This window comes from Bacteroides sp. FSHCM14E1, assembly GCF_019633785.1.
In the GTDB taxonomy this organism is placed as follows: domain Bacteria; phylum Bacteroidota; class Bacteroidia; order Bacteroidales; family Bacteroidaceae; genus Bacteroides; species Bacteroides hominis.
Genome location: NZ_JADKYL010000003.1, coordinates 346,027 through 461,369, shown reverse-complemented (window position 1 = coordinate 461,369; position 115,343 = coordinate 346,027). Strand labels below are relative to the sequence as shown.

The 115,343-nt window shown below is 44.7% G+C and carries 80 protein-coding genes and 1 tRNA gene (2 of these 81 only partly in view); 46 read left to right on the top strand and 35 right to left on the bottom strand.

Annotated elements, in window-relative coordinates:
* On the bottom strand, positions 1–94 hold the 5' portion of the coding sequence (locus ISX59_RS07470) for an alpha-galactosidase (RefSeq protein ID WP_032540441.1). Its footprint begins 2,066 nt before the window's first position; 94 of the gene's 2,160 nt are visible here — the first part of the coding sequence; it begins with the start codon at positions 92–94; the stop codon falls past the left edge of the window.
* A gap of 241 nt (positions 95–335) precedes the next feature.
* On the opposite strand from ISX59_RS07470, the gene ISX59_RS07465 reads away from it, so the two are divergent.
* From ISX59_RS07465 to ISX59_RS07455, 3 genes are all read left to right on the top strand, one after another.
* On the top strand, positions 336–890 hold the full coding sequence (locus tag ISX59_RS07465) for a hypothetical protein (RefSeq protein WP_005779307.1): 555 nt from the start codon (positions 336–338) through the stop codon (positions 888–890).
* A gap of 121 nt (positions 891–1,011) precedes the next feature.
* Entirely contained in the window at positions 1,012–3,216 is a 2,205-nt protein-coding gene (locus ISX59_RS07460; RefSeq protein ID WP_032540409.1) for a sodium-translocating pyrophosphatase, read from the top strand.
* A gap of 567 nt (positions 3,217–3,783) precedes the next feature.
* Positions 3,784–4,389, top strand: a complete 606-nt coding sequence (locus ISX59_RS07455; RefSeq protein ID WP_005822775.1) for a ribonuclease HII — start codon at positions 3,784–3,786, stop codon at positions 4,387–4,389.
* 11 nt (positions 4,390–4,400) lie between these two features.
* Here the strand turns inward: ISX59_RS07455 and ISX59_RS07450 are convergent, their stop codons facing one another.
* Positions 4,401–5,327, bottom strand: coding sequence for a magnesium transporter CorA family protein (locus ISX59_RS07450; RefSeq protein ID WP_005779298.1), 927 nt, complete (start codon positions 5,325–5,327; stop codon positions 4,401–4,403).
* 287 nt (positions 5,328–5,614) lie between these two features.
* On the opposite strand from ISX59_RS07450, the gene gpmI reads away from it, so the two are divergent.
* Genes gpmI through ISX59_RS07435 form a run of 3 tightly spaced genes read left to right on the top strand, consistent with a single transcriptional unit; the run spans position 5,615 to position 10,734 of the window.
* The gene (gene gpmI / locus ISX59_RS07445) at positions 5,615–7,129 is read left to right on the top strand and encodes a 2,3-bisphosphoglycerate-independent phosphoglycerate mutase (protein ID WP_005779296.1); all 1,515 of its coding nucleotides are present in this window, start codon (positions 5,615–5,617) and stop codon (positions 7,127–7,129) included.
* A gap of 60 nt (positions 7,130–7,189) precedes the next feature.
* Complete coding sequence (locus ISX59_RS07440; RefSeq protein ID WP_005779295.1) at positions 7,190–7,771, top strand: DUF3109 family protein; 582 nt, start codon at positions 7,190–7,192, stop codon at positions 7,769–7,771.
* On the top strand, positions 7,768–10,734 hold the full coding sequence (locus ISX59_RS07435) for an AsmA family protein (RefSeq protein WP_220575784.1): 2,967 nt from the start codon (positions 7,768–7,770) through the stop codon (positions 10,732–10,734). The genes ISX59_RS07440 and ISX59_RS07435 overlap by 4 nt, the downstream gene beginning before the upstream one ends.
* Before the next feature lie 95 nt (positions 10,735–10,829).
* Here ISX59_RS07435 and gyrB read toward each other — a convergent pair whose 3' ends face one another.
* The 3 genes from gyrB to ISX59_RS07420 form a co-directional block, all read right to left on the bottom strand.
* A complete protein-coding gene (gene gyrB / locus ISX59_RS07430) occupies positions 10,830–12,788 on the bottom strand; it encodes a DNA topoisomerase (ATP-hydrolyzing) subunit B (protein WP_005779291.1) in 1,959 nt (652 codons plus the stop codon).
* 180 nt (positions 12,789–12,968) lie between these two features.
* Positions 12,969–13,223, bottom strand: coding sequence for a 30S ribosomal protein S20 (gene rpsT / locus ISX59_RS07425; protein WP_005779290.1), 255 nt, complete (start codon positions 13,221–13,223; stop codon positions 12,969–12,971).
* A gap of 39 nt (positions 13,224–13,262) precedes the next feature.
* Positions 13,263–13,334: transfer RNA gene (locus ISX59_RS07420), tRNA-Glu, on the bottom strand.
* Between the two features lie 298 nt (positions 13,335–13,632).
* Between ISX59_RS07420 and recO the strand changes: the two genes are divergently transcribed.
* On the top strand, positions 13,633–14,361 hold the full coding sequence (gene recO / locus ISX59_RS07415) for a DNA repair protein RecO (RefSeq protein WP_005779289.1): 729 nt from the start codon (positions 13,633–13,635) through the stop codon (positions 14,359–14,361).
* Between the two features lie 164 nt (positions 14,362–14,525).
* On the opposite strand, the gene ISX59_RS07410 is transcribed toward recO, so the two are convergent.
* The 16 genes from ISX59_RS07410 to ISX59_RS07335 all read right to left on the bottom strand — a co-directional run bounded on the left by ISX59_RS07410 (position 14,526) and on the right by ISX59_RS07335 (position 32,226).
* Complete coding sequence (locus tag ISX59_RS07410) at positions 14,526–14,975, bottom strand: GatB/YqeY domain-containing protein (protein ID WP_005779288.1); 450 nt, start codon at positions 14,973–14,975, stop codon at positions 14,526–14,528.
* A gap of 83 nt (positions 14,976–15,058) precedes the next feature.
* Positions 15,059–16,369, bottom strand: coding sequence for a cell division protein FtsZ (gene ftsZ, locus ISX59_RS07405; RefSeq protein WP_005779287.1), 1,311 nt, complete (start codon positions 16,367–16,369; stop codon positions 15,059–15,061).
* Positions 16,370–16,395: 26 nt separating this feature from the next.
* A complete protein-coding gene (gene ftsA, locus ISX59_RS07400; protein WP_044299847.1) occupies positions 16,396–17,826 on the bottom strand; it encodes a cell division protein FtsA in 1,431 nt (476 codons plus the stop codon).
* A 76-nt stretch (positions 17,827–17,902) separates the two neighbouring features.
* Positions 17,903–18,643 carry a cell division protein FtsQ/DivIB gene (locus ISX59_RS07395; protein ID WP_032540406.1) on the bottom strand — a complete coding sequence of 247 codons (741 nt, stop codon included), beginning with the start codon at positions 18,641–18,643 and terminating at the stop codon, positions 17,903–17,905.
* A gap of 31 nt (positions 18,644–18,674) precedes the next feature.
* A complete protein-coding gene (gene murC / locus ISX59_RS07390; protein ID WP_005779282.1) occupies positions 18,675–20,069 on the bottom strand; it encodes a UDP-N-acetylmuramate--L-alanine ligase in 1,395 nt (464 codons plus the stop codon).
* Positions 20,066–21,208: an undecaprenyldiphospho-muramoylpentapeptide beta-N-acetylglucosaminyltransferase gene (gene murG, locus ISX59_RS07385; protein ID WP_044299868.1), complete on the bottom strand. Its 1,143-nt coding sequence runs from the start codon at positions 21,206–21,208 to the stop codon at positions 20,066–20,068. Before murG ends, murC begins: the two co-directional genes overlap by 4 nt.
* Before the next feature lies 1 nt (position 21,209).
* Positions 21,210–22,505, bottom strand: coding sequence for an FtsW/RodA/SpoVE family cell cycle protein (locus ISX59_RS07380; protein WP_005779278.1), 1,296 nt, complete (start codon positions 22,503–22,505; stop codon positions 21,210–21,212).
* Positions 22,506–22,563: 58 nt separating this feature from the next.
* Positions 22,564–23,898 carry a UDP-N-acetylmuramoyl-L-alanine--D-glutamate ligase gene (murD, locus tag ISX59_RS07375; protein WP_005812148.1) on the bottom strand — a complete coding sequence of 445 codons (1,335 nt, stop codon included), beginning with the start codon at positions 23,896–23,898 and terminating at the stop codon, positions 22,564–22,566.
* A 140-nt stretch (positions 23,899–24,038) separates the two neighbouring features.
* Positions 24,039–25,307, bottom strand: a complete 1,269-nt coding sequence (gene mraY / locus ISX59_RS07370) for a phospho-N-acetylmuramoyl-pentapeptide-transferase (RefSeq protein ID WP_005779275.1) — start codon at positions 25,305–25,307, stop codon at positions 24,039–24,041.
* Positions 25,308–25,391: 84 nt separating this feature from the next.
* Positions 25,392–26,849 (bottom strand): UDP-N-acetylmuramoyl-L-alanyl-D-glutamate--2,6-diaminopimelate ligase, encoded by a 1,458-nt coding sequence (locus ISX59_RS07365; RefSeq protein ID WP_032540402.1) that lies wholly within the window; start codon positions 26,847–26,849, stop codon positions 25,392–25,394.
* A gap of 17 nt (positions 26,850–26,866) precedes the next feature.
* Positions 26,867–28,966 (bottom strand): penicillin-binding protein, encoded by a 2,100-nt coding sequence (locus tag ISX59_RS07360; RefSeq protein WP_032531123.1) that lies wholly within the window; start codon positions 28,964–28,966, stop codon positions 26,867–26,869.
* A gap of 27 nt (positions 28,967–28,993) precedes the next feature.
* On the bottom strand, positions 28,994–29,335 hold the full coding sequence (locus tag ISX59_RS07355) for an FtsL-like putative cell division protein (protein ID WP_005779267.1): 342 nt from the start codon (positions 29,333–29,335) through the stop codon (positions 28,994–28,996).
* Positions 29,336–29,363: 28 nt separating this feature from the next.
* A complete protein-coding gene (rsmH, locus tag ISX59_RS07350; RefSeq protein ID WP_220575783.1) occupies positions 29,364–30,278 on the bottom strand; it encodes a 16S rRNA (cytosine(1402)-N(4))-methyltransferase RsmH in 915 nt (304 codons plus the stop codon).
* A 20-nt stretch (positions 30,279–30,298) separates the two neighbouring features.
* Positions 30,299–30,751 (bottom strand): division/cell wall cluster transcriptional repressor MraZ, encoded by a 453-nt coding sequence (mraZ, locus tag ISX59_RS07345; RefSeq protein ID WP_022012506.1) that lies wholly within the window; start codon positions 30,749–30,751, stop codon positions 30,299–30,301.
* Positions 30,752–30,857: 106 nt separating this feature from the next.
* The gene (locus ISX59_RS07340; protein WP_005812140.1) at positions 30,858–31,358 is read right to left on the bottom strand and encodes an HU family DNA-binding protein; all 501 of its coding nucleotides are present in this window, start codon (positions 31,356–31,358) and stop codon (positions 30,858–30,860) included.
* A 361-nt stretch (positions 31,359–31,719) separates the two neighbouring features.
* Complete coding sequence (locus tag ISX59_RS07335; protein WP_005779258.1) at positions 31,720–32,226, bottom strand: RNA polymerase sigma factor; 507 nt, start codon at positions 32,224–32,226, stop codon at positions 31,720–31,722.
* Between the two features lie 203 nt (positions 32,227–32,429).
* Here ISX59_RS07335 and ISX59_RS07330 point away from each other — a divergent pair, with 203 nt between their 5' ends.
* The 5 genes from ISX59_RS07330 to ISX59_RS07310 all read left to right on the top strand — a co-directional run bounded on the left by ISX59_RS07330 (position 32,430) and on the right by ISX59_RS07310 (position 37,600).
* Positions 32,430–32,765, top strand: coding sequence for a hypothetical protein (locus tag ISX59_RS07330; protein ID WP_238583645.1), 336 nt, complete (start codon positions 32,430–32,432; stop codon positions 32,763–32,765).
* Between the two features lie 63 nt (positions 32,766–32,828).
* On the top strand, positions 32,829–34,988 hold the full coding sequence (locus ISX59_RS07325; RefSeq protein WP_220575782.1) for a TonB-dependent receptor: 2,160 nt from the start codon (positions 32,829–32,831) through the stop codon (positions 34,986–34,988).
* Complete coding sequence (locus ISX59_RS07320; RefSeq protein WP_005812125.1) at positions 34,985–35,473, top strand: DUF4625 domain-containing protein; 489 nt, start codon at positions 34,985–34,987, stop codon at positions 35,471–35,473. The genes ISX59_RS07325 and ISX59_RS07320 overlap by 4 nt, the downstream gene beginning before the upstream one ends.
* Positions 35,474–35,737: 264 nt before the next feature.
* On the top strand, positions 35,738–36,556 hold the full coding sequence (locus ISX59_RS07315) for a 1-acyl-sn-glycerol-3-phosphate acyltransferase (protein ID WP_220575781.1): 819 nt from the start codon (positions 35,738–35,740) through the stop codon (positions 36,554–36,556).
* A gap of 30 nt (positions 36,557–36,586) precedes the next feature.
* Positions 36,587–37,600, top strand: coding sequence for a GNAT family N-acetyltransferase (locus ISX59_RS07310; RefSeq protein ID WP_005822786.1), 1,014 nt, complete (start codon positions 36,587–36,589; stop codon positions 37,598–37,600).
* On the opposite strand, the gene ISX59_RS07305 is transcribed toward ISX59_RS07310, so the two are convergent.
* Positions 37,572–38,900: a deoxyguanosinetriphosphate triphosphohydrolase gene (locus ISX59_RS07305; protein WP_032531048.1), complete on the bottom strand. Its 1,329-nt coding sequence runs from the start codon at positions 38,898–38,900 to the stop codon at positions 37,572–37,574. The two genes, ISX59_RS07310 and ISX59_RS07305, sit on opposite strands and share 29 nt — an antisense overlap.
* A gap of 101 nt (positions 38,901–39,001) precedes the next feature.
* Between ISX59_RS07305 and dut the strand changes: the two genes are divergently transcribed.
* The 5 genes from dut (at position 39,002) to ISX59_RS07280 (ending at position 47,179) form a co-directional block, all read left to right on the top strand.
* Positions 39,002–39,436: a dUTP diphosphatase gene (dut, locus tag ISX59_RS07300; RefSeq protein WP_032541624.1), complete on the top strand. Its 435-nt coding sequence runs from the start codon at positions 39,002–39,004 to the stop codon at positions 39,434–39,436.
* A 30-nt stretch (positions 39,437–39,466) separates the two neighbouring features.
* A complete protein-coding gene (locus ISX59_RS07295; protein ID WP_032540396.1) occupies positions 39,467–41,224 on the top strand; it encodes a tetratricopeptide repeat protein in 1,758 nt (585 codons plus the stop codon).
* 8 nt (positions 41,225–41,232) lie between these two features.
* Complete coding sequence (locus ISX59_RS07290) at positions 41,233–41,808, top strand: DUF4292 domain-containing protein (RefSeq protein WP_005779240.1); 576 nt, start codon at positions 41,233–41,235, stop codon at positions 41,806–41,808.
* On the top strand, positions 41,805–43,118 hold the full coding sequence (locus ISX59_RS07285; protein WP_032540391.1) for a murein hydrolase activator EnvC: 1,314 nt from the start codon (positions 41,805–41,807) through the stop codon (positions 43,116–43,118). Before ISX59_RS07290 ends, ISX59_RS07285 begins: the two co-directional genes overlap by 4 nt.
* 71 nt (positions 43,119–43,189) lie before the next feature.
* The gene (locus ISX59_RS07280) at positions 43,190–47,179 is read left to right on the top strand and encodes a hybrid sensor histidine kinase/response regulator transcription factor (RefSeq protein ID WP_220575780.1); all 3,990 of its coding nucleotides are present in this window, start codon (positions 43,190–43,192) and stop codon (positions 47,177–47,179) included.
* Between the two features lie 310 nt (positions 47,180–47,489).
* Here the strand turns inward: ISX59_RS07280 and ISX59_RS07275 are convergent, their stop codons facing one another.
* The 5 genes from ISX59_RS07275 to ISX59_RS07255 form a co-directional block, all read right to left on the bottom strand.
* Positions 47,490–48,566, bottom strand: a complete 1,077-nt coding sequence (locus ISX59_RS07275; protein ID WP_032536458.1) for a family 43 glycosylhydrolase — start codon at positions 48,564–48,566, stop codon at positions 47,490–47,492.
* Between the two features lie 192 nt (positions 48,567–48,758).
* Positions 48,759–49,925, bottom strand: a complete 1,167-nt coding sequence (locus tag ISX59_RS07270; protein ID WP_032536501.1) for a glycoside hydrolase family 76 protein — start codon at positions 49,923–49,925, stop codon at positions 48,759–48,761.
* Between the two features lie 283 nt (positions 49,926–50,208).
* Entirely contained in the window at positions 50,209–51,993 is a 1,785-nt protein-coding gene (locus ISX59_RS07265) for a glycoside hydrolase family 2 protein (protein ID WP_220575779.1), read from the bottom strand.
* A gap of 116 nt (positions 51,994–52,109) precedes the next feature.
* The gene (locus tag ISX59_RS07260) at positions 52,110–54,146 is read right to left on the bottom strand and encodes a beta-L-arabinofuranosidase domain-containing protein (protein WP_032536456.1); all 2,037 of its coding nucleotides are present in this window, start codon (positions 54,144–54,146) and stop codon (positions 52,110–52,112) included.
* A 36-nt stretch (positions 54,147–54,182) separates the two neighbouring features.
* Positions 54,183–56,246, bottom strand: a complete 2,064-nt coding sequence (locus ISX59_RS07255; RefSeq protein WP_005812097.1) for a beta-L-arabinofuranosidase domain-containing protein — start codon at positions 56,244–56,246, stop codon at positions 54,183–54,185.
* A gap of 277 nt (positions 56,247–56,523) precedes the next feature.
* Between ISX59_RS07255 and ISX59_RS07250 the strand changes: the two genes are divergently transcribed.
* From ISX59_RS07250 to ISX59_RS07240, 3 genes are all read left to right on the top strand, one after another.
* A complete protein-coding gene (locus ISX59_RS07250) occupies positions 56,524–57,630 on the top strand; it encodes a family 43 glycosylhydrolase (RefSeq protein ID WP_220575778.1) in 1,107 nt (368 codons plus the stop codon).
* A gap of 101 nt (positions 57,631–57,731) precedes the next feature.
* Positions 57,732–59,546 (top strand): glycoside hydrolase family 2 protein, encoded by a 1,815-nt coding sequence (locus tag ISX59_RS07245; protein WP_220575777.1) that lies wholly within the window; start codon positions 57,732–57,734, stop codon positions 59,544–59,546.
* Between the two features lie 95 nt (positions 59,547–59,641).
* The gene (locus tag ISX59_RS07240) at positions 59,642–62,149 is read left to right on the top strand and encodes a glutaminase domain-containing protein (protein WP_032536455.1); all 2,508 of its coding nucleotides are present in this window, start codon (positions 59,642–59,644) and stop codon (positions 62,147–62,149) included.
* A gap of 368 nt (positions 62,150–62,517) precedes the next feature.
* Here ISX59_RS07240 and ISX59_RS07235 read toward each other — a convergent pair whose 3' ends face one another.
* Positions 62,518–66,135, bottom strand: a complete 3,618-nt coding sequence (locus ISX59_RS07235; protein ID WP_220575776.1) for a glycoside hydrolase family 38 C-terminal domain-containing protein — start codon at positions 66,133–66,135, stop codon at positions 62,518–62,520.
* A 343-nt stretch (positions 66,136–66,478) separates the two neighbouring features.
* Here ISX59_RS07235 and ISX59_RS07230 point away from each other — a divergent pair, with 343 nt between their 5' ends.
* The 17 genes from ISX59_RS07230 (at position 66,479) to ISX59_RS07150 (ending at position 92,527) form a co-directional block, all read left to right on the top strand.
* A complete protein-coding gene (locus tag ISX59_RS07230; protein WP_220575775.1) occupies positions 66,479–69,682 on the top strand; it encodes a TonB-dependent receptor in 3,204 nt (1,067 codons plus the stop codon).
* A 6-nt stretch (positions 69,683–69,688) separates the two neighbouring features.
* Positions 69,689–71,542: a RagB/SusD family nutrient uptake outer membrane protein gene (locus ISX59_RS07225; protein ID WP_032540380.1), complete on the top strand. Its 1,854-nt coding sequence runs from the start codon at positions 69,689–69,691 to the stop codon at positions 71,540–71,542.
* Positions 71,543–71,562: 20 nt separating this feature from the next.
* Positions 71,563–72,276, top strand: coding sequence for a DUF3823 domain-containing protein (locus tag ISX59_RS07220; RefSeq protein WP_022012521.1), 714 nt, complete (start codon positions 71,563–71,565; stop codon positions 72,274–72,276).
* Between the two features lie 97 nt (positions 72,277–72,373).
* The gene (locus tag ISX59_RS07215) at positions 72,374–72,802 is read left to right on the top strand and encodes a hypothetical protein (RefSeq protein ID WP_022012522.1); all 429 of its coding nucleotides are present in this window, start codon (positions 72,374–72,376) and stop codon (positions 72,800–72,802) included.
* A gap of 91 nt (positions 72,803–72,893) precedes the next feature.
* Positions 72,894–73,871, top strand: a complete 978-nt coding sequence (locus ISX59_RS07210) for a family 43 glycosylhydrolase (RefSeq protein WP_220575774.1) — start codon at positions 72,894–72,896, stop codon at positions 73,869–73,871.
* 681 nt (positions 73,872–74,552) lie between these two features.
* Positions 74,553–75,671 carry a glycoside hydrolase family 76 protein gene (locus ISX59_RS07205; protein WP_101604157.1) on the top strand — a complete coding sequence of 373 codons (1,119 nt, stop codon included), beginning with the start codon at positions 74,553–74,555 and terminating at the stop codon, positions 75,669–75,671.
* Between the two features lie 28 nt (positions 75,672–75,699).
* A complete protein-coding gene (locus ISX59_RS07200; protein ID WP_032531059.1) occupies positions 75,700–77,862 on the top strand; it encodes a hypothetical protein in 2,163 nt (720 codons plus the stop codon).
* Positions 77,863–77,888: 26 nt separating this feature from the next.
* Positions 77,889–80,369 carry a glutaminase domain-containing protein gene (locus ISX59_RS07195; protein ID WP_032542927.1) on the top strand — a complete coding sequence of 827 codons (2,481 nt, stop codon included), beginning with the start codon at positions 77,889–77,891 and terminating at the stop codon, positions 80,367–80,369.
* Positions 80,370–80,487: 118 nt separating this feature from the next.
* A complete protein-coding gene (locus ISX59_RS07190) occupies positions 80,488–82,773 on the top strand; it encodes a GH92 family glycosyl hydrolase (protein WP_220575773.1) in 2,286 nt (761 codons plus the stop codon).
* A 39-nt stretch (positions 82,774–82,812) separates the two neighbouring features.
* Positions 82,813–84,279, top strand: coding sequence for a glycoside hydrolase family 125 protein (locus tag ISX59_RS07185; protein ID WP_005812073.1), 1,467 nt, complete (start codon positions 82,813–82,815; stop codon positions 84,277–84,279).
* Positions 84,280–84,421: 142 nt separating this feature from the next.
* Positions 84,422–85,558: an aldose epimerase family protein gene (locus tag ISX59_RS07180; RefSeq protein WP_005779199.1), complete on the top strand. Its 1,137-nt coding sequence runs from the start codon at positions 84,422–84,424 to the stop codon at positions 85,556–85,558.
* A gap of 347 nt (positions 85,559–85,905) precedes the next feature.
* Entirely contained in the window at positions 85,906–86,874 is a 969-nt protein-coding gene (locus ISX59_RS07175; RefSeq protein ID WP_005812071.1) for a glycoside hydrolase family 43 protein, read from the top strand.
* Positions 86,875–87,612: 738 nt separating this feature from the next.
* Positions 87,613–88,644, top strand: a complete 1,032-nt coding sequence (locus ISX59_RS07170) for a hypothetical protein (protein WP_220575772.1) — start codon at positions 87,613–87,615, stop codon at positions 88,642–88,644.
* A gap of 420 nt (positions 88,645–89,064) precedes the next feature.
* Entirely contained in the window at positions 89,065–89,364 is a 300-nt protein-coding gene (locus tag ISX59_RS07165) for a hypothetical protein (protein WP_005779187.1), read from the top strand.
* A gap of 5 nt (positions 89,365–89,369) precedes the next feature.
* The gene (locus ISX59_RS07160) at positions 89,370–90,434 is read left to right on the top strand and encodes a 6-bladed beta-propeller (protein ID WP_022012531.1); all 1,065 of its coding nucleotides are present in this window, start codon (positions 89,370–89,372) and stop codon (positions 90,432–90,434) included.
* On the top strand, positions 90,431–90,994 hold the full coding sequence (locus ISX59_RS21205; protein WP_005779180.1) for a hypothetical protein: 564 nt from the start codon (positions 90,431–90,433) through the stop codon (positions 90,992–90,994). Before ISX59_RS07160 ends, ISX59_RS21205 begins: the two co-directional genes overlap by 4 nt.
* A 153-nt stretch (positions 90,995–91,147) precedes the next feature.
* A complete protein-coding gene (locus ISX59_RS07150) occupies positions 91,148–92,527 on the top strand; it encodes a PepSY-like domain-containing protein (RefSeq protein WP_032540439.1) in 1,380 nt (459 codons plus the stop codon).
* Here ISX59_RS07150 and ISX59_RS07145 read toward each other — a convergent pair.
* Positions 92,519–93,496, bottom strand: coding sequence for a substrate-binding domain-containing protein (locus ISX59_RS07145; RefSeq protein WP_005779176.1), 978 nt, complete (start codon positions 93,494–93,496; stop codon positions 92,519–92,521). The two genes, ISX59_RS07150 and ISX59_RS07145, sit on opposite strands and share 9 nt — an antisense overlap.
* Positions 93,497–93,706: 210 nt before the next feature.
* On the opposite strand from ISX59_RS07145, the gene ISX59_RS07140 reads away from it, so the two are divergent.
* The gene (locus ISX59_RS07140; protein ID WP_220575771.1) at positions 93,707–95,794 is read left to right on the top strand and encodes a glycoside hydrolase family 127 protein; all 2,088 of its coding nucleotides are present in this window, start codon (positions 93,707–93,709) and stop codon (positions 95,792–95,794) included.
* Between the two features lie 28 nt (positions 95,795–95,822).
* Entirely contained in the window at positions 95,823–98,222 is a 2,400-nt protein-coding gene (locus ISX59_RS07135) for a family 16 glycoside hydrolase (protein ID WP_220575770.1), read from the top strand.
* Positions 98,223–98,580: 358 nt separating this feature from the next.
* Here ISX59_RS07135 and ISX59_RS07130 read toward each other — a convergent pair whose 3' ends face one another.
* Positions 98,581–99,642 carry a M20 family metallo-hydrolase gene (locus tag ISX59_RS07130; RefSeq protein ID WP_220575769.1) on the bottom strand — a complete coding sequence of 354 codons (1,062 nt, stop codon included), beginning with the start codon at positions 99,640–99,642 and terminating at the stop codon, positions 98,581–98,583.
* A gap of 189 nt (positions 99,643–99,831) precedes the next feature.
* Between ISX59_RS07130 and ISX59_RS07125 the strand changes: the two genes are divergently transcribed.
* The 7 genes from ISX59_RS07125 to ISX59_RS07100 all read left to right on the top strand — a co-directional run bounded on the left by ISX59_RS07125 (position 99,832) and on the right by ISX59_RS07100 (position 109,110).
* A complete protein-coding gene (locus ISX59_RS07125) occupies positions 99,832–101,637 on the top strand; it encodes a long-chain fatty acid--CoA ligase (protein ID WP_005812058.1) in 1,806 nt (601 codons plus the stop codon).
* 60 nt (positions 101,638–101,697) lie between these two features.
* Positions 101,698–102,814, top strand: a protein-coding gene (gene prfB, locus ISX59_RS07120; protein ID WP_122142574.1) for a peptide chain release factor 2 whose coding sequence is annotated in 2 segments (ribosomal slippage) — positions 101,698–101,760 and positions 101,762–102,814 — 1,116 coding nt in all. Because the reading frame shifts where the segments join, the coding sequence is not laid out codon by codon here.
* Positions 102,815–102,967: 153 nt separating this feature from the next.
* On the top strand, positions 102,968–103,102 hold the full coding sequence (locus ISX59_RS21200) for a hypothetical protein (RefSeq protein ID WP_005812004.1): 135 nt from the start codon (positions 102,968–102,970) through the stop codon (positions 103,100–103,102).
* Positions 103,103–103,218: 116 nt separating this feature from the next.
* Positions 103,219–104,538, top strand: coding sequence for an OprO/OprP family phosphate-selective porin (locus ISX59_RS07115; RefSeq protein WP_005779161.1), 1,320 nt, complete (start codon positions 103,219–103,221; stop codon positions 104,536–104,538).
* Between the two features lie 2 nt (positions 104,539–104,540).
* A complete protein-coding gene (locus tag ISX59_RS07110) occupies positions 104,541–105,011 on the top strand; it encodes a CYTH domain-containing protein (protein ID WP_032536781.1) in 471 nt (156 codons plus the stop codon).
* 56 nt (positions 105,012–105,067) lie between these two features.
* Positions 105,068–106,363 carry a DUF4010 domain-containing protein gene (locus ISX59_RS07105; RefSeq protein WP_005779155.1) on the top strand — a complete coding sequence of 432 codons (1,296 nt, stop codon included), beginning with the start codon at positions 105,068–105,070 and terminating at the stop codon, positions 106,361–106,363.
* Between the two features lie 170 nt (positions 106,364–106,533).
* Positions 106,534–109,110, top strand: coding sequence for an outer membrane beta-barrel family protein (locus ISX59_RS07100; RefSeq protein ID WP_032540371.1), 2,577 nt, complete (start codon positions 106,534–106,536; stop codon positions 109,108–109,110).
* Between the two features lie 229 nt (positions 109,111–109,339).
* Here the strand turns inward: ISX59_RS07100 and ISX59_RS07095 are convergent, their stop codons facing one another.
* The 5 genes in view from ISX59_RS07095 to ISX59_RS07075 are tightly spaced (at most 56 nt apart) and all read right to left on the bottom strand, a layout consistent with a single transcriptional unit that may run on beyond the window.
* Positions 109,340–110,563, bottom strand: a complete 1,224-nt coding sequence (locus ISX59_RS07095; RefSeq protein ID WP_220575768.1) for a DUF2264 domain-containing protein — start codon at positions 110,561–110,563, stop codon at positions 109,340–109,342.
* Positions 110,560–112,650, bottom strand: a complete 2,091-nt coding sequence (locus ISX59_RS07090; protein ID WP_005779150.1) for a glycoside hydrolase family 2 TIM barrel-domain containing protein — start codon at positions 112,648–112,650, stop codon at positions 110,560–110,562. Before ISX59_RS07090 ends, ISX59_RS07095 begins: the two co-directional genes overlap by 4 nt.
* 56 nt (positions 112,651–112,706) lie before the next feature.
* Positions 112,707–114,242, bottom strand: a complete 1,536-nt coding sequence (locus tag ISX59_RS07085; RefSeq protein WP_005811994.1) for a beta-N-acetylhexosaminidase — start codon at positions 114,240–114,242, stop codon at positions 112,707–112,709.
* Positions 114,243–114,272: 30 nt separating this feature from the next.
* A complete protein-coding gene (locus tag ISX59_RS07080) occupies positions 114,273–115,184 on the bottom strand; it encodes an alkaline phosphatase (protein ID WP_032536776.1) in 912 nt (303 codons plus the stop codon).
* A gap of 20 nt (positions 115,185–115,204) precedes the next feature.
* Positions 115,205–115,343, bottom strand: the end of a protein-coding gene (locus ISX59_RS07075; RefSeq protein ID WP_032542861.1) for a glycoside hydrolase family 88 protein. Its footprint extends 1,073 nt past the window's final position; 139 of the gene's 1,212 nt are visible here — the last part of the coding sequence; the start codon falls outside the window, past its right edge — the gene reads right to left on this strand; its stop codon occupies positions 115,205–115,207.

The window sequence follows — 115,343 nt, the reverse complement described above, 5'->3', positions numbered from 1 at the left end:
TTCGTTCTGTCGAGATGCGAATCTGCTTCGATTCTTGTGCACTTACATGGAGGCAGGCTGTAAGAACCAATAGTGTTGCAAGTAATTTTTTCATGGTATTATTATTGATGTTATAAAATATGCATTGTGCATGCAAAGTAAAGGAAACTTCGCTATATTCACAAATGAAACGAAAGGAAACAAACGGGAATCCATACTTCTGTTTGTTAAGTGGTTCTCCGGCAAGTAGTGCAACTTTCAGGGCAGATTCCTTTATTGCGGGAATTATCGTTCCGCTACTTTGTTTTTGCATAACATAAAATTGTGTAATTTTGGAGAGCTAAAAATAAAGGAGGATGAAAACAAGTCTGAAACTAATTCCGGGAGCTATGCTTGTGCTTCTTTTTCTGATTACCGCCTGCAATCTCTACAGGCGACCGATTCCCGATGAGATGATAGGAGAGCATAGGATTCACCGTGCTGACGGCTTCATGACCCAGGACTATCGTTTAGCGATTAATCCGGTCAATGATTCGGTATATGATATTAAGTTGTGGGAGAAGAAGAGCTCCTCAAGAAAGCCGGAGCAGATATATTATGATGGATTACGTTTCCATTACCGGGATACTGTGCATATTTCCACGAAACGCGTCACGAGCGGTACGGAAACTTATCGGGTAAATAAAAGACGGGTAACACGAGATAAGAATCCTCGTACGTGGTATACTATTCGGCTGAGCAGTGGCGGATTTGTAATGTCTGATTCATTGATAGAGCGGCAAGGCGTTTCCGACGAGCAACACCGGAAGTGGCTTTACAAACAGTATGGCAAATTGACTTTCCGCGAAGGGAAAATTGTTTTTCTGAACAGTCGTTGTCCGGCGTTTTATTTAAAGAAGCAGGAGAGATGAAGCGTTTTGTATCTGCTCCCATTTTTCGGGGCTGGCAGAAGCAAAAGGCAAAAATATTTGGTTATCTCGTTTAGATTCAATACTTTTAGGCTTTCGTTAAACCTTTAAATATTGTACGTCTATGGATAGCATCCTTTTCTGGCTTGTTCCGCTTGCCTCTGTTCTGGCTCTCTGTTTTGCGTTCTATTTTCATAAGCAAATGATGAAAGAGAGCGAAGGTACTCCGCAAATGATTAAGATTGCCGCTGCTGTACGTCGGGGCGCTATGTCTTATCTGAAGCAACAGTATAAGATTGTTGGCTGGGTCTTTCTGGGACTCGTGATTCTGTTCTCTGTAATGGCTTATGGTTTTCAGGTACAGAATGCCTGGGTACCGATAGCTTTTCTGACCGGGGGCTTTTTCTCCGGACTTTCGGGTTTTCTGGGAATGAAAACTGCCACTTATGCTTCGGCACGTACTGCTAACGCTGCGCGTACGTCACTGAATGCCGGACTTAGGATTGCCTTCCGAAGTGGGGCTGTGATGGGACTGGTGGTAGTAGGGTTGGGGTTGCTCGACATCTCTTTCTGGTATTTGTTGCTTAACTGGGCGATTCCCGCTGATGCACTGACACCTACCCATAAACTCTGTATCATTACCACTACGATGCTCACTTTCGGTATGGGTGCCAGTACACAGGCGCTCTTTGCCCGTGTAGGCGGGGGAATTTATACAAAGGCCGCTGATGTGGGAGCCGATCTTGTAGGTAAAGTTGAGGCCGGCATTCCGGAAGACGATCCGCGTAATCCTGCTACCATTGCCGATAATGTAGGTGATAATGTAGGCGATGTGGCAGGTATGGGTGCCGACTTGTATGAATCTTATTGTGGTTCTATTCTGGCAACGGCTGCTTTGGGTGCTGCCGCCTTTATTCATACGGGTGATACGGTGATGCAGTTTAAAGCTGTGATTGCCCCGATGCTGATTGCTGCTATCGGTATCATTCTTTCCATTATCGGTATTTTCTCTGTCCGCACCAAGGAGAATGCCACCATGAAGGATCTGCTTGGTTCGTTGGCTTGGGGAACAAATCTGAGCTCGGCTTTGATTGTAGTGGCTACTTTTTTCATCCTATGGCTCTTGCGACTGGACAACTGGATGTGGATTTCGTGTGCGGTAGTTGTAGGGCTGGTTGTGGGTATTGTCATCGGTCGTTCGACGGAATATTATACTTCTCAATCCTATCGTCCTACTCAGAAGTTGAGTGAAAGCGGTAAAACCGGCCCCGCCACAGTTATTATTTCAGGTATCGGACTTGGTATGTTATCTACGGCTATTCCGGTGGTTGCGGTGGTGATCGGCATCATTGCCTCCTATTTGCTGGCTTCCGGTTTCGACTTCGACAATGTAGGAATGGGGCTTTATGGCATCGGTATCGCTGCTGTCGGTATGCTTTCTACATTGGGTATCACGCTTGCTACGGATGCTTATGGCCCGATAGCAGATAATGCCGGTGGCAATGCAGAAATGTCCGCTTTGGGTAAAGAGGTCCGTAAACGTACCGATGCGCTCGATTCGCTGGGAAATACAACGGCGGCTACCGGAAAAGGGTTTGCCATTGGTTCGGCAGCTCTGACAGGATTGGCATTGCTGGCATCTTATATCGAGGAGATCCGTATCGGACTGACCCGTTTGGGTAATCTGGAACTGACCTTCCCGAATGGAGATACCATTATTACGGCTAATGCCACATTTGTAGACTTCATGAATTACTATGAAGTAAACCTGATGAATCCGAAAGTACTTTCCGGTATGTTCCTCGGTTCGATGATGGCATTCCTGTTTTGTGGACTGACTATGAATGCAGTCGGTCGTGCGGCCGGACACATGGTAGATGAAGTACGACGTCAGTTCCGCGAGATGAAAGGTATCCTGACCGGAGAGACCGAACCGGATTACGAGCGTTGCGTGGCTATCTCTACGAAAGGAGCACAACGTGAAATGGTGGTTCCTTCTCTGATTGCCATCGTTGCGCCGATTCTTACCGGGCTGATATTTGGTGTCCCCGGTGTATTAGGCTTGTTGATCGGCGGATTGAGCAGTGGGTTTGTACTTGCCATTTTCATGGCCAATGCCGGCGGAGCATGGGATAATGCGAAGAAATATGTGGAAGAAGGGAACTTTGGCGGTAAAGGCAGCGAGGTACACAAAGCTACAGTGGTGGGTGATACTGTCGGTGATCCGTTTAAAGATACGTCCGGTCCGAGCCTGAATATCCTGATTAAACTGATGAGCATGGTTGCTATCGTCATGGCGGGATTGACTGTTGCCTGGAGCCTGTTCTGAGTTCTAAAAAAGACCGTTTTATCCTTCTCCTACAGAAAATGTGTTTCGATCTTCCATCTTCCACCTTTTAATGACCAATTGCTTGTATCATTGTGTGTTAACAAGGTGGAAGATGCGTTTTTAAGGCCGTTTATCTTCCATCTTCCACCCTCTTTCTGGGAGGTTGGTTTAATGTTAAATATCTGGGAGTTAGATAGATGAAACAGCTTTTCTATGGATAAATGTCAGTAATAGCATTTTGCTTTCCTTCATACCTTTAGCGATTATGGTTTGAAGTTTATCCCGGCCCTTGTACCGGGGCTGATGAGCCCGCATACCTGTGCCCATGGGCCCGCATACCCGGGCTTATGAGCCCGGGTATGCGGGCCGGGATAAAGTTACGGTAACAGATGCTTGTTCTCTTATTCTTAATGTGTTATAGATGCTATGACGGATGCTTGCTTTCTTCTTAATCTTTTTGCAGAAAAGGTAGATGCTCCTATTCCGGATAGTAAGATGAGATTCGGTTTGTTCTGTTGTTCATTTCCGTTTAATTGATTACATTTGCCATGTTAAATAAAAGAAACGATGCTCTTACCCTGGTTAAACGAAGAACTGATAGAAGCCGGTTGTGATGAAGCCGGACGTGGTTGTCTGGCGGGTGCGGTTTATGCCGCTGCTGTGATCCTGCCCAAAGATTTTGAGAACGAGTTGTTGAATGACTCCAAGCAGTTGTCCGAGAAACAACGTTATGCTTTGCGCGAAGTGATTGAACGGGAAGCCATCGCTTGGGCAGTCGGCATTGTTTCACCCGAAGAGATTGATAAGATAAACATCCTGAATGCTTCGTTTCTTGCCATGCACCGGGCAGTAGATGGGCTAAAAACCCGTCCTCAGCATCTGCTGATCGATGGAAACCGTTTCAGGAAATATCCCGATATTCCCCACACCACCGTCGTAAAGGGAGACGGCAAGTATCTTTCGATAGCTGCCGCCTCTATTCTTGCAAAAACGTATCGTGACGACTATATGAATGGGCTGCATCAGGAATTTCCATGTTACGGCTGGGACCATAACAAGGGGTATCCGACGAAAAAACACCGTGCGGCTATTGCCGAAAACGGTGTTACTCCTTATCATCGTATGACCTTCAACCTGTTAGGCGATGCACAGCTGGAGTTGTTTCCTAAATAGACGATTCTTTATCAGAACCACTTTATTTTCCTGAAGATAACAAAAGAAAGAGCCGACAGGAGTACGGATATCAGAATAATCAGCATGAAGGCATGAGGCATCTCTTCCAGGTGTATATCCACATTCATGCCATAAAAACTGGCTATTAACGTGGGGATCATCAATGTGATGGAAAGGCTTGTCATGCGTTTCATGATGGCGTTCACATTGTTTGAAATGATAGACGCAAAGGCATCCATCGTCCCTGTGAGAATATCGCTGTAAATGTTGACCGTATTGAACGCCTGCTTCAGTTCAATGATAACGTCTTCCACCAACTCTTCATCCAGAAAGTCGGTATCTTGAAAGATGGTTTTCAGTTTACCGATCATCACTTCGTTGCCGCGGATGGAGGTGTTGAAGTAGACCAGTGTCTTCTGCAACTTCATCAAGCGTAGCAAATCTTCGTTACGGATGCTGCGTTCCAATTCCTTTTCGGCAGCGGTGATGTCAATATTTATCTGTTTCAGGTACTTCAGGAACCAGACTGCCGAGGAATAAATCAGGCGGAAAATCAGATCGAGTTTGTTGCGCACTTCGATTCCTTTCCGGCGGGTATGCTCGATGAAATCCGGAATCATATCCGTCTGATGGTAACATACCGAAACAATGATTTCATTGTTGGTGATGATGCCGATGGGGACGGTGATGTAGGGGAGGCTACTTTGAGTGTTCTGTACCGGTATGCGCAGAATGGTCAGCAGCCAGTTACCTTCGGTTTCCGTTCGCGGGCGTTCATCGGTATCGGCTATATCGTTTAAAAAAGATTCAGGGACTTTCAGCGTTTCGGTCAGGAATTTAAAATCACTGCTGTCCGGGCACACTACGTTGACCCAGCTGTTCGGAAGCCATTGTGCTTTTTCCACAAAGCCGGCTTCACAATAAAGATATGTTCTCATCTTATTGCCTCCTTTCGTTTGTTGATGTCCGAGCAGAGGCATTACCGCAGAATGACTCTGTTCGTGTTAGTTAATACTGTTGCACGTTCGCGGGTTTGAATCGTCCATATTCTGTTTTTTATTTTTAAAGCGGCGCAAAAGTAAGGAAATCATTTCAAATCCACCGCATTTTTTCTTCCTTTTTGTCTGATAGGGAGATAGCTTAACATAGATTAAACGTGTTCGTAATTAACTTTTTTGTACCTTTGCACCCGAAAATCAGAACGACAATTAAATTTTAGAATATTATGAGTAAGAAAGCCCTTTTAATGATTCTTGATGGTTGGGGATTAGGCGACCACGGGAAAGATGACGTAATCTTCAACACTGCTACTCCGTACTGGGATTATCTGATGGAGACCTATCCTCACTCTCAGTTGCAGGCCAGCGGTGAAAACGTAGGTTTGCCCGACGGACAGATGGGTAACTCAGAAGTGGGTCACCTCAATATCGGTGCAGGACGTGTAGTTTATCAGGATTTGGTAAAGATCAATCTCTCTTGCCGTGATAACAGCATCCTGAAGAATCCGGAAATCGTTTCAGCTTTCTCTTATGCAAAAGAAAATGGAAAGAATATCCATTTCATGGGATTGACTTCAGATGGCGGTGTGCACAGTTCTCTGGATCACCTGTTCAAACTTTGTGATATTGCTAAAGAATATAATATTGAGAATACTTTCGTTCATTGCTTTATGGACGGACGTGACACAGACCCGAAAAGCGGTAAAGGCTTTATCGAACAGTTGGAAGCACACTGTGCCAAGTCTACCGGTAAAGTAGCTTCTATTATCGGACGTTACTATGCCATGGACCGTGATAAACGTTGGGAACGTGTGAAAGAGGCATACGACCTGTTGGTAAACGGTATCGGTAAGAAAGCTGCTGACATGGTGCAAGCTATGCAGGAGTCTTACGATGAAGGTGTAACGGATGAGTTCATCAAACCGATTGTGAATGCCAATGTAGACGGTACCATTAAGGAAGGCGATGTCGTTATTTTCTTCAATTACCGTAATGACCGTGCTAAGGAACTGACAGTCGTTTTGACGCAACAGGATATGCCGGAGGCGGGTATGCACACTATTCCCGGGTTGCAGTATTACTGTATGACTCCGTACGACGCTTCGTTCAAAGGTGTACACATTCTCTTCGACAAGGAAAATGTTGCTAACACACTTGGAGAATACCTGGCTGCTAAAGGAATGAAACAGCTTCACATTGCCGAAACAGAGAAATATGCTCACGTAACATTCTTCTTTAACGGCGGTCGCGAAACTCCGTACGATAACGAGGACCGTATCTTGGTTCCGTCTCCGAAAGTTGCCACTTACGACTTGAAACCGGAGATGAGTGCCTATGAAGTAAAAGATAAATTGGTGGCTGCCATCAACGAGAATAAATACGATTTTATCGTTGTGAATTATGCAAATGGTGACATGGTAGGCCATACCGGTATCTACGAAGCCATTGAGAAAGCGGTAGTTGCGGTAGATGCTTGCGTGAAAGATACCATTGAAGCTGCCAAAGCTCAGGGGTACGAGGCTATCATCATTGCTGACCACGGTAATGCTGACCACGCTCTGAATGAAGACGGTACTCCCAATACGGCTCACTCTTTGAATCCTGTACCCTGTGTATATGTGACAGAAAACAAAGATGCAAAGGTAGCAGACGGACGTTTGGCAGATGTGGCTCCTACTATCCTGAAGATTATGGGATTGGAAGCTCCTGCTGAAATGAACGGTCAAGTTTTAATTAAGTAAAAGCCTGATAAACAGATAGGAGGGCGGAGTTCTACTCCGCCTTTTTTATAGGATAGAATTATGATTCAGATAGATGACGTTGTTGTAAGCCTGGATGTGCTTCGCGAAAAGTTTATATGCAACCTGGATGCCTGCAAAGGTGAATGTTGCATTGAAGGAGATGCCGGGGCCCCGGTAGAACTGGAGGAAGTGGAGAAACTGGAGGAAGTGCTTCCGGTCGTTTGGGACGAATTGTCACCCGAGGCGCGTGCCGTGATAGACAAGCAGGGAGTGGTGTATACCGATCCGGATGGCGATCTGGTGACTTCCATTGTGAACGGAAAGGACTGTGTGTTTACCTGTTATGACGAGAAAGGATATTGTTATTGTGCCATCGAGAAAGCATACCGGGAGGGAAAAGTAAATTTCTATAAACCGGTCTCTTGCCATCTGTATCCCATACGGGTAGGTAATTATGGACCTTATAAGGCGGTAAACTACCATCGGTGGGATGTGTGTAAGGCTGCTGTATTGTTGGGCCGGAAAGAGAATGTGCCTGTCTACCGTTTCCTGAAAGAACCGTTGATTCGCAAGTTTGGTCAGGAATGGTATGATGAACTGGAAATTGTGGTAAAAGAGTTACAGGATAGAGGGATGATATGAACAGACAAGTAAAGAAGATACTCAAGATCAGTGGCATCACATTGGGCTCTGTACTCTTGGTGCTGCTTGTAGCCATTGCTTTCGTGATTAATTTTATCGTAACTCCGAAGAAACTGACTCCGGTCGTGCTGGATGCTGCCAATCAGACTCTGAATGCACACTTGGATATGGAAAGCGTAGAATTGACTTTCTTTTCGACTTTCCCACAATTTGGACTGAAAGTTAAGAACGGCTCTCTGGTGTCCAGAACTTTGAATGATAGTAATTGGTGTAAAACCGATTCATTGCTTTCTTTCAAAGAGTGTGTGCTGACTGTAAACCCGGTGGCATATTTGACGGAGAATCGTATTATCGTTCATAATCTCTCTTTGGACGAAGTATCAGTGTATGCCTACCGGGACAAGGCCGGACAGGCAAACTGGGAAGTGACCCGTGCTTCGGCAGATACGATTCCGGAAGATACTGTGTCTGCTGACTTTAATAGCGAAATTGATATCCGGAATATCGAACTTAAACATGCCAATCTCATTTTCGATGACCGGAATACGGATATCTATTCGCGGATAGATGATGCTAATCTGAAGTTGAGACTTTCATTGACAAAAGGTGTTTCTACCCTGGGACTGAAGTTCGACAATAAGAATATACTTTTCTGGCAACAGGGAGAATTGCTGGTCAATAAGATAGCTACTTCTCTTCGGACGGATATTACGGTGGATCGTCAGACTGCTGTCTGGAAACTGAAAGATACGGAGCTTAATGTAAATGGGATTCAATTGGATGTGAACGGGGCATTCCGTCGGGATACTGTGGCAAAAACGATCGGTATGGATCTGGAATATGGCTTGCATGCTCCATCTATGGAGACAGTACTTCGAATGATTCCGAAAGCATATGTGAAAGACAGTAAAGTATCGGCCAAAGGGGAGGTTACTGTCAGTGGCAGGGTGAGAGGTGTGTATGGTGACAAAAAGTTACCGGCTGTGTCATTGAAGATCGGTATTAAAGAGGCTTCGGCACAATACAAGGGTTTGCCGTATGGCATTGATGAGGTGACGGCGGATTTTGATGCGTATGTCGATCTGATGCGTCATCAGCCTTCTTATCTGAATCTGAAAATCTTCCACTTTAAGGGGGCGCATACCGAAGTACTGGCCGATGCGAAAGTAGACGACTTGTTGAACGATCCGTTGATCACTTTTCATACCAAGTCGACCGTTGACCTGGATGCACTTGCCAAAACCTTTCCGTTACAGGAAAGTGTGACGATCCGGGGTAAACTGGATGCGGATATGGGAATGAAGTGTCGTCTTTCTACTTTGAAGAAGCAGGACATCGGACGTATGAAGTTGGGAGGCAAGCTCGAACTGAATGATTTCGAATTGAAAGATACTGCTAAAGATTTCAACTTCCTGGGTAATGCGACTTTCCGTTTCCGTGATAACGAGACTCTGCAGGCTCAGGTGGATATCCGGAAACTGGTGTTGAGAAGCCGTTTGCTTTCTTCTGATATTGAACGGTTGGTTGCCAACGTAACTTCTACTAATCCGCAGGATACTACCCGTATCGTTTCTGTGCAGTGCGATATGGAAGTAAGTAAACTTCATGCTTCGATGGGAGATTCGATAAAGTTATACAGTGCCCGTGCTAAGGCCCAAGCGGCTTTGGAACCTCAGGAAGCGGATGTAACAAAGCCGGCGGTTGATTTCTCGCTTCGTGCCGATTCGCTTTTCTTCAGTGCGGCGGAGACTCGTATGGCTATGAATGTGGCCGGTATCAAGATGAAAGCTGAGAAATTGAATGACTCTTTGTGGGTGCCTAAGGGAATCGTTGGTTTCGACCGTTTGCGTTTCCGTACACCGGAGTTCGGATTGCCCATCCGTATGGCAAAGACAGCGGTAACAGTCGATGGGCCGAAAATCAGGCTGAAGAATGCTTCTGTCCGTATCGGACGTTCTGACATGACGGCTACCGGTGATATGGAGGGCGTTTACAGGGCTATGACGAAAGGCGAGAAGCTGACAGCGCATTTATCCCTTACTTCCAATCTGATAGATTGCAATCAATTAATTAATTCATTGTCTTTCCCTCAGGACACTACGGAAGTGCTTACCGACAGTGTACCTTCGGAGATGAAGTTATTCGTGATTCCCCGAAACATAGATTTTGAACTGCAGACAGATTTGAAAAAGGTAGTTTTTGAAAAAATGCTTTTTGAAAATGTGCATGGTGCGGTGGATATTAAAAATCAGGCCATACATCTGGAAGACCTTTCGATGCGCGCTCTCGATGCGGATATGAAAGCGGTAATGGTTTATAAGGCCAGTAGCCCGCGTAGTGGATATGCCGGTTTCGATTTCAAAATCCGGAATATCAATATTGCAAAGCTGGTTGATTTCGTGCCTTCACTCGACACGATAGTGCCCATGCTCCGTTCTTTTAAAGGGCGTGTTATGTTTGATGTGGCAGCCGATGCCCGCTTGGATTCGGCTATGAATATCCGTATCCCGACTTTGCGCTCGGCTATTCATATCAAAGGGGACAGTCTGGTTCTGATGGATGGAGAAACCTTTGCTGAGATTTCGAAGATGTTGATGTTTAAGAATAAGAAGGAAAATGTATTCGACAGTATTTCTGTCAATGTGACGGTACATGACGGTAATGTGACCGTTTATCCGTTCCTCGTAGAGATAGACCGTTATAAAGCGGCTATCGGCGGTGAACAAGGACTGGATATGAATTTTAATTATCATATTTCCATTCTTAAATCGCCATTGCCGTTTAAAGCCGGAGTAAATATTACGGGTAATCTGGATAAAATGAAATTCCGCATTGGCAAGGCTAAGTATAAAGATGCGGTTACTCCCGCTGCCGTGCATCGGGTGGACAGTACCCGTGTGAATATGGGTAACGAGATTGTTAACCGCTTCCGGAGAGTAATTACCGGACGAAGGCCCAGATAAAAAGATAATCAAAGAAAAGCGCCGGTCCGAAGGATTTTCCTTCAGTACCGGCGCTTCTTCGTTGTAAGATGTGAGGTTGGTGTTTATATTACGAATTATGCATCGATATTTGCATACGTTGCATTCTCTTCTATGAATTCGCGGCGTGGTCCTACATCTTCACCCATTAACATGGAAAAGATATAATCGGCTTCTGCTGCGTTGTCAATATTAACTTGTTTCAGCATACGGTTTTCAGGGTCCATGGTTGTTTCCCACAACTGTTGGGCGTTCATTTCACCCAAACCTTTGTAACGTTGTGTATGAATTGCATTTTCCGAACCGCCACCGTAAGTGTCGATAAACTTCTGGCGTTGTGCATCTGTCCAGCAATACTCTTCTACTTTACCTTTTTTGCAGAGATAGAGTGGGGGAGTTGCGATATAGAGATACCCATTCTGTATGATTTGCGGCATATACCGGAAGAAGAAGGTCATGATCAGTGTGTCGATGTGTGAACCATCGACGTCGGCATCGGTCATGATGATGATCTTGTGATAGCGCAACTTATCGATATTGGCAGCCTTACTGTCTTCTTCAGTGCCGATGGTAACGCCTAAGGCGGTGTAGATATTGCGTATTTCTTCACTCTCAAGAGCTTTGTGATACATTGCTTTCTCTACGTTCAGAATCTTACCGCGTAGTGGAAGGATGGCTTGGAATGCACGGTTACGGCCTTGTTTGGCTGTACCGCCTGCTGAATCTCCCTCGACGAGGAACAATTCGCACTTTTGCGGGTCTTTATCCGAACAGTCAGCCAGTTTTCCCGGTAGCCCGCCTCCTGACATGGGGGATTTGCGTTGAACCATTTCACGTGCTTTACGTGCAGCGTGGCGGGCAGTGGCAGCCAGAATCACCTTGTCTACAATGGCTTTTGCTTCTTTCGGGTGTTCTTCCAGATAATAGTTCAGTACTTCACCTACAGCCTGGTCGACAGCACCCATCACTTCGTTGTTTCCCAACTTGGTTTTAGTCTGTCCTTCAAATTGAGGTTCAGCAACTTTTACAGAGATCACGGCTGTAAGTCCTTCACGGAAGTCATCACCGGAGATTTCTATTTTGACCTTTTCCAGCATTTTGCTGTCTTCTGCATACTTTTTCAGTGTACGGGTCAAGGCACGGCGGAAACCTGCCAGATGCGTACCGCCTTCTATTGTATTGATATTATTGACATACGAGTGGATATTCTCAGAGAATCCGGTATTATACATGATAGCTACCTCGATGGGGATGTTCTGCTTCTCCGTGTTCAAATAGATCACATCGTTAATCAAGTGTTCGCGTGACGATTCTATGAAGCGTACGAACTCTCTTAAACCTTCTTCCGAGTAGAAAGTTTCGTGTTTGAAGCTACCGTCTTCGTTTATTACACGTCGGTCTGTCAGTGAGATGCGTAATCCCGCATTCAAGTAAGCCAGCTCACGTAAGCGTGAGGCTAGAATCTTGTAGTCATAGACTGTTTCGGTAAAGATACTGTCGTCAGGCCAGAATTGTTGTTTGGTTCCTGTATGGTCGGCTGTTCCTACTTCTTTGACTGCATAAAGGGGCTTGCCGATTTCGTATTCCTGCTGGTAGATTTTACCGTTACGGAATACCTGGGTGGTCATGTGGGTAGACAATGCATTTACACAAGACATACCGACACCGTGCAAACCTCCGGATACTTTATACGAGCCTTTATCGAATTTACCTCCGGCATGTAGCACAGTCATGGCAACTTCAAGGGCAGATTTCTGCTCTTTTTCGTGGAAATCTACGGGGATACCACGGCCATTGTCCTGTACGGTGATAGAGTTATCTTCGTTGATAGTTACTTCGATATGGTCGCAATAACCAGCCAATGCTTCGTCGATAGAGTTGTCGACAATTTCATATACCAAGTGATGAAGTCCCTTTACGCTGATGTCACCAATGTACATCGCAGGGCGTTTTCTAACTGCTTCAAGTCCTTCCAATACTTGGATACTATCTGCTGAATAAGACCCGTTATTGGTGGGATTCTGTTCTTCGCTCATAATTTGATTCCTAATTATAATAACAGAGCAAATATAGTGAAAATATCTGAGTTAGAGAAGAATGAAGAGTGAAAAAAGAAGAATTTAAAGTAAACCGGATGGGATGGTTTTAAACATGAAAAGCCGAACTAAAAAGTTCGGCTCTCAATATTGTATAGAGTCTGTTATAAGTCTTATTTCTTAAGCAAGCTTATTGATGTAAATAGCCAACTTAGATTTCAAGTTGTTAGCTTTATTCTTATGAATAACATTTGTTTTAGCTAACTTGTCTACCATCTTAGTGATGCTTGGGTACATAGCAGTTGCTTCTGCTTTGTCAGTAGTTGAACGAAGTTTTCTAACAGCATTTCTCATGGTTTTACCATAATATCTGTTGCGAAGTCTTCTGCTTTCTTCTTGTCTGATTCTCTTGATTGATGATTTATGATTTGCCATCTCGACTAATCTGTTTTAATTCGTTTATTTTTTTAATTGTAGCCCGTGGGGGAATCGAACCCCCCTTTCAAGAATGAAAATCTTGCGTCCTAACCGATAGACGAACGGGCCATCCTGTATTGAGCATTTCTGCTCTTTTTGTTTCGCTTTGCTTTCGTTCTGTATCGTTGTTTCCCGATTGCGAGTGCAAAGGTAGGCCTTTTTTTGAAACTACCAAACTATTTGCAGAAAAAAAATCTAATTATTTTTGATAGATATATTGTTTTTCTTTGTTTATTTATTGATAATCAGTGATATGTGTTCTTTTTGCGTTTTGTTCGGGATATGAACTTTTTTTTGAGATAGGAGTCTTTGATTGTCTATTCACACTTTTTTCGTAGCTTTGTTACCCGAAAGAAAAGTTAGAGATATGCTGCAAAAAACAGTTGGAATCGTTCTTCATATACTAAAGTATAACGATACTTCAAATATCGTTGAGATGTATACTGAGCTTTCAGGACGTGCATCTTTTCTGGTTGCTGTGCCACGCTCTAAGAAGGCTGCTGTCAAATCAGTACTATTCCAGCCGTTGGCGCTGATTGAGTTTGAGGCAGATTATCGGCCGAATACTTCGCTTTTCAGAATTAAGGAAGCTAAATCCTTTAGTCCGTTCGCCTCCATTCCTTATGATCCTTTTAAATCGGCTATAGCTCTTTTCCTTGCGGAATTTCTTTATCGTGCCATTCGCGAAGAGGCGGAGAACCGCCCATTGTTTGCCTATTTACAGCATTCTATCTTGTGGTTGGATGCTTGTAAGATTAGCTTTGCCAACTTTCATCTGGTGTTTCTGATGCGTCTTTCCCGCTTTCTGGGATTGTACCCCAATCTGGATGATTATCATACGGGTGACTATTTTGATATGTTGAATGCTAACTTTACTTCGGTTCGTCCTCAACTTCATTCTTGCTATATCCAGCCTGATGAAGCTGGGAGATTACTGCAATTGATGCGTATGAACTATGAAACAATGCACCTTTTCGGAATGAACCGTACGGAAAGGGCCCGATGCCTGGCTATTATTAATGAGTATTACCGGTTACATCTTCCTGATTTTCCTGTACTGAAATCATTGGATGTATTGAAGGAATTATTTGATTAGTATCTCTTGCCCATTTCTGTGTACTTCATTTGGCTTTGGTAATCCGTGTCTGTAAACAAGATACCCCCGGATGTAACTCTGTGTACATTCGGGGGTAGATTTCTTTTAAAAGAGAGTATAGCTATCGTGTAGCTTCTCTTATAAGCAGGATTTATACGTTGAGATTATCCCAACAACTCTTTTACTTTAGTTGAAATAGCGCGTCCTTCGGCCAATCCGGCAAGTTTCTTGGAGGCTACTCCCATTACCTTTCCCATATCTTTACCACTGGTAGCACCTACTTCAGCAATAATCTCTTTCAGTGCAGTTTCCAGTTCTTCGGCAGTCATTTGTTTCGGTAAATAGGTTTCCATGACTTGTACTTGTGCCAATTCTGCATCGGCTAAGTCCTGACGACCCTGTCCTATATATATTTCTGCAGCATCTTTACCTTGTTTTACCAGTTTTTGCACGATTTTCAGTGCATCTGCGTCTGTAAGGATGTCATTGGCTCCCGGAGCAGTTTTAGCTTCCAGAAAGAACTTCTTTACATTTCTAAGGGTTTCAAGGGCTACTTTATCTTTCGCTTTCATTGCGTTTTTAATGTCTTCGCTGACTCTTTCGAATAAATCCATGATGTTATGTTATATTATGATTTAACGATTTATGGTTTATAATTGGTAAATCCGGGTTAATGATCGATATATTTAGCTATTTATTAAAATGTGATAACTCCACTGTCATCTATAGCTTCTTCAGTAGCTATCTCTTCTTCCAATGCGGCTTTTGCTTTGATCTTACCCAAAGTCGTTTTGTCGCGAAGGTAAGTAGGAGAGTCTTCTACCATGGCGATGATATCATCATTGTCCAGATCTTCCGGATTGAAGAGATAGATATGACGGCGTTTCCGCAGGTTGCGTGTTCCGATGCCACTGGCACTTTCACCATATGCTTTACGAATGCGCTCTTTGTTCTTTTCCTTCTCTTCTTCCAGCTGCAACTGACGTTCTTCTTCTTCCTGGCTGCGTTTCTCGTGTAGGTCGTCCATACCTGGTACGTCTTCCACACCGAAACCGGTAGCAAGCACAGTGATCTTCACTTTCGTATCCAGTGAGGTATCCATAGCCACACCCCAGATCACTTCTACACCTTCGCGGAATTTGCTCATAAACTCGTGCACTTCATTCATTTCCTCCATCATCAGTTCGGAAGCAGGACAGAACGAAACATTCAGCATGACTTTCTTCGCATTGAAGATGTCATTGTTATTGAGTAACGGTGAATGGAGTGCGTCGTCGATTGCTTTGGTTACGCGGTTTTCTCCTTCACCGAATCCGGTACTCATGATGGCTACACCACCGTCTTTGAGGATTGTTTTCACATCAGCGAAGTCCAGGTTTACCGTACCCCGCATGGTGATGATTTCGGCAATACTTTTGGCTGCGATTGACAGTGTGTCATCTGCCTTGCCGAATGCGTTCATAAAGGTAAGGTCGGAATAAATTTCACGCAGGCGTTCGTTATTGATCACCAACAAAGCGTCTACATGTTGGGCAATGCGTTCTACTCCATCCAGAGCCTGGATAATTTTCTTTTCGCCTTCAAAGATAAAAGGGATGGTAACGATTCCGACAGTCAGGATATCCATCTCTTTAGCGATACGGGCGATGACGGGGGCTGCTCCGGTTCCGGTACCTCCGCCCATTCCGGCAGTGATAAATACCATCTTGGTACCATCATTCAGCAGGTTTTTTATGTCTTCGATGCTCTCTTCGGCAGCATCACGTGCACGCTCCGGACGGTTTCCGGCACCGAGTCCTTGCGTGATGGAACGTCCCAGTTGCAGTTTGACCGGTACAGGAGACTCAGCCAATGCCTGGTTGTCGGTATTGCAGAGAACGAATGTCACGTCGTGTATGCCTTCCCGGTACATGTGGTTGACGGCGTTACCTCCACCACCTCCTACACCAATCACTTTAATGATTTTCGGCGAATCTGTAGGGAAATCGAATTGTACTATCTCGTCCATATTATATTGTATTATGAATTATCACTTTATTTCATATCTTCATCGGAGAAAATCTCATTAGAAAGTTTGTCGAAAGTCGATTTAAACCAATTCGGTTTGTTTCTTCTTTCTTCTTCTCTTCTTTTTTTCTCCTCCAGTTTACGTTGCTTTTCTTCTTCTTTCCGTCTTTTTTCCTCTTCCTCTTTTTTCTTTTTGGCAGCACGTGCAGCGGCTTCCTGTTCTTTCAGGCTCTCATCTTCTTCAAACATATTCACCGGTTCGGGTTGAGGCTGAGGTTGTACATGCGGCTGGGGAGCAGGTGTCTCTTGCAGGCAACAGTTTTCATTGCCGGCAGCAAGCAGTCCGAATAAGGTGTTCTGTGTACCGTCTTTTTTCACAACATCTTCGTCTGCATGAATGGTGTTGCGTACGAATCGTGCGCTTCTCACCTTTTCTATCTTACTTCGTTTGCGGAGAGCTTCGTCCAGGTTTTTCAGATTGGAGGCTCCTCCTGTAATGATAAGTCCGGCCAACAGTTTATCATCATACCCTGAAAGTTGAATCTGATTCCATACGTTTCCGATAATTTCTTCAGTACGCGCCTCGATGATATTGTTCAGTTTGCCGAGTTCTACGGTTCTACCTCCTTCTTCCAGTTGGCAGGTAGCAGGTTCTTCGCCTTCTTCCTCTTCGTAAAAGGCGTTACCATATCTGATTTTCAGGCGTTCGCCTTCTTCCTCTTCTATCTGAAGGGAAACGAGATCATGAGTAATGCTGTTTCCTCCTAATGGCAGTACGGTAAGGAATCGGAGAATGTTATTCTTATAGATGGAAATAGTCGATGTGTCGGCTCCGAAATCAATCAGTGCACAGCCGGAACGTCTCTCACTTTCCGTCAGCACTGCATCTGCAGTAACCAGCGGGGAGATCAATAAATCTGCTATTTCAATTTTAGCTTGTTCGAAACAGCGTTCCAGGTTTTTCTTGAGCGAAGCACGTGCCACAATGTTCAGAAAGCGTCCTTCAATATGGCTTCCTGCCACACCGACGGGATCTGCCTGGAGATTGTTTCCAATTTTGTATTCTTGCGGAGCAACGTCCAGTATATCCATATCGATCAGTGGTATCTCAAGATTTTCATCACAGATGGAGTCGACTAATTCCTGAGAGATAATGGTCTCCTCCTCAAGATCGCGACTAACTACATTGCGTACCGTACGGAGCGATTGCCCCCCGATACCCACATAGATCTTGGCAATTGAGTTGTTGAGAGCACCCTCCAGCTTATTGATGATGGAGGTCAGGCTTTGTGCCGTTTTATCCAGATTGTAAATCACTCCTTTCCGGATGAATGAAGACGAATCCTCCCTGGCATAAGCTAATACCTGTATGCTTCCATCACTATTCTTCTTTCCGGCTATACCGGCTATTTTCGATGAACCCAGTTCAATAGCGGCGATAAAATCTGTTGTTGCCATATAAAATTCTATTTTATTCCCTTTTGTATTATAGACTCATCTCTTTAACACAAAGGTACGTTTAGCTGTTTACGAATTATTGTTTCTTTTTTGTGCAGATAATCTGATTACCGAATTCCAGGCTGATGCGTGAATATTTGTTCCATCCCACCTGGTTCAGCCCTTTTTCGTAAAAGGTCTTCAATCGTCCCAGTTTATCCTCAAAATGTTCTAACTTGCCCAGATAGATAATATGATTACCTACACGGGGAATCAATTCGATCTCTTTCCCGGGGAGCACGTTTATTTGCACAATCTGGGCTTCCCAGAACGGATTGTTTTGCAAAAATACACCAAACTTATATAAATCCTTCATTGCAAACGACTTTTCTACATTTCCGGTGACAATTGCCCGGTGTGCTACGCATTTTGCAGCGGGAGGCATCACTTTACCTTTGTTATCCAGATAGTAGTTTTCACCATTGTTGCTCATGATGCGGAGAATCGGTACACGTTGTGTCACTTCCACGCAAAGTTTGCCGCTTGGAGTTTTATAGCATTGTGCTTCATTGATCAGCGGATGCTTGTTCAACTCTTTTTCCAGCGTTTTGGTGTGAATGCGGTCCATTTTCTTTCCAACGGGATAAATGCCTTTCTTTTGCAGGATGGCAGCTACCTCGTTTTTAGTGACGAAACCGGCATTGAGCGTATCCTTTATTACTAATTCCATGTCGCGGCAGACCTGATGGGCAGGTTTGCTGTTGAATACTGTCACAGCCGCTACGAGATAGGCTATGAGAAGTAACATGACGATGGTCAGAAGGATTCTTTTTATCATGAGGAAATTTATTGTTTTGACGATTTACAAATTAATTGTCCGATGGAGTTATCCTTCGGGTCAATAGTTCACAAATATCCGGGACATAGCTATCTATGTCTCCTGCTCCCAACGTGATCAACACCTCGATATGCTTCGTTTTCAGCACATCGAGTATTTCCTCTTTCTTACACATGCTTTTTTCAATACCCGGACGTAGGTTATCATATATCAGTTGACTGGTTACCCCTGGAATAGGCTGTTCGCGCGCCGGATAGATATCTACCAGTATTACTTCGTCGAGTAGCGACAAACTATCGGCAAAGTCTTTATAGAAGTCCCGTGTACGGGTATAGAGGTGTGGCTGAAAAACAGCGGTGATCTTTTTATCCCGGTAGAGTTCACGCATGGACATCACACTCTGTTTGATTTCGGAGGGATGATGAGCGTAGTCACTCAGGAACACGATCTGGTCGTTTTTGATCTTGAAGTCGAATCGACGGTCCACACCTCGGAAACTTGCCATTCCTTGTTTGATTTCTTCGGCGGTCACTCCATTGAGATAGGCAAGTGCCATGGCAGCGACTCCATTCTCTATATTGATACTTACGGGCACTCCCAGCTGAATGTTGTCGATGCGAATATCCGGTCCTATAAAATCGATGAAGATTTCTCCGTTTCCAATGCGAATGTTTTCAGCATGGAAGTCTCCTTTATCGCGTGAATAGGTGTAAATCTTGACACCCTCTTGCACTTTAGGCTGAAGAGAAATGCCTTCGCGGATGATCAGTGCCCCTCCCGGCTGGATTAATGTGGTATAGTGCTCAAAGCTTTCCAGATAAGCCTGTTCGGTTCCATAAATATCCAGATGATCCGGATCGGTTGCGGTAATGACAGACATATATGGAGACAGCCAGTGGAATGAACGGTCGAATTCGTCAGCTTCGATTACGGTATACGGACTGCTTGGAGAGAGTAACAGATTCGTTCCATAATTTTTGGAAATACCTCCCAAAAAGGCAGTGCAGCCTATATGCGAGTGATGAAGCAGATGGGCCGTCATCGTTGATGTAGTGGTTTTACCATGTGTACCGGCTACACAAAGCCCTTTACTGGAATGGGTGATGGTGCCTAATACTTGTGCACGTTTTTGTATTTCGAATCCGTTGTCACGGAAGTAGGTCAATTCGGCATGTTCCTGAGGTACGGCAGGAGTTAAAACGACCAGTGTCGTGGCCGGGTCTTTACAGGCATCCGGGATAAGATTGATATTTTCTTCGTAATGAATCTGTGCTCCTTCTTCTATAAGGTGTTGAGTCAGTTCACTGGGGGTACGGTCATAGCCTGCCACTACCTTCCCTTTAGAAAGGAAATAGCGTACGAGGGCACTCATTCCGATACCTCCTGCACCGACAAAATATACAGATTGAATAGTTTCTATGTTCATGGCTGTTGTGCTAATTTTATAACTTCTTTTGCTATCACGATGGCAGAATCTGGTAGGGCCAGGTGAGCGATGTTTTCACTAAGTTCTTTTAGTTTTCCGGAATCTGCTATGGTTTCTAATGCCACGGATAATAATTTCTCTTCCGCTTCTGCGTCCTTTACGTAGATGGCAGCTCGTTTGTTCACCAATGCCAATGCATTTTTGGTTTGGTGATCTTCTGCTACGTTGGGAGACGGAACCAGGATAACTGCTTTATTCAACAGGCAGAATTCGGAAATGGAGCCGGCACCTGCACGCGAAATAACCAAGTCGGCAGCAGCATAAGCGGCAGCCATATCTTTAATGAAGTCTGTCACATACAGATTAGGAATGTTTCCGGCAACTTTTACGGCTTCCGTTACTTGCTGGTAATAGATTTTTCCTGTTTGCCAGATGAATTGTACATTTTTAGTCTGACGAATCAGCTGCAATCCGGCAATCAATGTATTATTGATTGTGCGGGCGCCCAGGCTTCCCCCCAGAATCAGAATGGTTTTCTTCTCCGGATCCAGTCCGAAAGAGCGAATAGCTTGTTTTTGTTCCGGCTTCTCCGTTAACAGATTCTGACGTACCGGGTTGCCTGTCATAATGATTTTGCTGCCCGGAAAGAATTTTTCCATCCCATCATATGCTACACAGATTTTCCGTGCTTTCTTTGCCAATAGTTTGTTGGTTACTCCGGCATATGAGTTTTGCTCCTGTATTAAGGTGGGTACACCCATCATTCCGGCCATTTTTAATGTCGGACCGCTTGCATATCCGCCTACTCCTACTGCTACCTGTGGACGGAACTGACGGATAATGCTGCGCGCTTTCCATTGGCTGCGTGCCAATTTCAGTAATACGGCAACATTTTTCCACAAATGTTTGCGATCGAATCCTGCTACGGGTAATCCGATGATCTGATAGCCTGCATCCGGTACTCGTTGCATCTCCATTCTTCCTTCGGCTCCTACAAACAGGATTTGTGCATCGGGACGTAATTCTTTTATGGCGTTTGCAATGGATACAGCCGGAAAAATATGTCCTCCGGTACCACCGCCACTGATGATGATCCTTAAAGTGTCATCCCGTCCCTCTTTATTATTTTCCTTATTCATATCACTCTTCAAATTTAGCATCACTGTTTAAGACTTCCGCTGTAGGCTCAGCTGCTGTTTGGGCTTCGCTTGCAACGGTTTCACTCCCTTCTTCTCCGGTAAGGAGGGGAGCGGGATTATCTTTTTTCTCTTCCAGATAAGCGGTATAACGGCTGACACTCAATATCATTCCGATATAGGCGCAGTTGATCAGGGTACTTGTACCTCCTTTACTGATTAGTGGTAAGGGCTGTCCTGTGACAGGAAACAAACCGACAGCTACCATCATGTTCAATATGGCTTGTGATACCAGCATCAAGGCGATTCCCATGACAAGGAATGCCGGAAATGTACGTTCACATTTCTGGGCGATTCGGCCTGTTCGAACCAACAGCCAGATGTAGAGAATAACCACAAAGGCTCCTCCTACCAGCCCCAACTCTTCAATGATAATGGCAAAAATGAAATCGGAGAATGCCTGACTTAGGAAATCGCGTTGAATCGAGTTTCCCGGAGCTTTACCTATCACGTTACTGGTAGCAATGGCTATACGTGCATGGGCTATCTGGGCATCTTTGTCAATATCGAACTTTGCAGCCGGTACTTCCTCTTTCTCAGTGAAGTTGGTGATACGGCTTTTCCAGGTATCAAAGCGGTGGAGGAACGGAATGTCGGTGTCTTTAGGTATGGCCAGCAGGAAGATTACTCCCAGACACCCAGCCAGTGCCAGTCCGCCTAATAACATAGCTAACTTTTTGAAGGCGACACGCCCGATGAACATCATCAATACTACGACCCCGAACAGCAGCATAGCTGTCGAAAGATTTTCCGGAGCAATGAGCATGCACACCAGTCCGGTCAGTATCATTATATATTTAAAGGCTTTCGGATTGGCTCCTTCATCATCCTGTTTTTTAGAAAGAATAAAGGAAACCGCAATGATTACTGCCATCTTGGCCAGTTCCGAAGGTTGAAACTGTAATCCCATAAAACTCATCCAGCGGGCGGCCCCATTTACACGGTCGCCTGTGATGACTCCCATCAATGTGACGAAAGCTAACAACACTACCGAAATGGGGTACAGGAAGACCGGGAACACCTGAAACCATTTATAAGGGATGTTGTGCATCAAAACCACCACGATTGCACCGATCATCAGGATGATGGAATGCTGTGTGATGGGTCCCCAGTGATCACCACTTTTATAAGTCAGTGTACTGGCAGCACTAAACACCTCTATAATAGAGATGAGGCAGAGGCAAAGGAAAATGATCCAGATTACCTTATCACCTTTGAATATGTTCTTTAATAAATCCACGGCTTTTAGTTTTTAGCTCTTAGGAGTCCTGCCTTTTTAAAGCTCAGAGACTCTTATTTCATAATTCTCTTACATACTTCTTAAATTGGTCACCACGGTCCTCATAACTCTTAAAAAGGTCGAATGAAGCACAGCACGGGCTTAACAATACCGTTTCACCTTTTTTTGCCAGTTTGTAGGCTGCTTCTACAGCATCCTTCATACCGGTTTGTACTTCTGCTACGGGAAGTCCCAGGCGATCGAAGAACTCATGGAGTTTTTCGTTGTGCAATCCAAGGTAAACCAATGCCGAGCATTTTTCCCGAACCAGCTCCTCTATTTCCGTATAATCATTCCCTTTATCTTTACCCCCGAGGATCAACACTGTTTTGGTGGTCATACTTTGCAGAGCGTACCAGCAAGAGTTGACGTTGGTTGCTTTGGAGTCGTTGATAAAATCAATCCCCCGTACACGTGCTACTTTTTCCAAACGGTGCTCTACTCCTTGAAAATCGCTGAGCGCCCTTCGTATATTCTCTTTGGTAATGCCGGCCAGATTTGCAGAAATCCCGGCAGCTAAAGAGTTATAAAGGTTATGTTGTCCCGTCAAAGCCAATTGTTCCTGCTCCATGTTGAAGGCAATTGGTGCGGTAATCACTACTTCATGGTCTTCTACATAAGCGATAGACCCTTCTTCTTTAATTGCCGAGAATGGATACAGATGGGCACAGATGCCGTGTTTATCCAGTTCACGTTTGATGATAGGGTCATCATTCCAGAAGATAAAAGCGTCTTCTGATGTCTGGTTCTGTGTAATACGGAATTTTGCGTTGATATAGTTCTGCATGCAGTGATCGTATCGGTCCAGATGGTCTGGTGTGATATTCATCAGCACGGCAATATCCGCACGGAACTTATACATATTATCCAGCTGGAATGAACTCAGTTCAATTACATAATAGTCATGCTCCTCTTCCGCTACTTGTAATGCCAGGCTCTTACCAATGTTGCCGGCAAGTCCCACATTTAATCCGGCACTTTTAAAGATGTGATAGATAAGTGAGGTCGTAGTTGTTTTTCCGTTCGAACCGGTGATACAGATCATCTTTGCATCAGTGTATCTGCCGGCAAATTCTATTTCAGAGATAATGGGGGTACCCTGCTCTTTCAATTTCAGAATTAGGGGGGCGTCATTAGGAATTCCGGGGCTCTTCACCACTTCATCTGCATTCAGAATCCGTTCTTCTGTGTGCCGGCCTTCCTCCCAGGCAATGCCATGGCTGTCAAGGAGAGTTTTATACTTATCCTTGATGGCAGACATATCCGATACGAAAGTATCGAATCCTTTTACTTTTGCCAGAACGGCTGCTCCCGCACCGCTTTCACCGGCTCCTAATACTACAATTCTTTTCATGATTTTTAGTTATGGTTTATCAACCGGAGTTTTGTGTACGGTCGGTAAATCCTTTGTCTCTATGCTACAAGTTTGAGGTTCATACTCAGTGATCGGCAGCAGGCACTTGTAGCTTGTAGCCTGTTACCTGTCACTTTGGGTTATCTTATCTTTAGTGTTATAATCGTAATGGCTGCCAACACGATGGTTACAATCCAGAAGCGGACTGTAATCTTGGATTCGTGAAACAGTTGATCCGGTTTTGTGAATTTCACACTGCATCCCGGTTCCACCAGGCTCATCGAAGTACGGAAATGGTCATGTATCGGTGCCCGTTTGAAAAGACGTTGTTTTACCCCCTTTCTTTTGCCTGCTTTATAATAGAAGCGTTGCAGGAGTACTGACAGGTTCTCAACCAGGAATATACCACAGAGAATCGGAATCAGCAATTCTTTGTGAATAATAATAGCAAATACTGCGATGATTCCTCCAATGGTCAGGCTGCCTGTATCACCCATGAATACCTGTGCCGGATAAGCATTGTACCATAAGAAACCGATTAATGCGCCGATAAAGGCACATATAAAAATTACCAATTCTTCACTTCCCGGAATATACATGATATTCAGGTAACCGGCGAATTCAATATGGCTCGATACATAGGCCAGTATACCCAGTGTCAGTCCGATGATGGCTGAATTGCCTGCTGCCATACCATCCATACCATCATTCAGATTGGCACCGTTGGATACGGCTGTTACGACGAAGATAGTGATAATGACAAACAAAATCCATCCGGCCGTTTGGGCATGTTCTCCCATGAAGCCCACAAGGTCTGCATAGTCCAGGTTGTTGCTTTTGAAAAATGGAATCGTGGTCTGGGTTGATTTCAGGTCGTGGGTACCATGTATCACTTCGATTTCGTTTTCTGATTTCTGAATCTCTATATTCTCGCGGATTACTACATTAGGGCTCAGATATAGAGTCAGTCCGACAATCAGCCCGAGTCCCACTTGTCCGATGATTTTGAATTTGCCATGGAGGCCTTCTTTATCTTTCTTGAATATCTTGATATAGTCGTCCGCAAACCCCAAAGATCCCAGCCATACAGTAGTTATCAACATCAATATCATATAGATGTTATGCAGTTTTCCCAGTAATAAACAGGGAATCAGAATTGCTACAATAATGATCACACCTCCCATACTGGGTACGCCTACTTTATTAACCCCAAACGGATCGATCTTAGCGTCACGCTGCGTTTCGGTGATTTGTTTCCGTTTCAGCAGATTGATGAATTTGTCTCCCCAGATACTGGAAATGAGTAGCGCCAGGATGACAGCCATCAATGCCCGGAACGAGGTGTACCCAAACATTCCGGCACCCGGAAAGTTGAGTTTATGTAGCCATTCAAACAAGTAGTATAACATAACTTTATTTACAATGAGACGATTTATGGTTTACGATTGAAGGAATCAGGCATTTGGCATCGGAATTACTTCAATCATTGTCCGTTAAATAGTCAATGAAAAAATCTCTTTTAAAACCTCTTTATCATCAAAGTGATGTTTCACTCCTTTGATTTCCTGATAATTCTCGTGTCCTTTTCCGGCAACCAGAATCACATCTCCTTTTTCAGCAAGCATGCAAGCCGTGCGTATAGCTTCCTTACGGTCTGCAATGCTCAGTGTTTTTTTCTTGTCTTCGTTGTCCAGTCCGACCAACATGTCGTTGATGATGTCCTGTGGCTCTTCGAAGCGTGGATTGTCTGAGGTGATGATAACCCGGTCGCTTGCCTTGGCTGCTTCTTTTGCCATGATGGGACGTTTGCCTTTATCCCGGTTGCCACCGGCACCGACTACAGTAATCACTTTGCCCTTTCCTTCAAGCACTCCATGTATGGCGTTCAAGACGTTGACCAAAGCATCCGGTGTGTGTGCATAGTCTACGATCGCTGTATATCCTTGCGGAGAGCGTATGGCATCGAAACGTCCGGCAACAGGATGCAACGTACTAAGTGCAACCAATACCTCCTCTTCCTTCTTACCCAGTAAAACGGCGGCGCCGAATACGGCCAATAAATTCGAAGCATTGAATCTTCCTATAAACTGCACTGCGAGCTCATGGTTGTTGAAGTCAAGAAGCATTCCCTCAAAATGTGACTCCAGTACTTTCCCTTTGAAGTCACTCAGGCTGCGGAGAGAATACGTGTATACTTTCGACTTCGTATTCTGCGTCATTACGAGTCCGTTTTTGTCGTCCAGATTGGTGAGGCTGAAAGAACTTTTAGGCAGTTCATCGAAGAATTTCTTTTTTGCTTTCAGATAATTCTCTACTGTTTTATGGTAGTCCAGATGATCGCGTGTCAGGTTCGTAAAGATGCCGCCGGCAAACTTCAGTCCGCTGATTCTTTTTTGCGCGATGGAATGCGAACTTACTTCCATGAAAGCATATTTGCAGCCTTCGTCTGCCATACGTCCCAAAAGACGGTTCAGCGTAATCGGGTCAGGAGTGGTGTGTTCGGTAGGGATGGCTTCATCGTCTATATAATTGCATACCGTAGAGATAAGCCCCACTTTGTAACCGAAATACCGGAATGTATTATATAATAAGGTGGCAATCGTCGTCTTTCCATTTGTACCGGTGACACCCACCAGTTCCATTTTCGAAGTCGGGTCTCCATAGAAAGCCGTAGCTACTTTACCAACAGCATCTTCACTGTCGGTTACCTGAATGTAGGTAATTTCTTCGTTTAGTTCTGCTGGCAACTCTTCGCAGAGAATGGCTATGGCCCCTTTCTCAATTGCTGCCGGGATATAGGCATGTCCGTCGGTTTGTGTACCGCGCATGGCCATAAACAAATGGCCGGACCCTACCTGTCTGGAGTCGATGTCAACTCCGGTTATTTCGATATCCTGATTTCCGGTTATTTTTACCGGATGGATAGATGTTAGAATCTCTTTTAATTTCATACCTTAATCTATAATAATCAATTCAGATGGATACTGATGGTTTGTCCTTTCTTTATTGTAGTACCCTGGGGCAACGATTGGCTTCTCACTTTGCCAACTCCCGACAGAGCCACTTTCAATCCTTTGCTTTCCAGCAGGTAAACAGCATCTTTGGCTCCCATGCCGATAACGCTGGGTACAAAGTTCCGTAATTGTTCCTTTCCCTGCAGGATCACTGCTTTGGGAGCTGCCTGTGCATGTCCCCAAACTTCTTTATTCTTTTTAGTTTTAAACTCTGCCTGAGTCTGAATATTCAATCCTTCCAATACTTGTCTGGCCTCTGTCATTTCGCCTGCTTTAACATCGGGAATCACTACCGTATTGGTATCGATTGCGTTCCGAATGTCCAAACGTAGGTCTTTGGCATACACTCTTTCGGCAATTTTGCTGAAAACGCTACCGGCCATCAAGCCTCCGGAGGCAGGAGGATTTGGCTTTTGTATGGAAACGATACAGCTATACTTTGGAGCTTCTGAGGGAAAGTATCCGCAGAAACTGACCAGATAGTTCACTCCTCCCGATGTATATCCGGCAGCACCTTGTGAGATCTGCGCCGTACCCGTCTTACCCGAAACGGCAAATTGTTTGGAGCCTGCCGGGGCTGCCAGACCTTCATGCACAACCTTATAAAGAATCTCCTGTATTTGTTTCAGGGTCCGTTCCGAACAGATTCTCGGATTGATAATTTCTGTCGGATATTCTTTCACTATTTCACCATTTTTTATGGCTGCTTTCACAAATTTGGGACGCACCATAACACCGTTGTTGGCAATGGCATTGTAGAAAGTAAGGATATTCATCGGTGGTACCTGGGTCTCATAGCCGATGCTCATCCACGGCAGAGTGGTTTTTGCAAAGTAACGCTCTTTCGGACCTTTGATATTAGGCTTACCTTCTCCGGCTATTTGCAATTGGAGAGGCTGATCGATACTCATTCGTTTCAGTCCGTCGACAAACTTTTGCGGGTTACTACCATAATATTTATCAATAATGCTGGATGTACCCACATTTGAAGATACTTCCAGTATTTGTGTAACTGTCAATGGACCATATCCGCCTTTGCGCCAATTCCAATCTTTCATGGGACGACCGTACATCATCTTGACACCATTGCCTGTGTCTATTACATCTTCCGGTGTGATTTTACCGTCTTCAAGTGCCACCATGATAGAAGCTGTCTTAAAGGTAGAACCCGGCTCGAGCATATCACTGATGGCATTGTTTCTCATTTCATAATAGTTGCCGTCTCCGGCTTTCATCATGTTTACGATGGCTTTAACCTCTCCGGTCGCTACTTCCATCAATACGGCTACTCCTACTTTGGCATTCAGCTCTTTCAGTTTATCGGTCAGGGCCTTTTCACAAATATCCTGCATGCCTACATCAATCGTAGAAAGAAGGTCACAACCATCTACCGGAGGAATATCTACAATATTCAGGTATTTATTCATCACTTTTTGCCGGTGGGTAATCCCGTCATGCCCCTTCAGTATGGAGTCAAAAGCTAACTCTATGCCATTCTTGGCACCTTGGGCGGTGTCAGCATATAAGTCCCCCAGTGTGCGGGCTGCAAGTGAACCAAAAGGTTTTTTTCTTTGGTTATAAGCTAACTCGTGGAAACCGCCTTTGTATTTATTCAGGTTGAATACCGGCAGGCGTTTGGCTTCTTTATATTGGATGTATGAAATACGTTTTGGATAAATCAGATAGTTGCGACTTCCCTGTTTCCGTCCTTTTTTAAGGTGCGCTTTAAATTCCGAAGCACTTTTATCAGGGAATATCTTATGGAGTCCTGCACATATTTCGTCCAGATGATTCATCAGCATGGTGTCCTTCTTTACTCCACCGGCTTTGAAATCCATATAAATGCGATATTCCGGCAGCGAACTGGCCATTAGTTTGCCGTCGGAAGAGATGATGTTTCCGCGGTTGGGCTTTACCGTTACATTCTCTTTGACGAAACGGTCGGCCACATCCTGCCAATATTGACGTTCGGCAAACATCGTGATGCCTGCTTTGACAACAATGGCTACTCCAATCAATCCCATCAGCAGGATGACGAAGAAGTAACGGGTCATTATATTTTTCTTGTTTACAGCCATCTTTTATTTCGTTCTGATTAAATAAGGTGGATTGGTCGATGTCTGCAAATCACTTTCTTTGGTGGATATATAGTCCTCTATTCGTGACTGGCGGCTTTTTTCCATCAGTTCCGAACTTCGGGTCAGTGCATCGTATTTGATGTCAATCAGCTCTTTTTTCAACTTGTCTATTTCGATTTGCTGTTGCTGGCTTGCGTAACGATTATGAATGTAGAAAATGACAAGCACCATAATCAGTACCAGCAATTTAGTCTGGCGGCGAAAAAAATCCGTTGCCAGAATATCACCTCCCAGAATACTTTTCAGGGAATTGCTTTTCTTCTTTTTTGCTTCTTTATCTTCCATTTCACTTCTCTTATTTCACTCTGTTCTCTTACTTCTTTTCGGCTATTCTCAGTTTGGCACTGCGTGAACGCGGATTGCGTGCTATCTCTTCTTCATCGGGCACAATTACTTTGTTGTTTACCAGGCGGAAGGGAGTTTGCAGGTTGCCGAAAAAGTCCTGCGTTGTTTTACCTTCTACATTACCGGTTTTCATGATGTTTTTCACCATGCGATCTTCCAAAGAGTGATAGGTGATTACCACCAGCTGTCCTCCTGGCTTCAATGCTTCTGTTGCTGCCATCAGCATTTCCTTCAGTGCTTCCATTTCCTGGTTTACTTCAATGCGGAGTGCCTGAAATACCTTTGCCAATTCTTTCTTTTCGCGTTCGCGTCCGAAAAGCGGTTTCACTACTTCAAGAAATTCACCGATCGTTTCTATTTTCTGTCCGCTGCGTGCTTTGACTATGACGGAAGCCAATTTGCGGCTGTTTTTCAGTTCACCATATAGGTAAAAAATATCTGCCAGGCGTTCTTCTTCGTATGTATTTACCACATCGGCCGCTGTGATGCCTGCACGCTTATTCATGCGCATATCCAGTTTTCCGTCAAAGCGGAAAGAGAATCCCCGTTCGCTGTCATCGAAGTGATGTGAAGATACCCCCAGATCAGCCAATATGGAATCTACTCCTTCAATATCGTGGTAGCGCAGAAAATTATGCAAATAACGGAAATTGCTCCGTACAAAAGTGAAGTGCGGGTCGTTTACAATGTTACGTTCGGCATCCTCGTCCTGGTCGAAACCCAACAGGCGTCCGCCGTTTCCAAGACGCGAAAGTATTTCGCGGGAATGTCCTCCCCCGCCGAAGGTAACGTCTACATACGTCCCGTCCGGGGTAATATTCATGGCATCTACGCTTTCCTTCAGCAGTACCGGTACATGATATGTTGTTTCTTCTTCTTTCATTTTACCTCTTTGTTCGTTGTTCACCGTTCTTCTTTCATAATTTCCTCCAGGGCTGCACCAAATGCATCGGGGGCCATAAAGGGCATTTCCGTACGTTCCTTAGCCCATATTTCTATCTTGCTGTCTACACCGATAAAGCGCACGTCGCTTTGTATACCGGCTATTTGCAGATAGCGTTTGGGTATTAATATCCGCCCGTTTCCGTCTATCGTGATAATTTCTACATCACTGACGAATTGGCGGAAGATAAGTTGGTGGTTAGCGTTCCATTTATTTAGTCGTTGCCGGAGTTCATTCAGCTCTTCATTCCAGACTTCTTCCGGATAGAGTACCAAGCAGTCTTGAAATACGTCTTTGCGCATGATGAGCTTGTCTTCAGAACCGGCTTGTAGCTGCCGTCTGAATTGGGCGGGGATAAAAACTCTTCCTTTCGCGTCCGCCTTAGCTTCAATATTGCCTAAAAAACGTATCATTTCACCTTATTATAATAAGCGACCGTAAAAGTAGGTATTTCCCCACAATTCCCCACAATTTTCCACCAAAAACTTTCGGAGAAGTTTTCAACCGATTGTTAATTGCTTATTCGTCTGATAATGAATTATGTTCGGAGATGCTTTGCTGGTGGGGGATAGAGTCGGTTGTATCCTTCCCGGAGCCGTTTTGTGGCTTTGTGGGCTTCCGTCCGTATTTTAGTTGCAGGCTGACAAAATCGGTCTTTCTCACGTTGTTCAGGAAAGTCGGGGCGGCTTTGAAGCAAATGCGGGATACCCATACTTTATTGGCGGTACATTCTTCCGGTTTATCCACCGCTTCACTGGTGATGCTGGGATAAAAATTGCCCAATCCATCGATAGAAACGGTACGGCCTTCTTTCAAGTGGGCGGCAATAATGTCCGATAGTTGAGTAAGTGCAGAGAGTACGTCTCCGTTTTGAAGAGAACTTCTTTCTGCGAGCTGATTAGCAATCTGTACACTGTTTACAGGCTTTTTCTGTAAGGCTCGTGTTGTGGCATAATATCGTTCTTTGACGACACCTTTACTTTTGTCTACTTTCTTAGTGACTGCGTAGTTGATGGACATTAGTACTTCGTTTTTTTTATGTGTATACTTTCTCTGTCTTTCTCTTATTGTGTTAATCTATAACATCTATATCTAATGATTAAAAACATCCGGATGTTTATGAATAAAACATCCGGGTCTTTTATAGAATAACATCCGGATGTTCTATATTAATACATCCGGATGTTTTTAATCATAAATTTTAAGCAAAGATATGCTAAAGTGAGAATATTAGCAAGGAAATACGGGACGTTTCTTTGTTTTATGTTTCAAATGGTGCGAAAGAAAAGGAGCAGGAAAAGAGAATCTCTCTTCCTGCTCCTTGATACACAACTAAAAATCTGCACTAAAATGATTTATTGAAATCGACAATGTATGTGGCCTATTGTCTAAAGTCTTTCAGTTCTTCCTGTAGACGCTGGCGAGTGAAAAAGATGCGGCTTTTTACTGTTCCGAGCGGCAGGTCCAGTTTCTCGGCTATTTCTCGGTATTTGAATCCGGAAACATGCATGGAGAAAGGTACTTTATATTCTTTGGGTAATGAATTGACAATGCGGTGCATTTCTTTCAAGTCATAACGGCTTTCGGTGCTGTCGAATCCGGACTCTTGCGGAAGGCTCAGGTGATAGAGGTTATCGGTCTGATCTACAAAAGTCTGATCGCGTACCACTTTACGGTAGTTGTTAATGAAGATGTTGCGCATGATAGTGTACATCCATCCTTTAAAGTTAGTGTCGGGAGTATATTTATCTTCGTTATCTAACGCTTTAAGAGAGGTTTCCTGCAACAAATCGTTTGCTTCTTCACGGTCGGTTGTTAGTTTGTATGCAAAGCGAAGTAGTTCTTCCTGAACTCCAATTAAATCTTTTCTGAAGCTTAAACTTTTCATAACGTTGCTTTTTAAATTGTGAATATTCGTTGTTTTTCGATGATGCAAGTTTACGGCATTTTTTTAATTGTGATGGGGGAAATTTAGGCTTAAAACAGGGCGAAAACTGTCAAATGATAGTTTTTAGGTGTATTTTGATAGTTTTTGGGTGTTTTTGAGACAAGAGGTTTTCTATCTTTGCGTCGGTTTAAATATGAATGGGCATGAGGAGAAATACTATACATAGGATTTGGCTTGCATGGATGTTGCTGATGACATTCATGCCCTTGTCCGTCGTGAAGGTTTTTCATAATCATTGCGATGAAACATCGGCAACCTGCACAAATACGCAGCCCGGGAAAACACATCACGCATGTGACAGCTGTCCCATTTGCCAATTCATGCTTTCTCCATTCATCGAGACGTCTCCTGCTCTTTTGACTTATATACCTTTCTATATAAGATGGGAGACCGGAACTTTTCAGGATAAGAAGCTTGCTACTGCTTTTTATCCGCATTATCTTCGTGGACCTCCTTCCAATTTTCGTCATATCGTATAATTTTTCGGGCAGATATCTGTTGTTTGCCCGTTTATCAGTTTTATCTAACTAAAACGATTAAGTATGCGTATCGGATTTATTTCGGGTATGCTGGGTGGATTGTGTTTAACCTCTACCTTGCATGCCCAGGAGCCCGATTCACTGAAAGCTGTGTCCTTATCCGAAGTGGTGGTGACGGAGAGTTACCGACATCTGAAGAATAAGAATTCGACATGGCATATGGAGGTGGTAGGGAAGGAGTTTTTGCGTGAACACTTCACTGGCAACTTGATACAGACTCTTGGAACGATTCCGGGAATACATTCGATGGATGTCGGTTCGGGCTTTTCTAAGCCGATGATCCGGGGAATGGGATTCAACCGGATTTCGGTTGTAGAGAATGGAATCAAGCAAGAGGGACAACAGTGGGGAGCCGATCATGGGCTGGAACTGGATGCATTCAATGCAGGACAGGTGACTATCCGTAAAGGACCTGCTTCACTGCTCTATGGCAGTGATGCTATGGGAGGTGCTATTGAATTGGCTCCATTACCATTACCCACCAGTAACCAGTTGTTTGGTGAAGCGGACTTGCTGGGAAAATCTGTAAACGGAACGTTGGGAGGCTCGCTGATGCTTGGAATAAAGAAAGACGCCTGGTATACCTGGGCGAGATATTCGGAGCAGCATTTTGGCGATTATCGTATTCCGGCAGATACCATTGTGTATCTTACCCAACGGATGCCTGTCTATCACCGGAAACTGAAAAATACGGCAGGTTTTGAGCGAGATGTCAGTTGGACAGCCGGTTTCAGGTATGGACGATACAAGTCTTCCTATTCAGTAAGTAATGTTTTTCAGAAAACCGGTTTCTTTCCCGGAGCACACGGTATTCCTGATATATCGCGTTTGCAGGATGACGGGAGCAGTCGCAATATAGAACTACCTTACAGTCAGGTGAACCATCTGAAGGTATCTGCCCAGCAGAGCTTCTTGTGGGATCGATCGGCATTGATATGGGATATCGGCTATCAGAAGAATCATCGTGAGGAATGGAGCCGGTTTCATACTCATTATGATACTCAGCCCGTTCCGGAGAAGGATCCTGACAAAGAGTTGGCTTTTATATTGAATACTTATAGTTCGGCTGTTAAGTTGAAGTTGTTTGGAGCTGCTTCGTGGCAACATATAGCAGGTTGGGATATACAGTATCAGAGGAATACTATTTCCGGATATTCATTTCTTTTGCCTGCTTACCGGAGATTCACCACAGGGGCTTTCTGGATGACAACTTACCGTCCGGGTCCTGCTTTGTCAGTCAGTGGGGGCTTTCGCTATGATTACGGAAAGATAGATGCATCTGCTTATACTGATCCTTATCTTGCGGTTTATCTGCGGGAGCAGGGATATGATGATGATTTTATCCGGAAATATGAGTGGCGTAGCTATGCTGTCCATCGCCATTTTGGTGACTATTCCGGTTCGCTGGGAGTGGTGTGGACCCCTTCCGGAGGACACATGCTTCAAGTGAATATCGGGCATAGTTTCCGCTTGCCGGGGGCCAATGAACTGGCATCGAACGGTGTTCATCACGGCACTTTCCGTCATGAACAGGGAGATGCGGCTCTTTCGTCCGAGCGTGGTTGGCAACTGGATGTCTCGTATACCTATGAGAATGGTCCGTTATCGGTCAATTTTTCGCCATTTATCAGTTGGTTCAGCAATTACATCTTTCTTCGGCCTACCGGAGAATGGTCGGTGTTGCCCCATGCCGGACAGATTTACCGTTATACCGGTGCGGAAGCGTTGTTTGCGGGTGGTGAGGTGACAGTGGGAATTGACTTTTTACGTCATTTCAACTATCGTGTCAGTGGAGAATATGTCTATACTTATAATTGTGACGAACATATTCCTCTGAGTTTTTCCCCTCCGGCTTCCCTTCGCAATACGCTGACGTGGAGGTATAAAAACTTCAGTATTTATGGTGAGGTACAGCACATTGCCGCACAACACCGGGTAGCACGGAATGAGGACCCTACTCCCGGAGCGCAGTTACTGAATGCCGGGATATCCGCCAATCTCCGAATGGGAGGTGTATTAGCAGAAATTACTTTATCGGGTCGGAATTTATCCGATACCGGATATCTTAATCACCTTAGTTTTTACCGGAAAGTTGAAATCCCGGAACCGGGACGTAACTTTCAGATTTTAATTAAAGTACCATTTAAAAGTTTATTAAAATGAAAACCAGAATTTATTTATCAATAATCGGCCTGATGGCTTTTTCTTTCTTGTTTGTGTCCTGTTCAAAAGATGACGAAGGCGATACGGTAAAGCCCGTTATTAATCTGTTGGAACCTGAAGAAGGTGCAGTGTTGAAGATCGGAGATGCTAACGGAGTGCATTTTGAGATGGATATAGCTGATAACGAAGCAATTGCTTCCTATAAGATTAATATTCATAATAATTTTGACGGCCATTCGCATACCAGAGCTTCAGAAGGAGGAACAACCAAACCTTTTGCTTTTGAGAGAACATATACGGATAAGGCAGGCCAAAAACAGGCGCGTGTACATAACCATGACATTAAGATACCGGCAGATGCCACTCCGGGAAATTATCATCTGATGGTATACTGTTTGGACCGGTCTGGTAATGAAACTTACGTAGCACGTAATATCGTATTAAGTACGACAGGCGGTGTAGAGAGTGAGCATCACCATGATTAAGTGGAATACCTGAACCTGAATATGGACAGGGCCATACCGACGGATGGGAGGTTTAAACTCCCGTCTTCAGGCATGGCCTTCTTTTGTGTATTGTTCTTTATCGCTTGATTATTAGCACTCTTTCTTCTCTTTTTTCTTCTCCATTTTCTCATAAATCGCCTTCTTTTTCTTTTTTTGATAGGACAAAATCTGTATTTTCTACCGATTTATTGCGATTAATAAAAAAGAACAGTTAATTTTGCGCAATCATTTCATCTAAAAAGAATGGCTGACGACTCTTTATTTTTAATAGATATTGATAAGATACTTCAGACGAAAGCTCCGAAGCACTCCAAGTACATACCAAAGTTTGTCGTCTCCTATCTGAAGAGAATCGTTCATCAGGAGGAACTAAACGTTTTTCTGCGCGACTCAAAAGATAAAGTGGGAGTGGATTTTCTGGAGGCTTGTCTTGAGTTTCTGGATGCAAAGCTGGATGTGAAAGGACTGGAAAATATTCCGAAAGATGGTTTATATACGTTTGTGTCCAATCATCCGTTGGGAGGACAGGACGGAGTTTCTCTCGGGTATATTTTGGGACGCCGTTTTGACGGGAAGGTGAAGTATCTGGTAAATGATTTGTTGATGAATCTTCGCGGATTGGCACCCTTGTGTATTCCTATTAATAAAACGGGCAAGCAGGCCAAAGATTTTCCGAAGATGGTAGAAGCCGGATTCAAGTCGGATGACCAACTCATTATGTTTCCTGCGGGACTCTGTTCCCGGCGTCGGAATGGAGTGATCCGGGACCCTGACTGGAAGAAAACATTTATCGTAAAAAGTGTCCAGTTCCAGCGTGATGTGGTTCCTGTCCATTTTGAGGGTCGTAATTCTGATTTCTTTTATAATTTGGCTAATGTCTGCAAGACACTGGGGATCAAATTCAATATTGCTATGCTTTATTTGGCAGACGAGATGCTGAAAAATCGTCATAAAACATTTACTGTCACTTTCGGTAAACCCATTCTATGGCAGACTTTCGATAAATCGAAAACTCCGGCAGAGTGGGCACAGTATGTGAAAGATATCGTGTATAAACTGTAACAGATTAAGGAACAACTACTAACAAAGTATATGGAAGAAGTTATTGAACCGGTAAGCAAGGAGCTGATTAAAGCTGAGTTGACTGAAGACAAGCGGCTACGTATGACCAATAAGAGTAATAACCAGATATATATTATTACTTATCAGGATTCTCCCAATATTATGCGGGAGATCGGGCGTTTGCGTGAGATTGCTTTTCGGGCAGCAGGAGGCGGTACGGGATTATCGATGGATATCGATGAGTATGACACCATGGAGAATCCGTATAAACAATTGATTGTCTGGAATCCTGAAGCAGAAGAAATTCTGGGAGGTTATCGGTACATTCTGGGGACAGACGTACGTTTTGACGAGCATGGTGCGCCGGTTCTCGCTACTTCACACATGTTTAATTTCTCGGATAAATTTGTGAAGGAGTTCCTGCCTACGACTATTGAACTTGGACGTTCGTTCGTTACGTTGGAATATCAGTCAACCCGTGCCGGAAGCAAGGGATTATTTGCCTTGGATAATTTGTGGGACGGATTGGGAGCATTGACAGTAGTTATGCCGAATGTGAAATATTTCTTTGGTAAAGTAACCATGTATCCCAGTTATCACCGTCAGGGGAGAGACATGATTCTGTATTTCCTGAAGAAACATTTTGGGGATAAAGACGGACTCATTACCCCGATGAAACCGCTTGAGATGGAAACAGAAGAGGCGGAACTGGCGAGAATCTTCTGCAAAGATTCATTTAAAGATGATTATCGGATACTGAACGGTGAGATCCGTAAGCTTGGCTTTAATATCCCCCCTCTGGTAAATGCTTATATGAGTCTGAGCCCGACTATGCGTATGTTTGGCACGGCTATTAATTATGGATTTGGAGATGTGGAGGAAACCGGTATCCTGATTGCTGTAGACGAAATTCTTGAAGAAAAGCGCATGCGTCACATCGAATCGTTTGTTAAGAACGATCCGGAAGACTGCCAGATAACTTCCGGTGTAAATAAAGTTTTCACTCCGAAAGTGGTTACACCGCAGGAAGACTGTTCCCGTTAATTTTACGATAAAGATCCAGGGCAAAGACATCGGTCATGCCCGAAATATAATCAAGCACCGCCTGTACTCTTTCGTAGAGTGCAGGCGCTTTTATATTATATTGCCCTGATACGCGGTTAATAAGCAGCTGTGAATAGGCTTTCTCCGGCGAAGTGACAGCATCTATCATTAATTCAAGGAGCGTGTTGATGACCCGGAAACCTGCTAACTCAATGTCCAGTACGTCCCGTGAACGGTAAATCTTCTTAAACGATACTTCCGAGCAATGTTTGTATGCTTTTTCCGGACGCTCCGAGATGTGCTTGATAAGAGGTCCTTCAAATGTGCCGGAAAGGATTTCGGTTTCGTTATCTAAGAATGCCCGGGTACATTCCTTGATCAGCAGGCCAATGACAGAAGAACGGAGGTAGGCTATCTGTTCGTTTGTGTCGTTGACAATGTTGAACGTTTTACGAATACGTGATTGGCGTTCCTCTGTGAAATAAGCCAGAAGCAGCTCCTTAGTCTCTTCCGTAGTCAGGATTTTCAACTTGTGGGCATCCTCGATATCCATCATTTGGTAACAGATGTCATCGGCTGCTTCTACGAGGTAAACTAATGGATGGCGTACGTATTTTAATGGCTGGTCACTAATCTGGATAAGTCCCAGTTCCGTTGCGATGCGGCGGAATCCTTCTTCTTCGGTCGTGAAAAAACCGAACTTGGACTTGTTTCCTGCAAGGCTCGATGAAAAAGGATATTTGACAATAGAAGCCAGGGTAGAATAAGTTAGTACGAATCCCCCTTTCCGGCGTCCTTCAAACTGGTGTGTCAATAAGCGGAAAGCGTTGGCATTTCCTTCAAAATGTGTCAAATCATCCCATTCCATCGGTGAAAGCTGATCTTGCAGCCGTGTTCCTTTACCTTCCGAGAAGAAAGTGGAAATCGCTTTTTCGCCGGAGTGTCCAAAGGGAGGGTTACCCAAATCGTGTGCCAGGCAGGCGGCAGAAACAATAGAGCCTATCTCCGGCAGAAAAGAGTCTTGTAATTGGGGTTGCCGTGTGAGGATCGCTTTTGATACATCATTGCCCAAAGAGCGTCCCACGCAAGATACTTCAAGGCTATGCGTCAATCGGTTGTGAACAAATATACTGCCCGGGAGCGGAAAAACCTGTGTTTTGTTCTGTAACCTTCTGAAAGGGGCAGAGAAAACAAGGCGGTCGTAGTCCCGCTGAAATTCCGAACGGTTTTCCTGACGCTCCTCGTGAAACTCTTCCATGCCGAAACGTTTAGCTGAAATCAATCTTTTCCAGTCCATCATGATCTTTACAATTGGGTATTTGCACATTATTTAACTGCAAAAGTATGAATTTTAGGCTCAAATTGCGTATTTTCGCCCGTTAAATAGTAAACATACTGAATATGAACGTACAAGTAATCAATAAATCGAAGCATCCGCTTCCGGCATATGCAACCGAACTTTCTGCAGGAATGGACATCCGCGCTAATATTTCCGAACCGATTTCTTTAGATCCGATGCAACGGTGCCTGGTTCCTACAGGACTGTTTATCGCTCTTCCACAGGGATTTGAAGCGCAAATTCGTCCTCGGAGCGGACTGGCTTTGAAGAAAGGGATTACTGTCTTGAATTCTCCCGGAACAATTGATGCCGATTATCGTGGGGAGATTTGTATTATCCTGGTGAATCTTTCGGCTGAGACGTTTGTCATTGAAGATGGGGAACGTATTGCACAGATGGTGATTGCACGTCATGAGCAGGCGATGTGGCAAGAAGTAGAGATTTTGGACGAAACGGAACGGGGTGCAGGTGGCTTCGGGCATACCGGAAGAGGATAGAAGTTCGATTGAATCAATAATTGTAGTAAAATGAAGATAGATAAATTGCTTTTCGGAGTGCTGTTGCTTCTGTTTGCCTCCTGTGGTTCATCCCGTAAGGTGGAGAAACCGTCAGGGCAATCTGCCGTTCAGGAGATAAAACTCGCTCCGGAGCAGCAACGTAAATATGACTATTTCTTTCTTGAAGCATCACGTCTGAAAGTGAAAAAGGAGTATACGGCCGCCTTCGACCTGTTACAACATTGTTTGGCTATTAATCCAACCGGTTCGGCAGCTCTATACGAGATTTCCCAGTATTATCTTTTTCTTAAACAAGTGCCGCAGGGGCAGGAAGCATTGGAGAAAGCAGTTGCTTATGCTCCTGATAATTATTGGTATAGTCAGGCATTGGCCAGTCTGTACCAACAGCAGGATCAGAAAGAAAAAGCGATCGGAATACTCGAAAAGATGGCGACACGTTTTCCCGCTAAACAAGATCCGTTGTTCAACCTGCTCGATTTATATAATCAGAAGGAAGACTATGGCAAAGTTATTTCTACCCTAAACCGTATAGAGGAAAAAATGGGGAAGAATGAGCAGATTACAATGGAGAAGTTTCGTATCTATCTGCAAATGAAGGATGACAAAAAGGCTTTTGAAGAAATAGAGAGTCTGGTCAATGAGTATCCGATGGACTACCGCTATCAGGTGATTCTGGGCGATGTCTATATGCAGAATGGCAAGAAGCAGGAAGCTTATGATACTTATAAGAAAGTACTTGCCGCAGAACCGGACAATCCGATGGCATTGTTTTCATTGGCTTCGTATTACGAGCAGACCGGACAGAAAGAACTGTTTGAACAACAGATGGATACTTTGCTACTGAACCGGAAAGTTCCTTCGGATACAAAGGTGAATGTGATGAGGCAGTTTATCGTCCAGAGCGAACAGGAGGGAAAAGACAGTACACAGGTTATCGGACTGTTTGACCGGATGATGCAAATGGATATGGACGACGCGCAAATTCCGATGCTTTATGCACAGTATCTACTATCCAAAGGGATGGAGGCACAGTCTATTCCGGTATTGGAACAAGTAGTACAGATAGATCCTACCAATAAAGCTGCACGCATGACTTTATTAGGTTCCGCCATCCGAAAGAATGATTATGAACAGGTGATTAAGATCTGTGAGCCGGGGATTGAAGCAACTCCGGATGCCTTGGAGTTTTATTTTTATCTGGCTATTGCATATAATCAGGCCGAACGTTGGGACGATGTACTGGAAGTCAGCCTGAAAGCACTGGAACATGTCACTCCGGAGAGTGACAAGCAAATGGTCTCCGATTTCTATACAATTACGGGTGATGTATATCATACCAAAAAGTTGATGAAGGAGGCGTATGCAGCGTATGATTCGGCTTTGGTATACAATCCGTCCAATATCGGTGCACTAAATAATTATGCTTATTATTTATCGGTAGAGCGCAGGGATCTCGATAAGGCGGAGGAGATGAGTTATAAAACCGTAAAAGCCGCACCGAGCAATGCGACCTATCTGGATACTTATGCCTGGATTCTTTTTGAGAAAGGAAACTATGCTGAGGCCCGTATCTATATTGACGATGCCATCAAGAATACCAAACCGGAAGAAGAGAGCAGCGTGGTGTTTGAACATTGCGGGGATATCTATTTTATGACCGGTGACGTAGAAGGTGCCTTGAAATATTGGAAGAAAGCACTCGAACTGGGTACTGAATCGAAAACACTTAAACAGAAAATAGAAAAGAAGAAATACATTGCGGAATGAGAGGATGTATGTTTAAGAAATCTGTTATCAGACAGTCATACCTGCTGCCTTTACTACTTTTGGTAATGCTGCTTGCGGGTTGTAAAACATCGAAGGTTGTCAAGACCGCACCGGTGGAACCGGCTTACCTTTCGTCTAAGCTGCAGCTGACAGTGCCTAACAAAAACGGCAGTATTACTGTAAGTGGCAGTATGAAAATGAAAAGTGGCGAACGGATTCAGCTGTCTGTCCTGATGCCGGTATTCCGTTCGGAAGTAATGCGCATGGAGGTCACTCCGGATGAAGTATTGCTGATAGACCGTATGAATAAACGTTATGTACGGGCAACCCGTGATGAACTGAAAGAGTTATTGCCTGAGAATGCCGATTTCGACCGGTTAGAGAAACTTTTGTTCAAGGCTTCCCTTCCGGGAGAGAAGAAAGAGCTTACAGGACGTGAATTGGGGATTCCTTCTTTGGAGAAAGCCAAAGTGAGACTGTCTGATTTTTCGACCGCCGAATTTGAATTAATCCCCACCGAGGTATCATCCAGATATACTCAGGTGGCATTGGAAGACTTGCTAAAAATGCTGATGAAACTATGAACCGCTTTCTTTTGATTCTGGTAAGCTGTCTTTGTTTGACAACTGTTGTTTCAGCTCAGTCCAATAAACTGATTAAGGAGCTGGAGAGTAAGCGTGGTGCCTTGCAACAACAGATTGCGGAGACTGAGTCATTGCTGAAGAATACGAAGAAAGATGTAGGCAGTCAGTTGAACGGGCTTGCCGCCCTTACCGGGCAGATAGAGGAGAGAAAGCGCTATATCATTGCCATGAACAATGACGTAGAGGCTGTCGGTAGAGAAATCTCCGGATTGGAGCGTCAGCTCAGAGGGCTTCAGCGTGACTTAAAAGATAAAAAGAAGAAATATGAGTCATCCGTACAGTACTTGTACAAGAATAAATCGGTTGAAGAGAAACTGATGTTTATTTTTTCTGCGAAAAGCCTTGGACAGACTTATCGGCGCCTCCGTTATGTGAGAGAATATGCCACTTATCAACGTCTGCAGGGAGAAGAGATCTTGAAGAAACAGGAACAGGTGAACCGTAAGAAGAAAGAACTTCAGCAGGTGAAAGCCGCTAAAGAAAACTTGTTGCGTGAACGGGAGGGCGAAAAGGCTAAACTGGAAGCACAGGAGAAAGAGAAACGTGAGATGGTGGCCAGCCTTCAGAAGAAACAGAAGGGGCTGCAAAACGAAATTAATAAAAAACGGCGTGAGGCTAACCAGCTGAATGCAAAAATCGACAAGCTGATTGCAGAAGAGATAGAGCGTGCCCGCAAGCGTGCCGAAGAAGAAGCTCGCCGGGAAGCAGCTGCCCGCCGGAAAGCGGCTGCCAAAGAGGACAAGACCTCCTCAACGGGAAGCGGCACTGTTCCGGCAAAGAAAAAGGCGGCGCCTCTGGAACGTTTCACTATGAGTAAGGCCGACCGGGAACTTTCGGGTAATTTCGTGAGCAACCGGGGCAAACTGCCGATGCCTATCACAGGTCCTTACATCATTACCAGCCATTACGGACAATATGCCGTGGAAGGATTGCGTAATGTGAAACTCGATAATAAAGGAATTGATATACAAGGCAAGCCGGGTGCACAGGCACGTGCTATCTTCGATGGTAAAGTAGCAGCCGTGTTCCAGTTGAACGGGCTTTTTAATGTACTGATACGTCACGGGGATTACATTTCGGTATATTGTAACCTCTCGTCTGCTTCTGTGAAATCCGGTGATACGGTAACCACCAAGCAGGCTATCGGTCCGATTTTCTCAGACGGCAGTGACAATGGGCGGACTGTCCTTCATTTCCAACTGCGCAGAGAGAGGGATAAGTTGAACCCCGAACCGTGGTTGAACCGGTGACGCTTTCATTGGGCAAATAGGCACATACATAACAACAAGTCGTTTTTTTTAATCTTAAATGAATACAACACATGCGGATCATCACTCTACTAATTACTTTATTTGCTTTTGGGATAACACCGTTGCAGGCATTCTCCTATTTCTCTTTTAAGAAGTATCAGGTAGAAGACGGATTATCACATAACACAGTCTGGTGTGCCATGCAAGACAGCTATGGCTTTATTTGGCTGGGCACGAGCGACGGTTTAAATTGTTATAACGGGCGGGGCAACAAGGTTTACAGGAATATCCTGAATGATAAGTTCTCGTTGGAGAATAACTTTGTGCAGGCGCTTTTTGAGGAAGAGAATCAGAATATATGGGTGGGAACCAACTGGGGACTTTATATTTATGACCGGGAACATGACCGTTTCAGCTATTTCGACAAGAAAACCCGCTATGGAGTCTTTATCAGCAGTGAGATTAAGAAAATCATAAAGACCGAGAGCGGATTGATCTGGATTGCCACTTTGGGGCAGGGATTGTTTGTCTATGATCCCAAGACCGATGTGCTGACACAAAACAGCCTTCAGACTTCTTTTGTATGGGATGTCTGTGAAAGTAACTCCCGCCACATTTATGCTTCTTCCTTACAGGAGGGCTTGCTTTGCTTCGATGAGAGCGGCAAATTTCTACAGTCTTATCCTCTTTTATCCGCGGGGAATAATCCCGATAATTACCGCATTAACTGTTTGCTCGATATTCGTAGCGATATTTGGTTCGGAGCCGGAAGCAATCTGCTGTATTGCCTGAACGAGCGCACCGGAAAGCTGGACAGTTATAATGCCTCCCATCTGAATTTCGGTGTTATCCGCTGCCTGCTGAGTTATTCGGAAACAGAACTTCTGGTAGGCACTGACAACGGGCTTTATCTTTTTGACTTGCGTGATAAAACTTTTTCGCGGATCGATAACCCGTCAGATCCCAGAAGCCTGAGTGACCAGTCGATCAATGCGATGATGCGTGATGCGGAAGGTGGAATCTGGGTACTGACCAATCTCGGAGGAGTGAATTATCTGGCTAAACCTACCAAAAGATTCGACTATTATCCTCCTGTCTACCGGGATGGGGGGGTAACTGCCGGGAAAGTGGTAGGTCCTTTCTGTGAGAATGCCGCAGGAAATATCTGGGTGGGTACCCGCGACGGTTTATGTTTCTTCGACGTGTCCACTCATCAGTTGACCGCTTATCCGATCGGTGGGAAAGCAGACAAGAAATATGACATACGCTCTTTGTTGCTGGATGGTGACCGTCTGTGGATAGGCACTTATGCCGAAGGGTTGAAGGTACTCGACCTCCGGACCGGGCATGTGAAGTCGTACAATCATCTGCAGGACACCCCGAACACGATTTGCAGTGACGATGTTCTGGCTGTCTACAAAGATCGCAGTGGAGATATTTTTGTCGGGACCAGTTGGGGGCTGTGCCGTTACAATCCTCAGGAAGATAACTTTTCAACCATCACTACGGTAGGATCGATGGTATCTGTGGTCGATATTCTGGAGGACATGTATGACAATTTGTGGATTGGCACATCCAACAGTGGGGTGTTCCGCTTTAACACACGGAACGGACACTGGAAACATTTCCAGCACGAAAGGAATGATTCGACTACCATTACCAACAACTCCGTGATTACACTGTTTGAGGACCTGAAAGGTACCATGTGGGTTGGTACGAACGGTGGAGGACTTTGTTCATTTGATCCGAAGACGGAGACATTCGTTGACTTTGATCCGGACAATACCATATTGCCCAATCGGGTCATCTACTCCATCGAGCAGGATAAGACGGGCGATTTCTGGATATCAAGCAATGCGGGACTGATAACGATTAACCCGATCACCAAGCAGCATTTCCGCCAGTTCACGGTCAATGACGGTCTGCAAGGTAACCAGTTCACTGCCCAGTCATCTTTGAAGACGGCAAGCGGCAAGCTCTATTTCGGCGGAATCAGTGGGTTCAATTCTTTTGTTCCCGACCAGTTCATGGATAACCAGTACATCCCTTCTGTATATATCACCGAAATACGTCTGCCCTATACGACAGATGAACGGGTGGTACAGGATATTCTTCATCTGGAAGAGCCTCTTTATCGTGCCAAGACCATTACGTTGCCTTACGAATATAATACTTTCTCGGTTAGCTTCGTTGCCTTGAGTTACGAAGATCCGTTGAAGAACCGTTATTCCTACCGCTTGAAAGGGGTGGACAAAGAGTGGGTGGTCAATTCAGAACTGAATACGGCTTCTTACACCAATTTGCCTCCTGGCAAATATGTGTTCGAAGTAAGAGGCTCGAATAATGACCATAAGTGGAATGACCAGACTACCTCTCTCCTGATTGTAATCACGCCTCCATGGTGGCTGACTACATGGGCATACTGCATCTATACGCTTCTTCTGATCGGACTTGCCTATTATGCAGGCTGGCGATGGAACCGGCATGTGAAGAAGAAGTATAAACACCGGATGGAAGAGTATCAGACTGCGAAGGAGAAGGAAGTCTACAAATCAAAAATTAGTTTCTTCATCAATCTGGTGCACGAAATCCGCACTCCGTTGAGTCTGATCCGTCTTCCTCTTGAAAGGTTGCTGGAAGATAAACGAGAAGGACGGGATGCCAAGTACCTGTCGGTGATCGACCGGAATGTTAATTACCTTTTGGGAGTCACCAATCAACTGCTTGATTTTCAGAAGATGGAGAACGGCGGAGTACAGTTGAATCTGAAGAAATGCGATATCAATCAGCTGGTAAGCGATGTTTATGGGCAGTTTACAAGCCCTGCCGAACTGAAAGGCATCTCGGTGATGCTTGATCTCCCGGAAGGTGAGATCTTTGCCTCGGTGGATCGCGAAAAGGTCTGTAAGATTATTGTCAACCTGATAGGTAATGCGGTGAAATATGCCCAGAGCCGTATCGACATTAAATTGGCATCTTCCGGTGAAGGTTTCCGGGTTTCGGTGAGCGATGACGGTCCGGGTATTCCGGATGGAGAGAAGCAGAAAGTGTTTGAGGCCTTCTATCAGGTGAAGGACGGTAAGTCGGGTGCGGTGGGTACAGGCATCGGACTGGCCTTCTCCAAGTCGTTGGCCGAAGCACATCATGGTACGTTAAGTCTTGAGGACAGCGTGTATGGCGGTTCTTCTTTCGTGCTCACTTTGCCTTGGGGTGAGGAGGTGGCTTCTGAAGAGCCCGAAGTGCTGATACCGGAAAGTCAGAATCCGGTTGCCGAAGAATCGGTTGCCGAGGCGCCGGGCAGTAAGTTTACCATCCTGCTGGTAGAAGATAACGTAGATCTGTTGAATCTGACGCGGGAGTCACTGAGCACCTGGTTTAAAGTCCTAAAAGCCCAGAACGGCCGGCAGGCGCTTGAAGTGCTTGCCAATGAAACGGTAGACGTGATTGTCAGCGACGTGATGATGCCTGAGATGAATGGTTTGGAGTTGACGGCTAAAGTCAAGACAGATATTGAATACTCCCATATTCCTGTCATCCTGCTGACGGCAAAAACTACGTTGGAAGCTAAGGTTGAAGGTTTTGAGTATGGAGCGGACGTGTATATCGAAAAGCCGTTCTCCATCCGCCAGTTGCACAAACAGATTGAAAACCTGCTGAAGTTGCGCCAGTCGTTCCATAAAATGATGACCGAATTGTCCGGCAACAGTGGAGCTTCGCCCGTCAGTCTCGTAGAATATTCCGTTTCGCAGAAAGATTGCGAACTGATGGCTAAAGTGCGGGCAGCTGTTGAGGTGCAGCTCTCTGATGAGCATTTCTCTGTCGACACATTGGCGGAGTCCCTCAATATGAGCCGTTCCAACTTCTATCGCAAGATAAAGGCACTGGCCGGCATGCCGCCCAATGACTATCTGAAGACGATCCGCCTGAACAAGGCTGCCGAATTATTAAAAAACGGGGTACGCATTACTGACGTGTGTGAGCAGATCGGTTTCAGTTCTTCGTCTTATTTTGCCAAATGCTTTAAGATTCAGTTTGGAGTGTTGCCCAAGGATTATCATTGATCATCTTCTGCGATGAATAATATTTTACCAAAACATTTGCTGAAAGATGGCTTGGTCCGGCTTTTCGGAGACCTCCCGGAGAAGGGGGGATTTACGTATACGCGCAGGCAAGTTTGCGCATATACGCAGATTTATTTCCGTCTATGCGTAAATCCGAACCCTTCAGAAAGGCGTTTTGTGGCGTTTTTTGGGGGAGAAAGAGTTATTAGGGCGGAGAGGGGGTAGCGGTACCCCCTGTTCCGCTGTTATAGATAGAAGTCGGGATGATTCTTAATTTTTATAAATTAAATATCGGCCGGAGAGGTGTCTTTCACTTCTCACTAATCCCTTCTTTGCGAGGTTTTCCCAGGAGAGGCATTCCATCGGCATCCCAGCTTATTTTTTGCAGGCGTGGACTGCGTGAGTCTGTTGCGCCCGGAGCGTCATTCGGGATTCTTCGGGCATGATAAAGCATATACCACTCCTTTCCGTCCGGCGAAGGTACGAAAGAAGGGCTGCCCGGTCCGAAGACACTGTCTTCGGGTTGTTGTTCAAAGACAGGCGTGTCCAGCTTCTTCCACGATGCTGCGTCTGTCAGGTCGCTGCCGGCATCGGCAGTCAGCAGTCCGATGCAGTAATAAGGGGTCCAACTTCCACTTGCACAGTAGTATATCAGCACTTTGTCCTTGTTTTTCGACTCAAAGAACTGTGGGGCTTCGTTGACGTGGATCGGATAGGCCGTTTTACTGCCGTCGGGCGAAATCCATTGACGTTCCCATTCATACTCCGGTTCCGAAATCATCACCCTGTCCGACGAGAGTGTCCATGGATTCTCCATCTTGGCTATGTAGATGCATTGGGTTTCGGCCTCGATCCGTTGTTTGGGCCATCCGCACCAGATGAGGTAGCGTTCACCCCGGTGCTCAAACGTACTGGCATGGATTGCCCAGTTATCGTCTTTGTCCGTTTTGATCCGCCCTTTCATCACGAACTCACCCTCCAGCGGGTTGGCTGAGACATTTTCGATCACATAGATGTGGTGATTGTCCATATTGCCGTCGTCCGCGGCGAAGTATACGTACCATTTTCCGTCAATCCGGTGTATTTCCGGTCCCCAAAGGTGATACGAGCTGGATACCTCCTTCGGTATCCACACCTCTTTCCGGGTTGCATGCTCCAGATCGGTGATATCATTCGTTTCCCAAAGGATGATTTTATTCTCGGCTCCTTGTGTATAGTAATACTTGCCTTCGTGAAAAACAGCCCATGGTTCTGCTCCCACGGGCAGTAGGGGGTTGGTATAGGTGGCTCCGGAAGGGACCTCCTTGGATACGGGAGCTTTTTTGTTTTGACAAGCCGGACAGCAGATGAGTGCCAGCAAGAGCAACGGGATATGTATGAGTTTCATAGGCTTGGGGTTTACAACAACGTTACAAATATAGATACCTTTTGAGGGGGCTGAAGGCGGAGAGGGGCAAGTTTAGGCTATTTTAACGTGAATCGGTCAACCATGCGGAGGGCACAGAGTCCCACAGGGAATCTATTTCTTAGTAAAACAAGAGATTAACACTTTGTGGAACTCTGTGGTGGGCCGATGGCGTTAGAGCTCGCTGATTTCCGAATACAGCTCAATCATGCAGGAGTTTTCCAGCAAGCTTTTGAACTTGTCTTTACGGTTGCCCGACCAGTCATTGTTCAGCAATCCGTTTTCGTCACGGGTATACTGCCAGGCATAGTCCGCATTGTCTATCATGGCTTTCACGTATGTATCATTTTTATCAACCTCGTAAAGAGCTTTCAAGCCACGGAAGAGGATGACGTTGAACCACGGACTTGACGGAAAGAACTTCATTTCTCCTTTTACCGTAGGCTGCGGTTTCAGGAAATGCCGGCAGGCACCTTTGGCCGTCTGCTGTGCGTCTTTCAGGTACTGTTCGTCGCCGGTAGCCTGATAGAGTAATACGCCTGCTTGGATCATCTGTCCGCTGTTGTACGTATATTTGGCATAACCGATTTTTCCTTGCAGATTTTTATTGTCCCAGTAGACAAAATCAGACGGGTCACGGAGGTTATCACGTGTCCACTGGTAAGTTGCCTTGGCTTGGTCGAGGTATTTTTTCTCTTTGGTCAGTTTGTAGAGCTTCATGCAGAGAACTGTTGCAGGAGCATTCGAACAAGTATTCTTTGATTCCTTTTTCTGTTCGCACCAGTAGATACCGCCTCCCAGATCGTCCGACCATCCAGAATAGATGTAATCGTGCAAGGCAATGGCCTTCTTCAGGTATTCCTTATTCTTTGTGGCTGCGTAATAGTCGCAGAAGTCAATCGCTACCCAATCATTGTCGTCGTAGTAACGGTCATTCTGGCCGGCAAAGGCGGGATAAGACTGATAACACTCCGGTTGGCGGGTAGTATCCCAGTACAAGTCGAGTCCGGGCTTGATTTGTTTGTCCATCAGTTTCTTGTACTTTTTGTCGCCGGATGTTTTATAGAGCGATACACAGCCTGACACCATTGCCGAATAAGGCCACAGGAAGGATACTTCTTGTTGGGTAACCTCTGAGCCGGTGTTGGCTGTATACGTAATTTGTTGATTCGGATTTCGTGGATAAGTTTCCATCAGCAATCCATACTTTTTTACCTCATAGAGAGACAGTACCCGTTGGAGGAGTGAATCGGCTCTTTGAAGGTAGACTTTACCTCCCAACTGTGCCGACAAACAGGCAGGAACCAGCAAGAAGGTGAGGGCAATGAATGATTTTCTCATACTTATATTCAAATAATGGCGATCGGTGGTCGGGCAGGTGGCACGGCGTTCATAGGCGTTAATCCGGTGAGCGGGCTGTGCGACTTGACAATAACTCAACTACTGATTCGCATAAACAGTAAAATTGTAGATTGCAGTCGAGAGCTTCCCGGGGTGCAAGGACCTTTTCACCACAGGTTACACAGGTTATTCATTAACCATTCGTGACTTAGAAGTCACTCTGTGTTACCCTGTATCCTCTGTGGTGAGTTTTGGTACATCCCCGGGCGCGAGGCTCCCTTCTTTACTTTATTTTCTCGAAGATAGCTTTGATCCGTTTCATATCCAGTTTGGGAGTACGGTCGTAATAGTAGATACCGTTCTTCTCCTGTTCCACGTCGGTCAGCTGTGTATAGCAGAATCCCGTCACGTGCGGTGAGTCGATAAAGGCATCGATCTGACCTTCCAGACGTTTGTAGAATGCTTCTGCATTTTCCGGCATGCCTCCGTATCCCCATGAATTTTTCCGGTCTTTCTCTGCCATCCAGGGGATATCTCCGAACTCGTCAACCATGTAAGGTTGTCCTTCGTAAACAGCCAGAAAGTCTTTGTCGCGTGCATTACGATAAGGCTCTTTGCCCTCTTCCATCTTTAACTGTTCCGTCAGTTTGACACGATCCTGTTCGTAGTTGTGTACACTCCAGATATCTGTTATCACGTGATTGTCACCACTGGCATCATTTACCGGACGGGTCGGGTCGATGGCTTTCGTGATGTTGTATACGTCGCGGATCAGGCGAACATAAGCATCCGGACCGCCACCCCAGGTTTCGTTAAAAGGAGTCCAGGTCACCAGCGAAGGGTGATTCCGGTCACGGACTACGACTTCACTCCATTCGCCCAGGAAGTTACGGGCAGCCAGCTCCTTGTTTACATCCAGCATCCAGCTTGCCGATTCTCCCCAAGTGATGTAGCCTAACTTGTCGGCCCAGTAATAATATCTCTCTTCGAAGACTTTCTGGTGGAGGCGTGCCCCGTTGAAACCGGCTTCTTTACCCAGTACGATATCGTTCTTCAAAGCTTCGTCACTCGGAGCTGTCCAGATACCTTCCGGATAGAATCCCTGATCGAGTACCAGACGCTGGAAATAAGGCTGGTTATTCAGGTAGAAACGTCCGTTGGCTGTGTGTACTTTACGCATACCGGCGTACGATTTTACTTCATCCACTACGTTGCCTTTGGCATCCTTTACCTGATAAACGAGGTCGTACAGGAACGGAGATTCCGGCGACCACAGTTTCATATTCTTAACCGGCAGAACCACTACTGAACTATTGGCACAGTTTACGCTCTTTTTGCCCACGGTTTTGTTTCCGTCTTTTAGAGTGACTTCCAATGTGTTGGCTGATTCATTGTAAAACTCCGGTTCGATGACCAACTGCTTTTGGTCGATGTCCGGACGGACGAATACCGATTTCAGTCCATTGGCTGAAACGGCCTCCATCCATACGGTTTGCCAGATACCGGTAGTACGGGTATATGAGCAACCTCCCGAATAGTAGTTACCACATTGTTTTCCTCCGGTCTGGAGTCCGGAGCGGAGGTCGTCCTGTACAAATACTACCAGGTTATGAGTCTTTCCGGGTGTAACATAACGGGTCAGGTCTACAGCGAACGAAGATGAACCGCCGAAGTGACGCTGTACGAACTTACCGTCGATAAAAATCTCCGCGCAATAATCTACGGCACCGAAGTTCAGGAAGATTTTCTTTCCATTCCAGTCCGATGGAATGGTGATGTTGCGCTGATACCACATCTGTTCGATGAAATCGGTATAGCCCACTCCCGAGAGTTTGCTTTCCGGACAGAAAGGTACCGTAATGCTTTTATCAAATTTCTCTGCCGATTGCAAGCGGCGGTCTTTTCCCGACTTTCCAAAATCAAAATCAAATGTCCAGGTACCGTTCAGGTTGATCCACTGTTCTCTTTCGAACTGTGGACGGGGATACTCCGCTCGCGGAGTATCTGCGCTGAAACAAGACCAACTGTTCAGCATGAATAGCATTGCTGCTGCTAAAAGTTTTTTCATTGTAATTGTGTGTTTGAAGCCTCTTTCCCTCCCTATCCCTTCCCACAGGGAGAAGAGGAAAGAAGGCTTATGTGTGAATATTAAGTTGTTTTTGTTATCACTGTTTGTTGCGGAAATCAATGGGAAGCTCCTACTACCGGAAATTCCGTTATTCTTAAGGTAGTGCATCCGTAAGGAATCAATGTGATCTCTGTTTCCGGTCCCTCACCTCCACTACAGAAAGAATAGGGTTGAGGCCCTGCCATCTCGTTGTAAAGTTTCCATGACGGTATCAGCCTTGCCTTCATCCGTATCTCTATCGGAGCATTTTCTTTATTCCAGGGGAATATGTAAGATTGCTTTTCCGGATGAATCGTTACCCGGGCATGTTCATTCGCTTTGCTGCGGTTGAAGTCTACCAGACCGTAATTCCATGGTTCTGTTGGAGTCACTGCATAATAATACGGGCCGTACCAAGGTTCCTCAAACTTTTTCTTTTCCCATTTCTCTTCCATCTTCAGGGCAAATACCAATGGGCCACGTTCAATGGCTACCGAATTTTCATACCAGGTATCGGCAGTGACTTCCATCGGCAGATGTAGTTCCACGCGGTCTCCTTTTTTCCAGATACGGTCTACAACAGCCATCCGTCCACCTTCCACATGCTGAAGAAGCTGGCCGTTGACTGATATACCGGCTTGTTTGCACCATTTGGGGATGCGTAACTGAAGGGCAAAGTTGACTTCTTTCCGTTTCTTGTCCATAGATTGGAGTGTGAAACTGATTTTATCATCCATCGGATAGTAAGTGTCTTCACGGAAAGTCACCATGCAGCCTTCTGCTACCTTGGCCGTCACCTCCGATGGGGCATATGCTGTAACAGCCAGTCCGCCATCCGGTGTGGCATACCAAAGGCTCTGCGTGAATTTGGGCCATCCTTGGTGCATGTTCGATGCGCAACAAGGATATCCTGTCAATAGTCCGAAACAGTTGTCCGTTCCTCCATGATCCTGATCGAAGTTGCGGCGGTGGCGTGTCACCATTACCTGATTAGCTTGCTGGAAATATTGTTTCGTCATGAAATCGTCAGAAATCTGGGTGGGCAGTGCATTGAATGCAATCCTTTCCAGATGGTCGGCGAAGTCGATATCTCCCGTGATCTCTACCATTTTCTCCAGCGAATACATCAGTTCCACTGCCGAACAAAGTTCGGAACCCTGAGTTGGATTATTGCCATGCAAAGCTTCGTCACCGCCATACATTCCCTGGGGCTGACCGTGAAACTGGCGAATATCACTGAAAGCACGTTTCACTGCATCGAGATATGCCTTGTCCGGTTCTTGTTGATAATAGATGACAGGTTCTTTGATGCCTTGCGCCAGGTTGACGCAATGAATTGTGTTGATGCGTCTCAGGTCACCCCGGTTCACCATGTCTACAAAACTAAAACTCTGTTTATGGATCAGTTTGCCAAGATCAAGGAGGAACGAATCTCCGGTGATATTATAAAGCCAATACACAGCCTGAAGATTATCACAAGCACGGAATTCTGCCCAAAAGGTCCAGTTGCCCAGTGGTTTTTCCGGTAAAGTTTTCAGTTGGTAGCGGAAATAGTTGGTCATGAACCTGATAACCCGCTGGTCATTGGTGGCGGAATAATATTGTTGAAGTATCTTTAACATTACCATGCGTGGCCACCAGTCGTGTGAGTTGTCCCGTTGTATGCCGGCTTCTCCCGGATAGTCTTTGGCCGGGCCAAAGAATCCGTCTTCCCGCTGGCTATTTAAAGCCCATTCTATCCAGGGTTGTACTTTGGCCTTCAGCTGTGTGTCGTCCAGAAGGTATGCCAGTGGGAGTAATCCGTCAATCCAATACGGTCCTCTTTCCCATTGGTCACCGTCGCCGCCGAGCCAACCGTTGCGCTCGCCCATCACTAACGGATACAGTTTGTCCATTTGTCCGGTAGCCCCGTTTTTCTGCCTGACCAGCATTTCCTGCAGCCATCCTTTAGCTTTGATACTGCCCAATGGCAGTTCCATAAAAGGCTTGCGCACCAACGGATAGCGGTTGTTGGTATAATTTTCGGGGGTATCGGCCCGGAGCCCGCTTCCTAAAGAAGAGAAGCAGAGACTCAGTCCGATAAGCAGATATGTAAACGTATTCTTTTTCTTCATGAGTGTTTTTCTATTAATGTTTGGGTACAGAAAGTTTTATTCTCTGGTGTTCGGGAAAGCGGAAACACGCAGCCTGGCTGCTCCCATCGGTATCAGTGTAATTTCCTCTTTTTCTCCTTTCGGTGCATCCATTTCAGGGAGTTCGCTGCACAAATCGTATTGGTCGATGATCCATGAAGGAACTTTCCGTCCGATGGCTTTTACTTCAATCGGTGTACTTGCTACGGTGAACGGGAAGTTATCTGCCGGCCATTCTTTGCGTACTACTTTAAAGTCTTTCAAAGGTTTGTCCTTGCCGAGTACCAATGCGTAGTTCCAAGGAGTTTTTGCATAGATCTCGTATGTCGGCCATTGGCTGGCGTCGGCGCCTTCCTGCCATTTGGAGTCACCGATAGCCGTAGCGCGGCTGTCCTTTTTCACATAATCTTCGTCAATTTTCAGTGACATTGTCAACGGACCGTAGTCTACGCTTACACTGTTTTTGTTCACTTGCCATGTACGCATCGAAAGTTGCATCGGCAGCTGAATTTCCACTTGGTCATTGTCTTTCCATTCGCGATGGATGCAGGCATATTGTCCGGCTTCGGGGTTGGCCGCTACCTTTTTGCCGTTAACAAAGATAGTCGCACCCTCTGTCCATGAAGGAATTCTCAGGTAGAAGGGGAAACTTACTGCTTTCGGAGTATTCACCGTAAACCGGATCGTTTCCTCAAAAGGATAGTTAGTCTGTTCGTGAAGAGTTATTTCGTTTCCGTCACCCACTTTCACTGTTGCTTTGCAGGCAGCATACATAGCGGCTGCTATACCGTTATCCGGACTGGCCAGAATCAGATGTTCGGCATAGTAAGGCCATCCCTGTGCATGATTGTGCTGGCAGCAACGGCTACTGAAGGGATTCATTGCCAGGAAAGGTCCCCGGTTATCGATGCCCGGATGATGGTTCTTTGAGTCACTGACAGTTTGATTGGGACAAGTGATATAACGCAAACCCTTGAAGTCCGGCATTACGGCAGCCGGATAACTGTTGAATGCCACCTCTTCGCAGTGTTCTGCCCAAAAAGGATCGCCGGTCATACACAGCATCAACTCGTCCGAGGCCATCTGTTCCACCAATCCGCAGGTTTCTACTCCCTGGCGCGGGTCAATTGATCCCATACGTGCATTTTCATCGGCACCGAACATACCGCCCGGCACTTGTCCGAAAGTACGGCGGATCAGGTTGTGCACATTATAAGATGCTTTCAGCAGGGTCGAGTCTCCCGTCATCATATAATAGGTAGCCGGTTCGCGGAAACACTGCGCGATGTTCACGTTGTGCCAGTTTGGCAATGCCGACGGACGGGTCCAGTCTGCTGTGTTACGGTGTATTTTCTCAGCCAGTTCCAGTAAGAACTGATCTCCTGTACGGTTATAGAGCCAATATACGCTTAACAGGTTGTCCCCGCCACGGCTGTTCTCCCAATAATCTTCCAGAAACTGTTCATCCGGTACACTCAGTTGCCATTTGAAGTAATTGGTCATCAGGTCAATAACCCGTTGATCATTTGAATATTCGTAATAGGATTGAAGACACCAGAGCATGATCATCTGTGCCCACAACTCTCTTTTTCCGTTTCGTTCGTTGATAGGACCGAAATATCCGTCAGGCTGTTGGCTGGCAAATGCACCTTCAAGCCATATCTTGGCCTCGTCGATCATTTTCTGATCCTTTAATATATAGGCCAGGTTTCCATATCCTTTCAGCCAGTAGGGAACCTCTTCCCATCCATGGTCTCCTCCTTGGGTCAGCCAGGCATTGTTCTCCTTACCCAGCCATGCGCTGATTTCATTCAGATGCCCCGTCAGTCCATCTTTCTGTAGTTCCAGATATTTCTTTAACCATCCTTCGGGTTGGATACTTCCTACAGGTAGTTTAATGAAGTTCATCGGTTTCAGTGGCAGGCGGTTTCCTACATAATTTACGTTGGTTTGTGCACAGTCGGGCCGATTCACTATAGCTACTGCCGACGATGATTGATCGGAAGTGCACGATGCTGCCAGTAATCCGGCGGTAATCAGGATTCCTGCCAGGCCTCCTTTCAGATTTTTCATCTTTTTCATGTTTGGGTGTTTTTACTTATGGTTATTATTTAGGGGTTATTTCGATACAAATCAGTAGCTTCGTCTGATATCATGCTACAAAGTTTGTGAATTCTGCATGAAATGTGTGAAACAAACTATTCAATAAATAGCAATTACTGACCAATAAGATGTGAAATACAGGTTCAGTGAACAATAGGAGCATAAAAAGAACAGTTTCTTTTGTTTATTGAGCAGTATTTATCCCTTTATTCAACGAAAATGTTTTTTCTTTGTAGCATCTTAATAACGAAAAGCTATGAAAACAAAGATCTACCTGCTATTTATTACTACCTTATTCTTCTGCGCCGGTTGTGGAAACAAGAACGGCGGGCAGAAACAGAGGTCGGTAAGTGCAGCAAAGGATACATATGTAAATCCTTTGTTTCCGGAAGGAGCCGATCCGAGTGCTCTGTTCCATAATGGCAAGTATTATTATACACATGGGACAGAAGATAAAATCCTGCTTTGGGAAACGTCTGACATTACCGATATGGCTCACTCTGTTTGTAAAATGGTGTGGCGTCCGGAAGATCCGTCCAATTGTTGTCACCTCTGGGCACCGGAGATTCATTATATAAATGATAAATGGTATATTTATTATGCTGCCGATGATGGCAATACGGACAACCATCAGTTGTACGTACTTGAAAACTCTTCTCCCGATCCCATGCAGGGTAAATTTGAAATGAAGGGGAGCATTATGACCAATCCCGAATGGAATTGGGGTATACAAGCCACTACTTTCGAACATAAGGGAGTTCGTTATTTAGCTTGGTCCGGTTGGCCCAAGAGAAGAACCAATGCTGAAACTCAATGTATCTATATTGCCCGGATGAAAAACCCGTGGACACTTGACTCTCCTCGTGTCTTGATATCCAGACCCGAATATGAGTGGGAACGCCAGTGGGTAAATCCGGATGGTAGCCGTACGGCTTATCCTATTTATGTGAATGAAGGACCTCAGTTCTTCCATTCGAAGGATAATAAGACATTGATTCTCTATTATGCCGCCAGTGGTTCATGGTCACCTTATTATTGCATCGGAATGCTGACTGCCGATGCCGAAAGTGATCTGCTCGATCCGGCCTCTTGGACAAAAAGTCCGGTTCCGGTATTTCAGCAATCGTTGGAAAACGAAGTATACGGTCCGGGTGGTCTCTCGTTTGTTCCGTCGCCCGATGGCACGGAGTGGTATATGATTTACCATGCCCGTCAGGTAACCAACGGAGATACCGGTAGTCCTGAGACCCGCAATCCGCGGATACAGAAAATAGGATGGGATGCTAACGGAATGCCCGATTTAGGGATTCCGGTTCGTGCAGGAGTCGCCTTGCCGAAGCCTTCGGGTATTCCCTTGAAATAAAATAGTTATTTAGAACGTTTTTCCTTAGTTTGACAGGTAGCCGACTACCTGCCCCGGGGAACGTATTGCGTAATCAATAGGTTAAACATAATTTTAAGACAATGAAAAAGAGCATTTTAATTGCAGTTCTGACAGCGTCGATGGCTACTTCCGCTTTTGCACAATGGAAACCGGCAGGAGACAAAATCAAGACAAAGTGGGCTGAACAGGTAAACCCTGAGAATGTACTGCCCGAGTATCCGCGTCCGGTAATGGAACGGGGAGAGTGGAAAAACCTCAATGGTTTGTGGAATTATGCCATCACAGAAAAGGGAGCCGTTCCTTCGGCTTATGAAGGACAGATCCTGGTTCCTTTTGCCGTAGAGTCCAGCCTTTCAGGTGTTGGTAAGAAAGTAAGTCCCGATGAGGAACTCTGGTATCAGCGTAACTTCACTGTACCTGCCACTTGGAAAGGTAAAAAGGTGATGTTGAATTTCGGTGCTGTAGACTGGAAAGCCGATATTTGGGTGAATGATATTAAAGTAGGGCAGCATACCGGCGGATTTACTCCTTTCTCGCTTGACATTACAGCTGCTTTGGCTGCTAAGGGAGACAATAAGCTCGTAGTGAAAGTATGGGATCCGACAGACCGCGGACCTCAGCCTCGCGGCAAACAGGTGAACCGTCCCGAAGGTATCTGGTATACGGCCGTGACAGGTATCTGGCAGACTGTTTGGATGGAACCTGTGGCCGAACGTCATATAACGAATGTTCGTACTTCTTCGGATATCGACCGAAAGAAACTGACCGTAGATGTTGCTACCAGCACCGGTTGTCCTTCCGAAGTTATTGAAGTGAAAGTGTTCGATGGCAAACAATTGGTTGCTACCGGAAAAGGACTGAATGGCCAGACCATCGACATTCAGATGCCTGCCGATGCAAAATTGTGGAGTCCTGCCTCTCCGGCTCTCTATTCCATGCAGATAGCTCTGTTGAATAATGGTAAAGTGACTGATAAAGTAGACAGTTACACAGCTATGCGTAAATATTCTACCCGCCGTGATAAGAACGGGATTGTACGCCTGCAACTGAATAATGAAGATGTGTTCCAGTTCGGTCCGCTCGATCAAGGATGGTGGCCCGACGGATTGTATACAGCTCCGACAGACGAGGCATTGGTGTATGACATCCAGAAAACCAAAGATTTCGGATTCAATATGATCCGTAAGCATGTGAAGGTAGAGCCGGCACGTTGGTATACACACTGCGATAAACTGGGTATCATTGTATGGCAGGATATGCCGAACGGCGACCGTGAACCGGAGTGGCAGATGTATAATTACTTCACGGGTAACGAGCTGAACCGTAGTGAAGAGTCGGAACATATTTATCGTAAAGAGTGGAAAGAGATCATGGATTATCTGTACAACTATCCTTGCATCGGTGTATGGGTTCCGTTCAACGAGCGTTGGGGACAGTTCAAGACCGAAGATATTGCGGCATGGACAAAGAAGTATGATCCTTCACGCTTGGTGAACCCGGCAAGTGGCGGCAATCACTTCCCTTGCGGTGATATTCTTGACCTGCATCATTACCCCAATCCGTCACTCGACTTCTACGATGCCGGACGTGCTACCGTGTTGGGTGAATATGGCGGCATCGGCCTGGCATTAAACGAACACCTTTGGGAACCGAATCACAACTGGGGATACGTAAAGTTCAATTCTCCGGAGGAAGTAACGAAACAATATGTTGAGTACGGTAATGAATTGTACCGGTTGATTCAGCGAGGTTTCTCGGCTGCTGTCTACACACAGACCACTGATGTGGAAATGGAAGTGAACGGACTGATGACATATGACCGTAAGGTGATTAAGGTGAATGAAGCCCAGGTGAAGGCTATCAATACCAAGATATGCAATTCTTTAAATAAGTGATTAGAGTAGGGTGTCGATAGGTACACAAGTTTTTGATTAAGGTATAGATTGTTGAAGGATACGATTTTGAGTGAAACATACAAATAAATAAAATAATGAAAAAACTATTTGCAATGGCTTTAGCAGTCGGTATGCTATGTAATGCACAGGCAGCTGATTTGTACAAAGCGAGTAAAAATGTAGCTTTGCGTGCTCCGGCAGTGCCTCTCATCACTTCCGACCCTTATCTGTCCATCTGGTCGCCCACAGATGCACTGAATGAAAGCAGCACGATGCATTGGACCGGAACGGAACATCCTTTGTTGGGTGCCATACGTGTGGATGGGAAAACCTATCGTTTTATGGGCAAAGATAAGTTGAACCTTGAGACTCTTGTTCCGATGACGGATACCGATACCTGGCAGGGAAGTTATACTTTTGACCAGCCGGCTGCGGGATGGAATACCCTTTCGTTCAATGCTGCCGGATGGAAAGAGGGTCAAGGTGCTTTCGGTACTCCCGATATGCCTCGTGTCCAGACTCGCTGGACGACTCCGGATATCTGGGTTCGTCGTGAATTTCAGATCAATGACGACCTGAACGGAGAAACCATCTATCTGAAATATTCGCACGACGATGTATTCGAACTCTACCTGAATGGTGAGAAGCTGGTTGCTACGGACTATTCATGGAACAACGACGTATTACTCGAACTATCGGACGCAGCCAAGAAGAAGCTGCAAAAAGGAAAAAACGTACTTGCCGCACACTGTCACAACACAACAGGAGGTGCTTATGTAGATTTCGGCCTTTATCGCCTGAACAAACAGACGACGGGTTTTGAGACGGCAGCCGTCCAGAAATCGGTAAGCGTACTCCCCACACAAACTTACTACACGTTTACTTGCGGTCCGGTGGAACTGGACCTGGTGTTTACCGCACCTTTGATGATGGACGACCTCGATTTGTTGTCTACTCCCGTTAATTATATTTCTTACCGCGTTCGTTCGCTGGATAAAAAACAGCACGATGTGCAGATGTATGTAGAGACCACTCCACAGCTTGCCATCAATGAACTGACGCAACCTACCCGTTCGAAAGTGATCCGTCGTAACGGTATCAATTATGTGCAGGCGGGAACCATCGATCAGCCTATCCTCGGACGAAAAGGAGATGGAATCTGCATTGACTGGGGATATGCTTATCTGGCCGGAAATATAGGTGCCAATACGGCTGTAAGCCTGGGTAACTATTATGGCATGAAGAACGAATTTGCGACTAAGGGTACTTTATTGCCCACGCAAGCCGAATGCGTGACCCGTCGTGCCGACCAGATGCCGGCTATGGCCTATACCGATAACCTGGGCAAAGTAGGTGCCGATGGCAAATCCGGCTTCCTGATGTTGGGATATGATGATATCTCAGCTATTGAATACTTCTACCAGCCTCGTATGGCTTACTGGAAACATGACGGTAAAGTGACTATCTTTGATGCCTTCGAACGTGCCAAGGCCAATTATGCATCTGTTATGGAACGCTGTCGCGCTTACGACCAAATGATTCTGAACGATGCAGAAAAAGCAGGTGGCAAAGAATACTCTGAACTGTGTGCGCTCGCTTACCGCCAAGTGATTGCCGCCCATAAGCTGTTCAAGGATGCGGATGGTAACTTGCTCTTCTTCTCTAAAGAGAACAATAGTAACGGTTGTATCAATACCGTCGACCTTACCTATCCGTCTGCCCCTCTCTTCCTGGCTTATAACCCCGAATTGCAGAAAGGTATGATGACCAGTATTTTTGAATACAGTGCCAGCGGACGTTGGAACAAACCTTTCCCGGCTCATGACATAGGTACATATCCTATTGCGAACGGACAGGTTTACGGAGGAGATATGCCGATTGAAGAGGGTGGAAATATGGTGGTCCTGACTGCTGCTATTGCCAAAGTAGAAGGAAATGCCGATTACGCCAAGAAGTATTGGGATTTACTGACTATCTGGACGGATTATTTGGTAGAATACGGACAAGATCCCGAAAATCAACTTTGTACCGATGACTTTGCCGGGCACTGGGCACACAATGCCAATCTTTCGGTAAAAGCCATCATGGGAGTAGCCGGTTATAGCGAAATGGCCCGTATGCTCGGTATGGATGATGTAGCCGACCGGTATGCCGCTAAAGCCAAAGCCATGGCCACCAAATGGGAACAAATGGCACGCGAAGGCGATCATTACCGTCTGGCTTTCGACCGTGAGAATACCTGGAGTCAGAAATACAATATGATTTGGGACAAAATGTGGAATCTGCACCTCTTCCCCAACAATGTGATGGAGAAAGAAGTCGCTTACTATCTGACCAAACAAAATCTTTATGGTCTCCCGTTGGATTCCCGCAAAGAATATACTAAGTCCGACTGGATTATGTGGAGTGCTGCCATGTCTTCGGACAAAGCGACTTTTGAGAAATTCATTTCTCCCATATATAAGTATGCCAACGAAACCGTATCACGCGTTCCGCTGAGCGACTGGCATTATACCGATAGTGGTAAATTTGTCGGTTTCAAGGCACGCTCTGTAATCGGTGGCTATTGGATGAAGGTATTGATGGATAAAATGCAGAAATAATAAGAACCGGTATATAATAGAGTTTACTGTTAAGGGTTGTATCCAAAGCTTGTTCGGCTTGGACACAACCCTTTCTTAATTTCCCTATAGAAGATACTCCATTGGAGCTCCTAACTAATTAACTAATAAGGATGTTTGGGTGTGAATCAATGCTGGCCGTAGGCCCAGTCTGCTTAACTCACCGAGGTTGGCCAACTTGGATAGGAAGGATGCACTGAAATTCAGGGATATGTCAAGGCAAATCAAACTCTGAGGGGAGTTATGTGAAAAAAGAGTGGCTGACAGTACATAACCATTAGCCACTCTTCTTATTTCTTTGTTTATGCAAGTTAGTAGTTGAATTTCAAATCTTCCACTACTGATTTGCATTATTTATAAACTTCCAGTTCGTAGATACGTGTATCTCTGCCTCCGGTGCTCTGTGTAGGACGGGTCACAAGCAGACGGATGTAACGTACTTTTCCGTCATAGTTCAGCGGACGTGAAATGACATTTGCATGGTTACCGTCGATAGCATCCAGAGTAGTCCATTCGTCACTCTGATTCATTTTCCCTTGCAGGAAGCAACCATTGGTGATGTATGAGTGACTTTCCTGTCCGGCGTTCACCATCTTCCAACCGCTGATGTTTTGTGCTTTACCCAGATCGAAGTCTACATAGTTCGGCGTTTGTGAAACGTCACACCATTTTGTATCCGTTTTACCATCCAGCAGGAAGTCCGGTTTTTCTTCGTCGTTGGTGTATCCTGAACAAGCAATGATTTTAGCTCCTTTCAGGATATTTTCGCGTACTACTTCCTTACCTTCTCCGGCAGTGGCTGCATTGCCTACGTTATTGGTGCGGAAAAGAGTGCCGGCAACGGTTGTAGCCGGTTCATTTTCGGTAACCAGGGTAGCAGCAAACAAAACCACTTTCTCATTTCGGGGCAAGATTACACTGGTAGCTCCTTTCGGAATATCCATACCAAACTTGAACATATAAGTGAATTCATAAGGCTGATCACCGTTGGATGCATGGCGGTGTGTACCGACATAGGCAATCTCGGCGTCTTTGAGATATCCTTCGGTGTGTCCTTTATGTCCCCATTGGCCGATGAAGCCGGTATAAGAAGGCACAACGAATGAAGCGGTCTGCTTGCCAATGCGGAAGTCGGCCTGATTGTCTCCTTCGGTAGAGGCGGCGAGGATATAGAGACGGTTGTATTTGTTTCCCGCAGGCAGTTGCAAGGTGTCACCCTCACAAGTCATTCCGTTCGCAATCTCTTTTTCTCCCAAGCGGAAAGTGATCTGACCGGCTATCAGTGAATCCGGCAGGAGCTCGGCAGCAAAAGAATAACCCGATTCGAAGTCGCCTTCTCCGCGGAATTCATTATAAGAAGCACATTTGCGGTCGTAGTCAAGCGGTAAAGCGGCATATTCGATCGGAGATGCCTCACGTCCCGATGGTTTGAGGCGAACCTTGTAAGTTCTTACAGAATAAGGAGTAATGTTTACCTGCAATTTGTTTCCTTCGAAAGTTGCATCGCCGATTGCCTTTTCCGTACCGTTGGCTTCGCTGGCACTGATGATCTCACCGGCAAAAGTCAGTGTGGCACTCTGTGCTTTCCGACCCTCGGTTTCGTATACGCGCACTACATACTCATCGGTTTCTTCCGCTTTTTTCAGTGCTTTGATCAGTACGTTGCGGTTGTCCGAAGAAGCAAACGAGAACGATTTTCCGGCATTTCCTTTGTGCTTTTCAGTACGGAAGGCTTTCAACTGTTGATTCAGTATCTCAGCTTTCTCCACAGTACCGGGCTTGTCCAGCTTTCCCTGATGTGGTACGAGGCTATAAGTGAACACATGATGTCCGAAATCCTGGTGATCCTGATATGCATAACCGTTGCGTGTTTCCGGTGTGTGAAGCAGTGTGAGGCGAAGTGTATGGTTATCCGGTTTGTCCCATCCATATTTGCTGTCGTTCATCACCGATACACCGTAACTTCCGTCACGATCGGTCAGGTCGGCCCAATATTGTGCGTATACTTCATAAGCGGTTTCGATATTATTTCCACGTTCGATGCTTCCGATACCTAAGTCGTATGTAGCTTTCTCGTTCTCAATGTTGAGAGGAAATTCGGCTTTCAGCAGTGCGTTAGTCGATTGCCAGTCTACTTCATTATAAAAGTCGATGCGTTCTGCACGGCTGCCTTCATATAGCCGTATATATTGGCGGAATACCGATTCTCCATGACGTTTCTCTATACAAAGCGATTTACCTAAGATTCCGTTCTCTACTAAAGTCATTTTTACATCATCCGTAATCGAAACCGGAGTTCGGTCAGTTGTCTCTTTCAGCACTTCCCATGCCGGCCAGTTGTACGACTTATTTTGAGTGAAGAGTGCCAGGCGGATTGCTTTCCCGGCTTTCACCAGCTCTTTGCCGTTCTTTTTGTCAGTCAGAGAGACGATATCTCCGTTTTTATCCAATGTAATCTTATACAGGGAGTTTTCCAAAGTATTGACGTTGGGGGCAACATCACCTGTGGCGGTTCCCGATGTGCGTACGTCATATACCACATATCCTGTAGCCGGAACTGTTGCTTCTACCAGGATGCGTGCCTTTCCGTCAGTATAAGAAATGAGCTGTGCAGATACTTTTTTGCCCTTTTCATCGTATACTGTTACTCCTTTAGGAGCTTTCGGAAGGTCAAGTTCGATTTCGGCAATATCTGAAACTGTAAATCCCAGTGCATTATAAAGGATTACCGGAATACCGCTAACCCGTGTATCCAATTCTTTGCCGATGCCATGGATGGAGGAAGTCAGTACATTGGAGAACTGTTTCAGTGAGATCAGTTCATCGTTCCATGAGAATTCGTAGGCACGCGGTATGCTGGTTCCTGTCAGGTCATCGTGGAACTGATGATAAATGAAGCGTTTCCATGCTTCATTGATGGTGCTTCCCGGGTATTTGGCCTGATTCAGCCATTCGGCAGTTACGGCAGCTCTTTCGGCAGCATCTCCCAGCAATTCGTTCTGGCGGTTGTACAATTTCATGGCAGCCTGAGAGGTGTAGCATCCTGTACCATGAACGTCCATCAGCAGTTCACCGTCGTATACCGGTAGTTCGGGATGATTCTTATAAGGAAGGTAGTCTTTATAAAGCTGGTCGCTGGTCGCACTGATAATTTCTACCGGACCGTTCCCTTGAAGCCCTTTCTCCACAGATCGGACGGACCCCAGTGTCGGTGATCCGCCGATATCGCCTGTACCGTAATATCTGTATACTGTATTAAGAGGTGTACGGCCTGCCAGCTCTTTCAGTTGTTTGTTTTCTGAAAGGTCTTCGTCATTCCATCTTCTGCCATAATCATATCCATGTGCCAGCATGATAGACGATCCGTCTATTCCTTTCCACAAGCCGATTGTAAACGGATGCTTGCTCTTACCATAGAATGGATGCACACGCCAGTCCAGCTTTTGTGAAGAGAAACCAATCAGTCCACAATGTGAAGCGATGGTAGGCAGTGTCCAGCCAAATCCGAAACAGTCAGGCAGGAAGATGTCCGTGCTTTCTACTCCGAATTCTTGTCTGTAATACTGTTGTCCCAGCATAATATTGCGGATGAACGATTCAGTCGAAGGTACCAGAGCGTCCGTTGCGTCCCAGCTACTTCCGGAAATGTGCCAGCGGCCTTCCCCGATGTACTTCTTCATTTCTTCGTATTGTGCAGGATAGTACTCCTTCATCCAGGCATATTTCACTCCGCCTTCAAAGTTGAACACATAGTTCGGATACTTTTTCAGCAGAAACAGGTTCTGGCTGATCGTATTCCAAACATACTCTTTAATGGTAGTCTGTACATCCCAGTTCCACTGAGTGTCCAGATGGGCATCTGCCACCATGTAGGCTTTCGCCTTTTTTCCCTGTTTATTCCCTTGGGCGTACGAGGCTCCTCCGGATAACAGCAGGGTAGCTGCCAGCATAGCAATGTGTAATTTCATGTTTGCTTAATACATTATTTAATTAATAAATGAGGAATTATACAAAGGTGACCAAATTCGTAGAAAGGAGATGAAAAATACTGTTCAATAAATAGCAGAATCTGTTCAGATGTCGTTTTGAGGCTCTGTGAAGGGGATTGAAATGTTGAAAAGAACAGATTTTGTTGTTTATTGAACGGAAATTATCGTCTTATTAGCTAAAAATAACTTTCCTTTGCAATGTTTCGAAACCGTAAGAGCTATACTATGAAATACATCCCGTCTTATATCCCGGGGATTATTTCCATAACGATGCTTTTATACATTAAAGATTTATAGAACCTGTTTTTTAAATTTATGTACTATGCGTAAAAAAGAACAAATGTTTTGGCTCGCAAGTCGTAGCAGAATGTGGCGCATACCACTTTGTATGGCTGCCTTTTCGCTTTTGCCAAGTGCCTACAGTTTCGCCGGTGCCGAAAATCCGGCAACAGAAACTGTATGGGCTGTGAACTCCGTTCAACAACAACGGACCGTAAAAGGTATAGTTATCGACGCCAATGGCGAAGCGGTAATTGGTGCTAATGTAAAAGAGCCGGGAAGCACGACTGGTACCATCACCGATATTAACGGTGAATTCTCGCTGAGTGTTGGCCCTAAAGCTACACTGGAAGTCTCATTTATTGGTTACACAACACAAAAAGTAAACGTAGGCGCATCAAACACAGTTAAAGTAATTCTACAGGAAGACACAAAAGTACTCGATGAAGTCGTTATTACCGGTTTCGGTATGTCACAGAAAAAAGCTACTTTGACAGGTGCCGTTTCTGCGATTAAATCAACGGATATCGAGCGTTCAGCTGCATCTACTGCTTCAGGAGCATTGGTTGGTAAGATCGCAGGTCTGAATACTCGTATGCAAGATGGTCGTCCTGGTGCTTCTACTGCATTGCAGATTCGTAATATGGGTACCCCGCTGTTTGTGATTGATGGTGTGCAGTCGGATGAGGGGCAATTTAATAATATGGACTTTAATGATATTGAAAACATTTCAATATTGAAAGATGCTTCTGCTGCTATTTATGGTATTCGTGCTGCTAATGGTGTAGTAGTGGTAACTACTAAGAAAGGACAACAGAAGAGTAAAAATACAGTTTCTGTCAATGCTTATTATGGCTGGCAGAAAAACTCAAGATGGATTCAACCCGCTGATGCTAAAACGTATGTAAATGCATATACAGCTGCTGAGACTTGGGCCGGCCGAACTGATGGAGAACGTAAATTCTCAAGAGAGGATTATGATAAGTGGATGGCTGGTACGGAGAAAGGTTATACAGGATTTGACTGGGGAGATTATATTTGGAAGACATCTCCACAATATTATGTAAATACTAACTTTTCCGGAGGTTCGGATAAAGCCAACTATTATGTATCTGTGTCACATATCAATCAAGATGCCACAGTTCGTAATTATGGTGGATTCAAACGTACCAATGTTCAGATGAATATTGATATGAAAGTCAATGATCGTTTTAAGATTGGAGCAAGTATGAATGGTCGTATCGAATCACGTAAGAATCCTGGAGTTCCGGGAGGTGATGATTATGATCTTCCTTTGTATTCTAACTTGAAGAACTGGCCGACAATGGGGCCGTACGCGAATGATAATCCTCTTTATCCGCAAAAGGTCTCAACAGATATTAATACCAATTTTGCCCTTTTGAACTATGAGAACTCTGGTAAGATGACGGATGATTGGCGTGTGCTTCAAATGCAGGCTACAGCAGAATACGAACTACTGAAAGGATTGAAGGCCAAGGGAATGGTGGGATACTATTTCGCTTATAGAGAAATGGAAAATCATGAATATCCTTTTAAATTGTATCGATATAATCAGGCTAATGATACTTATGAAGTAGCTGAATCAATGAATACTCCTTATCGTGAACGTATTCGTCATAGAAATGAAGATTTATTCTCTAATTTCCAATTGAATTTTGATCGTAAGTTTGGGGATCATTATATTAATGCTATTGCCGGTTTTGAAGCTTCTCAGCGCAAGAGTCCGAATTTCAATATAATCTCAAGTCCGGTAGCTAATAATTTGAACTTGATTCAATTTAAAGAAATTAAAACGTTTAATGATAACGGAAATGATACCCAAGCTCGAATGGGATATTTAGGACGCATCAATTATAGTTATGCTGATAAATATTTAATTGAATTTATTGGTCGTTGGGATGGTTCTTGGAAGTTCCGTCCGGGAAATCGTTGGGGATTCTTCCCTTCAGCATCTTTAGGATGGAGAATTTCTCAGGAAAAATTCTGGCAAGAGAGTAAATTGGCAAATATTTTCTCTGACTTTAAGATTCGTGGTTCTTATGGTGTAGTAGGAGATGATAATGTAAGTGATTATTCTGCATTTGATTATTTGGCCGGTTATGACTACAATAAAGGAGGTTCGGTTATCGACGGACAGTATGTTGTAGGATCTGCTCCTCGTGGATTGCCCAATCAGACATTATCATGGATAAAAGCCAAAATATTGGATATTGGTGTGGATATGGGCTTCTTCAATAATCGGTTGACCGCTCAGTTTGACTTCTTCCGCCGATTACGTACAGGTATCCCGGAATCACGTTATGATGTATTGTTACCTTCTGAGGTTGGTTTTGGATTGCCGAAAGAGAATCTGAGATCAGATCTCCATATTGGTTATGATGCAATGGTGCGTTGGACAGATAATATCAATGATTTCAATTATAGCGCTGGCGCTAATGTGACTTATTCTCGTTTCTATGATTGGGAACAATATGATGATCGTCGCAGTAACTCTTGGGATAGATATCGCAATAGTATTTGGCATCGTGTAGGTTATATAAACTGGGGATATGAGGCTGTCGGACGCTTTGAAAATTGGGAGCAGATAGCGACTTATCCGGTAGATATTGACCGTAAAGGTAATCGTACAGTTGTGCCGGGTGATATCATCTACAAGGACGTAAATGGCGATGGTGTTATTAATTTTATGGATGAACGTCCTATTGGTTACAGACAGGATGGAACTCCTAACCTGAACTTTGGTATCAATTTATCTGCTAGTTGGAAGGGCTTTGATCTCTCGATGGACTGGACAGGTTCCGGAATGACTTCATGGATGCAAAAATGGGAAACAGCACGTCCATTCCAGAATGATGGAAATAGTCCCGATGAAGTATTGAAGGATGCTTGGCATTTAGCAGATGTTTGGGATGCTGATAGTGAGTTGATTCCTGGTAAATATCCTTTGATACGTATGAATAATGCTGAAGTATCTGCTTATGAAAAGAGTACATTCTGGCTGCATAATGTACGTTATATCAAATTGCGTAATTTGGAGTTCGGATATACTTTACCGAAAATTTTGTTAGCAAAATCGGGTATTAGTAATTTGCGTGTATATTTGTCTGGAACCAACCTGTTGACATTGACTAATGTACCTATTATTGATCCGGAAGGTTCTAAAGATAATGGCTTGATTTACCCAACGCCACGTATTATAAATCTTGGTATTAACCTCAAATTTTAGCAAACAATGAAAAAGAGAAATTTTATAGCTGTTGCTGCTTGTGCACTGGCATTAAGTAGTTGTAGTGGATTTCTGGACCAAAAGCCAGATCGCATTATGACGGAAGATCAAGTTTATGGAGATGTCAATCTGACAAAATCTGTATTGGCTAATTTCTATGAACGTATATCATTAGGCCAACATGTAGGAGATACGGATGGGTTCGCTCTGTTGGATGAGGCCATTACTTATGATACTAAAGATGATCAGGAAGTTGATCGTAACTGGTGGCGTACATATGATTATACATTGATCCGTAATATCAACCAATTCTTAAAAGGATTGAGAGAATCGACCGCATTGTCTGAAGTTGATAAAACTCCTATGGAAGGAGAGGCTCGTTTTATACGTGCATGGGTTTATTTCTGTACTTGTCGTACTTTGGGAGGAATGCCGATTGTAGGCGATGAAGTGTACGATTATACTTCTGGTATGGATATTACTACTCTTCAGGTTCCTCGTGCAACAGAGTCTGAAATGTATGATTATATTATAGAAGAGTGTAAGGCCATTGCGGAAATGTTGCCGACCGAACCTTCAAAGAATGGAGCTCGTGCAACTAAATGGGCCGCAAAAATGCTTGAAGCAAGAGCAGCTGTTTATGCAGGTTCTATTGCCCGATACAATACAGTTGCCGATTATCCATTGTTGAATCCGGAAACAGGAGTAGTAGGTATCTCTTCAGAGAAAGCAACTGATTATTATAAGAAAGCGTTAGCTGCTGCAGAAGAGGTTATCAATAGTGGAAAATATTCTTTGATGAGAGTTGCTGATGATGCTACTCCGCAAGAGAAAGCAGACAACTTCTTTAAGGCTGTATGTGAAAAAAATGGCAATACAGAAGTCATTTGGTCACGTGATTATATTTATCCGGGACAAACTCATGGTTATACCAAGTCAGTACAGCCCCATGATGGTGCCGAAGATGGAGGAAATAGCCGTTTATCTGCATTACTAAATCTGGTAGAAGCTTTTGAACCTATAGCTACAGATACTCCGGGAGAAGGGGCTAAGTTTGATGTTGGTACAAAGGATGATCCTAAATTTTATACTAATCCCGAAGATTTATTTGAAGGTCGCGATCCTCGTTTAGCCGGAACGATTCTTTATCCTGGTTCTTCTTTTAGAGATAAAACTGTCGTTTTGCAAACAGGGCAATGGATTAAAAACGCTGATGGACAGTGGGAACAGAAATTGGGTCAGAGCCTTGGAGAAAAAGATGATCAAGGAAGATATGTTACAGCCTTGAATGGTCCGATGGTTCGTAATGACCAACGTGAATGTAATCGTACAGGTTTCTATATCCGTAAATATCTTGATAAAACGACTTCTGCGGGAACCGACCGTGGATCTGAAATGTGGAATGTTTATTTCCGTCTCTCTGAGGCTTATTTGATAGCTGCAGAAGCTGCTTATGAACTTAATGGTGGAAGTGATGCTACTGCTTTGAAATATATAAATGCAGTACGTTCCAGAGCAGGTGTTAAAGAATTGATTTCTGTTAACCATCAACAGATTATGCATGAGAATCAAGTAGAGTTTGCCTTTGAAGGCCATCGCTGGTGGGATTTGAAACGTTGGCGTCAAGCTGATAAGATCTGGACAGGCTCAGAAATGGATATCACGGCTACACGCCGTGGCTTGTGGCCTTTCTTAGTTGTCTCTGACGATGATAAGAATGGAAAATGGGTGTTCTTTGAAGAAAACATGAATCGTTATTATAGAAATCCGTTGAAATGTCTACCTAAACATTATTATGCTGAGTTAGATAATGGTTGGCTGAATAACAATCCGAAACTGGTGAAGAACCCGTATCAATAATCTTAAATTAGAAAGAAATAATGAAAGCAATATCCAAAATTTTTTCAGCACTACTATTGGTAATGATAGTTATTACCAGTTGTACAAAGGATAATTATGATGCTCCGGAATCAATGCTGACTGGAAAGGTCGTTTATGAAGGAGAGGCTTTGCAACTACGTGGAAATGAGGCGGTCCGATTGTTCCTTTATCAGCGTGGTTATGAAAAGCATGATCCGATTGAAGTTTTTGTAAATCAAGACGGAGCTTATTCCGCATGCTTATTTGATGGTGAGTATCAATTGATCACCAAAAGTGGTAATGGCCCTTGGTCAGAAGAAGGCCGCGATACTATTAATGTTATTGTCTCTGGTAATACTGTACAAAATGTAGAGGTCGTTCCTTATTACATGGTCAGAAATGCTGAGATGAAACTGAATGGTAATGTAGTGACAGCTTCCTTCAATGTAGAAAAGATTGCGGGGAAAGAAATAGACCGTGTCTTCTTTATGTTAGGAACAACTCAATACATAAATGATGGTGAACATAATGTTGATCGTTTTGATGATGCAGATGGTGCCAAAATGGCGGAAATAAATGTAACAGGTGCACGTTATGAGTTTACTCCTAAGGACTATACAGACAATAAAATGTTTCAAACAGCTTTGAAAAGAGGTACTCTTTTCGGCCGTATTTGTATATGGCCAAAAGGTTCTGATCAAGGAATTTACTCTGAAGTAATCCGACTGAAATAATTCATATCAATGTTTAATAGGGAAAAGGGTATCGGGCTTTCCTGATACCTTTTTCTTTTTCAATAAACCTTTTATTAACTCTTAAATTAATTGTATTATGAACAAGAAATTCTTTATCGCAATGTTGGCATTTGCATTCTTTGGTATGACAAATGTAATGGCTAATACATCGAAGGATGAAGTAGCAGAAGTAAGTAGCACGAATAAAGTGACAGCTACTGAGTATTATTTAGAAGCTGCGGGACAGAGTGGATCTGGTCTTTTTTATTCTATTGAACTTTTAGATTCCTCTCAAAGAAAACTAAAAATTATGACTAAAAGAGGAGGGCATGTTGAGATCAACTGTCATGGGCATGGTATTGTACCAGATGATCGTTTATTTTATACAGCCGATAGTTGGACAGGAGAAATTATAACTGATGAGATCAATACTGAAGCTTTTACCATAAGTACCAGTTACAATGAGAGTAGTAGTAGCTCTACTATTAAATATGAAACTCGGTATTATTATATCAGAGAAAGATAATTTGATAACTGGTTAAAATTAAAGTCTCCTATGTTTGGGTTTATTTCTGATAAACTGAATAAGGGGACTTTTCTTAATTTATATATTCAGCATGAAGAAACTTTTATTTTCCCTTTTTACTGTTTTTTCTTTCTGTGTTCCTTCCATTGCACAGCAGTATTCCAACCCCGTTATTAATTACAGCCTTCCCGACCCTACGGTTATCAAGGCAGATGATGGTTATTATTACCTGTATGCAACGGAAAATATCCGGAATCTCCCTATTCACCGATCGAAAGATATGGTAAACTGGAGCTTTGTGGGTACGGCTTTTACCAATGAAACCCGCCCTACATTCGAGCCGAAAGGAAATCTTTGGGCGCCGGATATGAATAAAATCGGTGATCGGTATGTGATGTATTACTCCATGTCTGTTTGGGGTGGAGAGTGGACCTGTGGTATCGGTGTGGCTGTCGCAGATAAACCCGAAGGGCCTTTTACCGATCATGGAAAACTCTTCCGCAGTAACGAAATAGGGATTCAGAACTGTATCGATCCTTTCTATATAGAAGATGGCGGCAAGAAATATCTTTTTTGGGGGAGTTTTCATGGCATTTATGGAGCCGAGTTGAGTGATGACGGGCTCTCATTGAAAGAAGGAATGAAACCACAGCAGGTGGCAGGCACAGCCTATGAAGGAACTTATATTCACAAGCGGGGAGGTTACTACTATTTGTTTGCTTCCATCGGGCGCTGTTGTGAAGGGTTAAAGAGTACCTATACCACGGTAGTGGGGCGGTCGAAACACTTATTCGGCCCTTACGTAGATAAAAAAGGGGCATCGATGCTGGAGAATCACCACGAAGTGCTGATTGATAAAAATGCAGCATTCGTGGGCCCCGGGCATAACTCTGAAATCGTAACAGATGATAAAGGAGCGGACTGGATGTTTTATCACGCTGTCAGTGTAGCCAATCCTGAAGGAAGAGTGTTGATGCTCGACCGTGTAAACTGGAAAAAAGGATGGCCTGTTGTAGAGGGGAATACACCATCGTTGCAAGCAAAAGCGCCTGTTATCCGGCATAAATAAGGGGGTAAACATCAGTATGCTACCATACTTCTAATGGTCTGTATACCGATATGCTACGTCTTATTCCGTTATCTCTATCTCGTCCCGCATACCCGGGCTGACGGGCCCGGGTATGCGGGCTCATGGGCACAGGCACGCGGGCTCATGGGCCCGGGCATACGGGACGGGGTAAACATCGCACCATTTTCAGCTAAGTAATAGGGAAAAACAAAATGCTTTATACGGCATATTTGCTTAGAAAACTCGACTTTATTCTTTGTGAATCAGTTCTTTATTCTGAATTATTCTCCTAAAACAGTGGGTGGAAGATGGAAGATACAGGTGGAAGATAAACGGGCTGAAAACGCGATCTTCCACCAAGTCATCATGCTGATTATTAGAATGATAATCGTTGAAAGGTGGAAGATGGAAGATTGAAATGCATTTTTTGTATGAGAGACGGCATAGCGAGAACTACAAATGAATTCTTTTCATATTGCTGAATGTGTTTCTTGGTCACGCAGAATATGGAATGAACAAATTCAGGTCAAAAGCCTGCTACAAATGTTCCAATATTGATATTAAGTGTTCTATCCCTTGTTTTTGGTCAGTTTTTGCTATTTATTGAATAATAATTATCCTCCTTTCTCCAATATTTCCCCAATCTTTGTAACATCAAAATTTAAAATCTGAGGCAAAGACATGAAAAACAAAGTACTGACCCTGGTAACTATCTTATTAATTCTTCCCTGTACACTCGCATGGGCTGCTCAGCCCGGGGATGGAAAACTGAAGCACTTTACGAAGAAAGACGCAACGACGGCAATCGATGCTTTTCATTCTACTTTTTATAATCCGGAGATGAAACTGTATGCCATTTCTTCGGATATGAAAGGAAGAGCTGCCATCTGGGTGCAGGCTATCTATTGGGATATGATTATGAACGCGTATAAACGTACGAAGGCTCCTGAATATCGCCGGTTGATAGAAGAGGTGTATCAAGGCGGATACGAACAATACGATAAATACAATTGGGACAATAAAATAGAATGGTTTATTTATGACGATATGATGTGGTGGATTATTTCGTTGGCGCGTGCTTACGAAATCACCGATGATCCGAAATATCTGGCACATGCCTCTTCGGGATTCTATCATGTCTGGAAAGAGTCGTACGATAAAGAGCGGGGTGGCTTGTGGTGGAATTTCAAGCACGATGGCAAGATGGCTTGCATCAACTATCCGACTACAGTAGGTGCCATGACTCTTTATAATGTAACCAAAGATCCCGACTATCTGGAAAAGGCTAAAAACGTATATGCATGGTCGAGGGATGTTTTCTTTGATAAAGAGAAAGGTCGTATAGCAGACAATATGCACTATCATTTCCAGAGACAGAACGGTATGGACATAGACTGGACAACCCAACTTTATAATCAGGCTACATTCATCGGATCGGCAGTGATGCTTTACAAAGCAACCGGCGAAAAGTCTTACTTGGACGATGCCATTCTGGCTGCGGACTATGTTCGCAACGAGATGTGTGATTCTGACGGACTGCTGCCGTTCAAGAACGGAGTGGAACAAGGTATTTATGCCGCCATCTTTGCACAGTATATCATTCGCCTGATAGAAGATGGCAATCAGCCTCAGTATATGGATTGGTTACGCCACAACATAGACGTGGCGTGGAACAACCGGGATGTGAAACGCAACGTGACATTCAAAGATGCAGCCAAACCCTGTCCGACAGGTGTGATGGAAAGCTATGATGCCAGCGGATGTCCCGCTTTGATGCAAGTGATTTCTCCATTCAAATAACAACACAAACACGTGACAACACAAACACATGAGTAAGAGGGTATTAGTTTTGATTGGTTTGTTTTTGGCCTGTGGCGGCGTCTATTCTCAAACCGCCACAGGCACAAAAACGAATTTCCAGACAGCAGAGCCGTGGAAACCGGAAACAGATGTGCGTGCCGATGCCGTGATGGTATACGGAACGCTGGATAAGAAAGGCGTTACTTTTGAGCAACGCGTACAATCGTGGAGAGACAAAGGATACCGGGCCGAGTTTATGACAGGGGTGGCCTGGGGAGATTATCAGGATTATTTTCTTGGAAAATGGGATGGGGTGAAAGATCACCTCAAAGAGGGGCAGCGTGACCGCGAAGGACGGGAAATTGCACACGGGCACCTGATTCCTTATATCGTACCTACCGAGAGCTTTATCCGTTACATGCAGGAAAAGCAGATCAAACGGGTGATCGATGCGGGCATTACTTCTATTTATCTGGAAGAACCGGAATTTTGGATGCGGGGCGGATATAGTGAAGCTTTCAAATCCGAATGGCAGAAATATTACGGATTTCCCTGGAGAGATCAACAGGAATCTCCTGAGAATACGTACTTATCGAATAAACTGAAATATTATCTTTATTATAACGCTCTTAACGAGATATTTACGTATGCCAAAGCATATGGAAAATCGAAGGGGCTGGATGTGAAGTGCTTTGTGCCTACACATTCACTGGTCAATTATACGTCGTGGCAGATTGTAAGCCCCGAAGCGAGTCTGGCTTCGCTGGATTGTGTAGATGGATATATAGCACAAGTCTGGACAGGAACTGCCCGCGAACCGAACTATTATAACGGAGTGAAGAAAGAGCGGGTATTTGAGAATGCTTTTCTCGAATATGGATGTATGAAATCGATGACGGCTCCGTTGAACCGTAAGATGTATTTTCTGACGGACCCTATTGAAGATCGGGCGAAGGACTGGCTTGACTATAAGATAAACTATCAGGCTACTTTTGCTGCCCAACTGATGTATCCGACAGTAGACACGTACGAGGTGATGCCTTGGCCGGATCGTATTTATCAGGGATTGTATCGTGTGGCGGGGACAGACCGGAAAGAACGTATTCCGCGTGACTACTCTACACAAATGCAGATTATGGTAAATACGCTGAACGATATACGGACTTCGGAAACCCGGGTAAGCGGTACGCACGGCATCGGAGTGCTGATGGCAAATTCACTGATGTTCCAGCGCTTTCCCGACCACGATGGTTATGACGATCCGCAATTCAGCAGTTTTTATGGGCAGACCTTGCCATTACTTAAAAGGGGAATACCGGTAGAATTGGTACATATGGAGAATACTCCGTTTGAGGAGACGTTTGAAGGGTTGAAAGTGTTGGTCATGTCTTATTCGAATATGAAGCCGATGGAACCCCGTTACCATGATTTCCTGGCAACCTGGGTGAAAAAAGGGGGAGCCTTGATTTATTGTGGTGAAGATATTGACCCCTATCAGTCAGTGCTGGAATGGTGGAACTCCAATGGTAACCGGTATAAAGTCCCTTCGGAACATTTGTTCGAAAAGCTGGGACTGGATAAGTCGCCTGTCAACGGGACTTATTCTTGTGGGAAAGGAACAGTGACCGTCCTGCGTGAGGATCCGAAACATTTTGTGCTGAAAAGTGGGAATGACCAACGATATTTTGACACGGTTTCGGCTGCTTACAGAAAGACTGCCAAGAAAGAAATAGAACTGAAAAATAGTTTCCTGCTTGAACGGGGACCCTATACCATTGCTGCCGTATTGAACGAAAGCGTCTCTGATGCTCCGATGGAACTTTCGGGATTATATATCGATCTGTTTGATAAAGATCTTCCGGTGCTGACTCGTAAAGCAATTCGTCCCGGTGAACAGGGTTATTTATATAATGTCAATCGGGTTCCGGGCGGGACAAAGGCAAAAGTCCTTTGCGGTGCTTCCCGGATATATGATGAAAAGATAGGAAAACGCAGTTATTCATTTGTTGCGAAAAGCCCGTTGCATACAACCAATGTTTCGAGAGTGCTTCTTCCGAAACAACCGCGACGGGTTTGTGTGAACGGGAAAGAAGAACTTGAACCGGGAAAATTGTGGGAAGAGCGTTCGGGTACCTTACTGTTGAGGTTTGAGAATGATCCCGCCGGCGTGCAAGTAGATATTGAATGGTAAAAACTATAAAAAAAGAATCTGAAGTTATGAAACTTAAACTATCGACTCTGTTCTTAGGTGCAGCCGCCATGCTGAGCAGTTGTGGTGCACCGCAGGACATCAAGAGTGACAAAAATGAGTTGCGTGCGCCGGCTTATCCGTTGGTGACAATTGACCCTTATACCAGTGCCTGGTCGTTTACGGATAATCTGTATGACGGACCGGTGAAACACTGGACGGGTAAGGATTTCCCGTTCCTGGGTGTTGCCAAGGTAGACGGACAGATTTACCGTTTCATGGGAACGGAAGAACTGGAGCTGCTTCCGCTGGTAAAGACCTCGGAACAGGGCAAGTGGACAGCTAAGTATACAACAACGAAACCGGCTGACGGCTGGCAAAATGCCGATTTTAATGATGCTGCATGGAAAGAAGGCGAGGGTGCTTTCGGTACTATGGAAAATGAAAGTACAGCCAAAACCCAATGGGGAGAAGAGTATATCTGGATACGCCGTAAAGCGGATATTAAAGACAACCTGCAAGGTAAAAATGTATATCTGGAATATTCTCACGACGATGACGCTATCATCTATGTGAATGGCGTGAAGGTGGTGGATACCGGTAACTCGGCTAAAAAACACATGCTTGCCAAATTGCCGGAAGAGGCTGTGGCCGCACTGAAACAGGGAGAGAACCTGATTGCAATTTACTGTAACAACCGTGTTGCCAACGGTCTGATCGATTGCGGTCTGTTGGTAGAGAAGGACAATACACAGAACTTTACTCAGACAGCCGTGCAGAAATCAGCAGATGTGCAGGCAATGCAGACCAATTATGAATTTACTTGTGGACCGGTGGATCTGAAACTTATCTTCACTTCACCTCTCTTTATGGACAATCTCGATTTGATGACTCGTCCGGTGAACTACCTTACATATGAAGTAGCTTCGAATGATGGAAAAACACATAACGTAGAACTTTATTTTGAAGCCGGTCCGCAGTGGGCACTCGACCAGCCTCATCAAGAAGCCGTAGCCGAAAGCTTTACCGAAGGTGATTTGGTATACCTCAAGACAGGAAGCCGCAATCAGGAAATATTGGGTAAAAAAGGCGATGATGTCCGCATTGACTGGGGATATTTCTATCTGGCTGCTGACAAGGAAAACAGCACTTGTGCAACCGGAGATGGAAAGACACTGAGAAAGAGCTTCATCGACGGACAACTGACTTCATCGAAAACCGATGGAAGTGATAAGTTGGCATTGGTTCGCTCATTGGGTGAAACGAAGAAAGCAGAAGGACATCTGCTCCTGGGATACGATGATTTATATTCTGTTCAGTATTTTGGAGAGAACCTCCGTCCGTACTGGAATCGTACCGGAACCGAAACCATTCTGTCACAGTTTGCAAAAGCCGATAAAGAGTACGATGCATTGATGGATAAATGTGCCGCATTCGATGCCAATCTGATGAAAGAAGCCACCGAGGCCGGTGGGCGTAAATATGCCGAGCTCTGTGCGCTGGCTTATCGGCAGGCTATCGCTGCCCATAAGTTGGTGGAAGCTCCGAACAAGGACCTGTTGTTCCTTTCAAAAGAAAACTTCAGCAATGGTTCAATCGGTACGGTAGACATCACTTATCCTTCTTCTCCTTTGTTCCTTATGTACAATCCGGAATTGGCAAAAGGTTTGATGAACCACATCTTTTATTATAGCGAAAGTGGAAAATGGAACAAGCCGTTTGCAGCACATGATGTAGGTACTTATCCGTTGGCTAACGGTCAGACATACGGCGGCGATATGCCGGTAGAAGAATCGGGAAATATATTGGTACTGACTGCTGCTGTCGCTGCTGTTGAGGGGAATGCCGACTATGCTCAGAAACATTGGGATGTACTGACCACCTGGACGGATTATCTGGCAGAATACGGTCTGGATCCGGATACCCAGTTGTGTACAGACGACTTTGCCGGACACTTTGCACACAACGCCAACCTGTCTATCAAAGCCATTCTGGGTGTAGCGTCTTATGGCTACCTGGCTGATAAGTTAGGCAAGAAAGAAGTGGCTGAGAAATATACACAGAAAGCCAAAGAAATGGCTGCCGAATGGGTGAAGATGGCAGATGACGGTGATCATTACCGCCTGACCTTTGACAAGCCCGGAACTTGGAGCCAGAAGTACAATCTGGTATGGGATAAACTGATGAATCTGCAGATATTCCCTGAAACAGTTGCACAGAAAGAGATAGCTTACTATCTTGGCAAGCAGAACAGATATGGATTGCCGTTGGATAACCGTGAAACTTATACCAAGACCGACTGGATTATGTGGACTGCTACACTGGCATCGGATAAAGCCACATTCGAGAAGTTTATCGATCCGGTTTACCTGTTCATGAACGAGACTACCGACCGTGTACCGATGTCTGACTGGGTATTTACCGATCGTCCCAACCAGAGAGGTTTCCAGGCTCGTTCGGTAGTAGGCGGATACTATATCAAGATGCTCGAGAAGAAGTTGAAAAAATAAGATTCTGTCACAGGTGACACGGATTTTCACAGGTTAATCATTTTTCCCATTGATATTGAAGATTAAAGAATCTGTGTTAATCCGCGTAATCTGTGGCGAATTTAAAACCATTATTATCATGAAGAAATTAGCGCTATTACTTGTTGGCGTACTGGGTACTGCTCTTTGTACTTTTGCAAAGAACACAACAGAGCCGGTGGACTATGTGAGTCCGTTGGTTGGTACCCAGTCAAAACATGCTTTGTCTACCGGAAATACATATCCGGCTATTGCCATGCCTTGGGGGATGAACTTCTGGGTGGCACAAACCGGAAAAATGGGTGACGGATGGGCTTATACGTATGATGCTGATAAAATCAGAGGGTTTAAACAGGCTCACCAGCCCAGCCCGTGGATTAATGACTACGGGCAGTTTGCCATTATGCCTGTCACGGGAAAGGTGGTATTCGATCAGGATCAGCGCGCAAGCTGGTTCTCGCATAAAGCTGAGGTTGCCAAACCGTATTATTATAAAGTATATCTGGCCGATCATGATGTAACTACCGAGATTGCTCCGACCAGCCGTGCGGCTATGTTCCGTTTCACTTTTCCTGAAAGCAATGACTCTTATGTGGTGGTAGATGCTTTCGACAACGGTTCGTATGTGAAGGTGATTCCGGAAGAGAACAAAATCATCGGATACACGACCAAGAACAGTGGAGGTGTACCCGAGAACTTTAAAAATTACTTTGTACTGGTTTTCGATAAACCGTTCACTTTCACTGCGGCAGTAACCAACGGTAATATCTGTCCGGGTGAATTGGAATCGAAAGATAAACATGCCGGTGGTATTATCGGTTTCTCCACCCGTCGTGGAGAAACGGTAAACGTGCGTGTCGCTTCCTCCTTCATCAGTCCCGAACAGGCTGAACAGAACCTGAAAGAACTGGGCAAAGACAATCTGGAAGCTGTTGCTGCCAAAGGGCGCCAGGAGTGGAACAAGGTGCTGGGACGCATTGAGGTGGAAGACGATAATATGGATCATCTCCGCACGTTCTATTCTTGTCTGTATCGTTCGGTACTCTTCCCGAGAAGTTTTTATGAACTGGATGCCAAAGGAAGCCCGGTACATTACAGCCCCTACAATGGGAAAGTCTTGCCGGGTTATATGTTTACCGATACCGGTTTCTGGGATACTTTCCGTTGCCTGTTCCCGTTCCTCAACCTGATGTATCCTTCGATGAACGAAAAGATGCAAGAAGGATTGGTGAATACTTATAAAGAGAGTGGATTTCTTCCCGAATGGGCAAGCCCGGGTCACAGAGGTTGTATGGTAGGAAACAATTCCGCTTCGGTAGTGGCCGATGCCTATCTGAAAGGTCTGAAAGGATACGAGATAGAAACCCTCTGGGAGGCAGTGAAGCATGGTGCGAATGCAGTTCATCCGCAGGTTTCCTCTACCGGACGTCTCGGCTACGAGTATTACAATAAACTGGGCTACGTACCCTACAATGTAGGTATTAACGAGAATGCCGCCCGTACGCTGGAATATGCTTATGATGACTGGTGTATCTATCAACTGGGCCGGGCGCTGAATAAGCCCGAAGAAGAGATAGCCGTCTATGCACAGCGTGCCATGAACTATAAGAACCTGTACGATAAAGAACATAAGCTGATGCGTGGCAAGAATAAGGACGGACAATTCCAGTCACCATTCAATCCGCTGAAGTGGGGTGACGCTTTCACCGAAGGAAACAGCTGGCATTATACCTGGTCCGTATTCCATGATCCTCAGGGACTGATCGATCTGATGGGCGGACAGCAAGGATTCAACCAAATGATGGACTCGGTGTTTATCCTGCCTCCTGTATTTGATGACAGCTATTACGGTGGTGTGATTCATGAGATCCGTGAAATGCAGATCATGAATATGGGACAGTATGCCCACGGTAACCAGCCTATCCAGCATATGCTTTATCTGTACAATTACTCGGGACAACCGTGGAAAGCGCAGCATTGGATTCGTGAGGTGATGGATAAACTCTATACACCCAATCCTGACGGTTATTGCGGCGACGAAGACAACGGGCAGACATCGGCCTGGTATGTGTTCTCTGCAATGGGATTCTATCCCGTATGTCCGGGAACGGATCAGTACGTGATGGGTACACCGTACTTCAAGCAGATGAAACTGCATCTCGAAAATGGCAAGACGGTGGTAATCAGTGCACCGGGTAATAGTGATGAAAACCGTTACATCGCGTCGATGACTGTAAATGGTAAGTCGTTAACCCGCAATTACCTGACACATAAAGAACTGATGAACGGTGCGAAGATCACGATGAAAATGTCGTCTACTCCCAACAAACAGCGCGGAGTGCGTGAATCGGATTTTCCATATTCGTTTTCTAAAGAAGTTCGTTGAGGCTGCAAAAAAGATAACTTATATAAACCAATCAAGATTATGCCAGGAAAAAACTCAAAGAAAATGATCGGGGCATGTGTCGTAACTGCGGCATTGCTCTGTGTACCTTCGGTTCTGAAGGCAGAAGGTATGTTGTCACATTATACTTGTGTGGCAGATGCTATTCAGAAAGACAACCGTCCGGAACCGGCTAAACGTCTGTTCCGTTCACAGGCAGTAGAAAATGAAATTATCCGCGTACAGAAGTTGTTGCGTAATTCGAAGTTGGCCTGGATGTTTACCAACTGTTTTCCGAATACGCTGGATACCACCGTACACTTTCGTATGGGCAAGGACGGCAAACCCGATACTTTTGTTTATACCGGAGATATTCATGCCATGTGGCTTCGCGACTCGGGTGCCCAGGTATGGCCTTATGTACAGCTCGCCAACTCCGATCCGGAGTTGAAAAAAATGCTTGCCGGAGTGATCAACCGCCAATTCAAGTGTATCAATATCGATCCGTATGCCAATGCATTCAATGACGGTCCTAAAGGCGGCGAATGGATGAGTGACCTGACGGACATGAAGCCTGAACTGCATGAACGTAAATGGGAAATCGACTCACTCTGCTATCCCTTGCGTCTGGCTTATCAGTACTGGAAGACAACAGGTGATGCCAGTATCTTCGATGAAGAATGGATACAGGCGATTACCAATGTATTGCGTACTTTTAAAGAACAACAGCGTAAAGACGGTGTAGGCCCGTATAAGTTCCAGCGTAAGACAGAGCGTGCACTCGACACGGTGACTAACGACGGACTGGGTAACCCGGTGAAACCTGTCGGACTGATTGTTTCTACTTTCCGTCCTTCGGATGATGCTACTACACTGCAATATCTGGTTCCTTCGAATTTCTTTGCCGTGTCTTCGCTTCGTAAGGCAGCCGAGATTCTGACAACGGTAAATAAAAAGACCGCTTTGGCCAACGAATGTAAGGCTTTGGCAGATGAAGTGGAGACAGCCTTGAAAAAATATGCTGTTTACAATCATCCCAAATACGGAAAGATCTATGCTTTCGAGGTAGACGGTTTTGGCAACCATATGCTGATGGACGATGCAAACGTTCCGAGTTTGCTGGCTATGCCTTATCTGGGCGATGTTTCAGTGGACGATCCGATTTATCAGAATACCCGTCGCTTTGTGTGGAGCCTCGACAATCCTTACTTCTTTAAAGGTAAGGCAGGCGAAGGCATTGGCGGACCGCATATCGGTTACGATATGGTATGGCCTATGAGTATCATGATGAAGGCTTTCACCAGCAAAGACGATGCAGAAATCAAGTCGTGCATTAAAATGCTGATGAATACGGATGCGGGTACAGGCTTTATGCACGAATCGTTCCACAAAGACAATCCGGAGAAATTTACCCGTGCCTGGTTTGCGTGGCAGAACACTTTGTTCGGCGAATTGATCCTGAAACTGGTGAACGAAGGTAAAGTGGATATGCTGAATAGTATACAATAAGAATATAACGAAACAGAAAAGAATACGATTCACCACAGATTACGCGGATTACTACAGAATTTTTGATATAAAGTCTCAATAGGACAATTTATTAATCTGTGGAAATCTGTGTAATCTGTGGTGGACTCAAAACAGTTTAATCATGAAGAAATTAGCTGTATGGGCACTTGGTGCCCTCTTTGTAGCCGGTTGTGCAAAGACAGAACAGACTACTACGGATTCCGGTTTGGTGAAGAGTAACTTCCGGACTGAAGTGAACGGAAAGAAAACCGATTTATACGTACTCCGGAATCAGAACAACATGGAGGTTTGCGTCACTAACTTTGGCGGACGTATCGTTTCGGTGATGGTTCCCGGTAAAGACGGGGTGATGCGTGATGTGGTACTTGGCTTCGATTCCATTCAGGATTATATCAGCAAACCTTCGGATTTTGGTGCGAGCATAGGCCGTTATGCCAATCGCATCAATCAGGGAAAGTTTACGCTGGATGGTGTTGAATACCAGTTGCCGCGCAATAACTACGGACATTGCCTGCATGGTGGTCCGAAGGGATACCAGTATCAGGTATATGATGCTCTTCAGACCGGTCCTCAGGAACTTGAACTGACCTATCGCTCAAAAGACGGTGAGGAAGGTTTCCCCGGTAACATTACTTGCAAAGTAATCATGAAACTGACAGACGATAATGCGATTGATATTCAGTATGAAGCCGAAACTGACAAACCGACTATCGTCAACATGACCAACCACTCTTATTTCAATCTGGATGGTGATGCCGGCAGCAACGCAGATCATCTGCTGACTATCGACGCCGATTCTTATACTCCGGTGGACAGCACCTTTATGACTACAGGTGAGATTGTGACAGTGGAAGGTACTCCGATGGACTTCCGCACACCGACTCCGGTTGGTGCACGTATCAACGATTTTGATTTTGTTCAGTTGAAGAATGGCAATGGCTACGATCATAACTGGGTGCTGAATGCCAAGGGAGATATTACCCGGAAAGCCGCAACTCTCGAATCGCCCAAGACAGGTATCGTACTCGATGTATATACCAACGAACCGGGTATTCAGGTGTATGCCGGCAACTTCCTCGATGGTTCGCTGACCGGAAAGAAAGGCATTACTTACAATCAACGTGCTTCTGTCTGTCTGGAGACTCAGAAATATCCCGATACACCGAACAAGCCCGAATGGCCTTCGGCCGTGTTGCGCCCGGGTGAGAAATATAACAGTCATTGTATATTCAAGTTCTCGGTTGACAACGGCAAATAATCACAAGCGTTTTTAGTTGTATTGGCATAAGGAACATAGGATCCGACGGGTCTGATTCTATATCCTTATGCCTTTTTTAATTCCTTATGTTCATACCACAACACATACACAAACTAAAGGTAAGATTGATACCGATAACCTGTTGAAGTTAGACTGGTTTCAGTTTAATAAGCGCCGAAGAAAATAGTCGGTTGGCTTAATACTGATCAGAAACGAATACGATTCACCACAGAGGACACAGAGGACACAGAGAATATCTTTCTCTTAGACATCTTAATAAACAAGAGATTAAAACTCTGTGTTCTCTGTGTCCTCCGTGGTGAATTAAACTCAAAACCCTTACAGTTATGAAAAAGAAAATGATTATTGGCGGGACAATGTTGCTGGGATTACTGATTACGTTTTGTTCGTATACAGGAGTTACTGAAAAGCCGGACATCCCCGGAGTGAAAGCTATGGGAGAGTCGGTTCCATTGGGTGATCCATTCATTCTGTTGCACGACGGCGTTTATTATGCCTATGGAACGCATGCGGCAGATGGCATTGAAGTCTATACTTCAAAGGACTTGAAGCGGTGGAAACTGCATGGGCTGGCACTGAATAAAGAAGATGTGTGGGCGGATAGCCGCTTCTGGGCACCTGAGATTTATGAGATCCATGGTAAGTTTTATATGTATTATACGGCGGATGAACACATCTGCGTAGCGATTTCCGATTCACCCGTAGGACCGTTCAGGCAGAAGGAAAAGAAACCAATGATAGCTGACGAGAAAATGATCGACAGTTCGTTGTTTATTGATGATGACGGGAAGCCGTATCTTTTCTTTGTCCGGTTCAACGACGGCAACAACGTGTGGGTAGCCGAACTGGAAAATGATTATATGACGATCAAAGCAGAAACCATGCGTCCTTGCGTTCATGTGTCCCAAGCATGGGAAGAAGTCTGGCCCCGGGTCAACGAGGGTTCTTATGTGCTTAAACACAAGGGGCTGTATTATATGACCTATTCCGGCAATAGCTTTGAAAGTCCGTTCTATGGGGTAGGCTGTGCTACGGCAACCGATATAATGGGCGAATGGACCAAATATGATGAAAACCCTATTTTGCAGAACCCCGGTACTTTGCAGGGTGTAGGGCATAGCGCTATGTTCAAAGATAAAGAGGGTAAACTTCGTATCGTTTATCATGCACATAAGGATAAAGAGCATATTCATCCGCGTGGAATGTATATTGGTTCTGTCAGCTTTCAAAAGGTGAATGGTGTGGACCGTATGCGCATTAGCAAAGATTATATTACTGCAGAGCTGGTAAAGTAAAGCAGAGAGAGTGATTTGATAATATGATCCTGTTTTCCTGTATCAGCTTTCAAAAAGTAACTGAAATGCTTTTTCTGATAACTGCCTCTTCCTTTCTTTCTGCTCAACCGGAAGGATAGGAGGGCGATAGCCGGGGTAAATGCAATGAAAAGCCGGGCTTTTGGGACTCTGAAGCCGGCATTTCCCGGAAAAGAAGTAAGCATCCGGCACAAAAGAAATAAGTATTTACTCTGAAAGAAGTAAGCAATTTCCGAAAATGCTTACTTCTTTTTTGAAAATCTCCTAATGTTTTGCCCGATTACATATATTGTTCCGGAATAGAGAGATTATTTTCCTCCTTTCTTTTCTGGTTGACAAGTACAGGAGATCCCTCTCTGACTTTCTAAAAGCACTTTCTTTTTACGAAAAACAAACATGAGTGCTCTTGGTTCCCCCTTTGGACATTCATTGTGTTGTGAAAACGTCCGGATTCCTGCAATATGATAAACAGAAAAATGAAATGGAGACGATTTTTAGTACGAACCTGGCTAATGTACTGAAATAATCGAACCTGAGAAGGGCTGTTTAGCAAACTGTCAAAAAGCTATATGGCATGTTTCTTTTGATGCCGAACTAATTTATAAAGGAGCAGATTTCATTTGTTTCTTTCGTAATTCTGATTTGAGGTTGTTATCTTTGTTGCGATAACTTTAAAGGGCAGTATTAAGAAAACACACATTCTTCATTTTAGACGCGATTATGGTTAAACTCTTATTGATATGTCTGGCAGCGGTAGTGATGATCTCTTGCGGATCGGAGCAGGAAAAGTTAACTGTGTATATTTCCGATACGTGTACGGATACTCTTCAACACGAAATCTTCTTGTCGGAAGAAGAAGGACTGAATATTTTCTATGATTTGTGTGTAACTGATTCTTTTTGTGCTTTTTGGGACGCACGTAATGATACATTATTAAAGATTTTCACAGTTACAGTTCCTCCTGCTTTTGTCGGATTGGGGATGAAAGGAGAGGGGCCGGATGATTTTCTTTTTCCTTTTTTTGAGAAGTCGATAGGCAGGGGAGGCAAGGGAAAACTATCGTTCATTGAATTGAATAGTTGGAATAAAAAGACTGTTGCGATTCATTCGGCAGCATCTCCCGGTCCTGTCGCTGTTTCTGTTGTTGAGGCACAACAATTGCCGGAGATGCCTGTAGTCAGGGATTATAATGAAACAGACTCTTGTGTATATGGCATTGATGTAGATATGCAGCATGGTTTGTTTTTCATTTATGATAAGCATACTGCCCGGGTTAAGACAGTGGATTATCATCGTGATATTAAGTCCGGATATCCGGAAGGACATTTATCTTATCTATACGAGAGCTGTTTAATGGTAAATCAAGATGCAAAGGCAGTTTGTACGGGATTGCTGAACCTGAACTCTCTCTGTTTTTATGATTTAAAAGGAAATCTGATGAAAGAAATGGTGATAGGGAAAGAGCTGAAATACCCGGACTATGATCCTGATTTTCTTGATTTTCCGAATACACCTAAATATTTCATTTCTCTTTGTGGCACCCCCAATTATCTTTATGCCCTTTATAACGGTTTCCTGGGTACTTCGGGTAAATCAAAGATTATGGTCTTTACCTGGCAAGGTGTTCCGGTTGCCATTTATCACACAGATGTAAAATTGGAGAAAATTGCTGTTGATCCATCCGGCAGATATGTATTGGGACTGAATATAACGGAAGAGGGAGGGAGTGATGTGTTGAAGTTTGACCTTTGAATATTTTTCAAGGTTTTATATGGTAATATTTTAATTGATATTTTACTTGAACGTTTTTATAGCTGTTGCTGAACTTTTTTCTTTCTATCTTTAATGTTTCGTTTAATAATGTTGGAAGTGTTTGCCGAATAGATGTTGATAAAGGGATTGATGGTGGTACCTGCAATTGTAAAATAGTAAAATTTGACCAAATAGAGGCTATTTGAGTTGCATGACGGATAATAGACTCTTTATTTCTTGATTTTGGTCGGTTTTTGTTGTTCTTTGAACGATTATTATCCTGTTTTCTTGTTTGCTTTTCTGACCTTTGTCTATCGAAAAATATAAAAAGACAACTATGATAAGAATGGATAAAGTGTTTTTTTATAGTTTTATAAGAAGGAAATTACACTTAATTATAAATTAAAAAAAAGAAACACAATGAGAAAATTTGTATTTACTGCTATCGTTTTGGGATTTACTAATGTATTTGTTGCAATGACACAACAGCAAAATTCACCTATTTCTTTGTATAATAATAACAATGGGGTTGAGACTTTTACCACTTATGAAGTTGATGGTGTAAATTATTGCTATAATGGTGGTAGAGGAGCCACTTCATGTTCTATAAGTGGTGGAATAGATATAAAGGGCGGAGGGGTTAGTGCGTCGTGCGATGTATCATGTCAGACTGGTTATTATGCTTGTTGTGGCATTCGTTGTACTTGTGAAAAATATTAAAGTATATGACGAAAATAGTAATATTGTTTTTAGGGTTATTCTTTTTCCTGTTCTCTTGTCAAAGAGGACAGGAAAATGTCACTAAAACGATAGAAATAGACTTATCTCATATTGATACAGTGAGAATATCTTCATCAAAAATAGTAAATTTAGAAACAGTAGATAGTTCTTTACTATATGATATTTGTGCTTTATTTAAGCAGGAGGACCGTTACTTTATATGGTCAAGAGATAATGCCTATGTCTTTAATGATAAAGGTGATTTCCTGTTTAATATATCTCGTAGAGGACAGGGACCTGGTGAGTATCAGAGCTTTGCATGTATGTATATGGAAGATGGGGAGGTTTGCATCTTTGATAAAGACAAGCAGCAAATATTATATTTTGATATAAATGCCAAGTTTATGGGAGTTAAAAAGGTCTGTTTTGATGAGGATGACCCTTCTCCTTCAATGATTATTCCGGTTGGGACAGAGCGTTATTTGAGTACAAATAGATTTGGAGGAGATGATCGTAAAATGCCGGTATTAAGTTTCTGGGACAAGAATTTTTCAACTCAGCAAATAGTAAAAGGGCGTTTCTTGAATAATGGGATTCATTTTCCGGATGCTTTTTTTATAGGAAAGGAAGGAAGGCGAGTGCTCTACTGGGAACCATTAAAGGATACACTTTTTACTGTAGAAAATGATCATCTCGTTCCTGAATATAAGATAGACTTTGGAACCTATGCAATGCCTGAGGAAGAGGCAGCTAAAGATGTATATGCTCGTATGGCGTATTTGAATAAATCAGAGAATCAAAGTTGTGCTTCCGCAATAAGATTTTATCAAATAGATGGTGAATACCTTTATTTTACCTTTATGTGGTATGATCGCATTTGTTTATGTCGATATAATGAGAAGGTCGGTAAATCTGAAGTTTTTACTATTCTGACAGAAGAGGAACAATTAAAAGAATGTTCTTTCTTTAAGATATTAGGAGAGGATATAGTTTTGGCTTTTGAGGATAAGAGTAACTTAGAGAAAAATCCTTCTCTCTGTGTGTTTAATAAAAAAATATTAGATATATGAGTTTGAAATGGGTTGGAACTTCACTGGTTCTTATACTTTGTGTACTCTTGATTGTCCAATTATATAGGAAAGAAGAATCGAAATTCTCCTCTAATTCGGTGGCATTGCAAGAAGAAATGCTGAGAACTGATAGTTTGGAAACTGTTAAAAATAGGAGTATACCATTTGATATAAATGAAGAAATAACTGATGCAAGGAACTCTTCTCTAAAGATAAAGGATATTCTTGAAGATAGTTTGTTAATAGTCCGGTTCTCTGTTTATTCTTGTAGAGACTGCCTTGACTTTCTGATTTCTGAGTTAGAACATGCCAGAAAAGAGAACAAAATTAAAATGGCTATGTTAATTGCAAATATTCCAGTTAGGGATTTGCATGTGAAATGTAAAGAGTATGATACCCCTTTGATTTATCGGATTGATTCACTCTCTTTTGACTTTGACTATTCTTTGACACCATATGTTTTTATGGTTGACAAGAAGGGGCATACTTCAAACTTTTTTATACCAAGAAAAGAATTTCCAGATCAGACCAAAGATTATTTAAGGCGATTCCGATCTTGATGTACTTTTCCCTCTCTGTCTATTTAAGGTAGAGAGGGGAAAATATGTTCTTTAAACTATTCGGATATTGCTCCTTAATGAAGTTTAACTCTGTTAGGTGCTTATATTCAGCACTATCCTTTAACTTTGCCTGAAACATAAAACCACATGACTATGAAGACTTTTTATTCCGTCTTTTATTTATGCTTCTTGCTCTGCCTGCCTTTTTCCGTGGTGGGATGTTCGGAAGATAATGAACTATCCGGGGAGATTGAAATAAACCAGCTGCCAGGTACTGCGCAGTTCTTTTTATCTAATTATTTTCCGGGACAATCTCCGGAGAAGATAGAAAGAACGATGACCGGGCAGGAGGACGATCAGTTGCTCTACCGGGTTGCTTTTCCCGATGAGGTAAAAGTGGAATTTAATGAAAATGGAGGATGGAAGAGTCTGATGGTTCCAAATCAAAACTTGCCCGAATCACTTCAATCCCTTTTTGGAGGAGTCATCGCATATGTAAAACAACACTTCTCTAATGATCCGTTTGTCGGTGTGGAGAACACCTGCTACGGAGAATGTGTGTTATTGAACAGTGGCAAGAAAGTAGCATTCTACTACGACCAAACCTGTGTCGGATATGAAATGGATATAAAAGGTGAATCTTCATTGCCCCAACCGGTGCGGGAGTTTACTGAAAAATACTTTCCGGATGGAACCTTTGAGGCTGTGATTGAACATATACCTGACGGGGAGTTTCCTGCCGGTTATACTTTCTGGTTGGAGAACGGATTTAAATGCGTGCTTGATGATCGGGGAGAGTGGACGGAAGTGAATGGAGGAACCGAACTGTTGCCGACTTCGATTCTGGAAACATTACCTGCGAAAGTGACGGAAGATTTGCACCGGAACTATCCGAATGCACAAGTCACCTTCATTCGTTTGGAGGGTACCCGTTATACAATTCAGGTCAGCAAGACTGTGTATGTGACTATCGATCCCGAGAGTAAACCGATAGTGGTACCTCTGATGCAGGCACAGGCACTTGCAGAAGAGTATTTCGGTAAGCAGAGTTCCATCTCTATCAGTCATCCGCTGCATTCGGATGTGCTCAACTTTACCGTCCGCCTGCCGAACGGCTTTAATATGCTTGTTAACGAAGATGCCAGTGAATGGATTAATATAGACGGAAATGGATTTGCGTTTCCGGAGAAGCTCGTGGCATCGTTGCCGGAAAAGATTACCGATTATGTTTCGGGATATTCGAATTCTGAAATCACACGGGTAGACCGTTCGGTGGCAGCTTCCTATTTGGTGGAATTAACCAACGGAGACGGATTGATGTTCGACTCACAGGGAGATTTTCTTGGGAAAGAAAAGATAGAGTTGAGCGCTTCAGAGAAAGTGTACAGGTATATGCGTTATCATTATCCCAATGATCTGGATATGTATCTCGGCTCTTACAGCATAGAGGGTTGGGTATACAAACTGAGTGACGGTTCGCAAGTCAGATTCGACCGGAACGGTAATTTTGTGGAGATCATCTCATTAAAGTGAGTGCCGGATATTCAGTTCCCAAGGGTTCTCTATGGTTTTTATCTCTTTCTGCGTAAGAAGTGAAGCCATGGTTTGCCCCATTTGCTTGAAGTCGGTGGATAAAGTAGTGATACCTCCGGCCAGTATCTCTTTCAGCGGAGTGTCGTTGTAAGAGATGATACCGAAGTCTTTTCCGGGAACAAACTGCTGTAGTTGCGCCTGTTTAAGCAGATCTACCAAATCCCGGTCGTTGACAGTCATAAATATTTCCCCTTTCTTGATCATCCGGTCCTTTACGGAGTCGGTATATTCGTGTGTAAACTGATGTTCCTCACAGAAAGTACAGAGGCCGTTGTATCGTTCGATAGGCTCTTTCTCTTCCTTCTGGACCATGATGATGTGGTCGTATTTTTTCAGGTGCGGGAGTCCGTGTACCAAAGCTTCGTAAGTGTCTTTCTCGAAATTCTGTGCAACGGAGGAGTATTTGCCTGCCAGTTCCGGGTGAAAGTGGTCGAGTAGGAAGACCCGTCCGGATAGGCTCTCCAACAGTGGGGCTATGTTGGTGAACTTGCCCGGCATCAGGATATATGTGGTGTATTTATAGTTGGCTTCATTGATGAGCGTCTCGAAGACTTTGCGGTTATAGTTGTGAAAATAGAGATCTACGTTTGCGGTCTTTTTGATGGAAGACATGAATGAATTGTAAAGATCTTCCTTGAACTCGTTGAATTCGTTGAAAAGGAGGAATACATTTAGCTTTTGCGCAATTCGGGTTGTTGCTATGTAATAACCTACACCCGGGGTGGAATCGATAATTCCTTTTGATTTAAGCTCGCTCAAACCTGCGAATACCGTATCTCTGGATAGATTATAGTTCTTTCTGAATTCATTGATAGAGAGAATCCAGTCTCCTTTTTTATAACTACCATTGTTGATGCCGTCTATAACGTGATTTACTACTTGTTTGTATTTTGATTCATTCCTTTTCATATTCTTGTTTTTGGTGCTGCAAAGATAGGATAAAAAACGTAAAAGGCTATGGATATTCTCCGGATATAGTATATGTTTTGTAACATAATAAAAATACAGACCAGTTCGTATCAGTTTTGATGGCTTTCATTATCTTTGCACTGTTGCTTGGATCATAAGATTCATAAGCAAGAAAGAAAGACGGGAAAACAACAAACTATAAATAAAACAATGAGAACGTACAGATTTATGTTTCCGGTGTTGCTTGCAATGACTGCGACCGGAGGTTTGACGGCAAAGTCGTCTGATAAAGGAGGTTCCGGCATTCAGTTTCCGGAAGTAAGCCAGGTGAAAATAGAAGATGCATTTTGGAAACCCAAATTGGATCTTTGGCAGAAGGTGACGGTGAATGATGTCTTTGACAAGTTTGAAGGGAAGCATCTGGAACATCCGGGAAAATTCTGTAATACGTTTGAGAACTTTGACCGTGTGGCAAAGGGCGAGCGAAATATCGGTCAGCATGCAGGTGCTCCCTGGTTTGACGGACTTGTTTACGAAACAATCCGTGGGGTGGCAGACTTGATGGCAAGACAGTCGGATGTTGCTTTGGAGAAACGTGTCGACGGATATATCGACCGAATAGCTAAGGCACAGGCATCGGAGCCCAATGGTTATATCGATACTTATACTCAACTGATGGAAGCTGACCATCAGTGGGGAGAACGGGGAGGAATGCTTCGTTGGCAACACGATGTGTACAATGCCGGTATGCTGGTGGAAGCAGGGATACATTATTATAATGCAACCGGAAAAACGAAGTTGCTGGAAGTGGCAACCCGCTGTGCCAATCTGATGGCTGGATACATGGGGGCTTTCCCTAAAAAGAATGTGGTTCCGGCCCATTCCGGTCCGGAAGAGGCTTTGGTGAAACTTTATATCATTTATAAAAACAATCCGGAACTGAAAAAGCAAATCAATGTCCCGGTTGCTGAGCAGGACTATCTCAAATTGGCCGAATTCTGGATCGAAGGCAGAGGACATCACTGTGGATTCCCTTTGTGGGGTACATGGGGTAATCCGTCTGCCGAACAATGGATACGTGACCGGAAATATGAAGCTCCCGAATTCGGGAATCATACCCGTCCGTCATGGGGGGACTATGCACAAGATTCCATTCCGCTTTTCGAACAGAAGACTATTGAAGGACATGCCGTTCGTGCTACTTTGTTTGCTACCGGAGCAACGGCTGCCGCACTTGAGAATCATTCACCGGAATATATCGCTGCCGTTAGTCGTTTATGGGATAATATGATTGGAAAGCGTATGTTCATCACCGGCGGAGTAGGTGCTGTTCACTTTGACGAGAAGTTCGGACCCGATTACTTTCTGCCTACAGATGCTTATCTGGAAACTTGTGCTGCTGTCGGTGCCGGTTTCTTCAGTCAAAGAATGAACGAGCTGACAGGTGATGCCAAGTATATGGACGAATTGGAACGCACCTTATATAATAACGTCCTGACAGGTATTTCTCTTTCCGGCACACAATACACTTACCAGAATCCGCTGAACTCTGCTAAGCATACCCGTTGGAGCTGGCACGATTGTCCTTGTTGTCCGCCAATGTTCCTTAAGATGATGTCTGCAATGCCCGGATTTATCTACTCGCAGAAGGGAAGTGACGTTTATGTGAACCTTTTTGTTGGTAGCGAAACGGAAATGACTCTGGCGGATCGGAACCGGGTACGTTTGACGCAAAAGACCGGTTATCCGTGGGAGGGTGTTGTCACCATGACCGTTGAACCCGAAAAAGAGAAGACTTTTATATTGAAAGTGCGTATCCCGGGATGGGCGCAAGGTGTGGAGAATCCTTATGGCCTGTATCGTTCGGAGGTACGGTCTGCCGTAAGCCTGAAGGTAAACGGTAAGTCGGTTCCACTAAAAATATTCAAAGGATATGCCGAAATTCAACGGAAATGGAAAAAGGGGGATCAAGTTGAGCTGATACTACCCGTTCAGCCGCGTTTGGTGACAGCCAATGAAGCAGTGGTGGATTTACAGGACAAAGTAGCCATTGCCGCCGGTCCCTTTGTATATTGTCTGGAAGGATGTGATAATGAAGGTTTGGCTGATTTGAAGGTTGATATGCGTTCTCCCCTGTCGATCACTTTTGAAAAGGGATTATTGAATGGAATCAATGTAATTAAAGGTCAGGCACTGGATAAGACAGGAAAGAAAGTACCGGTTACGGCTATTCCTTATTATGCTTTGGGCAATCGCCAGGATAAGGGTTATGCGGTTTGGATTCCGGCAAGTAAATAATGCGAACGAACATAAACACAATTGTAAGATGAGGGTAAACTGTTTGTTAGCTCTGATATTGTCTGCTTCGGTAGTAGCGGCACAGGACGCTGTGATCCGGGTGGATGCGGGTAAGGTCGAGAATAAAATAACTCCTTATTTATATGGAGCTTGCATGGAAGATGTAAATCATGAGATTTATGGGGGAATTTATGATCAGCAGATTTTTGGCGAGAGCTTTGAGGAACCTGCCTCCATGGATAACTTTATCGGGTTTACCCGGTGCGAAGGGGTATGGAAGATGCAAGATGATCAACTTTCCGTATCGTCGCATCCGGGGGCGAAATTGGTTTATGATGATGCGGAGTTCTCTGACGGTAGGGGCGGAGTCGATATAAAATTTACCGATGACATTTCGTCTGCCAATAATGCGGGACTTTTGTTGCGCGTCGGTGAATACGGAGGTGGAGCGGATAATTTTGATGGATACGAAGTCAGCCTGTTTGCCGATGGCAAACGCGTGCTGTTAGGTAAGCATCTGCACAACTGGCAGGAACTGAAAACAGTTCCGGTAGATGTAGATCCGTCGCAATGGAATCGTATGGAAGTGAAGATGGAGGGTGATGAACTGGTGATTCTGCTGAACAGTCGTGAAGTATTGCGTTTCGAAGATCATCTTACCACTTTACGTAATGGAAAGGTCGCTTTCCGCAATTGGGGTGCCGGTGCATCTTTCCGTAACCTGACCATCGGAGATGGTACTCCTGTCAAGCTGTTAACCCGATCGGCACCACAGGTCAGTGGCATGTGGGATGCTTTTGCAGATCTGAATGCGGCCGCTTCATATAAACAGGTTGCGGACAAACCTTTTCATGGACACTATGCTCAGCAAGTAGAGTGTCTGGCAGGTATCGGTAAAGTGGGCATTGCCAACCGGAGTTTGAATCGCTGGGGGATCTCCGTACGTCAGGGTGAGAAGAAAACCGGTAGCCTTTATTTGAAAGGGAAGGCGGAAGTATGGGTAGCCCTTCAAAGCGTGGATGGTGAAAAAGAATATGCTGTACAGTGTATCCGTACCGAGTCCGGCGACTGGAAAAAGTATACATTTGAGTTGATTCCGGACAAGACCGATGAAAACGCACGCTTTGCCATTTATTTGAAAGGGAAAGGGCGTTTTCTGGTAGATATGGTCACTTTGATGAACGGTGCCGACCGGCAGTTTCGTGGGTTGCCGTTGCGTAATGATATCGGGCAGGCAATGGTGAATCAGGGGTTGCGTTTCCTGCGCTATGGAGGTACGATGGTTAACGCTCCCGAATACCGTTTTAAGAATATGATTGGTGATCGTGCATTGCGTCCGCCTTATAAAGGCCACTGGTATACTTATTCGACTAACGGTTTCGGTATCGAGGATTTCCTCCGGTTCTGCGAGAAGGCAGGGTTTGTGCCTGCTTATGCAGTGAATGTAGAAGAGTCGGCGCAGGATATGGCGGACATGATTGAATACTTGAATGGGCCGGTAGATACGGAATGGGGGAAGAAGCGTGCCGCGAACGGGCATCCCGAACCTTACGGATTGAAGTATCTGGAGATTGGAAACGAAGAGGTCATCTGGGGGGATATCGAGGCAGAGTATCAGCATTACATTGATCGTTTTAATGATATCTATGAAGCGGTTCATGCCAAAGATCCGGAGGTGCAATTTATTCATTCTGCCTGGTGGCGTCCCGAATCGCCTAACATGGAAAAAGTATTTAAAGCCCTTGACGGAAAAGCTGCTTATTGGGATTATCACCCTTGGACGGATGATCTCGGTAGCCGTGAGAATATAGACAGAGAGTTGACGGATATGAAGGCCAAGTTCTTGAAATGGAATCCGAATACAATGATGCGTTGTGCCATTTTTGAAGAAAATGGAAACCTGCATAACATTCAGCGTGCCATTGTACATGCTACCGTTCAGAATGTAGTTCGTCGCCATGGTGACTTCATCCTGACTACCTGTGCGGCCAATGCCCTTCAACCCTATCTGCAAAATGACAATGGTTGGGATCAGGGGCAGGTATTTTTCACACCGGGACAGGTTTGGGGAATGCCGACTTTCTATGCACAGCAGATGTCTGCTGCCCATCACCATCCGTTACGTTTGTGGAGTGAAGTGAAAGGAGAACTGGATGTGACAGCCACAACGAATGAAGCACGTGATGAAGTGGTTCTGCATGTTGTGAACACTTCACCTGAGGTACGGCGAAGCCAGATAAACTTGTCCGGTTTCATTCCGGAGGGAAATATGGAAATATATACTTTGAGTGGAGAACTGAATGACGAAAATCTTCCCGATACGCCGACCCGGATTCTTCCGAAAGCTATCTGGATGCAGGCTGCCGGATCTGATTTTACTTATTCGTTTCCTGCTTACTCGTATACGATTGTCGTGCTTGGGAAGTAAGTTATCGTTATGGGAATTAACATTGTTAATGCCGCTTCGGAAAGTTTTGCTGACAGATTGTAAACAACAAGTCTTTTGCATGTAAAAGATTTGTTGTTTACAATCAAAACACTTGTTTTAACAGATCGTTAAAACAAGTTTTCCTTCAATGTGATATAAACACTTATAACCTTCTATTTATCAGCCGGAACCTAATCAAAGGACCTTTGTTTCCTAAAGCCTCTGCCTGCATGGCTTCAAGTGATCTACTTGTCAGAATGACAAGTAGAATATAATTGATGAGAAGTTATAGAACCTTTTATGGTCTGAAAATAGCTGATACATTGCACGAATTTGTTCCACCGGCCGACAGCACTGGTCAGATTTCCAAGCCGTCCAGTATCTTCAGGTATAACTCCAATGCTTCTTCGATTTCTTTAATCATGATATATTCATCGGCTGTATGTGAACGCGAAGAACGGCCGGGACCCATTTTTACCGAAGGGAAAGACATTAACGCCTGATCAGAAAGGGTAGGGGAACCGAAAGGTATACGTCCCAGTTTTTTTGCTTTTTGTACAAACGGATGACTCTCTTCGATACGTGAAGAGTTAAGGCGGAATGAGCGGGCTTCGGCTTTGCAGGAAATATGTTTTTGTATTTCGGCAAACAGTTCTTCATTGGAGTAAAGTTCGTTGCTTCGTACGTCCACTAAGAAACTGCAACGGTCGGGGATGACATTGTGCTGTGTACCGGCATTGATCACCGTGACACTCATTTTGACAGGGCCCAGCAGAGACGATTCTTTGGCAAAACGGTAGTCGCGGAACCAGGCAATGTCGTCCAATACCTTATATATAGCATTATCACCTTCATTACGGGCTGCGTGTCCTGCTTTTCCGATGGCAGTGACATCAAGTACCATTAACCCTTTTTCGGCAATGGCAGGTTGCATTTCGGTAGGTTCTCCCACTACGGCAAAACTGATAGGAGGAAGTCCGGGCAATACACTTTCGATACCCCCTTTTCCCGATACTTCTTCTTCGCAGGATGCCAGATAAATGAGGTTATAACTTTGTTGCCTGCGGCATAGTTGCAGAAACACCTGTAAGAGTGTCACTACGCTTGCACCGGCATCGTTGCTGCCCAATCCGTAAAGTTTCCCATTCTCTTCGCGGGGAGTGAACGGATCTTTTCGCCAACCGTTGACCGGTTTTACGGTATCGATATGGGAATTGAGCAGGATTGTCGGTTTCTTCAGGTCGAACATGGGACTCAGACACCAGATGTTGTTTCCTTTACGGCCTGTGGTCATACCTTCGGCCTCGATATAGTTTTGCAGGTAATCGGCTGCTTTTTCTTCTTCGCGGCTGAGCGAAGGGATGCTGATCAGAGATTTCAGCAAGCCGACAGCTTCGGATGTAATGGATTCGTCTATCATTTCTTTTTTTGCTTTGAACGGATGCAAATGTACAAATAATACTTGAATCTTTCAGTTTGTCAGACAACTATTTATCAGGTACTATATGGCTAAGTGCCTGACTCTGTTAAGCAAAATAATTCAGTGTTCACACCTGATAATTCCAAATTAAACGATACCTTTGCAGACGAATAACTAACAACAAAGGATATGACTTATCATCATTTATCTGTCTTGGTTCATCGTCAGGCTGAAAAGTATGGCGACAAGACAGCTCTGAAATACCGTGACTATGAGAAGGCACAGTGGATCCCTATCTCTTGGAATGAATTCTCGCAAACTGTAAGGCAGGCCGCCAATGCCATGGTGGAACTGGGGGTACAGGAAGAAGAAAACATCGGTATTTTCTCTCAAAATAAGCCGGAATGTCTGTTTACGGATTTTGCCGCTTTTGCTAATCGTGCGGTGACGATTCCGCTCTATGCAACCAGCTCTCCGGCACAGGCACAATACATTATCAATGATGCACAGATACGTTTCTTATTTGTAGGAGAGCAGTTCCAATACGATGCTGCTTTCAGTGTATTTGGCTTTTGCCCTTCACTTACCCAGTTAATTATTTTCGATCCAGCAGTAGTAAGAGACCCGCGTGATATGAGTTCCATCTACTTTGACGAGTTTCTGGCCAAAGGAAAAGATTTGCCGCACAACGAAGTGGTGGAAGAACGTACGGCACGTGCCGGTGCCGATGATTTGGCAAATATATTGTATACGTCCGGTACTACCGGTGAGCCCAAAGGAGTGATGTTGCATCATTCTTGCTATCTGGAAGCATTCCGCATTCACGATATTCGTTTGGTGGATATGACCGATAAGGACGTTTCGATGAACTTCCTGCCTCTGACCCATGTGTTTGAGAAGGCGTGGACTTATCTCTGTGTGCATAAAGGAGTACAGGTATGTATCAATCTCCGTCCGGCCGACATCCAGACGACGATTAAAGAAATTCGTCCGACGTTGATGTGCAGTGTACCCCGTTTTTGGGAAAAAGTATATGCAGGTGTCCAGGAGAAAATTGCCGAGACTACCGGTATCAAGAAAATGTTGATGCTGGATGCCATCAAGGTAGGGCGTATCCACAATCTTGAGTATCTGCGGGTAGGTAAGACGCCTCCCAAAATGATTCAGCTGAAATATAAGTTCTACGAAAAGACTATTTATGCCTTATTGAAAAAGACTATCGGTATAGAGAATGGTAACTTCTTCCCGACGGCCGGTGCCGCTGTTCCTGATGAAATCTGTGAATTTGTGCATTCCGTAGGTATCGATATGTTGGTGGGATATGGCTTGACGGAATCTACTGCGACTGTTTCGTGTACTTCGAAGACCGGTTATGACATCGGTTCGGTAGGACAAGTGATGCCGGAGGTAGAGGTAAAGATCGGGGAAGACAATGAAATTCTGCTTCGGGGAAAAACGATCACGAAGGGATATTATAAGAAAGCGGAAGCTACGGCAGCTGCTATTGATGAAGAGGGATGGTTCCATACCGGAGATGCCGGCTATTTCAAAAATGGTCAGTTGTATCTGACGGAACGCATCAAGGATCTGTTCAAAACATCGAATGGAAAATACATTGCTCCCCAGGCATTGGAAACCAAATTGGTTATTGACCGTTATATCGACCAGATAGCTATTATTGCCGACCAGCGTAAATTTGTATCTGCGCTGATTGTACCCGTATACGGCTTTGTGAAACAGTATGCCAAAGAGAAAGGTATCGAATACAAGGACATGGCCGGACTGTTGGAGCATCCTAAGATTATTGCTTTGTTCCGTGCACGTATTGACACGTTGCAGCAACAATTTGCCCACTACGAACAGATTAAACGTTTCACATTGCTTCCTGAACCGTTCAGTATGGAAAAGGGAGAACTGACTAACACTCTGAAACTGAAACGTCCGGTAGTGGCACGCAATTATAAAGAGGTAATTGATAAAATGTATGAGGAGTAAGAACACGAAATTTTGTATATCTTTGCTCCCCATTATTAACGAAAACCATAAATAAGAAGTATGATTACTATTGAACAACTTAAAGACGTGAAAGAGCGCACTGATGCGCTGAGGAGGTATCTTTGACATCGACGGGAAGAAAATTCAGGTCGAAGAAGAACAATTGAGAACACAGGCTCCGGGATTCTGGGATGACCAGAAGAAGGCCGAAGCACAAATGAAACTGGTGAAAGGATTACAGAAGTGGATTGACGGTTACAACGAAGTCAAAACACTGGCAGACGAACTGGAACTGGCTTTCGATTTTTATAAAGACGAACTGGTCACCGAGCAGGAGGTGGACGAGGCGTATGCAAAGGCTCTGGAACATGTGGAAAACCTGGAGTTGCAGAATATGCTTCGTGATGAAGCCGACCAGATGAGTTGCGTGCTGAAGATTAACTCCGGTGCCGGTGGCACGGAGAGTCAGGACTGGGCATCGATGCTGATGCGTATGTATCTTCGTTATGCCGAGACCAATGGTTATAAAGCAACCATGGCCAACTTGCAGGAAGGTGATGAAGCGGGTATTAAAACCTGTACCATCCAGATCGAAGGCGACTATGCTTATGGATATCTGAAAGGTGAAAACGGTGTACACCGTTTGGTTCGTGTTTCCCCTTACAATGCGCAGGGTAAGCGTATGACTTCTTTTGCTTCCGTGTTTGTCACTCCGTTGGTGGACGATAGCATTGAAGTGAATATTTTGCCGGCCTGTATCTCTTGGGATACTTTCCGTTCGGGAGGTGCCGGTGGACAGAACGTAAATAAAGTGGAATCCGGCGTTCGTTTGCGTTATCAGTACAAGGATCCTTATACCGGAGAGGAAGAGGAAATCCTGATTGAGAATACCGAAACCCGTGACCAGCCTAAGAACCGGGAGAATGCGATGCGTCAGTTGCGCTCTATTCTTTACGATAAAGAATTGCAGCACCGCATGGCCGAACAGGCCAAAGTGGAAGCCGGTAAGAAAAAAATCGAATGGGGGTCGCAGATACGAAGCTATGTATTTGATGACCGTCGTGTAAAAGACCATCGTACCAACTTCCAGACCTCTGATGTAAACGGAGTGATGGATGGTAAAATAGAAGGCTTTATCAAGGCTTATCTGATGGAATTTTCGTCCGAAGAGGCTTAAACATAACAGAATTGTAACATCCTCCGGGATTTTCTGCCCCGGAGGATGTTTTTTTTATTTCCTTTCTTTGCTCATCATTTTATTCTCCATATTTTTGGCTGGTTAAAAGATTTGTTCTTACTTTGTTAGCGTTGAACTTTAAAGCTAACGATTATGAGTAAGAATAAGAAAAAAGTAACACACAGCAAGAAAGAAGAAGAACAAGCCAAAAAGGTTGTTAAGGTAGTTTTTGTCTCGCTGGTCATTCTGGCATTGGCTATGATTATCGGTTTTTCTCTTTTGGGCTAAGAGTGAGTGATTAGTGACTGACAATTAGTGATTAGTACCGTATAGATGAATTGTACTAATCACCGGTTATTAGCTGCTAATCACTGCCAATTAATCGCAAATCACTAAAAAGACGGATGAACAAGCAACTGATTACTATTTTTTCTATCTTCTCAATTACTTGTCTGGGGATGGTTTCTGCCCAGGAGTCTAAATCTTTTCTTCCTGAGGTGAAGAAAGAATCATTAACCTTCAGTTCGGAGGACAATAAGTTTAAACTGACTTTCAATGGCCGTATCCAGGCAGATGGAGCGGTGTTTTTTGGAGAGGATTACCAGCCCATAGGCAATGGTGTCGGATTCCGGCGTGTACGTTTAGGTGCCACTGCTGCATTTGGTAAAAGATTATCCGGTAAAATAGAGATGGATCTGACCGATGGCGGATTTTCGTTAAAAGACTGTTTCATTAAATATGCTTTTCCCAATGGGCTCTACTTTAGGGCAGGTAATTTTAAAGAGAGTTTTGGGATGGCTGCAATGACTTCTTCGGGCGATTTATGGTTTATGGAGAAAGCGAATGTGGTATCGGCATTTGCTCCTGAATATCATATTGGCGTACAGGGAACTTGGGAACATGACCAGTTCCTGGGGGTAGCAGGTGTACATTTCAAGCGAATTGAAGGTAATAAAGAAAAAGATTATTCTGAAAGTAACAACAAAGCCGGAGAAGATGAAGGAATATCGGTGACTGCCCGTGCGGTTTGGCAACCTGTTTCGGCAGATAAAGTGAAAGGCTTTCATCTGGGAATTGCTGCATCTTATCGCACTCCGAAGACTACGGTTGGTTCACTGATGCCAAATACGGTGAGATACAGTACAAGGTCGCTGTCTTATATCAATAAAATCAAGTTTCTGGATACGTCGCCTATTGCCTCGGTCAGTCACGACTGGCTGGCGGGTGCCGAGTTGGCCGGATTCTACAGAGGGTTTCGTTTTCAGGGAGAATACATTATGAACAACACAGTGCGTATGGAAGGATTAGCGACGGAGAAGTTCAATGGTTTCTATGTACAGGCTGCTTATCTGCTGTTTGGCGGACAGCAGCGGTATAGTAAATCACGTGGCGCTTTTTCACAGCCGTCGTTTGGGCGTAGTTGGGGCGACATAGAACTGGCAGCCCGTTTTGACCGTATCGACCTGAACGGAACAGAGGTGATGGGCGGATCGGCCAACGGATGGACGTTTGGGGTGAATTATTATGCTACCCGGAATCTTAAATTTCAGATTAACTATTCGTATGTAGATAATGATAAATATGCCAATGCCTTCGGACAGGCAGCGGTGGGGTATAAATCGAACGGAGAGATTGCTTACAAACCCGAGGAAGTAGACGAATCGTTGGGGAAGGGGGGGAATGCATATGGCATTCTGGGACTCCGTATACAATTGAATTTTTAAATATGCCACAAGAGATAGAACGTAAGTTTCTCGTTAAAGGAGACTATAAATCACAGGCTTTTGCGCAGAGTCGCATTGTTCAAGGCTATATCAGCAGTGCCCGTGGAAGAACGGTCCGGGTACGTATCCGCGATGGGAAAGGTTACCTGACTATTAAAGGAGCCTCCGATGCCTCGGGGTTGAGCCGCTATGAGTGGGAGAAAGAACTGCCGCTTATTGAGGCAGAGGAACTGATGAAACTTTGTGAACCGGGAGTGATCGATAAAACCCGATACCTGGTTCGTAGCGGGGAACACGTATTCGAAATAGATGAATTCTACGGTGAGAATGAAGGACTTGTAGTAGCTGAGGTTGAATTGGGGGCAGAGGATGAAATGTTTGTAAAACCTGACTTTATCGGGGAAGAGGTAACTGGGGATGTTCGCTACTATAATTCCCAGTTAATGAAAAAACCGTATACTACCTGGCCGTAGCTAACAAATAATCCGTATATTTGTTTCTTTAGTTACGGGCTCAAGAATAAAGATATATGGAACAACTGTACAACTACTTGCCGGAAAAGCTGGTGACCTTTATTCTGGTCACCTTGTTTTCACTTTTAATAGGACTCTCGCAACGCAAGATCAGTCTGAAGCGTGAAGGAGAAACCACTCTTTTCGGTACGGACCGCACCTTTACGTTTATTGGAATGTTAGGGTACCTTTTGTATATCCTCGATCCGGAAGAGATGCGGCTCTTTATGGGAGGCGGGTTGATACTCGGTATGCTTCTGGGATTGAACTATTACGTAAAACAAGCCCAGTTTCACGTATTCGGGGTGACGACCATCATCATTGCGCTGATCACTTATTGCATTGCTCCTATTGTTTCTACACAGCCTTCCTGGTTTTATGTCATGGTGATTGTAACCGTTTTATTGTTCACTGAATTGAAGCATACCTTTACGGAGATTGCACAGCGAATGAAAAACGATGAAATGATCACACTTGCCAAATTTTTGGCTATCAGTGGAATTATTCTCCCCATGCTGCCCAATGAGAATATCATTCCGGATATCAACTTGACCCCCTATACCATTTGGCTGGCTACAGTAGTTGTCTCGGGCATTTCTTACCTTTCTTATCTGTTGAAGCGATATGTCTTTCGTGAATCGGGAGTATTGGTTTCCGGTATCATCGGTGGATTGTATAGCAGTACGGCCACTATTTCGGTATTGGCGCGTAAAAGCAGGAATATCCACTCGCAGGAAGCACCCGAATACGTTGCTGCCATGCTGTTGGCTGTGAGTATGATGTTTCTGCGTTTTATGATTTTAATTCTTATTTTCAGTTCCACCATCTTTGCCTCTATCTATCCTTATCTTTTGATTATGGCTGCTGTTGCAGCCGGCGTTGCCTGGTTTATCCACTGCCGGCGGAAACGGACGCCTGGTGCTGATCTTGTGGAAGAAGAGGATGACAGCAGTAACCCTTTGGAGTTCAAAGTAGCACTGATTTTTGCCGGACTATTCGTTATCTTTACTGTGTTGACACATTACACACTGATTTATGCCGGTACCGGAGGATTGAACTTATTATCGTTTGTGTCCGGATTCAGTGATATCACTCCTTTCATCCTGAACTTATTGCAGGGAACCGGGAGTGTGGCGGCCACTGTTGTGATGGCTTGTACCATGCAGGCCATTATCAGCAATATTGTGGTGAATATGTGTTATGCACTTTTCTTTTCGGGTAAACAGAGTAAGTTGCGCTCATGGATATTAGGCGGTTTCGGCTGTGTGATTGCGGCAAATGTTGTCGTACTTTTTTTCTTTTATCTGATTTAATGTGCGTTATCGAACAACTTCTGATAAAAAAGAATAAAAATCGCCCTATTTCACCTTTCTTAACTCCGAGGGTTTCGTAAACGAATATAAAGTCGATATTTTCGTTGCCAATCTGTAACAAATACTATGATTTTGCGTCTGATAGACTATAAACTAAAACATAACTTCACATGAGAAACAAACTACTACTATTATTGCTGTTGATGTTTATAACATCCGGCATGATGTATGCTCAACAGCAGAAACCTCAGCAAACCCAGCAACGTACAGCAGCTCCATCTTATACATTGAAAGGCGTGCTTCTTGACTCGCTGACGCAAGAGGGAGAACCTTATGCTACGATCAAAATCGTGAAAAAGAGTGCTCCCCAAAAAGCCTTGAAAATGGCCGTAACTGACTTGAATGGTAAATTCCAGGAAAAATTGACTGTCGCTCCCGGAAACTATGTCGCTACTTTTTCATCTGTAGGTAAAGTGACATTGGTGAAAGACTTCACCGTAAAGGCAGGAGATAAAGTAATTGACCTCGGACAATTGAATATGGCTGAGGCTACTAACGAACTGAAAGGCATAGAGATCGTTGCCCAGAAACCATTGGTAAAGGTGGATGTGGACAAGATTGAATATAACATTGAGGACGACCCGGACTCAAAGACCAACACAGTGATGGAAATGCTTCGTAAAGTCCCGTTGGTTACAGTGGACGGTGAAGACAACATTAAGGTGAATGGCAGCAGCAGTTTTAAAATCCATGTAAACGGTAAGCCGAATAACATGATGAGCAATAATCCGAAAGATGTGCTCAAAAGTATGCCTGCTAATACAATTAAGCATATCGAGGTAATCACTTCTCCGGGAGCTAAATATGATGCAGAAGGTGTAGGCGGTATCCTGAATATCGTTACTGTAGGCGGTGGCTTTGAAGGGTATACCGCTACTTTCCGTGCCAGTGGCAGTAACCGTGGTGCCGGTGCGGGCGGATATGCCACTATTAAGTCGGGTAAACTGACTCTGACTGGTAACTATAACTACAATTATAATACAACTCCGAAGAGCTACTCAAATAGTTTCCGTGAAAACTTCGACTCGGAAGATCAGAAATATCTGGAATCAAACAGTACTTCCGATTATGACGGTAGTTTCCAGTACGGTAATCTGGAAGCCAGTTACGAAATTGATACATTACGCCTGCTGACTGCTTCTTTCGGTATGTATGGAGGTAGTAATGATAATAACAGTGACGGACTGACTACGATGTGGAATGCAAACAGAGATGTGTTGGCTTATCAATATGGCTCTCTGAGTGATGGAAGCGGTTCGTGGTATTCGATGCGGGGTAATGTCGACTACCAGCGTACGTCTAAAAAGAATAAGGACCGTATGATTACTCTTTCCTACAAGATTAGTACTCAACCCCAGAATTCGGATTACTACACTAAGTATAGAGATATAAAGGATCCTTTTGAATTGGAAATCATTGAGAAGTTCTTATTAAACAACTCTCACTCGGATGGAAAAACGAATACTACTGAACATACTTTCCAGGTGGACTACACCACTCCTATCGGAAAGTTACATACGATAGAAGTAGGTGGCAAATATATTATCCGTAATAATTTAAGTGATAATAAGTTGTTCGAAGCTAAAGGGGCAACCGACGATTATGAATACAACAACGACCGTAGCAGTAAGTACAAGCATATGAACGACATTCTTGCTGCTTATTTAGGATACACTCTTCGTTATAAGGGCTTTTCTTTTAAACCGGGAGTACGTTATGAATATACCGCTCAGGATGTAAAATATTTGGCTGGAGCTATCGGTCCGGAAGCGAATTTCAGCACCAACTATAATGATTTTGTTCCATCTGTTACGATGGGTATTAAGATTGGTAAGACACAGAACTTGCGTGGTGGTTACAACATGCGTATCTGGCGTCCGGGTATCTGGAACTTGAATCCTTATTTTGACGACCGTAACCCGATGTTTATCAGCCAGGGTAATTCGAATCTGGAAAGTGAAAAGAGCCACTCGTTCAATCTGAGCTATAGTATGTTCAGTATGAAGTTCAATGTGAATGTTTCTTTGCGTCACTCATTTGGAAACAATGGTATTGAGCGGGTGAGCCGTCTGATCGGTAAAGGCGGTGAGGACTTCCCCGGAGGACATCATGCCCCCGAAGGTGCATTGTACAGCACGTACGAAAATATCGGTAAGAACCGTAATACAGGTCTGAGCCTTTATGCTAACTGGAATGCTTCTCCCAATACTCGTATCTATCTGAATGGTGATGGCAGCTACGCTGATATTAAGAGTCCGGCCCAAGGATTACATAATTATGGATGGAGCGCTTCTATGTATGGTGGCATTCAGCATACTTTCCCATTGAAAATACGTGCCAGTCTGAATGCCGGAGGAAGTACTCCTTACATTAGCTTGCAAGGTAAGGGATCGGGTTACTATTACTATAGCCTGAGTGTGAACCGTTCATTCATCAAAGACCGTTTTACGGTAAGTGCTTATGTTAGCAATATCTTCGAGAAATATCGTTCGTTCAACAACACTACTATCGGTGAAAACTTCTTGTCTAAGAATAGCAGCCGCTATCCGAGCCGTAGCTTTGGTGTCAGCCTCAGCTATCGTATCGGTGAGTTGAAAGCCAGCGTGAAGAAAGCTGCCCGCAGTATCAATAATGATGATGTGAAAGGTGGCGGTGGCCAGGGTGGTCAAGGCGGTGGTGCTAACTAAGAGTCAGGACTTCTGGTAAAGATAAAAACAGAAAGGTGTAGCTATCCGCAGTGGTAGCTACACCTTTCTGTTTTTGAATGGGGATGTGTCATTATTCACCACAGAGTAACACAGAGTCCCATAGAGCGAACTTGATCTATTGATAACTACTGAATATTTATCTGTGTAAATCAGTGTAATCTGTGGTGAATACGAGTTTCGGCACACCCCATTTCGTCCGGTTGCCGGTTTATAATGAATGATCTGCCGGCACCTCTTTCCCCGACCAGGCTTTCAAGTTGGTCCATTCGGCGGGAGGAGCTGACCAAAAGGCATCGTCAGCAGGTAATCCCAGTGGTAAGAACCCGGTCAGACACAGATAAGTACTTCCCGTATTGATGTAGCTTTCCGACATTCTTATCTGATTACCGGAGAAACCTATCCTTAACCAACCGTTTGCGTCAAAATTGTCGGCTGACCGAAACTGATTTTCAATGACCTTGGTCATTGCACAACGTACTTGGGCGGGAGTAATATGTTCGGGAAGCAGATGTAGTAGGGCAGCTTGTCCTAACGCATGAAATACTCCGGTACGATACACGATAGACCGTCCGATTACCGGATAAGTTCCTTCCGGTGAAATAAACCGTTCCAGCTGTTCGGCATAGCGTTCCAAGCGTTTCTGCTGTACTTTCAGAAATTCAGCTCCCGGCATCCGGTGCTTTTGCATGACGATTAATATGTCAGTTAGCATGGGGTGAATCACAAAGCTGTTGTAATAATCGAGATGGAAGTCAGCCCCGTCACCGTATTGGGCATCTCCCTTATACCAGAGATCCCTGAACTTGCGTACTCCGTAGTTGAGGCGTACCGTGTCGCACTCACCGGTGAATTCTTGCAATGCAGCCTCTATGATAGAGGCAAACAGCAACCAGTTGCTTTCGTTGGGTTTAATGGCACGGCTTCGCTTCAACTCCGTCACTACCCGCTTGCGGGTAGATGCAGAGAGATTACCCCATAACTGTTTGGGGGCGCGCAGCAATCCTTCTGCCAGGAATGCGGCATCTACCAAGGGCTGCGAAGGTTCTCCGAAAATCAGGTAATCGGGTGAGGAGGGGTTAACGGCATTGCTGATTCCTTTTACAGTCAGCTCGATGTATTTCTTGCGTAACTGTCCTTCCGGCGTATCGTCCGCTCCCAATTCCAGCCATGGAGCCATGCCGCAAACTGTACGTCCTACTGCTTCCAGATAAGAGAAACGTTGCCGGTCGGGGGCAAGCGATTGGTATGGCATTCTTTTCTTCAGTGTTTCGTTAGCCAGATTGCTGAGTACCGGATCGGCCAGGCGGACAAGTGTCTTTACCCAGACATCCCGGTCGGCAGTTCCTGGCCGGCACTGTGCCCAAAGACAGGGGACTGCCGGCCATCCTCCGGCCAGCAATCCCCATACAATAATTAAGATGATCCGTTTCATTGAAGCGATCCGTCTTCTTTATATTCCACTACCACTACGTCCGTAAGTGGCTTTTTCCCCGGAGTAGTTACACGGATGGTATTTTCTCCTGCCTTCAGTTTGACACCTTTCCATACAACTGTTGAGTAAGTATCTGCTTTTTGTTTGCCACAACTGACACCGTTTACAAACAGTTCGGCTTCCGGGGCAGTGGTGAATGCCATGAAAGTCTGCTCCGGTTGGTAGCGAAGCCTGCATCGCTTCTCTGCCAAGTAAATCATCGGCTCCTGTTTGTTCCAGTTTGCTTTATAGAAGTAGTAGGAGTCTTTCTTCACCTTTCGGTCGAAGGTGACGAGACCTTTGTCATTGATACCCGGGCGGTCACCTTCCGTACGATGGGCAGCGCCGAAGTCGAACATGTTCCAAACGAATGTACCCCATACGAACGGACGTTCGGCTATGATTTTCCAATTCTCCATATGATAGTAGGTCTGCCAGTTTTCAGGGTGCCACCATCCCGAAGCGGACGGTTGCCTGAGCGAGTCCTGCTGGTGGTAGACACTGGCTCCTGCCCCGTATTCACTGATGCCGATACGTATTTCGGGATATTTCTCGTGTGTACGGTCCAGAAAGGTTGCCAATGTTTTCGGAGTACTTCCATACCAACCGTCGTAACGGTTCCAGGCAATGTTATCGGTAATGAAGTTCAAATCACCGTTCTGGTTGCTGGCGGAAGTTGTCGGACGGGTAGGGTCTTCCTGTTTCGCCAGTACATTCAGTTCTTTGATATACTCTACAGGATTGTCCCCGACTTCCTTCAGTTCATTGAACAGGCCCCAGAAGCAGATAGAGGGATGATTGTAGTGCTGGCGAATCAGTTCGATGAGTTGCTGTTTGCCATTCTCACGGAAGGAAAGCTGGTTGACAAAACCTTTATCCGCATATCCTCCGGGACCGACAAACGGAATCTCAGCCCAAGTGACGATACCGTGCCGGTCCATCAAATCGTACATATAAGTTGCCTGCGGATAGTGTGCCAGGCGGATGGCGTTGACTCCCATCTCGCGCATCAGTGCCACATCTTCTTCATGATGCTGGGGACGGAGTGCGTTACCCACTTCGGCACGATCCTGATGGCGGCATACCCCATGAAGTGGTAAATGCTTGCCATTCAGGAAGAATCCTTGAGCCGGATCGGTATGATAATAGCGTAGACCTAATGGCTGTGTTACACTGTCGATCTGTTTACCGTTCTTGTGGAGGCTGACAGTGACCTGATACATAAACGGGTCTTCACAACCATTCCAAAGACGTGGTTTTTGAATCAGTAAAGGAAGCTGTTCCTGAATATCGGTCCCCTGTTTCAGCGATATGCTCCGGTTTTCTTTGCAAATCACTTTAGAGCCGTCCGTCACTTGGATCCGAAGTTCGGCCGCTCCATCGGTTGCTCGGTTGGACAGGTTCACTTTGGCACATACTTTTGCTTCTTGGGCGCTGACGGCTTCCTGCACCAGATAAACTCCCGGTGAAGCATAATCCAGAGGCGAGATGCAAGTCTCGTCCGTAATCAGCAGATGTACATCCCTGTAGATTCCCCCGTAAAAATTGAAGTCGCCTACGAGTGGCATTATGTCCAGTTGCTCACCGTTATTGGCACGTACCAGAATGGAGTTCTTTTCTCCGTATTTCACTAAGTCTGTGATTTCGAATATAAAGGCTCCGTATCCGCCCCGGTGTTCGCCAATGTGTTTGCGGTTGATGAACACGTTGGCTACACTGTTCACACCTTCAAAGCGAAGAAACAGGCGCTTGCCTTTCCATTCGGGACGAACATATAGAGCTTTTTCATAGTTCCCGATACCCCGTTTGTAGTCTGTTTTGCCGGCAAGCGCATCTTGTGCATTCCAGGTGTGCGGCAGGTCTACCCTGCGGGTGTCTCCCTGTACCTGATGCGAGAAACGGAAATTCCAGTTATTGTTGAGTAGAATATCCTGACGCTGGGCGTGAAGGGAGAGAGAGAAGAGAAGTAGGAGAAGAAAGGGGATTAAATCTTTTCCTCGGCCCCTCCGCCATAAGGAGGGAAAATAGTTACATTTCTGCTGTTTCATATGTTCTTGATTATGTATTGATTAATGATGTTATTATTGAGATCATCTGTATTTCCCTATCCGTTTTGTAATACGTCCGCTTTCTCCGGTCCGCCCGGTTCGGGAGTTTCTTGTGGGTGAATCACATCGAAATAATAGATGCCTTGTTCCTTCAGATAGTCCAGGAAGGACGGCAACCGCATGCAGAAACGGCTCCAGTCTTTTGCGCCGGGTGAAGTCCATGCCGATTCTGCCAAGGCTATCAAACGCGGGAAGGTCATGAAATCCAGTCGTTTGGCATCCGCGATCCGTTCGGTCCAGAGTGTGAACTGCATACCCAGTATCTGATTTTCGTATCCTTTAAAGAGATGACTGACCGGTTCGGGAAAAGCGTAGACATCTTGCAACGGATTGAATCCATCCCAATAGCGTCCCACTTTATGTGAGGCATCCTGTACGAAATCGCCATACAGCGGACGGCGTGGAGTCAGCACTACCTGATAGCCCTGTTCAAGCGCTTTCAGCAACTGGTACTTGCGGTCGTGACGCCACCACATCACCAGTGCTTTCGAGGGGGAGATACCGGCATCCACTATTTCGTCCCAACCGATCATCTTCTTGCCTTTGGCTGCTACCAGATCGGCGGCACGGCGGATGAAGTAATGCTCCAGTCCGGTTTCATTGACCAGCCCTTTTTCCTTTATGAAGTTCTGGATATCCGGATCTGTGAACCAGTTCTGGTTACCATAGTGCACTTCGTCACCTCCGATATGGATATAGGGAGCCGGAAAGAGAGCGGTTATTTCATCGAGCACATCGCTGATAAAACGATAAGTTTCTTCTTTGCAAGGATGGAATGTGAAATGCTTCCAGCGTCCTTCACCTCCCCCCGATACCTCCGGATAGGCACGGCAGACTGCCGTGGCATGTCCCGGCATATCGAACTCCGGAATCACCATAATCTGGCGTTCGGCTGCATAGGCCACGATCTCCCGGATGTCGTCCTGTGTATAGAACTGCGGAGCTGCTTTGGCATCATGCCAATTACCGACGGCTCCTATCTCCGTCAGCTTAGGATATTTTTTGATTTCAATGCGCCATCCCGGTTCGTCTGTCAGATGCCAGTGGAATACATTGAGATGGAGCCTCGCCATCAGGTCGAGGTATTGTTTTACTTTCTCTTTGCCGAAGAAGTGGCGGCTTTCATCGAGCATAAATCCGCGCCATGCGTAGCGTGGCGAACTGTAAATCCGGCAACAGCGGATTTTGCCCCGTTCGTGCTGTGCCAGTTGTCTGATGGCCTGGCCGGCATAAAATGCGCCTTTCTCAGAAGTGGCATCAATGAAGATAGAATCCGGCGTAATTTCCAGTTGATATGCTTCATCCGAATATGCTGTACCGATGGCAGGCAGAGACTTAGAGATAGTAGTTCGTACACACTCAGCCGAAATTTCGTCATAAGAGAATGTGCCTTTATGTGTCTCTATCGCAGAAGGAGCGGGGAATAGCTTTTGTGCTTGTAAGCCTTGAAAAGCAAATAGAGCAAGAAGAAGAAATTTTATTCTCCCTCTTGCTGTATTATGAATGAATAATGGTCTGTTGGTTCGTTTCATCCTATGTCTTTAACTTGTTAGCATTCTTTTTTACTTAAATACTTCCATTATAGGCCTTCCGATCCATACTTGTGGCTGTTTCAGTTTGAAAATGGCAGCCACGGTAGCGGCTACGTCAAACTGCATCATGCTGGCCTGAATCTCATGCCCTTTCCTGATATTTTTCCCCGAGATGATGAACGGAGTCTGCATTTCCAGCATTGTTTTTCCTCCGTGTCCTTTATTGATTCCGCCATGGTCGGATGTTACTATAAAAATCGTTTCATCCAGCATTCCGGCTTCTTTCACCGCGTCAATCACTTTGCCGATGTATCCGTCTATTTCTTCAAGCTTCTGGTAATAAGCCGGTGTGTCATGTCCTTCCTTATGTCCTACATGATCCGGATTATCCCAAGCGATAAGTGTCAAAGCCGGCTTTTTCTCTTTAATATACTTCACGGCTGTTTCGCATAGTTCCGTAGGATGTTTTTCGTAGTTAATCCCTTGGTTGTATTTGTTTACTGCCAGCGTATCTACCAGGTATTTGATGCCGATCCATTCGTAGAGAGTGCCAATTTCAGCTTTCGGGTCAGCTTCGCGGAGCAATTGGAATACAGTTGGAAAAATGCCATCTTTACTTAATTCTTTCGAAGGAAGATCCGGGGTGCTTGAATTCCAAGTCGTGTATCCGTGTAGCTCCGGGCCTGCTCCCATGAACATAGATGCCCAGTTCACTGCACTGGACGAAGGGAGTACAGAGCGTTTGGTCAGTGTGTAAGAACCATCATTCATTAATTGTTTGATATGGGGAATATTCGCTTTCTCTACACTGTAGGAACCCCAGCCGTCCAACCCAATCAAAACTACATGTTTGGCTTTCCACTTGCTGCCGGCATGGCAATTGGGAACTATCGTTAATAAACAGATAATTAAACAGGCTAATTTAAACACTTGTGTTTTCATGATACTTTTTTATAATAAAATTATTTATCTAAATCTTTTCTACGCTTCAAGGCTTCAAGAAAGTAGTAGTCTGCATAGTTCAGAGGTACGTCGATTTCACTATTATGCGGAATACTGCCTACGCTATGCATCAGGATAAAATTGCCGTTAGTGCCCAAT

Coding starts and splice junctions, on each gene's coding strand:
- ISX59_RS07145 (WP_005779176.1), bottom strand. CDS start 93,496: ATGAAAAGGAATGAATCAAAATACAAACAAGTAGTAAATCACGTTATA.
- rpsT (WP_005779290.1), bottom strand. CDS start 13,223: ATGGCAAATCATAAATCATCAATCAAGAGAATCAGACAAGAAGAAAGC.
- ISX59_RS07200 (WP_032531059.1), top strand. CDS start 75,700: ATGAGTAAGAGGGTATTAGTTTTGATTGGTTTGTTTTTGGCCTGTGGC.
- ISX59_RS07465 (WP_005779307.1), top strand. CDS start 336: ATGAAAACAAGTCTGAAACTAATTCCGGGAGCTATGCTTGTGCTTCTT.
- ISX59_RS07185 (WP_005812073.1), top strand. CDS start 82,813: ATGCCAGGAAAAAACTCAAAGAAAATGATCGGGGCATGTGTCGTAACT.
- ISX59_RS07140 (WP_220575771.1), top strand. CDS start 93,707: ATGAGAACGTACAGATTTATGTTTCCGGTGTTGCTTGCAATGACTGCG.
- ISX59_RS07360 (WP_032531123.1), bottom strand. CDS start 28,966: ATGACCCGTTACTTCTTCGTCATCCTGCTGATGGGATTGATTGGAGTA.
- ISX59_RS07305 (WP_032531048.1), bottom strand. CDS start 38,900: ATGATGGACTGGAAAAGATTGATTTCAGCTAAACGTTTCGGCATGGAA.
- dut (WP_032541624.1), top strand. CDS start 39,002: ATGAACGTACAAGTAATCAATAAATCGAAGCATCCGCTTCCGGCATAT.
- ISX59_RS07135 (WP_220575770.1), top strand. CDS start 95,823: ATGAGGGTAAACTGTTTGTTAGCTCTGATATTGTCTGCTTCGGTAGTA.
- ISX59_RS07090 (WP_005779150.1), bottom strand. CDS start 112,650: ATGAAACAGCAGAAATGTAACTATTTTCCCTCCTTATGGCGGAGGGGC.
- ISX59_RS07395 (WP_032540406.1), bottom strand. CDS start 18,643: ATGATAAAAAGAATCCTTCTGACCATCGTCATGTTACTTCTCATAGCC.
- ISX59_RS07275 (WP_032536458.1), bottom strand. CDS start 48,566: ATGAAACTCATACATATCCCGTTGCTCTTGCTGGCACTCATCTGCTGT.
- ISX59_RS07410 (WP_005779288.1), bottom strand. CDS start 14,975: ATGGATTTATTCGAAAGAGTCAGCGAAGACATTAAAAACGCAATGAAA.
- ISX59_RS07340 (WP_005812140.1), bottom strand. CDS start 31,358: ATGTCCATCAACTACGCAGTCACTAAGAAAGTAGACAAAAGTAAAGGT.
- ISX59_RS07250 (WP_220575778.1), top strand. CDS start 56,524: ATGAAAACAAAGATCTACCTGCTATTTATTACTACCTTATTCTTCTGC.
- ISX59_RS07235 (WP_220575776.1), bottom strand. CDS start 66,135: ATGAAATTACACATTGCTATGCTGGCAGCTACCCTGCTGTTATCCGGA.
- ISX59_RS07085 (WP_005811994.1), bottom strand. CDS start 114,242: ATGAAACGAACCAACAGACCATTATTCATTCATAATACAGCAAGAGGG.
- ISX59_RS07260 (WP_032536456.1), bottom strand. CDS start 54,146: ATGAAGAAAAAGAATACGTTTACATATCTGCTTATCGGACTGAGTCTC.
- ISX59_RS07210 (WP_220575774.1), top strand. CDS start 72,894: ATGAAGAAACTTTTATTTTCCCTTTTTACTGTTTTTTCTTTCTGTGTT.
- ISX59_RS07180 (WP_005779199.1), top strand. CDS start 84,422: ATGAAGAAATTAGCTGTATGGGCACTTGGTGCCCTCTTTGTAGCCGGT.
- murD (WP_005812148.1), bottom strand. CDS start 23,898: ATGAAAAGAATTGTAGTATTAGGAGCCGGTGAAAGCGGTGCGGGAGCA.
- ISX59_RS07310 (WP_005822786.1), top strand. CDS start 36,587: ATGGAAGAAGTTATTGAACCGGTAAGCAAGGAGCTGATTAAAGCTGAG.
- ISX59_RS07440 (WP_005779295.1), top strand. CDS start 7,190: ATGATTCAGATAGATGACGTTGTTGTAAGCCTGGATGTGCTTCGCGAA.
- ISX59_RS07355 (WP_005779267.1), bottom strand. CDS start 29,335: ATGGAAGATAAAGAAGCAAAAAAGAAGAAAAGCAATTCCCTGAAAAGT.
- gpmI (WP_005779296.1), top strand. CDS start 5,615: ATGAGTAAGAAAGCCCTTTTAATGATTCTTGATGGTTGGGGATTAGGC.
- ISX59_RS07265 (WP_220575779.1), bottom strand. CDS start 51,993: ATGAAAAAACTTTTAGCAGCAGCAATGCTATTCATGCTGAACAGTTGG.
- ISX59_RS07315 (WP_220575781.1), top strand. CDS start 35,738: ATGGCTGACGACTCTTTATTTTTAATAGATATTGATAAGATACTTCAG.
- ftsA (WP_044299847.1), bottom strand. CDS start 17,826: ATGGCAACAACAGATTTTATCGCCGCTATTGAACTGGGTTCATCGAAA.
- rsmH (WP_220575783.1), bottom strand. CDS start 30,278: ATGAAAGAAGAAGAAACAACATATCATGTACCGGTACTGCTGAAGGAA.
- ISX59_RS07245 (WP_220575777.1), top strand. CDS start 57,732: ATGAAAAAGAGCATTTTAATTGCAGTTCTGACAGCGTCGATGGCTACT.
- ISX59_RS07225 (WP_032540380.1), top strand. CDS start 69,689: ATGAAAAAGAGAAATTTTATAGCTGTTGCTGCTTGTGCACTGGCATTA.
- ISX59_RS07455 (WP_005822775.1), top strand. CDS start 3,784: ATGCTCTTACCCTGGTTAAACGAAGAACTGATAGAAGCCGGTTGTGAT.
- ISX59_RS07460 (WP_032540409.1), top strand. CDS start 1,012: ATGGATAGCATCCTTTTCTGGCTTGTTCCGCTTGCCTCTGTTCTGGCT.
- ISX59_RS07450 (WP_005779298.1), bottom strand. CDS start 5,327: ATGAGAACATATCTTTATTGTGAAGCCGGCTTTGTGGAAAAAGCACAA.
- ISX59_RS07365 (WP_032540402.1), bottom strand. CDS start 26,849: ATGAAATTAAAAGAGATTCTAACATCTATCCATCCGGTAAAAATAACC.
- ISX59_RS07220 (WP_022012521.1), top strand. CDS start 71,563: ATGAAAGCAATATCCAAAATTTTTTCAGCACTACTATTGGTAATGATA.
- gyrB (WP_005779291.1), bottom strand. CDS start 12,788: ATGAGCGAAGAACAGAATCCCACCAATAACGGGTCTTATTCAGCAGAT.
- mraY (WP_005779275.1), bottom strand. CDS start 25,307: ATGTTATACTACTTGTTTGAATGGCTACATAAACTCAACTTTCCGGGT.
- ISX59_RS07330 (WP_238583645.1), top strand. CDS start 32,430: ATGAGGAGAAATACTATACATAGGATTTGGCTTGCATGGATGTTGCTG.
- ISX59_RS07115 (WP_005779161.1), top strand. CDS start 103,219: ATGAACAAGCAACTGATTACTATTTTTTCTATCTTCTCAATTACTTGT.
- ISX59_RS07240 (WP_032536455.1), top strand. CDS start 59,642: ATGAAAAAACTATTTGCAATGGCTTTAGCAGTCGGTATGCTATGTAAT.
- ISX59_RS21205 (WP_005779180.1), top strand. CDS start 90,431: ATGAGTTTGAAATGGGTTGGAACTTCACTGGTTCTTATACTTTGTGTA.
- ISX59_RS07290 (WP_005779240.1), top strand. CDS start 41,233: ATGTTTAAGAAATCTGTTATCAGACAGTCATACCTGCTGCCTTTACTA.
- ISX59_RS07170 (WP_220575772.1), top strand. CDS start 87,613: ATGGTTAAACTCTTATTGATATGTCTGGCAGCGGTAGTGATGATCTCT.
- ISX59_RS07190 (WP_220575773.1), top strand. CDS start 80,488: ATGAAGAAATTAGCGCTATTACTTGTTGGCGTACTGGGTACTGCTCTT.
- ISX59_RS07150 (WP_032540439.1), top strand. CDS start 91,148: ATGAAGACTTTTTATTCCGTCTTTTATTTATGCTTCTTGCTCTGCCTG.
- ISX59_RS07230 (WP_220575775.1), top strand. CDS start 66,479: ATGCGTAAAAAAGAACAAATGTTTTGGCTCGCAAGTCGTAGCAGAATG.
- mraZ (WP_022012506.1), bottom strand. CDS start 30,751: ATGATACGTTTTTTAGGCAATATTGAAGCTAAGGCGGACGCGAAAGGA.
- recO (WP_005779289.1), top strand. CDS start 13,633: ATGCTGCAAAAAACAGTTGGAATCGTTCTTCATATACTAAAGTATAAC.
- ISX59_RS07435 (WP_220575784.1), top strand. CDS start 7,768: ATGAACAGACAAGTAAAGAAGATACTCAAGATCAGTGGCATCACATTG.
- ftsZ (WP_005779287.1), bottom strand. CDS start 16,369: ATGGACGAGATAGTACAATTCGATTTCCCTACAGATTCGCCGAAAATC.
- ISX59_RS07320 (WP_005812125.1), top strand. CDS start 34,985: ATGAAAACCAGAATTTATTTATCAATAATCGGCCTGATGGCTTTTTCT.
- ISX59_RS07255 (WP_005812097.1), bottom strand. CDS start 56,246: ATGAAAAAGATGAAAAATCTGAAAGGAGGCCTGGCAGGAATCCTGATT.
- ISX59_RS07195 (WP_032542927.1), top strand. CDS start 77,889: ATGAAACTTAAACTATCGACTCTGTTCTTAGGTGCAGCCGCCATGCTG.
- ISX59_RS07295 (WP_032540396.1), top strand. CDS start 39,467: ATGAAGATAGATAAATTGCTTTTCGGAGTGCTGTTGCTTCTGTTTGCC.
- ISX59_RS07105 (WP_005779155.1), top strand. CDS start 105,068: ATGGAACAACTGTACAACTACTTGCCGGAAAAGCTGGTGACCTTTATT.
- ISX59_RS07080 (WP_032536776.1), bottom strand. CDS start 115,184: ATGAAAACACAAGTGTTTAAATTAGCCTGTTTAATTATCTGTTTATTA.
- ISX59_RS07110 (WP_032536781.1), top strand. CDS start 104,541: ATGCCACAAGAGATAGAACGTAAGTTTCTCGTTAAAGGAGACTATAAA.
- ISX59_RS07335 (WP_005779258.1), bottom strand. CDS start 32,226: ATGAAAAGTTTAAGCTTCAGAAAAGATTTAATTGGAGTTCAGGAAGAA.
- ISX59_RS07130 (WP_220575769.1), bottom strand. CDS start 99,642: ATGATAGACGAATCCATTACATCCGAAGCTGTCGGCTTGCTGAAATCT.
- ISX59_RS07175 (WP_005812071.1), top strand. CDS start 85,906: ATGAAAAAGAAAATGATTATTGGCGGGACAATGTTGCTGGGATTACTG.
- ISX59_RS21200 (WP_005812004.1), top strand. CDS start 102,968: ATGAGTAAGAATAAGAAAAAAGTAACACACAGCAAGAAAGAAGAAGAA.
- murG (WP_044299868.1), bottom strand. CDS start 21,208: ATGAATAAGGAAAATAATAAAGAGGGACGGGATGACACTTTAAGGATC.
- ISX59_RS07285 (WP_032540391.1), top strand. CDS start 41,805: ATGAACCGCTTTCTTTTGATTCTGGTAAGCTGTCTTTGTTTGACAACT.
- ISX59_RS07100 (WP_032540371.1), top strand. CDS start 106,534: ATGAGAAACAAACTACTACTATTATTGCTGTTGATGTTTATAACATCC.
- ISX59_RS07095 (WP_220575768.1), bottom strand. CDS start 110,563: ATGAAACGGATCATCTTAATTATTGTATGGGGATTGCTGGCCGGAGGA.
- ISX59_RS07165 (WP_005779187.1), top strand. CDS start 89,065: ATGAGAAAATTTGTATTTACTGCTATCGTTTTGGGATTTACTAATGTA.
- ISX59_RS07215 (WP_022012522.1), top strand. CDS start 72,374: ATGAACAAGAAATTCTTTATCGCAATGTTGGCATTTGCATTCTTTGGT.
- ISX59_RS07160 (WP_022012531.1), top strand. CDS start 89,370: ATGACGAAAATAGTAATATTGTTTTTAGGGTTATTCTTTTTCCTGTTC.
- ISX59_RS07205 (WP_101604157.1), top strand. CDS start 74,553: ATGAAAAACAAAGTACTGACCCTGGTAACTATCTTATTAATTCTTCCC.
- ISX59_RS07325 (WP_220575782.1), top strand. CDS start 32,829: ATGCGTATCGGATTTATTTCGGGTATGCTGGGTGGATTGTGTTTAACC.
- ISX59_RS07125 (WP_005812058.1), top strand. CDS start 99,832: ATGACTTATCATCATTTATCTGTCTTGGTTCATCGTCAGGCTGAAAAG.
- ISX59_RS07270 (WP_032536501.1), bottom strand. CDS start 49,925: ATGAGAAAATCATTCATTGCCCTCACCTTCTTGCTGGTTCCTGCCTGT.
- murC (WP_005779282.1), bottom strand. CDS start 20,069: ATGAACATAGAAACTATTCAATCTGTATATTTTGTCGGTGCAGGAGGT.
- ISX59_RS07280 (WP_220575780.1), top strand. CDS start 43,190: ATGCGGATCATCACTCTACTAATTACTTTATTTGCTTTTGGGATAACA.